The organism is Pseudoxanthomonas sp. CCNWLY206-1 (genome assembly GCF_039710385.1).
Classification (GTDB): Bacteria; Pseudomonadota; Gammaproteobacteria; order Xanthomonadales; family Xanthomonadaceae; genus Pseudoxanthomonas_A.
Genome location: NZ_JBDKXI010000002.1, coordinates 422,718 through 538,060 on the forward strand (window position 1 = coordinate 422,718; position 115,343 = coordinate 538,060).

A 115,343-nucleotide genomic window follows, 5' to 3' on the forward strand; every position below is an offset into this window, starting at 1 on the left:
GCTAAGGGTTGCTGTACACGAATAACGCTACCGTTTCCCCGTTGGACCCAGGTCAGGCCCTATGACGCTTTCCTGGGAAAGCTTCATCGGGACTCACGTCGCTCCTACGGTTATCTGCTTAGATGCCGCCGAGTTACGTAGGCTAGAACCCGTGCAGATACTTCAACGCACTTCCGCCACTTCCACGCCATCCAGGCCTTGCGCCAAGGTGCGTGCGTCGCCGCCTTGGGCCAGCTTGATGCGCAGGCGAACTTCGTTCTGCGAATCGGCGTGGCGCAGCGCGTCCTCGTAGCTGATCTCGCCGGCTTGATACAACTCGAACAGGCTTTGATCGAAGGTCTTCATGCCCAGGTTGGTGGACTCCTTCATCACTTCCTTCAGCTTGTGGATCTCGCCGTCGCGGATGTAGTCCTGGATAAGCGGCGTGCCCAGCATGATTTCCATCGCCACGCGGCGGCCCTTGCCGTCCGGCGTCGGAATCAACTGCTGCGCCACCACGCCCTTGATGTTCAAGGACAAGTCCATCAGCAGCTGCTGACGCCGGTCTTCAGGGAAGAAGTTGATGATGCGGTCCATCGCCTGGTTGGCATTGTTGGCATGCAGCGTGCACAGCACCAGGTGGCCGGTTTCGGCGAACGCGATGGCGTGATCCATGCCTTCGCGGGTACGCACTTCACCGATCATGATCACGTCCGGCGCCTGGCGCAGGGTGTTCTTCAATGCAGCGTCCCAGCTATCCGTGTCGATGCCGACTTCACGCTGGGTGATGATGCAGCCTTCGTGCTTGTGCACGAACTCGATCGGGTCTTCGATGGTGATGATGTGGCCGGTCGAATTCTGGTTGCGGTAGCCGATCATCGCCGCGAGCGACGTCGACTTACCGGTGCCGGTCGCGCCCACGAAGATGATGATGCCGCGCTTGGTCATGGCCAGCGTCTTGATGACCGGCGGCAAATTCAGCTCTTCCACGGTGGGAATGCGGGTCTCGATCCGGCGCAGCACCATGCCCACCTGGTTGCGCTGATAGAAGCAGCTGACACGGAAGCGGCCCACACCGGCCACGCCGATGGCGAAATTGCACTCGTGGGTCTTTTCGAATTCCTCGCGCTGCGCCGGCGTCATCACGTTCAGCACCAGGTCGCGGCTCTGCTGACTCGTCAGCGGCGTCTGCGTGATGGGCGAGATCTTGCCGTGGACCTTGATGGATGGCGGCATGCCGGACGTGATGAACAGGTCCGACGCCTTCTGGTGCGCCATCAGCTTGAGGAAGGAGGTGAAATCGATGGTGCTCATGGTGTGCTCCTTCGGAGCCGGAAATGGGGACTCGGGATTCGGGAATCGTCAAAGCCGCTTCGGAATGGAAATCGGAATTGCCGTGGCTCCAGACCCTTCCCGATTCGCTACTCCCGATTCTCGTCTTACTCGAACAAACGCTTGTCCTTGGCGTATTCCTTGGCCTGCTGGCGGGTGACCAGGCTGCGTTTCACCAGGTCCTGCAGGTGCTGGTCCAGGGTCATCATGCCGCTTTGCTGGCCGGTCTGGATGGCCGAATACATCTGCGCCACCTTGTCTTCGCGGATCAGGTTACGAATGGCGGGGGTGCCCACCATGATTTCCCATGCCGCGGTACGGCCGCCGCCGACTTTTTTCAGCAACGCCTGCGAGATCACCGCACGCAAGGATTCGGACAGCATCGAGCGGACCATTGGCTTTTCGCCGGCAGGGAACACGTCGATGATGCGGTCGATAGTCTTGGCCGCCGAGCTGGTATGCAGGGTGGCGAACACCAGGTGTCCGGTTTCCGCCGCGGTCAGCGCCAGGCGGATGGTTTCCAGATCGCGCAACTCGCCGACCAGGATGTAGTCGGGGTCTTCACGCAATGCCGAACGCAATGCCTCGTTGAAGCCGTGCGTATCGCGATGCACTTCGCGCTGGTTGATCAGGCACTTCTGCGAGGTGTGCACGAACTCGATCGGATCCTCGACGCTGAGAATGTGCCCGTACTCGTTCTTGTTGATGTGGTCGACCATCGCCGCCAGCGTCGTCGACTTGCCGGAGCCGGTTGGCCCGGTGACCAGGATCAATCCCTGCGGCTGTTCGATCAGCTGCCGGAACAGCGGCGGACAGGCCAAGTCTTCCAGGGTCAGCACTTCCGAAGGAATGGTGCGGAATACCGCGCCCGCGCCGCGGTTCTGATTGAAGGCGTTGACGCGGAAACGCGCCAGGCTCGGGATTTCGAACGAAAAGTCGACTTCCAGGAATTCTTCGAAGTCGCGGCGCTGCTTGTCCGACATGATGTCGTACACCAGCGCATGTACTTGCTTGTGATCCAGCGCAGGAATATTGATGCGTCGGACGTCGCCATCCACGCGAATCATCGGCGGCAGACCGGCAGACAGGTGCAGGTCCGATGCTTTGTTCTTAACCGAAAACGCCAAGAGCTCGGCGATATCCATAACGCTGCTTCCCCGAAATGCTGCGACTGGAACGATACAACCCCGGCAGGCAGTATAGCGCTGTTGCCACGATATCCAACGGTTGGACCACCATGCTCGCCGACACCCTAAGCGAGACCCTTCAATACCTTGAAAACGCGGCCAAAGTAGCCAATCGGCCAGTGCCGCGTTTACTGGCTGTCTCCAAGACGCAGCCGGCCGAGGCGGTAGCCGTCCTGGCGACGGCGGGGCAGCGTGCTTTTGGTGAAAACTACGTCCAGGAAGCCCAAATCAAGGCGCGGACACTAACGGCGCTGAACCTGGAATGGCATCTGATTGGACACTTGCAGTCCAACAAGGCGGAGACGGCGGCAAACGTGTTCGACTGGGTACAAACGGTAGACCGTCACAAATTGATTGTGGCCTTGTCGAGATATCGCGCTGCCGACCGCTCACCCCTGAACGTGTTGATTCAAGTGAATATCGACGATGAAGCCAGCAAGCATGGCTGCCGCCCGGAAGAAATACCCGCCCTGGCAGCAGCAATCGCAGGCGAGCCTCGGCTATCGTTGCGCGGCCTGATGGCCATTCCGGCGCCCCAAACCGACCCCGACCAGCAGCGGGCCGCCTTCAGACGAATGAAGACGCTATTCGATGAACTGGCGGCGCATCATCCGCAGATCGACACCTTGTCGATGGGCATGAGCGGCGATTTCCCCCTGGCCATCGCCGAGGGCGCCACCATGGTGCGCATCGGCACGGCTTTGTTTGGCGCACGCGCTCCAAAACCCTCTCCTTCTGCATGACGAAGAACGACATGACCACGACTTCCGCTTCCCGCCTCTTGCTTTCCCATCCCATCGCTTTCATCGGCGGCGGCAATATGGCGCGCAGCCTGATCGGCGGTTTGGTGGCCGGTGGCGCGAACACCGCGAAGATTCGCGTGGCCGAACCGGTGGAAGCACTGCGCGCGTCCTTGGCCGCTGAATTCGGAGTGCAGGTTTTCGCCGACACCAGCGAGGCTGTCCATGGCGCGGACATGTGGCTGTTCGCGGTGAAGCCGCAAGTCATGCGCGATGTCTGCCAATCGCTTTCGGCGCGGGCCTTGGCGCAGCATCCGGTGATCGTATCGATTGCCGCCGGCATTACCACTGGGCAACTGCAGGCCTGGCTGGGCGGCGAACTGCCAGTGGTCCGTTGCATGCCGAATACACCCGCATTGCTGGGCGCTGGTGTTACCGGGCTATTCGCCAATGCACAGGTCGACGCCGCCGGCCGCACGCGTGCTGAAAGCCTGCTGTCCAGCGCCGGCAAGACGGTGTGGCTTGAGGATGAAGCGAAGATGGACGCGGTGACCGCCGTTTCCGGCAGCGGGCCCGCCTACGTATTTCTGCTCGCCGAAGCGATGGAAGCCGCTGCCAAGGAAGAAGGCCTGCCGGATGAAGCCGCACGCACGCTGGTTCTGCAAACACTGTTAGGCGCGGCACGCATGCTGACCGAATCGGACGTCGACCCAACCGAACTTCGCCGCCGCGTCACTTCACCCAACGGCACTACCCAAGCCGCGATCGAAGCCTTCCAGGCAGGTGGTTTCGAGGCGCTGGTGGGTAAAGCAGTCCATGCGGCAACGGAACGCGGCCGTGAACTATCGGCAGCCAATGATTGAGCGTTGCAGATAAAGCTACAAGACATAAACGCATGCGATCCACGTCTGCGAACACGATGAATCCAAAATTCGGACCGAGCATGAAAACAACAGCCCCAGTACGCCGTCATCACCCGTTCCCCGTTCCCTATTCTCGGCTTTTTCATAACGCTGCCTTCCTTTTACTGGCGGCCTGGTTGCTTGCCGCCTGCTCCAATAGCGAAGCGCCACGCGCCGCCAACTTCGTGCCGGCTGCACCGGCGCATACCGACTTCGGCGATCTGCGCGTGCGCTACAACGCCCTGCCCACGATGTCGCTGAGCGAGGAAATGGCCAGGCAATATGGTGTGGAACGGGACACCGGCACCGCATTGGTGGTGATCGCGTTGCGCCAGGTCAAGAATGGCGAAGAGACGGACACCGATGGCGAAGTGACAGGGCAGGTATCCGATATTTCCGGTGCTCGCCAACCGGTCACGTTGCGCACCATTGACACCGGCGACTACACCGACCATATCGGCACCGTTCGTGTCTCACAGCGCAATACCTATCGCTTTGATATCACCGTCGCGGCGAACGGCCGGAAAGACATTGTGCAGTTCGAACGGAATTTTTGAGAGCAACCGACTGTAGGAGCGCCGTCTCGGCGCGAGCTTTGACCTGCTTTGCTGTTGAAGAGCTCTTCGCCTTTATCGCGATCTGACGCGAAGAGCTCGCGCCGAGACGGCGCTCCTACCGGTCAGCGGCTGCACCTACTGTTTTTGCGCAGCCCACGCCTGCACGATATCGGCAATAGCGCGCACGCCATCCGTTAGCGCCGCGGGGCCGGGCTGCAGGATCAGCGGCGACTTTATTTCGTGCAGTTCGCTATCGCGTACCGCGGGGATCACATCCCAGCCTGGCCGGGTGGCGACTTTGTCAGGGCGAAAACGCTTGCCGCACCACGAACCCAGAATGATATCCGGCGCCCGCCGCACCACTTCATTGCCATCAGCAAGAATCCGGTGCTTGGCCAATGATTCGACGGCCAGCTCAGGGAAGATATCGTCCCCGCCCGCGATGCGGATCAACTCGGCGACCCAGCGAATGCCGGTGATCGGCGGGTCATCCCATTCTTCGAAATAGACCTTCGGCCGTCGCGGCAGCCGCACCGACTGCTCCGCTATCTCATCCAATCCGCGCTCAAGTTCGTCCGCGTACGCATTCGCCTTTTCGTGGGCGCCAACCAGCGCACCCAAGCGGCGAACGTAATCCAGAATGCCGGCAACGCTGCGATGGTTGGCTATCCAGACTTCCACGCCCTGCTTGATCAACTCGGCCGCAATCTCCGATTGGATGTCGGAAAATCCAATCGCCAGGTCAGGCTCAAGCTTCAATATCTCGCCGATCTTCGCGCTGGTGAAAGCACTGACTTTCGGCTTTTCCTTGCGCGCTTGCGGTGGCCGAACGGTAAACCCGCTGATACCCACGATACGCTGCTGCTCACCGAGTGCGTACAGTGTTTCGGTCGGTTCCTCGGTCAGGCAGACGATGCGCTGCGGCCCGATCATCAGGCACCCAGCAATTTGCGGAAGTACACCACGCGCTCGGTTTCCTCGAATCCACAGGCCATGTGAGCGGCCAAGCTGGCACTGTTGTCGAGCAGCGCATCCGATGCAAATTCGCGGCAACCCTGATCACGTGCCCAACCCTCCACGGCTGCGACCAGCGCGCGGCCCACACCTTTGCCCCGCCATTGCGGAGCGACGTACCAGCCCTCCAGGAATCCTACCGGCGAGCTTTCCGTACCGTTGACGTAATCATGGCGTAGCGCCGCTTCTGCGAATGCGATGGCAGCGCCCTGGTTGTCAAAGGCCAGAAAAACGATGGCACCACTGGCGAGCATCTCGTCGATCTCATCAGCAAGCTGCGTCGCGTCTTCATCCGGCCATAGCGCTTGTCGCAGGGGCGCCCACTGCGCCGCATCGGCCGTCGTGCCGCGACGGATGTGCCAGGTCGCCATCATGGATACAGCATCCGCTTGGCCCATTGGCCCATGCCATCGCGCTCGTAGCGCCAGCGCTCGTGCAGCCGGAACTGCGCGCCGTACCAGAATTCGATGGCCTCCGGGACAACACGGTAACCGCTCCAGCCTTGCGGGCGTGGTACGTCGCGGCCTTCGAATTCGGCCACGACCTGAGCGATACGGTCTTCGAACCCTTTCCGCGAATCCAGGGTTTCGGATTGCGCGGACGCCCACGCGCCGATCTGGCTCAAGCGTGGGCGCGAGGCGAAGTAGAGGTCCGCCTCGTGGTCATCCACCTGCTCAACGGCACCTTCTATGCGCACCTGGATGCCGGCCTCGCGCAGGCTGCGCCACAGGAACAACAGCGCCGCACGGGGGTTGGTTTCCAGTTCGTAGCCTTTGCGGCTGTGCAGGTGAGTGTAGAAAACGAATCCCCGCTCATCGAAGGATTTCAGCAGTACCGTGCGCAAAGACGGGCGTCCATCCGGCGTGGCCGTCGCCAAAGCCATGGCGTTGGGTTCGATCTCGCTGCTTGCGCTGGCTTCGTTGAAGAGCGTGGTGAAAGTGGACAGCGCTTCGGTGTACAGGTCGCTCATGGTGCCCCGCTGGAAAGGCCGTCGTGGGACACGGCGGCATACGCTATTGTCTCGCGATGCTTCCTCCGCATCCACCATCAGAAGGCTTTGATAGGGCGTTCGTCGCCGAAGCGTTGGCGGCGGCGTTGGCGGCAGCGACCCGTCCGGCGATATTCGCCCTTGTGGGCTTGCAGGGTAGCGGAAAATCCACGCTGGCCGCGCAAATGGCAGCGATGGCCAGGGCGCAAGACCTGTCGGTAGCGGTGCTTTCGCTGGATGATTTCTATCTGACCCACGCGCAGCGTCAAACGCTGGCACAACAGGTCCACCCTTTGTTGGCAATGCGAGGACCACCCGGCACGCACGACATCGCATTGGCCTGCCGCACTTTGGACGCCCTGCGTGCAGCGAGCCCGGTCGCTCTACCTCACTTCGATAAGCTGAGCGACGACCGCTTGCCGGAAGCTCGCTGGCCGCGCGTCGACGGTTCCGTTGATCTGGTGATCTTCGAAGGCTGGTGCCTGAAGACACCTCCCGAATCGGCCGAAGCTCTGGGCGAACCGATCAATGCCTTGGAACGCGAAGAAGATCCCGACAGCCACTGGAGGCGTTGGTGCAACCAAGCATTGGAACGCGACTATCCAGCGCTGTGGCAGCGCCTGGACACGTTGTGGTTCCTGCGGGGACCTGGCTTCGAAGTCGTACCGGATTGGCGATGGCAGCAGGAACAAGCGCTGCAACATGCCGATCCGTCGAAAACCGCAATGACGCGTCCGCAGATAGATCGCTTTGTGCAGTTGTTCGAACGCGTCAGCCGGCAGGCGCTACGCACGCTGCCGGCCATCGCGCAGCGCACCGTCGACCTGGACGCGCAGCGCAGGCCGGTGGAGCCGCAGGAGCGCATTCGGTTTTTGTAGGAGCGCCGTCCCCGGCGCGGGCTCTTCGCTTTTAACCGCGATCTGACGGAAAGAGCTCGCGCCGGGACGGCGCTCCTACATGGTTCTATAGAATCTACCGCTCCGCGGGTTCTGCGGAGGCTTTCCGACTACTGCACGACAAAACTGATGCGCATGTTCACCCGCCACTCGGTGATATTGCCGCCATCGTCGGTCACCACTTTCACTTCGTTGACCCACGCGCCCTTGATGCCCTTGACGGACTCAGCCGTCTTCTTCAAACCCGTTTTCACCGCGTCTTCCACGCTGACCTTGGAGGACGCGTTCACTTCGATGATCTTGGCGACTGACATGGCACATCCTTTCGCTACAGGGCGGGGCTCCGCCGGGACGCCCACCGTATGCCTCCTGCTGTTAAGCGTTCGCTACGGGAGTGCTAGCATCCGTATCAATGAATCCCGCCTCCAATCTCATCCTGGTCGGCCCGACGGGTGCCGGCAAAACGTCCGTCGGCAAACGCGTGGCTGAACGCTTCGGACTGACCTTCGTGGACGTCGACCACGCCATCACCGAACACGCCGGCGCCACCATCCCGGCCATCTTCGAACACGTCGGAGAGGCCGGCTTTCGCGAACACGAGCGCGCGGTACTGCGCGAGTTGCTAGCTGAACGAAAGCAGCTGGTATCCACCGGCGGCGGCGCGGTCCTGGACCCTGGCAATCGTGAACTGATACGGCGAAGCGGATTCGTGGTCTACCTGCGGGTCAGCGTGGAGGCTCAACTCCGGCGGTTGGGCCGCTGCACCAACCGGCCGCTGCTGCAGCGGCCGGACCGCGAGCAAGTGCTACGGGACATGGCCGTCGCCCGTGAACCGCTTTATGCCGAGGTTGCCGATCTGGCCCTGGACACCGATCATCTGATGCCGCCGGAAGCCACCGCGCGACTGATCCGGCTGCTCGCCAGCCGCTGGCAACGCACCGAGAACGCCGAATGACCGCTTCCCTCCGCACCGTCGATGTCGGCGGCCAGCACCCCTACACCATCACCATTGGCCCAGGCCTATTGAACGATGGTGCCGCACTGGCAGCTCGCGTGCGTGGCCGACACGTGCTGCTGGTCAGCGATTCCATTGTCGCGCCGCGCTACGCCGCCATGGTGCGCGAGTCACTGCACGCCACACGCCCGGATCTGCGCATCGGTACCTTTGTGCTGCCGGCCGGTGAACAGTCGAAGACCCTGGCCAATTTCGGCGCGGCTATCGATGCGCTGGCGACGCTGGGCGCTACCCGCGATGCCTGCATCTTCGCGTTGGGCGGTGGCGTGGTTGGGGACCTGGCTGGATTTGCCGCCGCGTGCTGGATGCGCGGCGTGGACTGCGTCCAACTGCCGACCACCTTGTTATCGATGGTGGATTCTTCGGTCGGCGGCAAGACCGCGGTGGATATCCCGCAGGGCAAGAACCTGGTCGGCGCTTTCCACCCACCGCGCGCGGTCTTCGCCGACACCGACACACTGCGCACGCTGCCGCCGCGCGAACTGCGCGCGGGACTGGCGGAGGTGATCAAGTACGGGGCCATTCGCGATGCAGCGTTCTTCGATTGGCTCGCTGCGCAACGCCAGTCGCTGCTGGCCGGCGAACCAGCGGCGCTGACGGAAGCCATTGCCCGTAGTTGCGAGCACAAGGCGAAAATCGTCGAACGCGATCCGCTGGAACGCGGCGAGCGCGCATTGCTCAATCTAGGCCATACCTTCGGTCATGCCATCGAGACCGAACAAGGCTATGGCGGTACCGGCAATGACAATCTCAACCATGGCGAGGCAGTATCGGTAGGCATGGTGCTGGCCGCCCGCTTATCCGCCGACCTGGGCATGGCCAGCGCCGAGGACACCGATCGGCTTGCGGCCCTGCTTGAGGCCTTCGAACTGCCCGTCGCGATCCCAGCCGGGCTGGCTCCGGAGGGGCTGCTGGATCGGATGCGCCTGGACAAGAAAAACCTGGCCGGACGGCTGCGCCTGGTGCTTTTGCGGGGTATCGGCCAGGCCGAGGTGGTGCCCGACGTGGACGAAGCCCGCGTTTTGGCGGTGCTCTCCGGCTAAAATGTCCGCATGCGCGTCTTCCTACAGCAACGCCCCGGCGCGGGCGAATTGCCCCGTTACGTCCAACTGACCTTGCAGCCCGATCTGTTCGGCGGCTGGGAACTACTGCGCGAAACCGGCCAGATCGGCGGTCGCGCCCAGCTCAAGCGGGAGCAGTATCTGCTGCAGGACGAAGCCACCGCCGCCTTCGAAAAAGTCCGCGACAGCCACTTGAAGCGTGGCTTCCAGGTGACCTTCGTCCGCGGCGCCGAGGCGCCGAAGGCGTGATGTCTCGTGCTCCGCACCCTGCCAAGGGTGAAGTCGGCGACTGCGCCGCCTGCCAATGAATCGTGGTGCCCGCTCTTCCCATTGACCCTTAACCCTTTGCAGGCGGCACCACCGCCGGCTTTACCACCGTAAGGAAATCGCACGTGTCCACCCCCCTCCGCAACGACCGCCTGCTGCGCGCGCTCAAGCGCGAACCCGTGGACCGCACTCCTGTATGGCTGATGCGCCAGGCCGGCCGCTATTTGCCCGAATACCGCGCCACGCGTGCGCAAGCTGGCAGTTTCCTGGGCATGGCAAAAAACCCCGATATCGCCTGCGAAGTCACCCTGCAGCCGCTACGCCGGTTCGATCTGGACGCGGCGATCCTGTTTTCGGACATCCTGACCATCCCCGATGCGATGGGCCTGGAGCTTTACTTCGTCGATGGCGAAGGCCCGAAATTTCGCCATACGGTGCGCAGCGCCGCCGATGCCGCCAAGCTGGCGGTGCCGGATATGGAAACCGAACTTCGCTATGTGATGGACGCCGTACGCCTGATCCGGCGCGAGTTGGATGGCAAGGTGCCGTTGATCGGCTTTTCCGGCAGTCCCTGGACGCTGGCCTGCTACATGGTGGAAGGCGGCGGCAGCAAGGATTTCGCACGTATCAAGGCGATGGCGTTGAACGAGCCCGCCGCGCTGCACGCGCTGCTAGCGGTCAATACCGATGCTGTCATCGCCTATTTGTCCGCACAGCGCGCGGCGGGTGTGCAGGCGTTGCAGGTATTCGATACCTGGGGCGGCGTGTTGTCACCCGCGATGTACCGGGAATTCTCCCTGCCTTACCTGATCCGTATCGCAAAAGAACTGCAACGTGGAGAAGGCGCGGAACGGACACCGCTCATCCTGTTCGGCAAAGGCAACGCGGTACACCTGGACGCGTTGGCCGAGAGCGGTGCCGAAGGCGTCGGCGTCGATTGGCTGGTGGAACTGTCCGAAGCGCGCCGGCGCACCGGCGGCCGGGTCGCGCTGCAAGGCAACCTCGACCCTGCCGTGCTGTACGGCTCGCCCGAGGCCATCCGCCACCAGGTCCGGCAGACGCTGGACAGCTATGCCGCTGGTGCCGACGGCAGCCGCGATGGCCACGTCTTCAACCTGGGACACGGCATGTCGCCGGACATGAACCCGGAGCACGTCGCCGTGCTGGTGGATGCCGTTCACGAATTCAGCGCCCGGTGAACTCACGCGCGCGCTGAACCAGTGAGATCAGAGCGCCTGAAAACCCACGTGAAAACGTGGACCGATTGAAGCCGTAGCGTGCGCACAGCGCACGCTAGTGCAGAGCATCGTCGCATTGAGATCAGCTGTTGCCTGTGTCCGTCCCAGCCGTTTTTCGCAACGCCTGTTCGACCGTTTCCGCCAGCACCTCGCCCGTCACCGGCTTGCGCAAAAAGTCATCGAAGCCGGCGGCTTGCGCCTGGCTTTCCGCTTCGGCGTCAGCCCGCGCCGTGATTGCGATCAATGGCGCGGCGAATCCGCCCATCCGCAATTGCTGCGCCAAGGCCAGCCCGTCCAGGCCCGGCAAATCCAAATCCAGCAGCGCGATGTCGAATTCGCCTACGGACACTTCGCTCAACGCCGCCAGCCCATGACCCGCATGGGTAACATGATGTCCGCGTGCGCGCAGCAAACCGGCCACCACCTCAGCCACGGTCAAGTCGTCCTCCACCAGCAGAATCTTCAAGGCGCGATTGCACGCGATAGTCCGTGGCTTCTCGGCAGATGTCTCGCTGCCTTCGGCAATGAGCGATCGTGGCATCGGCAGATCGACGGTGAAGCTCGCGCCGGCACCTGGGGCACTCTCCACGCCGATCCGCCCGTCCATTGCGACCACCAACTCCTGGCAGATCGCCAGGCCCAGGCCGCTGCCCCCATACCGCGCAGCGGTGCGGGCACCTTCCGCTTGCTCGAAACGTTGGAACAATCGCGCCTGCTGCTCGGCATTGATGCCAGGACCGGAATCGCTGATTGCCAGGCGTACTCTCTCTGAGGGAAGAGGAGCGATACTCAGCGCCACGTGGCCGTGATCAGTGAACTTGATGGCATTGCCAATCAGGTTGAGCAGTATTTGGCGCAACCGAAGCGGATCGCTGCGCACCATACGCGGTACGCCGGCAGCAATTTCGCTGGAAAAAGCCAACCCGCGCCTTTCCGCCACAGGTGCCATCAAGGCCGCGATGTCGTTGATCAGCACGTGCAGATCAAAATCCGCTTCCTGCAACTCCAGCTTGCCAGCTTCGATGCGCGCCAAATCCAACGCATCGTTGACCAAACGCACCAGATGGGTACCGGCGCGCTGGATGGCCGTCGTATAGCGCTGTTGTTGTTCGTTCAATGGTGTCGCCAGCAGCAGCTCGCTCATGCCCAGTACTCCGGTCATCGGCGTGCGCACTTCATGGCCGAGCGTCGCCAGGAATCGTGTCTTGGCTTCGGATGCCTGCTCGGCCAGCTCGTGCTTGTGCGTGGCCAATTGCCAGGCATTGCGGCGGCGAAGCCAACTGCGATATGCCAGCGCGATCCAGCTCAACAGCGCTAGCAACAATACGATCAATGCAGTGATGGCCCACCAGGTTCGCCACCACGGCGGCGCTACGCTAAAAGCAATGGTATGCGTCCGCGACCACAGGTTGTCCGCGTTCTTGCCGGCGATTTCCAGGCGGTAATCGCCTGGCGGCAGCTGAGAGAAAACACGCGCACCATCGGCGTCCACTTCTACCCAGTCGTCGTCGAAGCCGATCAACCGGAATCGATAGCGGTGCGCCTGAACATTGCTGTACGAGATCAATCGAGCAACGACCTGCAGATCGCGATCATCGTGTTCCAGCTGGAACGGCTGCCCCAATGGCAACACCAGCGGGTCGGAACCGCGACGAACGGTAATCGCGTCCACGACCAGCGGCGGCGGTGTGTTTGCCGGATGCAATGCGATCGGATCGAAGATCACCAGTCCGTGCGAGGCGCTGACGATCAAGCGGCCGTCCTGCAGCCGCTGCACCGGTCCGAACAAGATTTCCTGCCCCGGCAACCCATCATGAACACCATAGACCCGTACCATGCGTTTCACCGGATCCATCCGGGTCAGGCCACGAGTGCTGCCAGCCCACAAGATGCCGCGACGATCCACCGTCAGTCCGTTGAACATAACCTGCGGTATTCCTGCCGCCGCGTCCAACCGTTCTATTCGCCGGTATTGTCCCGCCTGTTCGCGGTAGCCCTCCAAAGCACCCACCCGGGCCAGCCACAACAACCCCTCCGCGTCGTATGCGAAAGCCCCCACCGGCGCTTGTGGCAGTCCGGGTATAGGCACGAATCGGCTCGCGCCAGCATCCCATGCCACCACGCCTTGCCGGCTTGCCAACCAGATACGGCCGTCCGGTCCCCGGTCCAACTGGTTGTAAGCGTCCCCGGCAACAAGACCCCGCTCGCCAAAGCCTATGTTGTCGACTACCCGTCCTTCCGGACTGCGCACCTGCAAACCTGTGTCTTGCCCGAGCCACAAATTCCCGTCCGTGGCCTGCACGATGGAATAGATGTCCATGGCAGCGTCATACCCGGAACCCGAGTTCCAACGCCGGATCGCACCAGAAATGGGGTCATAGCGCACCAAACCGCCCGAATGGCCCACCCACACACGCCCGTCGGTGGCTTCGGCTACCGCGTAACCGACAGTACCTTCGCCTATACCGTCAACCATGTGTCGGACTGATCCCGTCTCCGGGTCCAATCGATCCAACACATCCGAGGTACCAACGAGCCATATGTCGCCGGTGGCTGACGGGGCGATGCCGTACACCTGAATGTTGCCCAGCGATGCAGGAACACCTTCCGCCTTGCCCAGCACTGAGAATTGCCGCCAAGCGGGCGGCAGATACCACAGGCCTGCATCTGTGCTGGCGAACCATAGTCCGCCTTCCACATCCTGCAGCGCGTCGCTCCACTGCGGTTTGACGCGGCCGCGAGTGAGGCTGCTATACAGCGGTACGTTGACGGTCTGCCCATCATTGCTACGACGCATGCCGTCGAAGGTACTCAGCCAGTGAATGCCGGTGCTGTCCTGCAACAGCAACCCGTGAGCCGTGACTTGCTGGTAAAGACCCCAGGGATCTTTCGACCACTTGCCGTCCGTCCCATAAACCCTCATCCCCAGCTCATTGCCTATCCAAAGGTTGCCTGCGTGATCGAAGCGCATTGTCGACACATACATCGACGGGTGCGCCGCTTTCGGCAATCGCTCGAAGTCGCTGCCGGTCCAGCGCGCGGCGCCTTGGTCAGTGCCCACCCAGAGACTTCCGTCGGGACCAAGCTGCAGGCTGGTCACGGTTTTGCCCGGCAGGCTGCGCACATTGCCGGGCTGCGGCACGAAGCGGGTGATGCCCCCATCGCGGCCCATCTTGCGCAGGCCCGAATCCCGAGTGCCGATCCAGACCGTTCCATCATCGGTCGGTAGGACGCTCAAAATATCGTCGTCATCCAGTCCAGGGGTATTTTGGTTGTCGAAATAGCGAAACTGCTCGCGCTTTCGATCTAACAGTGCCACCCCCGCGCCCAAGGTGCCCACCCATACCTGGTCGTCGGCGTCCACCTCCACCCACATCACCTCGTTCTCGCGCAATCCTTCGCCCAGTTGCCAAACCCGAAAGCCGGTACCGTCGTGCCGCACCAGGCCGTCAGCGGTGGCAAGCCATAGGTAGCCGTTCTTGTCCTGGGCAATCTTGTTGATGATGTTGGAAGGCAGCCCATCAGCAACGGTCAGCTGCCGCAGTTGCGGAGTTTCAGGAAGGCCGGCGTTCGCATCTAGCGCGAAAAGGCAGACCAGCCATAAGTTAATCCAAAGCCAGGCATCAAGGCTGCGCCTGTCTTTTTTTCGCGCATCTCCGGCACCAACAATTCTCACCTTTTGCTCCCTCTACGCGTCTCGCCGCCCCTGAATTCGAGGCCCTGACGCTTGGCCGCGTGTTTAATAACACGGCATCTGCTTGATAGCACCCCGCTTGGTGATGAGTCCCTGATTCGTCAAAAGATCAATATCCGTGCTTGACAGCAATCCGGACCGAACCCACTCCCAGCAATATCGGCGCCACAAAGTCCGGCGTGTGAGCTGCGACCGTGGCCGCTTACGCTGTGCGCAGGAGATTCAATCCTTTTCGGCGGTCTCGCAATCCGATGCGGGTCCAGTGCCGCGGTACGTTCGCAACGATCCGTTGCATCTACAAACGGGGTATCTTTCCGAACGTACGCCTAGAATCCCTGCTCATGATGCTTAAGCGCCTTATCGCCAGTTTCCGCCCCGCCTGCGTGCTGGCGTTAATGACGCTGCCATGCCTTGCGACGCCGGCTACGGCGCAGGCTGCCGCTGCCGAATACCAACTGGATCCTGTGCATACACGGGTGATGTTCGCGGTGGAACACGCCGGTTTTTCGCGTGCTCTTGGCACCGTATCCGGTAGTACAGGTACTTTGGTCTTCGACCCGGATGATTGGCGAACCGCTCGCATCGAGGTCACCGTACCGCTGTCACGGTTGGACCTGGGCGATGAAGACTGGAACCGGGCAGCAGGCAAGAGCGGCCTGCTGAACGTGAATGATTTCCCAGCGGCCACCTTCACTTCCACCAGGATCGAACCTGTCGATGCACGGCATGCCTGCGTTTATGGTTTGCTGACCCTGCGCGGGGTAACCCGGGAGGTGAAACTGGATGTGACGCTCAATGCGGTCAAGCGGCACCCCATGCCCCCGTTCCGCCGCACGACCGGATTTTCAGCGACGGCACGGATCAGCCGCGCCGACTTCGGCATGACGGCGTGGAAGAACGTGATCGGCGACGATGTAGAGCTGCGCATCGAAGCCGAAGCCACCCGCAGCGGCCGCGCCAACCAGGGCGATGCCGACGCCACCGATGCGGAAAATTCCCCTGAAGCCGGCGAACCTCCTCTTCCTCCTGTACCGGAACCCACACGATGAGTTTGAAGAACACCGCAGAGCGCTGGGGCGCGGTCAGTCAGTTGTTCCACTGGGTTATCGTCGCGCTGATCCTGCTCATCGCCTATCTCGGACTAACGATGACCGGCCTGCCCAATGGGCCGCGCAAGATCAATATCTATGCGCTGCACAAATCGGTCGGGCTGACGATTCTCGCGCTGGTTACGTTGCGGCTGCTATGGCGGCTGTACGCCGGTGCGCCTGCGCCGTTGACGGGAACGCCGGTATGGCAGCAGCGTATCGCGTCCATCACCCATTTCAGCCTGTACGTGCTGTTGTTCGCCATGCCGCTGTCGGGCTGGCTGTTCAATTCTGCTGCGGGCTACCCGTTGCAATGGTTCAAGCTCTTCAATCTGCCCGCTATCGCAGGCCGCAGCGAGGAGCTGAAAATATTGGCCGAAACAGCGCACACCACCATGTTCTGGGTATTGGTGGCGCTGGTGGTGGCCCACGCAGGCGCGGCGTTCTATCACCATCTTTTCCAGAGTGATGACACGCTCAAGCGAATGCTGCCGCGGCGCCGCCAAGCTACTTCTTCCCCCCTTCCCGAGGAACCGTCCAATGACGCTGTCTAACCGCTTGGGCTTGGCCATCGCCGGGCTGCTGCTGGCTGCCGCTGCCGCACCCGCCTTCGCCGCCGACTATGTGCAGGCACCTGGCTCCACGCTGATCTTCGCCAGCAACTACCAGGGCGAAGTCTTCACCGGTAAGTTCGGCAGCTTCAACACAGCGCTGAGCTTCGACCCGGCCAAGCTGGCCGCATCAAAATTGGACGTCACGGTTCAATTGGCTGGCACGCAGACCGGCAACAGCGACCGCGACGACACGCTGAAGACCAGCGACTTCTTCGACGTCGCCAAGTTCGCCCAGGCGCGCTACACCTCCACCAAGTTCCGTGCACTGGGTGGCAATCAATATGCAGCCGATGGGACTCTGACCCTGCGTGGCGTCACCAAGCCGGTCACGCTGACTTTCACCTGGACACCCGGCCCGCAGCCGGTGCTCAACGGCAAAGCCACGGTCAAACGCCTGGATTTTGGCGTCGGCAGTGGCGAGTGGACGGACACCCAGACGATCCCCAACGAAGTCGCTGTCAGTACCAAGGTGGTTCTGAAGCCGGTGAAATAACGCCTCCGGCATTTATGCTGTAGGAGCGCCGTCTCGGCGCGAGCTCTTCGTTTTTATCGCGACCTGTTGGAAAGAGCTCGCGGCGGGACGCCGCTCCTATCGCAGAGACTGCGCTCCTACAAAAACTCGCGCAATTTTTCCAGGTCGAACGGCCAGTCCAGCTCCGCGCCGGTATCTTCCCGGCGCAGTACCGGCACCCGCGTTCCATAGCGCTCCTCCAGCACGTCGTCTTCATCGATGAACACGCTGTCGAACTCCGGCAGCCGCGCGGCCGCCAGCACTTCCAGCGCCAGGTCGCAAAGGTGGCAATCGTCGCGTTGGTAAAGAATCAGGGGCACGGGAGGGCTCGGCGTGGAATCTGCTGCGGCGCGGGAGAGTGATTCAACGCCGCCAGCATAGAATAGGCGCATGGCAGTCAGCACGTTCGACCTCTTCAAGATCGGCATTGGGCCGAGTTCCTCCCACACTGTCGGCCCCATGCGGGCCGCGGCGCGTTTTGTCGCGCGCTGGCTGGACGAACCTGGACGCCTGCAGGATGTCGCACGGATACGCGCGGAGGTGTTCGGCTCGCTGGCGCTGACCGGCCGTGGACATGGCACCGACAAGGCCGTGCTGATGGGGCTGGAGGGGCACTACCCCAACCAGATCGATCCGGACATCATTCCGCCAGCGCTGGAGCGCATCCGCGGTGAGAAGCGGCTATACCTGCAGGGCCGGCACGCAGTCGTTTTCGACGAGAAACGCGACCTGCTGATGAACAAGCGGCAGAAGCTGCCTTATCACACCAATGGCATGCGCTTCAGTGCTTTCGATGCCAACGATCAGCCCATCGCTACGCGCGATTACTATTCTGTGGGTGGGGGTTTCGTAGTCAACCAGGACGACGCGGCCGTGGATCGTATCGTGGCCGACAGCACGGTACTGCCCTATCCTTTCAAGAGCGGCGATGAGCTGCTGGCGCAATCGGCAAAGAACGGCCTGAGCATCGCTCAGCTGATGTTCGAGAACGAAAAGGTCTGGCGCAGCGAAGACGAGATCCGCAACGGCCTGCGTGAAATCTGGAACGCCATGCAAAGCTGCGTGGCCCGCGGTATTCGCCAGGAAGGCACGCTGCCCGGCGGTCTTCACGTGTCGCGCCGTGCACCCGCGCTTTACCGCGAACTGTCCAGCAAGCCGGAGGCCGCGATGCGCGACCCGTTGACGACGCTGGACTGGGTGAATCTGTATGCGTTGGCGGTGAACGAGGAAAATGCCGCCGGAGGACGCGTGGTGACGGCACCCACCAACGGCGCGGCCGGCATTGTTCCGGCGGTACTGCATTACTTCGATCGCTTCATTCCAGGTGCGAACGAAGCACGGGTATTCGACTTCCTGTTGACCGCTGCGGCCATCGGCATTCTCTACAAGGAGAACGCCTCCATCTCCGGCGCCGAAGTCGGGTGCCAGGGCGAAGTCGGCGTTGCCTGCTCGATGGCCGCGGGCGGCTTGGTCGCGGCGTTGGGCGGCACCAGCAGCCAGATTGAAAACGCGGCCGAAATCGGCATGGAACACAACCTTGGCCTGACCTGCGACCCCATCGGCGGCTTGGTGCAGATTCCCTGCATCGAACGCAATGCAATGGGCGCAGTGAAGGCGATCAATGCCAGCCGCATGGCCATGCGCGGCGACGGCAAACACAAGGTCAGCCTGGACAAAGTCATCAAAACCATGCGCGATACCGGCCGTGACATGCAGGACAAGTACAAGGAAACCAGCCGCGGCGGCTTGGCGGTAAACGTCATCGAGTGTTGAGGCATACCGCGATTGCCGCGCAGGAGTGGTGCCGGAACGCCGGTGCCGGTGAGTCGCGACCGGAAAGAACGGCAGAGCTTCAGACGCGGATTAACGCAGAAAGAAGCAGATAAGGCGTGAAGCCAGCCCGCGAATCAGGGCAAAGTCTCGCCCGCTTGAAGCAGCAAGCTCAACGCCGCCTCCGCCGTCTCCAATTCGTGTTCCGCCGTTTCATGGTCATCATCTTCCAATGACCATGCCGCCGAAAGCGCGGCGTGCGCAGCGGTCCAGCGCAGTAGACGCATAGGCTCCAGCCGCGCCCGCTCCGCCACCACTCGCCACTGCCGCGCCATGCGCGTCTTATCCGGTGCGGACGACATGTCCGGATTGCACAGGATCTGCGCATGGTCGAAGCCGCGCTCGCCGATACGGTCCTTGGGATCGATTGCGCGCCAATCGTCCGCGCCGAACTCCAGCACGTTGCTGTGATGGGAGTCGCCATGCAGCGGCACCACGTCTTGTGCATCGGCCAGCAATGCGTCGGCGACACGCGCGCAATGCACGAGCACGCCGCCGCGCCGCGCCGCCTGAACGCGCACGGCACTGAACCATTCCGCCAGTGGCTTCAAGGCCGGTGGCGAGGCGGAACGCGGCGCGTGCAGCCGATCCAATACACCGCAGATTATCCGGCTGGCTTGGTCGTCCTCCTCACCGCCGTTCTCCGCCTGTTGCAGCAAGCTGCGACCGCCGACCGCCCGTTCCATCAACAGGGACCCGTCGTCGTCCGCCTCCAGCACACGCGCCGCGCCATCACCATTCCACCATCGCATCAGCGCGCTCCCGGTACGCTCTTCGGGCCACCGCGGCAGCTTGAGCATCGCGCGCACGCCGTCGGCGGTGAGTACGGGCAGCAGATCGCTGCCATGCGTATGCATCGCATCTCCGTCGGGATACAAGCGCCAACGCGCAAGGTGGACCTCGAACATCGGGAAATCATAACAATCCCTGTCCTATCATTCGCGCGGTCATGTTTTATTCGGAGTCATTCGTGCGACGCACACTCTTGTCCGCCCTCCTGGCTTGCTCCTTCGCCACCTCATTGCACGCGGCTGAATCCTTCCCGCGCTACGGCGCACAACTTGAAGACTTCGAGTATCCGCACCCGATACGCCGTCACGAATTCGGATCGCAGCGGCAATCGCTGTCAATGGCTTATCTGGATGTCGCGCCTCAAGGTGCAGCCAACGGACGGACCGTCGTGCTGCTGCATGGCAAGAATTTCTGCGCAGCGACCTGGGAATCCGCGATCGAAGCACTGAGCGGAGCCGGGTATCGAGTGATAGCCCCAGACCAGATCGGCTTCTGCAAATCCACCAAACCGGAACGCTATCAATTCTCCTTCGCGCAGTTGGCGGCCAATACGCAAGGGCTTCTGAAGTCACTCGGCATAGAGCGCGCCGTGATCGTCGGCCACTCGATGGGCGGCATGCTGGCCACGCGCTATGCGCTGCAATATCCCACTGCGGTCGAGCAGCTGGTACTGGTGAACCCCATAGGCCTGGAGGATTGGAAGACCGAAGGTGTGCCTTGGCGGGATATCCAGGACTGGTATGCGGGCGAACTCAAGACCGACTTCGAATCCATCAAACGCTATCAGCTAGCGGTGTACTACGGCGGACATTGGAAGCCCGAATACGATCGCTGGGTCGGGATGCTGGCGGGCATGTATGCCGGACCCGGCAAGGAGCGCGTGGCCTGGAACCAGGCACTGGCTTCGGACATGGTGTTCAACCAGCCCGTGGTCTACGAATTCCCGAATCTGAAAGTGCCCACCACGCTTTTCATCGGCCAACGCGACCGTACTGCCATCGGTAAGGACAAAGCGCCGCCGGACGTTGCCAAACGGCTAGGGAACTACCCCGCGCTGGGCAAGCGCACCGCGAAGGCGATACCAGGTTCGACTCTGATCGAGTTCGAAGATCTCGGCCACTCACCACAAGTGGAGGATCCGGCGCGTTTCAATGCGGCCTTGGTGAAGGCGCTGAATCGATAGCCTATTTCCCATTCGCCGGCACCATGCAGGAGCGCCATCCCGGCGGTAGGAGCGGCGTCCCGCCGCGAGCTCTTCACTTCTATCGCGATCTGGCAGCAAGAGCTCGCGGCGGGACGCCGCTCCTACAAAGAAAAGGAAGGCGACCGCTCAGTTCCGGACAATCCCCAGCACGTCATCCAGCAGCGCCGCGGCAGTGACTTCCGCACCCGCACCGGGTCCCTGGATCACCAGCGGTTGCTCGGGATAGCGGTCGCTGAAGATGGCAACACGATTGTCGGTGCCACCACCGCCACAAAGCGGATGGTCTGCCGGCAATGCCTGCAGTCCAACGCTGGCGCCGCTGCTATCGAAACGGCCCAGGAAACGAAGCCTGGCGCCATCACGATGAGCCGTCTGGAAGCGCTGCTCAAGCGGTGCGTCCAGCAGTTCCAATGCGTCGTCCAACGCCGCCAGCGGCAATGCGGCTAACCTGCTCGGCACTAGCGAATCCACCTTCACGTCTTCGCTCTGCAAGGGTAGTTCCGCAGCACGCGCCAGGATCAACAGTTTGCGGCGCACATCTTCGCCGGAGAGATCGATACGCGGATCGGGCTCGGTGTATCCCGCCTGCCGCGCCTGACGGACGAAACTAGAGAACGGACGAGTCCCGTCGTAATGATGGAATAGCCACGCCAACGAACCTGACAGCACACCTTCGACACGATGGATGCGGTCGCCGCCTGCTACCAGTGCGCGCAGGCTGCTCAACAAAGGCAGGCCCGCGCCAACCGTCGCGCTGTCGCCATATCGTGTGGCCGCTTCGCCGCGCGCGCGAAGGATCGCCTGCGCGCGGCCCAAGCCACCGCCGACGCCCAGCTTGTTGGCGGTAACCACATGGACACCACGTCCCAGCCATTCCGCGTGCCAATCGGCGACCGCCTCGCTGGCGGTCGCGTCGATCACGATGTCGCCATCACGTAGCGCTTCGGTTTCCGCCCATGGCGGCAGCGGATCGGTGCGCGCCGGGGCGGCATTCGCCAAAGCCAGGGCTTCTCCCAACGAATCGCTGTGCGAAGGCGCGCAGGCAAGCACGGCGCGCGAGTTCGCCAGCCAGACGAAATCCGGCAACGGCGATTCACCCTCCTGCAAACGCTGATAGCGCGCGACGAACGCGCTGCCAACCACGCCGGTACCCAGCAGCGCCAATCGAGACGCCCGACGTTCCACCGGCGCCAAACGGACGACGCTCATGCGTCAGCGAGTTTTCGTTTGGACTCGGCTACCGCGCGCTCGGCGCGTGCCAGACCCGCCGCCAGATCGGCCAGCAGATCGTCTGCCGACTCGATGCCAACGGACAGGCGCAACAGGCCATTGGTGATACCGGCCTTGGCGCGCGCCTCGGCGGACATCGCCGCGTGCGTCATGGACGCCGGATGGGCCACCAGGCTTTCCACGCCGCCCAGCGATTCGGCCAAGGTGAAATATCGCAACCCGTCGACGAAAGCGCGCACGGCCTGCTCCTGCTCCGCCGCATCGGCCCCATACAGTTCGAAGCTGATCATTGCGCCAAAACCGCGCTGCTGCCGCGCAGCCACCGCATGACCCGAATGGGATGCCAAGCCGGGGAAATAGACCTTCGACACCGCGGAATGTTCGTCCAGCAGTGCAACGATGGCATCCGCGTTTTCCTGATGCACGCGCAAGCGCGCATCCAACGTGCGTAAGCCACGCAGGGTCAGGAAGCTGTCGAATGGTGAACCGGTCAGGCCCAGCGCATTGGCCCACCACACCAGTTGCTGGTGGGTTTCGGCGCTGCGCGCGATGACCGCGCCTCCGACCACATCGCTGTGGCCATTGATGTACTTGGTGGTGGAGTGAATTACCAGGTCCGCACCAAACTCGATGGGCTTCTGCAAGGCCGGCGACAGGAAGGTGTTGTCGACCACCGTGATGGCGCCCGCCTTGTGCGCGGCATCGATGACGAAGCGCAGATCGGTGATGCGCAGCAGCGGATTGGAAGGCGTTTCTATCAGCACCAGCTTGGGCGATCGCGCCAAGGCATCGGCCAATGAACGAGGATCGGTCAGGTCGGCGGTGATGAGTTCGAAATGACCCTTGGTCGCCAGTGCGTTGAAAAGACGCCAGCTGCCGCCGTAAGCGTCGTGCGGCACGACCAGGCGATCGCCAGGTTGCAGCAATGCGTTCAATACCAGCGTGATCGCCGACATGCCGGTGGAAGTGACGACCGCGCCGGCTCCGCCTTCCAGTTCGGCCAGCGCCTCGGCCAGCAGGTCACGGGTGGGATTGCCGCTGCGGGTGTAGTCGTATTGACGCTTGTTGCCAAAGCCATCGAAGCTGAAATTGGACGACAACACGATGGGCGGTGTGACCGCGCCATAGGCGGTATCGCGGTCGATACCGGCGCGAACCGCCGCAGTGGCGGAGCTACAGTCAGGGATGCCCGACTCGGCGTCAAAGTTGCTCATGCATTTTCTCCGTTGCCGCGCAGGGCGGTTTGCAGGATCGCATCGATGCGATCGGTTTCTTTCAGGAAGGCGTCGTGGCCATAAGGCGAGCGCAGCACACGCAGTTGTCCGTGGGTGCCCAGGCCTTCGACCAGAGCGACCGAATCAGACAGCGGCACCAGCCGATCGCCTTCGACCGCCACAACAATCGTCGGCACGCGTATATCGGCCGGATCGACGCGGTGCAGGTCGATGGATTCGGACAGGCGCACATAGGCATTGACCGGTGTACGTGCCACATATTGCGCACCCGCCGCGTCCAGGTAGTCTTCGGCGGCGCAACGCACGCGGCCGTTGACGATCTCCGGCGCGGCATCGAAGCGTTCTTCGAATTCTTCCGGCGTGCGATAGCTCAACATGGCGAACTGGCGTGCCAGCGACAGACCTTGTGCATCGGCGCATTGCAACTGCCCGAGCAACACCGCTTTACGCTGCAGCGCACGCCAGGCAGCGGCATAAGGATGTGCGCGATGCGCGCCGCTTACCGCCACCAGCCGGCGCAGCCGGGAAGGATGCCGCAGCGCGAACTGCAGGCCGACCAGTGCGCCGTAGGAATAGCCCACGAAAGCGTGCAAAGAAGGAATATTCAGCGCTGTCAGCAGTTGCGCGATGGCGTCGGCTTGATCCGACGAATCGATAGGCGCGTCCAGCTTGCCGTCGGCGCCGATGAAATCGAATGCCAGTAGCCGGCGCTGATCCGGATCTAGCGCGCGTCCCGTGCCGACCAGCGAATTCAGCCAGCCCGCCTCGGGAAAAACAGGGCTGGGCGCCAGATGACGATGCGCGGAAATGCCGCCGGCGACGAATACCACGGGCGCATTCGCAGGTCCCTGCAATTCGTAGCGCAGCGTAATGGTACGGGTACCCGCGTGGCGCATCGCCAACTCGATGGTGATCTCGCCACGCAGCGCGCGGGCGCTTTCCGGCACGTAAGTGGATTCGTCGCCAACGACCTGCGCAGGCGCGGCCACGGGCTGGAGACTGGCGTTTATGAAACTGGCGTTCACGAAACTCATGGCGGTATCCGAAGGAAAACTGGACTACGACCATCGAGCTTCGCGGAGCTCGCGTTCGCCGCGCGGTGGCACGGTACGAACCATCTTTCGGCAGACGCGTGGTCTCCGCAGGATTTGGCACCTACACGGCGCTTGCGCGTCGCTGGCTGCCCCGGCTTCTTCGGGCCTGTCCCTCTGCCGGTCTCGATGGTGGCGCCAGCTTGCCACCCCGCCCGGGGGGTGTCAATCGCTTTATTCGGATGAAGAGATAGTTTCTTTTCTTACTATCGCCCCGCCTCCCGCGATGTCGCATAATTTGTTAATGAATCGGAAAACCCTCCTGGCCTGTGCATGCATGGCGCTACTGACCGCCTGCGCCACCGCGCCTGCCGTGCGCACCTCCACGCCTCCCGCCCCCAAGCCCACCACGGCGGCGGATGCGCGGATCGTCGAGGCCTGGATCTCGGAGCCCGTGCCTGGCGACGAACTCGATTCGGTGGCGGCATGGCCGACCGAGGATGGCCAGGTCTGGCTGATCGCCACGGCCAAGTCCACCCATCGCCTGGTTGTCTACGACGCCGACAACGGCCAAAGGTTGCGAACTGTCGGCGGACCGGGCACCGGGCCCGGCCAGTTCAATCGCCCCAATGGCATCGTGGTATTCGGCGATACCTTGTTTGTAGCCGAGCGCGACAACCACCGGGTGCAGGTTTTCCGGCTACCCGATTTTTCGCCGCTGGGCGACTTCGGCGCAGACGTGTTGCGAGTGCCATATGGGCTGTGGGCGCAGGAAACCGGCCCGGGACAGTTGGAACTGTTCGTCACCGATAGTTTCATGGCCGATTTCCGGACCGGGCAGCTGCCACCAATGGCGGAATTGAAGCATCGCGTGAAGCGCTTCCAGATCGAATTCGACGATGACGGCAGCTTCCGCTCCGAGTACCGCGGCGACTTCGGCGATACCGGCGAAGCCGGCGCCCTGCGCATGGTGGAATCGATCGCTGGCGACGCCAGCCACGATCGCCTGCTGATTGCCGATGAAGATCGCCGAGTGGGCTCGACCTTGCGCGACTACACCTTGAACGGTTTTTATCGCGGTCATAGCCTGGCGACGTTCGACGCCGATGCAGAAGGCATCGCGTTGTGGAACTGCGACGGTGACGACGGGTATTGGATTGCAGTGGATCAGCTGACGCCGACCCTGTTCCGTGTCTTCGACCGCACCACGTTGACGCCGCAGGGCATTTTTTCCGGGCATGTCGTGGCGAATACCGATGGCGAAACGATCTATGCCTCTCCGACGCCGCGCTTCCCCGCAGGCGCGCTGTTCGCGTTGCATAACGATCAATCATTGGCGGCCTTCGATCTGCGCGATGTCGCGAGCGCGCTGGGATTGAAGGACAATTGCGTGCGGTGAGTATCCTCAGGCGATTGTGTTTGTTGATGTCCGGGCTGGCGTTGCTGACGGCCGCCGCCGCCCCGGCCGACGCTGCGCGCCTGTACCGCTGGAAAGACAAGGAAGGCTATACGCACTATGGCGATCAGCCGCCGCACCCGGACCAGTTGCCCAGCAGCGACGTATCGGTCCAGCGCTTCCGTAATTCGCCCAGCGCGCTGATCCGCTTGCGCCTGGAAAAGCAGGGCCTGCGCTATCAGGCCTGGGCCGACAATCTGATGCACGGTCCGGTGGAAGTGCTGATGAAGTTCAAACGCAATAGCAACGTTCGCAGCACACCTGTTTTACCCGCACGCGCCGTGGTGCCGGCGCGCAGCAGCGTGCTGGTAGCCACCATCGACATGACCGACCCCATCCGCGGCGGCGATTTCGAGCTGTTGCTGGATGGGCTGCCAGGCGATCCGGCAAGCCAGCCGCAGGATTACGACTACCGGCTGCCGTTCGACTACGGCCGTGTCCGGGTGGACCAGGGACCGGGGGGCAACTTCAGCCATAACGACACCCAGAACCTGTATGCCATCGACTTCGCGGTGCCGGAAGGCACGCCCATCCTGGCCGTCCGCGAAGGCGTGGTGATGCAGGTGGAATCGGATTTCGAGAAAGCCGGACTGAACCGTGAAAAATACGGCGGCCGCGCCAACTTCATCCGGATTCTGCATGGCGACGGCAGCATGGCGGTATATGCGCACTTGAAGCCGGAAGGCGCGCAGGTGCGGGTCGGCCAATACGTCCGCAAGGGCCAGCGCATCGGGCTGTCGGGCAATACCGGCTTCAGTACGGCGCCGCACCTGCATTTCGTGGTGCAGGCCAACCGCGGCATGCAGTTGGAATCGATCCCCTTTCGGATGTTCGGGCCGCTGGGACAGCTGAAATTCCCCAGCCGCACGCCGGATCGGGAATCGGAACCGGTCATGGGCGCAGGCCAGGCGCCGCGCTGAACCGCCAGCCGGAGCGTGTCATCGATGGCAATGTCAGGGCTTCATCCACGCTGACGCTATAATCAGCCTTTCCCCTTCCTCCCAGCGCCCTCGCGGGCGCCGTCGCTATGTCCGAAGTCTCCACCGAAGCCGCGCGCCGCCGCACCTTCGCCATCATTTCCCACCCCGACGCCGGCAAGACCACCTTGACCGAAAAGCTGCTGCTGTTCGGCGGCGCCATCCAGATGGCGGGTTCGGTCAAGGGCCGGAAAGCGGCGCGCCATGCGACCTCCGACTGGATGGCGCTGGAAAAGGAGCGCGGCATCTCGGTCACCTCGTCGGTGATGCAGTTCCCGTACGAAGGCAAGATCGTCAATCTGCTGGACACGCCGGGACACGCCGACTTCGGCGAGGACACCTATCGCGTTCTGACCGCGGTGGACTCTGCCTTGATGGTGATCGACGTCGCCAAGGGCGTGGAAGAGCGCACCATCAAGCTGATGGAAGTGTGCCGTCTGCGCGACACGCCCATCATGACCTTCATCAACAAGCTGGACCGCGAAGGCCGCGAGCCCATCGAGCTGCTGGATGAAGTGGAAAGCGTGCTGGGTATCCAATGTGCGCCCGTTACTTGGCCCATCGGCATGGGCTCGCGCTTGAAAGGCGTGGTGCATCTGGTCAGCGGTGAAGTGCATCTCTACGAACCCGGTCGCAACTTCACCCGCCAGGATTCCACCATCTTCGCGTCGCTGGACGACCCGGGCCTGGAAGCGAAGATCGGCGCCGACATGCTGGCCAACCTGCGCGACGAGTTGGAACTGGTGCAAGGCGCCTCCCACCCATTCGATTCGGAAGCCTATCGCGCCGGCAAGCAGACGCCGGTGTTCTTCGGCTCCGCGGTCAACAACTTCGGCGTGCAGCCGCTGCTGGATTTCTTTGTCGAGCATGCGCCGTCGCCGCTGCCACGCAGCACCACGACGCGCGCGGTACAGCCGGCGGAAGAGAAGCTGACGGGCTTCGTGTTCAAGATCCAGGCCAATATGGATCCGCAGCACCGCGATCGCGTGGCGTTCATGCGCATCTGCTCGGGCCGCTTCGAGGCTGGCATGAAAACCTTCCATGTGCGTACGGGCAAGGACATGAAGTTGGCCAACGCGCTGACCTTCATGGCGAGCGATCGCGAGATCGCCGCGGAGGCATGGCCGGGTGACGTTATCGGCATCCACAACCACGGCACCATTTCCATCGGCGACACGTTCACCGAAGGCGAGGCGATCAGCTTCACCGGCATTCCCAACTTCGCTCCGGAACTGTTCCGCCGCGCACGTTTGCGCGATCCGCTCAAGCTGAAGCAATTGCAGAAGGGCTTGGCGCAGCTGAGCGAGGAAGGCGCCACCCAGTTCTTCCGGCCGCTGATGAGCAACGACCTGATTCTGGGCGCCGTGGGCACGCTGCAGTTCGATGTCGTGGCATACCGCTTGAAGGACGAGTACGGCGTGGATGCGAGCTTCGAGCCGGTCGGCGTGGTGACGGCACGCTGGGTGCACTGCGACAACAGCAAGAAATTCGAAGAGTTCCGCGACAAGAACGCACCGAACCTGGCGTTGGATGCGGCTGGCGAACTGGTTTATCTGGCCCCCACTCGCGTCAACCTGCAACTGGCGCAGGAGCGCGCGCCGGATGTCAGGTTCCACGCCACCCGCGAGCATGCGCACGCGGTGGCAGTGGACTGACCGGATCCATTTGTTCGCCCGTAATGACGTAGAGCGGAGCTGCTCCACTGCTTTTGCTACGTCCACCGACCGAAGAGCAGCCGAGCAAGCTCGGCTCTACGAAGGCATGGATGAAATTGGTTGTGGGAGCGACGTGAGTCGCGACGTTGAAGTTTCCGGTCGCAAGGACGCAATGTTGGCTGTCGCAAATGTCTCCATGCGGAAACCAGCAACAGCGTATAGATGCGCCAAATGACGCAGTGCGGTAATTTCCCGGCATGAGTAACGAATCAACTCCCCCTCACGATATGCAAGCACGCCAGCGCGCGGATCACCTCGCCGACATGCGTGACGAAATCGCCAGCGCGTTGACCCATGGCGTAGGCGCCGCCGCGGCGCTCGCGGGCGGTGCGGTGCTGATCACGCTGGCAGCGCTGCATGGCGACGGATGGCAGCTGGGCGCCGCCATCGTCTTCGGCGTAACGTTGTTGCTGCTTTATGTCGCCTCAACGCTTTATCACGCCATCCAGCACCCAGTCGCCAAGTCTCGCCTCAAAGTCTTCGATCACTGCGCCATTTACCTTTTGATCGCAGGCACCTACACGCCCTTCACGCTGATCGGCCTGCGCGGCCCTTGGGGCTGGGGATTGTTTGCCGCCATCTGGACACTGGCGGTGGCTGGCGTGATCTTCAAACTGTTCTACACCGGCCGGTTCAAATTGCTCTCCACGCTGATCTACATTGCGATGGGCTGGCTGGTGATCGTAGCGATCAAGCCACTGCTGGCATCGCTGGACAGTTGGACGCTGGGCTGGCTGCTGGCAGGCGGCATCTTCTACACGCTTGGCACGTACTTCTATCACCGCGAATCGATCCGCTATTCGCATGCAATCTGGCACTTATTCGTGATCGCCGGCAGTGTCTGCCATTTTGTTGCCGTTACCGAACAGGTTCTACTGCCCAGGCTACCCGCCGCTTAACCCCTGCCCTCGGGCTGAACGGGCCTTGTCCGCCGGGTAAGTTCGCAGACATTGCTTTCGCGGTATCTGAACACGCCGCTCCTATATTGGCGGCATGACGCGCGATCGATCTCGCACGATGCCGCTCACGCCATGGCGCCCATCACGCAAAACGCTGACCGCGGCGGCTGCGGTAGCGGTTGCCGTGATCGTGTTCATCGTGCTGTTCGACTGGAACTGGTTCAAGGCGCCGGTCGAACGGCGCGTCAGTGCGGCGACGGGACGAGAATTCAGGATCGGAGGCGATCTCGACGTCGATCTCGGTCGGGTCACCACCATTCGCGCCGACGCGCTGCGATTCGGCAACGCTCCATGGTCGCGGGAAGCTACCATGGCGTCAGCGGATCATGCCGAAATGGACATCGAGTTGTGGTCGCTGATTTTCCGGCGAGAAACTCGCATCCCCGAAATACGCCTGACCAAGCCTCACCTGCGCTTGGAAACGGGACCCGACGGAAAAGGCAATTGGGTGTTCGGAAAACAAGACGGCAAAGGCGAGACGGTCTTCCGGCGACTGTGGATTGAAGATGGACGGCTGGAATTCCTGGATGCCGCACGTAGGACCGACATCGATATCCAACTCGACAGCGCTCCGCCCGATCGAGTGGGCGGGGCGCCACCTGTCGATATCGAAGGCCGGGGGCATTGGACGGGTAGCTCCTTCACTCTGAAGGGCCGGGCGGAGTCTCCGCTGGAATTGCGCAACGCCGATCAGCCTTATCGCATCGATTTGCGCGCCGCGGCGGGGCCGACCCAGGCACATGCGCGTGGCACGTTGCTCGATCCACTGCGCCTGCGTGATTTCGACGTGAAGCTGATGCTGACCGGGCAAAACCTTGAGCACCTGTATCCGCTCATTGGCATCGCCATGCCACCGACGCCCCCTTACCGACTGGATGGGCGTTTCACTCGTGATGGTGACACATGGCATTACGACGGCTTCACCGGCGAGGTGGGCGACAGCGATCTTGGTGGTTCGGCCAGCATCACCGTGGGGCGCGACCGGCCGCTGCTGAAAGCCAATCTGGTATCCAAGCGACTGGATTTTGACGATCTTGCGGGTTTTGTCGGTGCGACGCCGCGTGAGGACGACTCCAATCGTAGCGAAGGGGAAGCACAGCAAGATGCTCGTGATGAAGCCAATGCCCGCGTGCTTCCACGGACACCTTACGACCTGGGCAAGTTGCGGGCCATGGATGCGGACGTGCGCTGGAAAGCGAACCGCATCAACGCGCCTAGACTGCCTATCGACGACATGGATGCACATCTGAAATTGGACGCGGGCGTGCTGCGCCTGCAGCCACTGAACTTCGGTGTGGCCGGCGGGGATCTTCGTTCGAACATCCTGATGGACGCGCGTGGGCAAGTCATCCGGACGCGGGCGCAGATCGCAGCTCGCCGGATCAATCTGGGCAAGCTCTTTCCCGATGCGGAACTTACCCGAAATGCCATCGGCCTTATCGGCGGAGATATCGCTATCGTGGGGAACGGCAACTCCGTCGCGCAGATCCTGGGCAGCGCCGACGGGGATATCGCGTTGGGCATGGGGCAGGGCCAGATCAGCAATCTGCTGATGGAACTAGCCGGCATCGACATCGCCGAAGCGCTGAAATTCATGGTGACGAAGGACCGCACGATTCCCGTCCGTTGCGCCTTTGGCGATTTCGCGGTGAAAGATGGCGTGATGGATGCGCGAACCCTGGCGTTTGATTCCACCGACACGATCATCGTCGGCAAAGGTCAAATCAATCTAAAAAACGAGACGCTGGATCTGGAACTGCGGCCGCGCCCGAAGGATCGCAGCCTGCTGGCATTGCGCTCGCCGTTGGTGGTGGGCGGCACGTTCAAGGATCCATCCTTCCGTCCGGACTTGAAGCGCCTGGGCCTGCGTGGCGCCACCGCATTAGCGCTTGGCAGCATCGCGCCGCCCGCGGCCTTGCTGGCGACACTCGAACTCGGGCCGGGTAAAGACGCGCAGTGCGGGGGCAAGTACGCGAAATAACCCCCGGGGGCTAACACCAGGTCAGCTGGCGATATATCGCTGCAGCTGATCGAGCTCCAATTGCTGATCCTCAATTACCGCTTTCACCAGGTCGCCGATGGAAACCACGCCAATGACACTGCCGCTTTCGACCACGGGGAGATGGCGGATGCGATGGTCGGTGACGATCTGCATGCAGCGATCGACGGTGTCGTCCAAACGGACGGTCACCACATCGGCTGTCATGATGTCGCGCACGGGTGTGTTGGAGGACGAACGCCCCTGCAGGACGACCTTGCGTGCGTAGTCGCGTTCGGAAACGATGCCGACCAATCGGCCATCCTGCATCGTCAGCACCGCGCCTATGCCTTTCAGTGCCATCAGCTTGATCGCATCCAGCACCGAATCGTCCGGAGATACGGCGAAAACTTCAGGGGCCTTGGCCCCCAACAACTGACGTACCGTGCGCATGAGACTCTTCCTTTACGCTGGATTGCTCAAAGGATACTCCTGCCGCGCCCGGTTGCCATACATCCACGAGGTACAGCGGCCGCTGCTTTGATTCGTCGTACAACCGGCCCAGGTATTCGCCGATCATCCCCAGCGCGACCAGTTGCATGCCGCCGAGGAACAGGATCACCGCCATCATGGTGGGCCAGCCGGCGACAGCGTCACCCCATAACAGCGCCTTCACTACGATCCACAATCCGAAGACGAAAGCGAACAATGCGGTCGTCACGCCCAGGTAAGTGGCTACCCGTAACGGCGCCGTCGAAAAACTGGTGATGCCCTCCAGGGCGAAGTTCCACAACCTCCAGAGTCCGAAGTGGCTGTCGCCCGCCACCCGCGGCTCGCGTCGGTAGGGAATGGCGATCTGTTTGTAGCCTACCCAGCCAAACAAGCCTTTCATGAAACGATGGCGTTCCCGCATCTGCCGCAACCCTTCCAAGGCGCGCGGAGACAGCAGGCGGAAGTCGCCGGTATCGGCCGGGATGGGGGTTTTGGAAAGACGGCCGATGACGCGATAGAACAGGTGGGCCGTGGACCGCTTCAACCAACCTTCACCCTCTCGCTGGATGCGCGTGCCGTGCACGTTGTCATAGCCTTCACGCCATCGCGCCACGAATTCGGGAATCAGCTCCGGCGGGTCCTGCCCATCGGCGTCCAGAATGACGGCCGCTCCGGATTCCACTTGGTCCAGTCCGGCAGTCAGGGCCGCTTCCTTGCCGAAATTACGTGACAGGCGCAGCAACGACACTTTGGCGTCCTGCCGCGCCAATCGCTGCAATATCTCCCAAGTGCCGTCGGTGCTGCCATCGTCAACGTACAACACATGGCCATCGACCATCTCCATTTGCCGCAGCACCGACACGATGCGCGGGTGCAGCAACGGCAGCGATTCGGCTTCGTTATGCGCGGCGATGACGACGGTCAGACGTTCCATTGCTATCCATTATCCAAAGTCTGCAGGTAGCCGGCGCCGCCGATTTGGCGCACCTGGCGCTGGATCCAGCGAGCGCGGCGCTGTACATAAGGACCCGCATTCTTTGCATCGTACCGGCGCGGTGAAGGCAGCACCGCTGCCAAACGCGCGCTTTCGGCGCTGCTCAATCCGGAAGCGTCCTTGCCCCAATAGCGTCGAGCTGCCGCCTGCGCGCCATAGACGCCATCGCCAAGCTCGGCGATGTTGACGTAAACCTCCAATATCCGGGTTTTCGGCCACAGCATTTCGATCAGCAACGTATACCAAGCCTCGATGCCCTTGCGCAGCCAGCTGCGGCCCTGCCACAGGAACAGGTTCTTGGCCACTTGCTGGCTGATGGTGCTGGCGCCACGCACCTTGCGGCCCTTGGCATTGTTGGCCCGAGCCTTCTGGATGGCCTTCAGGTCGAAACCACCATGCTCGGCGAAATTCTGATCCTCGGCTGCCACCATCGACACCGGCAGGCTCGGCGCGATTTGCTCGATATCCCGCCAGCGATAGGAAACCTGGAATCGCCAATCGCCTTCGCCCCACGCTTCCAGTTGCCGCGCCACCATGAAGGCGGACAGCGGCGGATCGACAAAGCGCAACACCGCCACCTGCAGAATGCTGGCGGCCGCGAATAAAAAAGGGAAAGCAAGCATCCAGCGCAGCCAACGCCGCAGGCGGACGCGGGGAGGGGAGCTCGAACTCATGCGCCCTGCCCTGGGTTGAGGATGGTCTTCATCGCCCCCATCGTGATGCTTTCCTGCCCAGCCGTAATCGCATCATTATGCCGATGCGACGCGGTCACCTGTACAAATTCCCAAGGCACCTCGATGACAAGCACCATTAGCACCGACGCATTGACCCGCTTCCTGCTGCCGAAAGCCGGTGTACGCGGCGTCATCGTCCATCTGGACGATGCCTGGCGCACAGTGCTCGGTCGTGCCGACTATCCGGAGGCTGCCGCGGAACTGCTGGGCGAAGCGTGTGCAGCGGCCGTGCTCTTTACCGGACACACCAAGGTGGATGGACGACTGTCGATCCAACTTCGCAGCCAGGGCGACTTGCGCACCTTGTTTGCCGAGTGCACCGCTGCCGGCACCATCCGCGGCATCGTGCAGCTGACAGACACCGGCGATGCCCCGCGGGATCTACTGCAACTGGGCGACGACGCGTTGCTGGCGATCACCATCGAAAACCCAGGCCTGAACCCGCGCGATCCTCAGCGCTACCAAAGCCTGGTGACGCTGCAATCCAGCCGGCTGGCAGAAGCGTTCGAAGACTATTTCCGTCAATCCGAGCAGTTGCCTACCCGCCTGCTCTTGGCGACCAATGCCACGAGGGCGGCCGGGCTGATGCTGCAGAAACTGCCGGGCGACGAAGGCGATTCCGATGGATGGGTGCGCGCGGGCGCCCTGTTCGACACGCTGGGCGAGGCCGAGCTGCTGGAGGTGCCCATTGACCAGCTGCTGCATCGGCTGTTCCACGAAGAAGCCCCCCAAATACTGACCGAGCGCCCAATTCGCTTCGCTTGCTCTTGCTCTCGGGAGCGAGTGGCGAGCATGCTCCAGTCGCTGGGAGAGGAGGAAGCGACCGCTGCGCTGGCCGAAGGGGCCGCCGAAGTGCGTTGCGAGTTCTGTGGACAGAGCTACCTGTTTTCACCTGCCGAAGTTGGGGAACTCTTTACATTACCGTCTGTCGGAATAGACGCTCCGACAAGGCTCCAATGAGACTATTGGAGGGTGTTCCACGGCTCTGGGGACTTGTTAAAGAAACATAAATCGCATAGGATTGGTTCCCCCTTTGGTGGGAACTCCGTCCGTTATCGGGAGTCTGAAGCGAGCCATGAAACTGCGTTGTCTGCGACTGTCGTTTGCCGTATTGCTCGCCCTAGGCGTGGCGGCAGGCGCGCATGCGCAATCCGCACCGGTAAAGGCTCCCGTTGCCAAAAGGAACACCACCACCGCCCTGCCCGTCTGGAACAACAGCAACGGAAAAGTAGAGGCGGTACTGCTATTGGAACCTACGGGCGAGGCCTCCGCTGGTGCCCGGTGGCGGTTAGGCGGCAACACACTTAGCGCTGCATTCGGCCTGGATGCGGACGACTCGCTCGGATTGGTCTGCAATCGCCAAAGCGGCATCGTCGGAAGCATTGGCAGCCTGGCCAGCCACTGCATGCTCGCCACGCTTGGCGAAGATGACAATGGCGGAAGCCAGCGTATTTCCATCGGCGCCACGCTGAGCCGCCCCGGCGGCAAACTGGGGCTGTCGGCCGGCACCGGCCGCGACACCCTGCCTGCATGGCTATCTGCCGGCAAGGCCGCCGGCGGCCAGGTCGAGCAGAATGACTTGGCTGTTTTCGGCCAGAAAGACATCGGCAGCGAAGGCTTCTTCGTGTCGATCGGCGGCAACGTCGCCCGCGCCCGCCTGGTCCCTGCCTCCGATCTGCCGGCACTCGCTGACCGCTGGAACAGTAAAAGCATCAGCCTGGGCGGCGGCTATGGTCCCTTCAGCGCCAATATCGTCGGCCGCGTGGTCGATGTGCCCGGTCAACCGGGCAAAGTGGAAGGCCTGGGGCTGGGCCTGACCTGGCGCACGCCATGGAGCGGCCAATTGACCGTCGGTGCCGAGAACGTCGTCACCCGCGGCAAGAATCCATTCTCATTAACAAATGAGAATGCCGACGAAGGCACCGTGCCTTACGTCCGGTACGAGCAAGACCTCTAACACTCCATACGTTGCGCCAAGATTCTGACGCCCAGTGGTGGTCGTCACGTTTTTCTTATGCCTGTTGCCCGATGCCTACCACTCCCGGGCGTCACGTAACATTTCTTAATTCTTTACAGATCTTTAATTCTTTCTCAAACCCGTCTAGTATCCGGCCACCCCTTAACTTTGCAGCTTTCGACTTTTTGCTGTGCTAAGGGCAACTTTTGGGATTCACCCCCTATCGGGAGAGAGAGAGAATGAACTGCAAAACCACCAAGCTCCGTGACGCAATCTCGTTCGCGCTCGCGGTCGGCGCTGTGTCTGCCGTTGGCACAGGCCTCGCCTTTGCACAAGACACAAGCTCTGAACAAACTACAACAACCCTTAACCGCATCGAAGTAACGGGTTCACGCATCAAGCGTACCGACATTGAAGGTGCCGCGCCCATTACCACCATTACGCGGGCCGACATCGAAGCCGCCGGTGAATTGTCAGTTTCCGATTTCCTGCGCAGCAACGTCTACAACTCGTTCGGTTCGGCGCGTGAATCCTCTGGCTCAGCTACAGGTTCGCAGGCGACCATCAACCTGCGCGGCCTGGGTTCGGCTTACACGTTGGTGCTGATCGATGGCCGTCGCATGACCAATTCCGGCGCACTCGCCGGTGGCGCCGCCAACATCAATATGATCCCCACCTCGGCGGTGGAGCGTATCGAGATCCTCCGTGAAGGCGCGGGCGCCGTGTATGGCTCCGACGCTATCGGCGGCGTGGTCAACATCATCCTGCGCAAGGATTATGAAGGACTGAACGTCACCGCCAGCTATGAAACCTCGTCCAGTGCGGGTCCGGACGGCAACTCGTTGAGCGTGTCCGGTGGCATTTCGTCCGACCGCGGCAACATCACTTTCGTGCTGGATCATCAGCAGCGCGACATGATGTACAACCGTGACATCCGCGACAAGATTCCCGCCGCCTTGTGGACTGCTGGCCTAAGCACGTACAACTCCTCCGCCACGTTCCTTGGCAGCGCCGGCCTGCAGAGTGTCGCTAACTGCGATACGTTCGAGAACAGCATCCGTATCAGTCCCACCCGCTGCGCGTTTGACCATGGCGCAACGTCTGCCAACGAATCGTCGCTTCGCCGCAATGCACTATTCGTCAACGGCAATTACGACATCACCGAGAACACGCAGTTCTTCTTCCGCGCCCTGAATTCGGAAACGCGCAGCTTGGGCGTTTACGCCTCCGCTCCGGTGGACAATGGTGGTCGTGGACCTGGTTTGCTGCCAACCATCTCGGCAACCAACCCGTTCAACCCATTCGGCCAAGCGGGTACTTTGTATTATCGCTTTACGCCACTGGGCACTCGTGACTCGATTCGCCAAGACAAGCAGCGCGAGTATCTGGTCGGCCTGAATGGCACCAACTCTTGGTTCGGTGGCTCCGACTGGGAAGTCAGCGTCGGACATGGCACCAACATACAGAACAGCGTCAACTACAACTACGGCATCGGCAGCACACTGCAGGCGCTGATCGACTCCGGACAGTTCAATCCGTTCGATCCGACTCATCCGAGCGTGGCGGCCAATGCAGGTCGTATCGGCCATACGGTTTTCGTCGAATCGCAGATGCGTACGGTCACGGCCGACGGGCACATCAGCTTCGATCTGTTCGAAATGCCGGCTGGCGCGGTCGGTTTCGTTACTGGCTTCGAGTACCGCGATGATCGTTTCACTCAGATCTACGACGCCCAGAGCGCCGCACGTAACGTGTTCGGCTCTGCAGGCGCCGGTGGTGAGGGCGAGCGCGCCTACTATGCGGCTTACTTCGAGACCTTGGTTCCGATTCTAGAGAGTCTGAACTTGACCTTGGCTGGCCGTTTCGATAGCTACAACGACCTCGGCAGCAAGTTCTCGCCACGCGTGTCGCTGGAGTTCCGCCCGATCGATTCGCTGCTGTTCCGCGGCAGCTGGGGTAAGGGCTTCCGTGCACCGACCCTGGTCGACATGTACGGCGACAGCTCCAGCACCAACTTGAACAGCCCGCCGGTCAATACGTTGTCTCCGCCACATGCCGGCGGCGACGAACTGGCCTGCGCGGCGCTGACGGCCGTGCGCACTGCGACCGGAAACCCAGCGTACCAGCCTTACCCCGTCAATCCCTGCACATCGTCGGGCCAGTACACCTGGCTGGTCTCGTCCAACCCGAATCTCACCCCGGAAGAATCGACCAACTGGGGTCTCGGCGTGGTGTGGAGTCCGAGTTCGGACCTGTCGTTCGCACTGGACTACTACGACATCGAGCTTGAGAACGTGATCGGCACGGTGCCGCGTGCTTTGGCATTCCGCAATGGCGATGCTGGCGTGCCTGGCTATGGCGTCACTCGTGGCACCCCCATCATTGCACCGAACGGTGCTGCTTTGCCGGGCGTGCCCAACTTGATCCTGTTGCCGACGGACAATGGCGCACTGCAAACGTCAAGAGGCCTGGATTTCGAGGCTAACTGGCGCTTCCAGACCGACAGTTTCGGCATGTTCAGTACCAAGCTGGCCTGGTCGCATCAGTTGGAATACGACTTCACTCCGATTGCCGCATCCACCATCGAACGTGCGGGCACGGCGACATTCCCGGATGACCGTGGTCAGTTGGGGATCAATTGGACCGGTGGTGCCTACAGCTTCGGCGTGATCACCAACTACATCGGTTCCAGCACCAACGGCACCGCGGCTACGACACTGCCGTCATGGACGACCTTCGACGTGCAGGCCGGCGTGAGCCTGCCTTGGAACGCCAAGGTATCCATCGGTGCCCGCAACGTGGCCGACAAAGATCCGCCGATCAACAGCACGCTGTTCGGCTTTCCGTTCTACAGCAACCAGCTGTACAACATCTACGGCCGCATGATGTATATGCGTTACGAACAGAACTTCTGATCAGTCGTCGATAGGAGCCAGTTGCACCAGTGCTCACACGATGCCCCCTTTTGGGGGCATCGTGCTTTGTGGGCGGCTGGACATGGCATGATCTCCGGACAGGCGGAACCGGAATACACGGCATGACAACCAACGAGATTCAAGCGACGGTACATCCTCTATACGCGGTTCCGATGCTGCAATGCAGTATTGCCGACGCGAATCGCCTGAATTCAGAACTGACGGAACTCTTCCTTGATCTGGAACGCGAAGGGGACCGCCATCGCGACCCGATCAAACGCGACACTCAATACGGTATTTTCGAGAGCAACTTCTTCCTGCATCAGCGATCTGAGGCGCCGATCCGCAAGTTGTTCGAGTTCGTCCGCGCTTCGTTGCACACTTTCATACAAGGCATAAATCAGTTCACCGATCAGGAGATGTCCAACATCGTCCTGGATATGCACTCATGGTTCCACGTAACACGAAAAGGCGGATTCCAGAGCCTGCACAATCATCCCAATGCCAGCTGGTCGGCGATATATTGCGTCGATCCCGGTGATGCTTCGCAACCGGAGAGTGGCGCGGTCAGATTTCATGATCCACGAACCGGTTGCGACATGTACCGCGATCCTTCCATTGAGCGCATGCAGCCGCCCTATAGAATGGGCCCATGGCAACTCAATCACATACCTGGGCAGATGCTGGTGTTTCCTTCTTACTTGCTCCATGAAATATTCCCTTATACGGGCGAACGTCCAAGGGTCGTGGTAGCGCTCAATTCCTGGTGCCGCTGGAAACAGCCTCCTGCAAGCTAGTTCAAAGCAGCATTACTCACTGATGACACTTCCATTGGCTACCCATATGAACGACGCAGATGCATGGACCAGCCTATGGCGGACCGGCACGCTGCATTCTTGCTCGACCGGTATCGCAGGCAACTACGACGGCGCCATCGCCGATTTCTGGCGCCAGCAGTTCAATCGCATGGGCTCTGGCGACAGATTGGTCGATATAGGCACCGGTAATGGCGCCCTTCCCCTCCTTGCAAAACAGGACGCACTCCAACGCGGAGTCCACCTGGATATCCATGGGGTGGATACTGCGGCGATAGACCCGCCCAATTGGGTGGACGGTGGGCCATCCTTGTTCGCTGGAATTATTTTCCATCCTGGTATTTCCGCGGCAAATCTCCCATTCGCTGACGGAAGCGTTTCACTTTTAACTTCCCAGTACGCATTCGAGTACTGCCGACCGCGGGAGGCCACACTTACTGAGCTGTTTCGCGTTATCGGGATGCGGGGCCGTGCGGCGCTGATCATGCACAGCAACGATTCGCTGATCGCGCGAACCGCCGATCTGCAAATCGACGCCTGCTCCTTTCTGTTCCGCGATAACAGAATCTTAGAACTGGCGGCTGGAATCGTAGAGAGGATGAGTGAAGCTAGAACCCAGCTTCAGCGCATGGAACTATCCAAGAATCCGGAAGCGCAGATAGCGAGGGACTCCTTCAATGCCGCCTCTCAACAGATTGTCGATCGTATCGATCAACATCCTGACGCCGTGATTCTGCAAAAAGCCGCGCACTACGTCTTCAATGCGCTCCGGCGCGCTCAGCGCGACCCTAACGACGCATTGAAATACCTGCATTCCGCGGAAGAAGACCTCCTGAACGAACAAGCCAGATTGAAACACCTGAAGCAAGCCATCATGACCCACGACGAACTGCTTGCACTGCTGGATAGCTGCATGAACGCTGGTTATTCCCAGACAGTTCTCGCCCCTGTCGAGCAGGACCATGGAGTCCGCATGGGCTGGACGCTGGTGATATCAAATGTCTGATTCATTGCTTGCACGTAGATTCCACAGCGACGGCAACCTACCAGCCGCCGAGCAGCTCTACCTGCGCGCCCTAGCCTCGACGCCCAACGACGTTGCCCTTAGATACGACTATGCCGTTCTCCTCATGCAGTCCGGCCGATTAGAGCAAGCAGTATCGACGTTCCAGGCCGTCCTTCGCGAGAAACCCGGCGATCTGAACGCCACGTTAGCCTTAGCGACATGCCTGAGGGACGACGGCAGGATCAGGGAAGGACTGGAGGTTGCCAATGCAGCCGTTCTATTGGTTCCCCATGCGCCTCTAGCGTGGATGCTGAAAGGAAGCATGGAGGTGCAAACAGGGCACCTCCAGCTCGCTGAAGAGTCGCTCCGCAGATGCCTCTCGATGGCCAATGGATTTGGGGAAGCATGGCATTACCTGGGCGAAACATTTCATCGTCAACAGCGCTGGTCAGAAGCAATCCGGGCCTATCAAATGGCTGCGGTGGAACAGCCGGGAGAGTTGTTCAACATCGCGATGTGCGCAGAGCATGCTGGTGATCTCGTGCTGGCTCGGGATAGTTACCTCAGGATGTCACAGCTTTATCCTGGCCGTTCTGATGTGATGCTACGCTTGGCCCAGGTCGAAGCCCGCCTGTGCCTTTTTCCCGAAGAGCTCGACACTACTGACCGCCTTTCGCGTCTTCTTCAGAATCATGACCATCACGATGGTGCCATTGAAGCGTTTCCTCTAACATTTCTTCCGCTTGATACATCGCTGAAAAAAATAGCTTTGCAGAAGAGTTCGCAGCACGTCCAGATGCGCGCATCGCATCTTCGACCTATTTTTGATAGCACGACATACTCTCAGTACTCAAGCAGCCGCCTTCGCATAGGCTATATCTCTTCTGATTTCGGAGCCCATGCGGTCGGGCGCCTCGTGAGCGAAATGCTTCATCAGCACGATAGGACTCGATTCGAGGTATTTGCCTATTCCCTTCGCAAACACAACGATCCCATCGCCAGCCGCATTCGCGCAGGTTGCGAGCACTTCGAAGATTGCCACGAACTTGGAACAGTCGATATCGCCCACCTTATCCGGCAGCACAATCTCGATGTACTGATCGATCTCAATGGTCCCACCGACGGCTCCAAACCCGAAGTGCTTGCACTGAAACCCGCTCCCATTCAAATAGGATGGCTTGGATTCATTCATGCTCAAGAGGCTCCCTGGCTTGATGCCATTCTGCTGGATGAGCATGTTCAGCCGGCGAATGAGGCTTGGCCGTATAGCGACTCGGTCATCCGCTTGCCAGGCACCTTGTTTCCCGGCGCTCCGAACAGGCAAGGCCATCGCGATCGTGAGCGCTTTGGCCTACCTAAAGAAGGGGAAATGGTTTTCGCGAGCTTCAATAACACCTACAAACTCGATGGCGCTCTTCTAACGGCATGGCTCGATATCCTCAAACAGGCTTCCGATGCACGCCTCATGATCTACCTTCCAGAAGCGGCTCGCGCTGGTTTCATGCAACAGTGGGAGCGATTGGGCGGAGTTTCATCGAGGCTGATCGTCGTCGAAGCGCTGCCCGCAGAAATGCAGGCCGATCGCGCCGCCAGTTGTGACCTGATGCTGGACTCCTTCCGTTATCAAGGTGGCGCTACCACATTAGATGCAGTCGCCAGTGGGCTGCCTGTACTTACTCGGTTCGGCAATACAGTGCCGTCCCGTCTTGGGCTCAGCATCAATCGCGTGCTGGGCATGGAAGAGCTGATTGCCAGCGATACAAAGGATTACATCGATATTGCCGTCCGACTTGCCGGTGATCCAGGAGAGTTGGCAAAGATACGTTCTCGGCTATCCTCGGCTGCACATCACTGCGGCTTGTTTGATCCACGGCGAAGCGCGGCTGCAATCGAACAGGTATGCACAGATATCCTACGGCAGTCCAACGGCCGTCTTGAACGTTCAGCCATGCACTGGTCAGCCGGATGAGATCAGGTTGACACATGCAGACGTCACAGCCATCTGACCAAGAACTGCTTTCATCCGCCCGTGATGCTTTGCATGGTGGACGCCATGATCAGGCTGTCTCCGCGTACCGTGAATGCATAGAACGGGGCATGCCTGTCGCGAACGAGTTGGCGGGTCTTTACTACACCCTTGGAAACTTCGCTCAAGCGCTCGCCGTACTTGACCAAGCCTTGGCACCGGATCCGTCACGGACAGATTGGCGATTCCTCCGTGGCCTTGTCCTGCTATCGTTAGGCGATGCGTTACAGGCGTGTTCCGACTTCGATGCCGCCGTAGCGGCGATGCCGAACATGGCCCAGGCCTACTATCAGCGAGGGGTTGCTCGCCTCAGGCTGGACAGAATCAATGAGGCGTTATCGGATTTCATTGAAGCCACTCGATTGCAGCCAAGCGCAGCTGATGCTTGGGCCAATGCGGGTTCTCTTTACTTGCGCAGCGGGAACGCGAGCGCGGCGGTCGAAGCTCTGCGTATGGCGCAAAAGCTGGCGCCGAGCAGGCTAGATGTTCTTCACTCGCTCGCTAACGCTCACGACGCCTTGGGACAATTGGATTCCGCGCTCCGCCTTTATGCTGATTTGGAAGCACGGCTGCCGGTGGCTCCCGAGCTGCTGACAGACCATGCGCTTTGCCTGCTGCGCGACGGCCAAACTGAAGCGGCTTATCGCCGATATTCGGCTGCGCTGGCGATCTCCCCATCCGATCAAACCGCTTTGGCTGGCATCTACATGGCGGCCAACGAGCTCGCGCTGACGCAGAAAGTCGACCTCCTCATGGACTATGAACGATTGATCGACGTTACCGACGCCGGGTTCGCAGACAAACTGGACGTCGGCGCATTGCGTGCTGCCGTGGAAGGTCATCCCGGATTGAGCTGGGAACCACCAGGACGCTCAACGACGGGAGGCCAACAAAGCACCATGCTGGATTTGAGGGTGGGCTCCGCTTTCCATGAATTCGGAACGGTCGCAACTGCCTACGTGGAAGAGCGTATTGGCCAGCTACGCCGTACAGAGGAGTTGGCAGAGCATCCGTGGATGCTTTCCTGCCCGGATCGGTGGCGGCTACAGGCCTGGGCTACCATCCTGCATCACGGGGGCCATCAAACACCACACATTCATCCCGCTGGCTGGATGAGCGGGGTCTTCTACCTCAATGTGGGACTGCCGCAGGGTAACAACGAAGGCGCGATCGTGTTTGGTCATCCGCAGACCGAAGTCGGACTACAAGTCGCTCCGCGGAAATGGATCCACAATCCTGAAAGCGGACAATTTTTGTCATTTCCCTCTTACTTCTTTCACCACACCGTGCCTTACCACGGGTCTATACCACGCATCAGTTTGGCGTTTGACGTAATACCGACCTGAGAGATATGGGCGTTCCAAAGCACGATGTTTGTAGGCCTTTCTGCCCTAGGTTGTTCGATATGCAGGCAAAACAACAATGGCCCAGCGGCATCGCGGCAGCTTGCACACCAGACCAATATCGATGGCGCTGAGTACCGCCACCACCGAAGCCAATTGCAACTTTTTCTTTACTATTCAAACAGTTAACTATTTTCCTGCCCGATACCACTACAGACAGCTGATCGCCTGACCATCGATGATTCACCGTCGTTCTGCGGATTTGTCTGATCTGAACAACTCAATCAGCGGATTCTGTCGGTTCAATATGCCGACGTTGTGACTTAACAACACTTTAATTCTTTCTCAGTGCCGTCTATGATCGGGCTACCCCCGCTTTGCGTGGCCGTTTTTTGGCAGCCGGCCGGGCTCCTCAGTGCTTCAACCAGACTCATTTGGAGAGAGAATGAACTGTAAAACCACCAAGCTGCGCGACGCCATTGGCTTCGCTCTCGCCGTGGGCGCGACCACCCTTGCCGGTACAGGTATCGCGTTCGCACAAGAATCCACCGAAGAAGGCGCCAAGACCCTGGATGCTATCCAGGTCACCGGCTCCCGCGTAGCCCGTGTCGAAACCGAGACCGCCAGCCCGGTCGTCATCATTGACCGCGCCGCTATCCAACAGACCGGTAAGCTGACCCTGGGCGACCTGGTTCAGGAACTGCCAGCCGTCTCCGGCGCTGCCACCAATCCTCAGGTCAACAACGGCGGTGGTGATGGTTCCTCGACCGTGGAGCTGCGCGGTTTGGGTTCGGAGCGCACCTTGCTGTTGGTCAACGGCCGACGCATCGTCAACAACGACCTCAACTCCATCCCCACCACCGCCGTGGAGCGCATCGAAGTACTGATGAGCGGTGCTTCCGCCGTGTACGGTTCGGACGCAGTGGCAGGCGTGGTCAACTTCATTCTGCGCAAGGACTTCGAAGGCCTGACCGCATCGGTCGACTTCGGTATCACCCCGAGCAAGCAGGACGGCCAGCGCAGTGGCGGCTCGATCACCTTTGGCCAGGTTGGCGAAAAGGGCAACATCATCGACGGTTTGAACTACAACAAGTTCGACGGCATTTCGTCTGCCGACCGCGCGTTCTCCAAGGACGCCACCTATCTGTACAGCGGTGAAGTATTCGTGGCTGGTTCCAGCCGCAATCCCCGCGGTCGTATTTACGTGGAAGGCACCCCGCTTGAAACCCAGTACGGTTGCCCTTCCGTCACCCGTATCCCCGGCGCCGCTGGCGACACGACTGACGACTACCGCTGCTACAGCGGCGGAACTGATGCCTATAACTATCAGTCGACCAACCTGATCGTCACGCCGCAGGAGCGCACCAACGCGTTCTTCCTGGCCAACTACCAGATCAACGACAACCTGAATGCTTTCGCCGAGGTCTATCACAACAAGACCACGTCGAACTTCGCCATCGCCGCGCTGCCATTCGACACCGGCTCCGACGGTGTGGTCATCTCGGCTGACAATTACTACAACCCGTTCGACATCAACTTCGGGCCGGTAAGCGCGACCGACGATAATCTGTTCCTGACCCGTTTCACTTCGCTGGGTCAGCGCCGCTCGTACTACGACACCACGACGTCGCAAGTCGTCGCGGGCCTGGAAGGCTTCATCGGCGATAGCTGGAAGTGGGATGCCGCGTTCAACTACGGCCACTACTTCAGTGAAAACACCAGCTACGGCTATGTGTATTACGAAGGTCTGGCTGATGCCTTGGGGCCGTCATTCCTGGATACCGACGGCGTTGTGAAGTGCGGTACTCCGGGTGCGATTATCTCTGGATGCGTGCCGCTCAACATCTTCAACATCGACGATCCGCAGTCTGTTGAAACGCTGAGCCAGTACGAAGCGCGTCCGTACTACTCCACCATGCGCCAGAACCGCAGCTTCGAAGCCAATGCCAGCGGCGAGCTGTTCTCGTTGCCCGCCGGTGCCGTGCAGTTGGCGTTCGGTGCTTCGTGGCGTGAAGAGTATCAACGCAGCGAAGTGGACTACATCGCTATCGCTGACTCCGAAGGTCGCTGCTTCATCTCGCAGGAAGCTTGTAGCTCCGCCCTCAGCGGCAAGTTCGACGTGACGGAAGTCTACGGCGAGCTTTATGTGCCGATCCTCTCCGAGATGCCGTTCGCGCACCTGCTGTCCGTTTCCTTGGGTTCGCGCTACTCCGACTACAGCACCTTCGGCGACACCACCAACAGCAAGCTGCAGGTGGAATGGCGTCCGATCGAGAACCTGCTGTTCCGCGGCACCGTGGCGGAAGTCTTCCGTGCTCCGCGCATCCAGGACCTTTATGCGGGTCCGCAAGGCGATGCTCCTCAGCTGAACGATATCTGCCAAGGCTATGGCGCTGCAGGCACACCTCGCGATCACGAGAATGCTTGCGGTGCAGGCGCGGGAGCTACCAACATTCCGGCTACCGGTATCGGCCCGGCCCCGACTTCGCAGAGCAATGGCGTATGGTCCGGCTCCGTGGCGGCTGGTTTCGATCTGCAGCCGGAAGAAGGCAAGTCGTTCTCCTGGGGCGTGGTCTACGATCCTGAATTCCTGCCAGGTTTCTCGGTCAGCTTGGACTACTGGCGTTTGTATCTGAACGACACCATCACCCGTGCTGACGCTCAGACCGTCATCGATACCTGCTACGCCAACGACGATCACGCGTTCTGCGAATTCATCAATCGCCGTGCAAACGGTCAGGTGGACTTCATTCGCGAACCGATCGTCAATCTCGGCCGCCTGGACACGAAGGGCTGGGATCTGGCACTGCGCTACCGCTTGCCGGATACCGCATGGGGCAGCTGGATCGCAGGATTGGATGCGACCTATATCGCTCAATACGACAACGACGTGAATCCGGAAAGCTCGGATGATGAAATCGCCCACTTGGCGGGCAGGTACGACGCGTCCTACGGCAACTACTCGCGCATCCGCGCCCGTCTGTTCTTGAACTGGCAGAAGGGTGATTTCGGTGTCAGTTGGCGTACCCGTTATGTTGGCGGCTTCGAAATCGCCAGCGCCGACGGTGGATGCACCTTGGACACACCGGAATATTGCTACGCGGTGGCGTTCGACGACTACATGCTTCACAGCGTCAGTGCCAACTACAACTTGCCTTGGTTCAATTCCAAGATCGAGGTAGGCCTGGACAACGTGTTCGACAAGCAACCGCCGGTCATGTACCAGAACAACGTGCTCAACGCCAATACCGACGTCAGCACATTCGACACGGTCGGCCGTTACCTGTGGGCTCGTTACACGGTTAACTTCTAAGCTTGAAAGCTTTACCTGTTTGACCTTAGGCCGCGCGGCAACCCCGCGCGGCTTTTTTTGTTGAAGAGATTAGAATCAGATGCGATGAGCCTTCCCGAACTGTCCAAAATCGTCGCCCTGTACCAGGCAGACCGCTACGAAGCCGTGCTTGAGCTTTGCGCCCAAGGCTTGCTCGTTGCCCCAAACGACGAATCACTCACAACCCTTCGCGCGATGAGCCTGCAAGGTCTCGGGCGCGACGCCGAAGCCGCTCGGGTCTATCATCAGCTCGCGACGTCGCACCCTGGAAAGTCCGCGTATTGGGCGAACCTGGGCATGGCGCTTCGCCAGATCGGCGAGTTCGCGGAAGCCGAGGACGCTTACCGTCACGCGCTATCGCTACAACCCCGGCACCATGGTTATCTGATTGACTATGGCCTGCTGCTGTTGGATATGGCACGTATCGCCGATGCGCGCCATCGCTTCCTGGACGCGGTGGAGATTGACCCAGCTGCAGCCGAGTCGCGCATCTATGCCTCGCTGGCGTGTTTCGAATGTGGCGACGCGCAGCGCGCGGCCAGTCTGATCCCGCCGCCCCAAGAATGGAATGGGTTACCCGACGACTTGCGGGAAGAGCTGGCCACGGCGCTGATGCAAGTAGGTCGGACCGAAGAAGCCGAAGCGTTGCTGCTCGACGAGAGCAGGAAGCCGTCGCTTGCAGGCATCGTGCGGCTAGCCCAGATCAGCGAGCGCACCAATCGCGTGGAGCGTGCGCAAGAGTTGTTAGGTCGAGCCCGCGCAATCGCATGGGAAAATGACAGCCAGGAACGGATCGACATCCTTCACCTGGAGTCCTCACTGAGTCTGCGCGCCAAAAACTACGAGCTGGCAGGACGGGTTGCGGAAGCCATTCTCTCGCTGCGTCCACCGATCCAGGCCGAGGCCACCGCTCATTTCACCCTCGCCACAATCGCCGATAAACAAAAGAATCCCGCCCTGGCGATGGAGCATCTCGAAAGAGCCCACGCCATCCAGTTCAAACTTGCCGCGGACGTAGCGCCAGAGATCGCTTATTCCAGCGGTGAACCGCTACAGGTTTCCAGCAAGTGGTTGAAGCCGAATGAGTGCGGTTTTCGACATGACCCCGATGCGCCTTCGGAAAAGGATTCGCCGGTGTTCATCCTTGGCTTTCCACGCTCCGGCACCACCATGCTGGAACAAATGCTGGACGCCCATCCTGGTTACGCGTCGATGGACGAGCGCGCTACGTTGCAGCGCTGCATCGAACGCCTGGAAACGCAGGAGAAGGAATATCCCCACGACCTGCATACGCTGGACAAGTCGACAGCAGACGATCTACGGCAGGTCTATTGGACGGAAGTGTCCAAGGTGATCACGCTGACGCCGGGGCAGCAATTGGTCGACAAGAACCCGCTCAATATGCTGCGCTTGCCGATGATCGTGCGGCTTTTCCCCCATGCGAAGATCATCCTGGCCTTGCGCCATCCATGCGATGTGCTGTTGAGCTGCTATATGCAGAACTTCCGCTCGCCTGCCTTCATGGTTCTATGCTCCACCCTGGAGCGGCTGGCGAAAAGCTACGTCAACGCGATGCGTTTCTGGATTCATCACCAAGCTTTGCTGACACCGGATATGTTGATTCTTCGCTATGAAGAGACCGTCAGCGATTTCCCCGCGCAGGTGGACCGCATCAGCGAATTCCTGGGCATCGACGACAGCGACTTTCTGGCCCAGTTCAACGCACACGCCGCACGCAAGGGTTATATCAGTACGCCCAGTTACTCGCAGGTAGTGGAACCCGTGAACAATCGCGCTGTTGGTCGCTGGCGGCCGTACGCCGAATGGCTGCGTCCTGCCCTACCCATCCTGCAGCCCGTGGCCGATCACTGGGGCTATGATCTGACAGTAGGATAAGCCTCATGAAAGCCTTGGCCGACTATATCCGCGTTTATGACGATGCCCTGCCGGCCGCGTTTTGCCAGCAGTTGATCGATGCCTTCGAAGCCTCCGCGCAGTTCCAGCAGCCCAACGGCAAAGGCATCCGCCCCGCGCTCGACGATAGCAGTTGGACCGAGCTCAACATCAGCCGGCTCGCCGATCCGGCTTTCCTTGGTTACTTCATGGCGCAGATCGAGTCTTATCTGGCACGTTATAACGCCGATCTCTCGCTGACCTTGGAGATTCCCCTGCGGCCCAGGATCGATCGCGTCACGTTGAAAAAGTACAAAGCCAACGGTACCGATCGGTTTCAGCCGCACTTCGATTCGGTGGACGAAGTAGCCGGCCGGTATATGGTTTTCCTGTGGTACCTCAACGATGTCGAAACCGGAGGCACCACCCGCTTCATGGACCTGGACGTGGAAGTCGTGCCCAAAGCGGGACGATTGCTGATGTTTCCGCCGTACTGGATGTTTCAGCACGTGGGAAATCCACCGGTCTCCAACGACAAGTACATCCTGTCGACTTACTTGTTGTTTGACCGCCCTGGTGGCGCTGAACATACGCACGAATAGCCGAAGTGTATCCGCGGCGCGGAACCGTCGTCCTGGCGCAGGCCGGGACGACGATCGTGGTTTGGCACAAAAAGAAACGTTAGCGGATCCCCACCTGCTTGTTGAAAGCACCAATGGTTTCCACCAGCTGCCTGAGCGCCAGCGTTTCCGGTTCACGCAAATCTGGATGCCAGCTATCCAGGATCATCACGACGCGTAGTCGGTCGCTGTGGTTCCAGGCCTGGTGCGAATAAGAGTCATCAAAGGTCACGCAACGGCCGACCTCCCACGAGTGCTCCACGCCACCAACTTCCAACGCGCAGTTTTCCGGCACGATCAGCGGTAGATGCGTTACTACGCGGCTGTTGGTGACACCGTGATGTGGCTTGATCAACGTCCCGGGCGACAGAAACGAGAACAGCACTTCCGGTGCATGCTCTTCTATGCGGGTCAGCGGCACATGCTCCAATGCTTTCGCGGTGACCGGACAGGCGGCCAGATGGTCGTCGAAAGCTTCACCGTGCCGGTAGAAGAAGTAAGCATCCCAGGCTGCTTCGCCGCCTTTGCTATCCAGGTAATCGCTCTTGCGCGCTCCGTTGTCGAATATCAGGAAAGGTTGCAGACCTTGCCTGGCTCCGATCACCGCCTGCAGTTCAGCCAGGATTTGCGGCGTGGCACTTTCCAGCGCGGCATACCAGGGAAACAGCTCGCGGGCAAAATACGGCCTGGGTTCCAGATCGGGCACATACAGGAACGTCGGCCGTTGCCGAGGATCCGGGCTACCGCCCTTGACCAGGCCCAGGTAAATCTCCAGCGCAGCAATGACCCGGACCAGTTCGCTACGGCCGTACGTTTCCAACAATGGTTCGATTGACGACAGGAACAAGTCACGCCGGCCCTCGTCGATCAGCACCATCGCTCTCTTGACCCGGGCACGCAACTCCGGTGCGGTGGTCTGATCGTTCAACCAGCGGCCTTTCGATTGCGCGGTCGTCACTGCGCGGAACGCCTGGATGAGTGCGGCATCGTGGTTATCCAACGCAAGCAGGTTTTCCGCATATTGCAGCCGCGCCAGGAAAGCATCCGGGCGCATCTGCAGCCCTTTCTCGAAGGCCTCGACGGCGCCGCGTGGATTATCCAGCCTGGCCTCGCACGCCCCGAGCCTTAACCAGGCCTCTTCATTTCCGGTATTCGCTGCTACCAGGACACGTAGCGATTCCACCGCCCGTGCATGGTCATCCAATGCCATCAGGCTCAGCGCGCGCAGGAGTTGGAGTTCCTCGTCGGACGGGTAAATCCCCAATCCGCGTTCACTGGCGGCTAGCGCCTCCGCTGCACTGCCCGATTCCAAATGACGACGCGACTGCGCGATATGGGACGCTGCACTCGTCATGGAATCAGTTCTCCCGAACCAGCTAATCGATGATGATTCGAATGATAAGGGAGAACGGGATTCGATCTTCAATCCAAAGCCTCACCCCAGCTGGCTTCATTCCAGCCTGATTTCCGCACTACCCGAAAACGTCTGCAGGTTGATGTCGCCCGATCCGTCGCCATAGCGGGTGGAGAAACTGGAACCAGGCCCCTGACGCTTTTCCACCGTCACGCCAGTGGCTTTCAGGCTGCCACTGAAACTCTCACCGCGTGCTTGGGCGGACACGTCTTTGGGTAGGCGCAGCAACAAGTCGCCGCTAACGGATTCCACTCGGATCTCGCCTTTGGGCGCCAGGGCAGTTTGCATCCTCACGTCGCCGCTGACGGTGTTCGCATCCAACTTGCGGATACGTTCGCCGTTGACCGCGATATCGATATTGCCGGAAACGGTTTCGGTGTCGATGTCGCCATTCAAGCGGCCGCGCAGTCCTATATCCCCGCTGACGGACTGCACGTCGACATCCGCACTGTTGAGCGTGAGCGTGAGATCGCCGCTGACGGAATCAATGCTGGCCTTCGCGGGTGCGGCCGCCGCCACCACATCGCCGCTGACGGTGTTGATCGACAACACTGATGACGCGACGCCAGTGACATGGACGTTGGCGGAAACGGATTCGATTTCCAGGTCGGCGCGGCGCGGCACGTTCAGTAGCAACTCGGTGGGGCCCGACTTGTCGCGGTTGCCCCAGCCGCCCTGTGGATAGCGCACTTCCACAACCAGATGCTGGCGGTCGCCTTCGACAACGAATTTTTCCACGCCCTCGCCCAGCGTGCCGGATATTTTCACTTCATCCCGGTCCCAGGCACGCACCTCGATGCGGCCTTTCACATTGTCGATATCGATGCGGCCCCGCGCATCCAATGGGCGGGTTTCGTCGATAGGCGTCTGGGCGAAAGCGGCCGTCGCCAGCAACAGCAACGGGAGACTCGATGAGCGGGTGATGATGCGGGACATGGGAACTCCTCAAGTCATGGCGGCGCGCTGGCTCAATGCCAGGCGTCTTGCGTAGGTACGGCGCAGCTGATCCAACAGGAAGCGTGCGTTGGGATCGGTATCGATGGCAGTGCGTATCTGAGCCGCGCTGCGGTCCAGCGCGTCCAACGCCGGCGCCAGTTCGGGAGGCGCTTCCGTACCGCCGAACTGGGCCAGCGCGCCCTGGTATTCGCGGGTAAGCGCCATGGCCTCACGCTGGAACAACGACTCTTCGATTTCCGGCGGCGCCTGTTTCTGCCAAACCAACCCGACCGCGAGCAGCACCGAGGCCGCGACGGCCCATGGCGCCAATCGGCGCGACCGGGAGGGTTCCGACACTTGCGGCGCCATCGCGATACGGTCGGCAATGCCAGGCCACAAATCGCGTTGCGGCGGAGTGTCCTGGCGCAGCCCCCGCAACCGCCAGCGCAGGGAATCGTCTTGGTTCGTCATGCTTCTACTCCTAACCGGCCGCGCAACAGATGACGGGCTCGGTGTAACTGGGCTTTCGAACTACCGACCGCCATGCCCAACTCGGCGGCGATCTCTTCATGCTTCCAACCTTCCACGTCGTAAAGCACCAGCACGGCACGGGCGCGCGGCGGCAGCGTGGCGACCGCACGCTCCAGATCCATGGAAAGCGCCGTTCCCTGGCCAGCCGAATCCAGCAGGCCCAGATCCTCCAGGGCATCTTCATCGTCGTCGAAGCGTGGCTGCGCACGGCGGCTGCGAAGCTCCATCAACGCCGTGTTGACGGCCAGTCGATGCAGCCAGGTGGAGAAGGCACTCTCGAACCGGAACTTGGGCAGCGCCTGCCAGGCGCGCACGAAGGCTTCCTGGGTCAGGTCCTCGGCACGCACGCCTTGGCCACCGACCAACCGCATGATTACGCCGTGCACGCGGCCGGCATAGCGGCGGTACAGGGTTTCGAAGGCCTGCATGTCACCGCCCGCCGCTGAACGCACCAGCACGGCATCGGTTTCGGCGGCCACCTCGTCGGTGGTCGTAGCGGTCATGAAGTCGCTCACGGCTGAGTTCAGCATAACGACTTGGATGCAGTCCAGCGCCCGGGGGTTTAAGGCGCCGGGGACGCCAGCGACGGAATCAGGAAGACGCGCCTGTCGTCAGGCGCGCTGCCGCGTTCTTTTACTGAGCAGCCCTCAGCCAGCCAGCAAGGCCGCGATACGCTGCTGCTCTTCCTTCAGCGCTTGCGGCGTACGTTCGCCGAACTCGCCGAGAAATTCCCCGATGCTGGCGAATTCCGCCCGCCAGCCTGCTGGATCGAAATCAAAGAGCTTGGTCCGGGCCTCTTCGGACAATGTCACCCCGTCCAGATTGAGACTGTCTCGGCCGGGCAGATAGCCGATGGGGGTTTCGGTGGCTTCGGCCTGACCCGTCACGCGACCTACCATCCACTCCAGCACGCGCAGGTTGTCGCCAAAGCCGGGCCACAGGAACTTGCCGTCCTCGCCTTTGCGGAACCAATTGACGTGGAAGATCTTCGGCAGCTTCGCGCCGGGCTGATCGAACGACAGCCAATGCCCGAAATAGTCGGCGAAGTTGTAGCCGCAGAACGGCTTCATCGCCATCGGGTCGCGACGCATCACCCCGACCGCGCCGGCCGCCGCCGCCGTGGTTTCCGAGCCCATGGCTGCACCGACCAACACGCCATGCGTCCAGTCGCGCGCCTCGAACACCAGCGGCACCAGCGACGCGCGACGACCGCCGAAAACGATGGCGGAAATCGGCACGCCCTGCGCATCCTCGGCACGCGCCGAATAGCTCGGGCATTGCTTGGCCGACACGGTGAAGCGGGAATTGGGATGCGCGGCCGGACCTTGGGAGGGATCGTATGGACGGCCCTGCCAATCGGTAACAGGGGTCCGTGAGTCCAGACCTTCCCACCACGGCTGCTGATCGTCGGTCAGCGCGACATTGGTAAAGATCGCATCCTGCGCCAGCGTTGCCAGCGCATTGGGATTGGAAGCCTGGGAAGTGCCCGGCGCCACGCCGAAGAAACCGGCTTCCGGATTGATGGCGTATAGCCGGCCATCGCTGCCGGGTCGCATCCAACAGATGTCGTCGCCAATGGTCCAGATTTTCCAGCCATCCCGGCGATAGCCTTCCGGTGGGATCAGCATGGCGAGGTTGGTCTTGCCGCACGCAGAAGGGAACGCCGCGGCGATGTAATGCGTGTCGCCTTGCGGGTTCTCGATGCCCAGGATCAACATGTGCTCGGCCAACCAGCCTTCGCGGCGCGCCTGATACGACGCGATGCGAAGCGCATGGCACTTCTTGCCCAGTAGCGCATTGCCGCCATAGCCAGAGCCGTAGCTCTTGATCGTCAGCTCTTCCGGGAAATGCATGATGAAACGGCGGTCTGGATCGAGCTCCCCGATGGAATGCAGCCCTTTGACGAACGTGCCGCCCGACCGACCTTCCCGCTCGATGCGTGCAAGTGCCGCGCTCCCCATGCGCGTCATGATGCGCATGTTGGCGACAACGTAGGGCGAGTCGGTGATTTCCACGCCGCACCGCGCGAGTGGCGAACCGATCGGCCCCATGCAGTAAGGCACTACGTAGAGCGTTCGGCCACGCATGCAGCCGGCGAACAACGCATCCATCTTCGCGTGCGCGTCGGCCGGTGCCATCCAGTGATTGTTGGGGCCTGCGTCTTCCTCCTGCGGCGTGCAGACGAAGGTCAGGTGCTCGACTCGGGCAACGTCATTCGGGCTGGACCGATGCAGCCAGCTATTGGGATTGGTCTGCGGATTGAGCGGCAGCAAGGTGCCATCTAATTGCATCAGCGCCAGCAAGGCGGCGGATTCGGCATCGCTGCCGTCGCACCAGTGAACATGATCGGGCTGAGTGAGGGCGGCGACTTCGGCGACCCAGGCATTGAGTGTCTCCAATTCGCTGCCGGGGGAATCCTTCGTCCTGAAATGGTCGACCGCTGCGTTCATGCCTTGTCCTCGGTAAGTCAGACCAAAATGATACCAATGTCCTGGGTCAACATGCGAGAACAATCATGAATAGCCGGCTCGCTGGGGTTCAGGGGCGGGCGGTCACTCCTGATGGGGTCGCCCAGGGGGCAGCGCCCGCTGCGGGCTGATGGTTGTCGTAGCGTGCTCTTTGCGCACGAGCCGTCGCCCCAATCGCACGCGCAGCCGTGTTGCTCGCGGCTTGGTATGCCTCAGGCGCGTGGGCCGACGAACGCAACTACGGTTTGCTTCGATGGGAAGGCGAAGCGCTTCCGCTTTGTCTCCCGCCTCCCGTCCCCGCGTCCTGTCCCCGCTTCAGGCTGTCGGCTCGCTAGTCTTGAGAGCGTCGATAGGGGTGGAACAGCTGCAATAGCCAGGGTTTCTGGGCCAGCACCAAGCTGACGCCCACCCGTTCCTGCGCCGACAAAGTCGCATCGCGCGCCAGCAATGCGTCGAATTCGCGCGCTACTTCCTCCAACCGCTGTCGGAGCTGCCTGACGCCATCGATGCTCAGGCTGCCGCTAAGTAGCAACAACGCGTCCTGCTCTCCGTCAAAAGGATCAGCGAAGTAGTCACCCAGCAACGTATGCCGGAAATAGCGTTCCATCGGGCCATCCGCACGCCAACGGAAATTGCGGGCCGTCAACGCACGCCCGCGATTACCTGGCATCAGTTCAATGACGCCCAGCCGATCCAGCTTTACCAGCAGTCCAGTCCACTGCGCCTGGGTGAACCCGAAATGCGCCAGTACGTCGTCCTGGCGCCAGCGATTGAGGGTCAGGAACAGCGCCAATAACAGCGCGGGCTCGCTGACCAGCGCTTGCTCCTGAGCTTCGCTGAGACGCGCCATGGCGGTGCGTCCGCGCGCCGCCTCGGCACTCAGCTCGGCCAGCCCGACATCCAACACATCGCAGATCTGTTCCAGCCGGTGCAGGCTCATCGCCCGCCGCGAGAACATCCGCTTCACCGCCGCCTCGCTCAGCTTCACCCGCGCCGCCAGATCGCGGTACGTCATTCCCTGAGCGCGCAGACAGCGCTTCAGTGCGTCAATCAGGTCGAAAGAGACGGCCATGAGTAGCGAATTCCTATACCTTTCGTTCCGCGGGAGCTTACCTTGTCGATGATGCTTGAGCATCGACTCGGCGCGTGCCCACTCTCCGGCATCAATGGAGACACCCTTATGGCAAGCCCGAACTCCCTGCTTCTGGCCGCACTTACCTGGACCACGGCAGGTCTCGCCTTTCCGGCGGCAGCCGCGCCTCAGTCCGACGGCGCCAGCAGGCAGTCGCAAGCCAGCTTGGCTACCTCGATCGAAGTACCCATCGCCGTCACGCATGCGCTTTCGCATGGCGCCGCAGCTGTGGTCTCGGGTGTCGCGGGGGTGGGCGGAAGCGTGGCCGTCACTGTCTCCATGACGGCAGTAGGCGCCTCGTTCGTGGTCTATCTCTCGGCGGAAGCAATTCGCCGATTGGGAATAGTGGCAGGCACGGCGATCAGCGTTACCGTAGTGGCCACAGGATGGATACTGAGCGCCGCCGGTGAAGCGTTGTGCTTCATCGGCAACGACGCCGTGCGCCCACACATCCATAGCCATCGTTACGGCGGGTGAACACGATGAAGCGCGCACTCGCCGTGCTGGCAATGCTGTCATCGCTGCTGCCATGGGGCAAAGTACACGCGGGCAGCACCTGCGATGAACAACAGGTCGCTCCACACAAAGTCGCCGCCGCTGCGCAGACCGCACTTCTCGCGGCAGCTGCGTTGGATAAAGCCGACGCGCCGGTAGCGTTGATCGCCCGCGTCGGTACCGACTTGTCCAAGCAAGGCTTGGTCTATAGCCACGCCGGATTCGCCGTACGCGATCACGCGCATGGTCGCTGGACCGTTGTGCATCTGTTGAACGAGTGCGGCAGCGATCGCTCCAGCCTTTACGCGCAAGGACTGGTGAATTTCTTTTCCGACGATCTGGTCAACCAGGATCTGCGTATCGTCTGGTTCAAGCCCGATGTCGCGAACCGGCTGGCCGAACGGATCAGGCAAATGCCGCGTCACAGCCTGCATCACCCGCGCTATAACCTGATCGCACGCCCCGGTAGCCGCGACTACCAGAACTCCACCGCGTGGATCGTTGAGATGATGGCGACTGCACTGGCGGGCCATGATTTCTACGACCGCGCTACCGCCTATGCGTTTACCCGCAGCGACGGCTTCGCGCCGGACACGATCCACATCCCGTATTCCAAGCGCGTGCTCGGCGGACTCTTTTCAGCGAATACCGTATTCACTGATCACTCGGTGGCGACACGATTGTCAGGCGCTTATCCGGTGATCACCGTGCGCTCGATTTTCCGGTATCTGGATCAAGCCGGATACGTCGAACGTCAGCAGGAATGGCGTGATGGCCGCCTGCAGGCACAACCAGGCCCTGCGTAGATAATGTCCATCAACGCGGCGGTATCCGCACGGCATTCGTTCTTTTGTAGAGCCGAGCTTGCTCGGCTGCTTCTGGCACGCAGGCGAAGAGCAGCGGAGCAAGCTCCGCTCTAGGATGAACCTAGGTCGGAATCAACGTCGAGATGACGTGTTCCAGATACGCCTCGAACTCGTCGTGCGACATCCGTGGCTGTTGCAGCTGTAGAGATAGCTGCAGGAAACCGACGTAAGCGGCATAGGTCAGGCGAGCGCGGTGATGCGCATCGGTGCGGCCCAGCCCCGCTTGTCGAAACGACGCCACCAGATACTCGAGTCGTCGTTGCGATACGCGATTGATCACCGGCTGCACCGCGGGATGATCCAGCGCTTTCAGCAGCTCGCTGTAGATGATGTGCGGCTTGACTTCATGACCGACCAATTGAAATAGCGCACGCAGGCGTTCGCGCGGATCCGGCACTTTCTCCAGATTGCCGAACACGCTTTCCTGCTCGACCACTTCCCAGCGTTCCAGCGCCGCTTGCAGCAACGCATCACGGGAAGGGAAATGCCAGTAGAAGCTGCCCTTGGTGACGCCCAAGCGGCGGGCCAACGGCTCCACCGCGACCGCCGAAACGCCCTGCTCGGCAATCAGGTCCAAAGCGGCTTGAGCCCAGTCTTCGGCGCTCAAACGGGAGCTGCGGGCAGGTGGGGCGCTAGCGGATTCAGAGGCGGGTGTTGTCATATTCGGCATTTAACCATACGCCGAGGTTTGTTGCGGTACGTTTGCTGCGATGCAGCACAAATTTAATAAAAATCATGGACTTGTGCAGCGACGGAGGTGAAAACCGATTGACTGCTCTAAATTTCAGAGCCCATACTAGACCGTATGGTTACGCCTCGATCCACTACTACTTCCTCGTCGACCGAGCCACTTTCCGGATCGGGCGAAGCGGCGACGTTGCGCCTGACCGCTGCCGGCGGAATATCGCTGGCAGCGACCGCCTTCCCTTCAACGGTCGCTGCCCTTCAGACCGATCCCGCCCTGGTCTATGCGCATGGCTTTGGCCAGACCCGCGGCGCCTGGTCGCGCACCGCCCAACAACTGGCGGCCCATGGCTACGCCGGCCTGGCCTATGACGCCCGCGGGCATGGCGGATCGGAGCGCAACGCCGCCAATTTGCCCTATGCGGGCGAACAGTTCGCCGATGACCTGATCATCGTCGCCGGCGAACGAGCGCAGCCTCCCGTGCTGGTTGGCGCGTCGATGGGCGGATTGTTCGGATTGATCGCCGAAGCACGTTGGCCGGGGCTGTTCAGCGCCATGGTGTTGGTGGACATCACCCCGCGCTGGGAACAGGCCGGCATGCAACGCGTCCTCGGTTTCATGACCGCGTTTCCCGATGGTTTCGAATCGCTACACCATGCCAGCGAGGTGATCGCCGCCTACCTGCCGCACCGTCGCTCCCGCAAATCACCGGAAGAGTTGCGCGAACTGTTGCGCGAAGGCGAAGACGGCCGCTGGCGTTGGCATTGGGATCCGCGCCTGGTCGACGAACTCGCACGCGACAGCGCACAGCATCAGGACGCTATCGCCGAAGCGGCACGCGCCATCCGATGCCCCATACTGCTGATCAGTGGCGGCCGCAGCGACCTGGTGTCGGAAAAAACCGTCGAAGAATTCAGATTGCTGGCGCCGCACGCGCGCCACGTGCACTTGCCGCAGGCCACGCACATGGTGGCTGGCGACGACAACGACGCTTTCAGTGCCGCTGTATTGGAATACCTGGCTGATCTGCGTACGGCCAGCACCACAAACGAATCCGACGTCGCCGAAGACGTTACCGAATCCGTCACCGGAGCAAGCCCATGAGTTCGCTTTTCAGCATCGTCGCCCCGTTCCTCGCCTTCCTGCTGGCGGGCGCTTTCGCCGCTTACCACCGCTTGCGCTTGGCGTACTGGGCTGCGATCACCGCCACCTTGTTGGTCGCCTGTTGGCTGCTGGGTGCCAACCCGACGTCGACGGTTATCGCGGCGATCATTGTGGCCGCCATTGCGGTACCGCTGCTGATCCCCGCCATTCGCAAGCCGCTGATCACTGCACCGCTGCTGGGCTTCTATCGGAAGATCCTGCCGCCGTTGTCGCAGACCGAACGCATTGCACTGGAGTCGGGCTCGGTCGGCTTCGAAGGCGAACTGTTTTCCGGCGATCCGGATTGGAACCAGTTGCTCTCGCAGCCCAAGCCGGTACTGACGGCCGAAGAGCAGGCATTCCTGGATGGCCCGGTGGAAGAGCTGTGCCGGATGACCAACGACTGGGAAATCACCCATGTCCATGCGGATCTGCCGCCGGAAATGTGGGACTTCATCAAGAAGAACAAGTTCTTCGGAATGATCATCCCGAAGTCCTATGGCGGCCTGGGTTTCTCGGCGCTGGCCCACCACAAGGTCATCCAGAAGTTGGCGTCGGTTTCCAGTGTGGTGAGCTCCACCGTCGGGGTACCCAATTCGCTGGGCCCAGGCGAGTTGCTGATGCACTACGGCACCGAGCCGCAGAAAGACTATTACCTGCCGCGTCTGGCCGATGGCCGTGAAGTGCCCTGCTTCGGGTTGACTGGGCCGTTCGCCGGCTCCGATGCAACTTCAATCCCCGACTACGGCATTGTGTGCGCCGGCGACTGGAATGGCGCCAAGGTGGTCGGCATCAAGCTGACCTTCGACAAGCGCTACATCACGCTGGCGCCGGTCGCCAGCATCATCGGCCTGGCCTTCCGCATGTACGACCCGGATGGTCTGTTGGGCGACAAGCGCGACCTGGGCATCACGCTGGCGCTGATGCCGCGCGAAACGCCGGGGGTCGAAGTCGGACGTCGCCATTTCCCGCTGAACTCTCCCTTCCAGAACGGCCCGGTACGCGGACAGGAAGTATTCCTGCCGCTGTCGCAGATCATCGGTGAAGAAAAGGGCATCGGCGAAGGCTGGCGCATGCTCAGCGAATGCTTGTCCATTGGCCGCTCCATCACCCTGCCGTCCACCGCCAGCGGCGGCGCCAAGATGGGCGCGGTGGTGACCGGTGCCTATGCGCGTATCCGTAAGCAGTTCGGTTTGTCGGTCGGCCGCTTCGAAGGCGTAGAAGAAGCGCTGGCGCGCATCGCCGGCAAGGCCTATGCGATCAGCGCACTGTCGCAGGCCACGGCCGCGGCGGTGGATCGTGGCGAAAAGCCCGCGGTGCCTTCGGCCATAGCCAAGTACCACTGCACGTCGATGAGCCGCGAAGTGGTGAAGGACGTGATGGACGTAGTGGGCGGCAAAGGCATCATCCTGGGGCCGCGCAACTTCGTCGGCCGCGCTTGGCAGGCATCGCCGATCGCCATCACGGTGGAAGGTGCCAACATCATGACCCGCAGCCTGCTGATCTTCGGACAAGGCGCCATCCTGTGCCATCCGTGGGTACTGAAGGAAATGAAGGCGGCGCAGAATCCCGATGTCGCTGCCGGCATCGACGAGTTCGACCGCAACCTGTTCGGCCACATCGGCTACGCGATCTCGAACGCGGTACGGTCGTTCTGGTTCGGCCTGACCGCCGCTCGCTTCGGCAGCGCGCCCGGCGACGAGTACACCCGCCGTTTCTTCCGCAAGCTCGATCGCTACTCCGCCAATCTGGCATTGATGGCCGACATATCGATGCTGACGCTGGGCGGCAAGCTGAAATTCAAGGAATCGCTGTCCGGCCGGCTGGGCGACGTGCTGAGCCATCTGTACATGACCAGCGCCATGTTGAAACGCTATCAGGACGAGGGCGCGCCGGTCGCTGATCGCACTCTGCTGGCATGGGCCTTCCACAACAGCGTGCACGAGATGGAACTGGCGCTGTCGGGGGCATTGCGCAACTTCCCCATTCGTCCGGTCGGCTGGCTGATGTGGGCGTTGATCTTCCCGTGGGGCCGCCGCGCGGAAGCGCCCGGCGACCGTCTGAGCCATCGCGCCGCCGCGCTGCTGATGACGCCGAATGAAGCACGCGATCGTCTGGCGCAGGGCGTGTTCACCACTCCGTGCGAGAACAACCCGGCCGGCCGTATCGACAGCTATCTGGCCAAAGCCGTGTTGGCTGAGCCGGTGGAGCGCAAGTTCCTGAAAGCATTGAAGACCAAGGGCATCGAAGCGCTGGATTTCACTTCTCAGCTGGAAGAGGCCGTGCGCGAGGGCTGGATCACCGCCGACGAGCGCAAGCAGTTGGAAGAGTTGCGGGTGATGACGCTGGACACCATCACCGTGGATGACTTCGATCCGCATGAACTGCGTGCGGCCAGCTACTACGACCTACACAAGCCGCACGATAAGTCGCGCGCCGCGGCGTGATGTAGCCCCTCCCCTTGCGCAGCAGGGGGAGGTTGGTAGGGGGTAAGACGGAGCTCGCGAGCATTCGGCGGAGAGTTGTGTCGAGTGTGGATTTTTTTCCCTCCATCCATCGTTGTGCAGAGGTTGGATAAAACGAGACTCCGAATGAGCGCCGATGTTCTAGATATCTATCGCAAACTCAGCCGCAAGCCGTTCGGACATTGGCTGTTTTCCAAACTGATCTGCTTCAAGGCACCCTACTTCGGCAGCATCGGCCCGCGTGTCCTGTTGCTGGAGCCCAATCGCGGCGAGGCTCGCATTGCCCATCGCCGCAAAGTCACGAACCATCTGGGCACCGTGCATGCCATCGCGCTGTGCAATCTGGCGGAGTACATCGGCGGGTTGACCACCGACGTCAGTATTCCTAAATCGATGCGCTGGATTCCGAAAGGGATGACAGTCGAGTATTTGAAGAAGGCCGTGGGAACGATGCATGCCGTCGCCGTACCGGCTTTCACGCCGCACGAATCCACCGAAGGCTACGAGCTGCCGATGGAGATATCGATAACCAATCCGCAAGGCGATGCAGTGTTTCGAGCCCGCATCTCCATGTGGGTATCGCCAAAGCCAGCCCGGGCATCCCACTAGCCGACCGCAGGAGAATGGCCATGTCCCGTGACCTGATGATCCAACTCGCCGGTCTGCACAGCTTCGCCTTCGCTTTGTTCCATATGAGTTTCTGGAAACTGTTTCGCTGGGATCGCGAATTGGCGAAAGTCGGGCTGATCACTGGCGCCGTCACCCAGATACTGAATTTGCGCTTGATCTATGTATTCCTGGGGATAGGAACGCTTTGCTTCCTGTTCACCCGCGAGCTGCATACAACACCGCTGGGACAGGCGCTGTTGGTGTTCATGTCATTGTTCTGGGTGGGGCGGACTATCGAACAGTTGGTGTTTCTGCGCATCAACCGGCCGATGGTGCATGTGTTGACCGTATTGTTTGTCCTAGGCGCGGCGCTCTTCGCGCTGCCCTTGCTCCCCCTGTAGGAGCGGCGTGAGTCGCGAAGGGTGTTACCAGGTAAAGCCTCATCGCGACTCACGTCGCTCCTACAAATGCCAGGACGGCGGCTATCGCCGCAATCGCTGGAACGCCCTGCACAAAGAAAATCCGCTTGTTGACGCTGTAAGCGCCATAGAGCCCGGCCACGACCACGCAACCCAGGAAGAACAGCACAAAATTCCACTGTGCCGTGCACATGCCCCATATCAGGCCCGCGGCAAGAAAGCCGTTGTAGAGTCCTTGGTTAGCTGCCAATACCCGAGTCACTTCCGCCTTGTCCGGCGTATTGCGGAATGTTTTCAGCCCCAGCGGCCGGGTCCACAGGAACATTTCCAGCACCAGGAAATACAGGTGCAGCAACGCCACCAGCCCTACCAGTATCTGTGCAAGCCATATCATCGAACTTCCCCTGCCGCCGGTATGGCGACAGCATAGCGGTAAGAGGAAGTCAGTGGCCGTTGCGGGGGTTATTTTGCCGCGCGCGCATGCCAGGCTTTCAATACTTCAGCTTCGCGCTCGGCGGGAATCCCTGCCTTCGGCTTGGCGCGGCGTTCTTCCGGCAACGATAGCCACCACTGCAAGGTATCGCGCACGGTGGTTTCCAACGGTCGATAGGTCAATCCCGCCGCCTGCGCACGCGCGGTGCTGCGCCGGCCGAAGCCCGCGTACTCGCCGCGTGCGGGAATCCACGCCGGCATGTCCTGCCAGGCGCTGACTTTATGTTCTTCAAGAAAATCCGCCGGCACCCAGGTGACGGTGGACATGGCTTCCGGCGGCTGCTCGCACGGCGCGCGTACGCACTGGATGCTGTTCGCACTCGTTGCGGCCGCCTGGCTCGCAGTCAACACAGCGCCCATCGTCAGCTTGTCCGCTGGAGCATCCGCATTGAACACATCGAAGTTGCGGGTTTCGATGAGGTGGACGATGAACGCCGCCAGATCACGCACATCGATCACCTGCGTGGGATCTTCGGACGAACCTGGTGCGAGGATTTCACCACCACGCGCGGCGCGTGCAGGCCAGTAAGTGAACCGATCGGTCGTATCGCCAGGACCTACGATCAGGCCCGGGCGGACGACGGTAGTGCGGCCAGGTAGTGCTTTTTCAGCGGCCTGTTCGCATAGGGCTTTCAACGGGCCATAGGTCTCGCCAGTGATTTCCGTCACCGTCGGATCCGGCAGGGTGCCTACCGCAGCGGTTTCATCAGCGCCAGGCGTGCTGTTGTCGGCGTAGACCGAGATAGAGGAAATGATGACGTACTGCCCCACGCGTGGCGCCAGCAGTTCCGCAGAGCGCTTCACGTCGCCGGGCAGATAAGCGGACGTATCCAACACCGCGTCCCAACGCCGTTTGCCTTCCAGTGCGGACAGGTCGGTTTTACGATCGCCATGAAGTTGTTCGATATCCTTGAACTCTTCGCCGCTGAAGCGCGTGGGATTGCTCTTGCCGCGGTTGAACAGCGTCAGCTTGTGGCCCTTGGCGCGAGCGGCCTCGACGAAATGCGGCCCCAGGAAACCGGTACCGCCCATCACCAGGATGTTCAGGGGCTTGCCTGGCTTCTTGCGAGCGGCAGCCGCGACGGCATTGGGCAACGCCAGCCAGGCGGCTGCGGCGGAGGCGGTGATGAGGAATTCTCTACGCCCTTTCATGGGTCCGTTCCTGTCGGTGCCGCCGCTGCGGCGCGTTCGGAGGGCAGCTTGGACTCCTCCCGCAACAACCGCCATGCGCCGAAAGTCATGCCCGCGGCAGCCAACAAGCCCGCTGCGAAGACCACGTTCGAGCCGAATGCGGACAGCAACTTGTGCAACCAGACAAAGCTCAAGTCGCCACCGCGATAGATCACCGTGTCGATCGCTGCACCGGCCTTGTAGCGCCATTCGCGGCCGACCCGGGTATAGATCGTCTCCCTCGCCGGCTTCGCCAGCGAAAATTCGCTCGCGCGGGTGATCACCTGCACGATCGCCACCATCATCGGCAGCGGTGAGGCGGCGAGCAGCGAAAAGCCCAGGATGACCGCGCACCCGGGAATCAACAGCGCCGGAGCGATGCCGTAGCGCGACATCAGCAAGCGCGTGAGCGATAGCTGGACCACCAAGGTCAGCGCGTTGACCGCCAGATCCAGGGTGGCGTAGTAGGCGGTGCTGGCGGCAGGGTCGGTATAGAAGCGGCGGACGATCGCGGCCTGCTCGTTGTAGAGCAACGTGCCTACTCCCACCCCCAGCACCACCATGACCGCCAGCCAGCGCAACAGCGGCTCGCGCACGATCAGTTTCAACCCGGCAAGCACTTCGCCACCCATCGGCACTTCCCCGCTCACAAGCTTTCGCTCGCGCTCGCGCGCGACTGCCCATAGGCGCAGACGCAATAGGCACAGCAAGCACACCGCCAGGAATCCGGCCGACACCAGCATCAGATTGGCGATGCCGATCTGTCCGACCAGACCGCGCGTCAGCATCGGCCCGAGGAATGCGCCAAGCGTGCCGGCAGCACCGATATAACCGTAGTAATTGCGAGCCTCCAGGTTAGTGAAGACATCGGCCATGAAGCTCCAGAACACCGCCACCGCAAACAGGTTGAAGACCGCGGTCCACAAGAAAAAGGCCATGCCTCGCCCGGGCACGCCAATGTTGAATAGGGCGTAGAACAGCAACAACGTGACGATGAAGAATCCGTACACCGCCGGCAGGAACACTCGCCGCGGATAACGACTGACGACCCAACCGTATACGGGTTGCAGCAGCAGCATGATCAGGAATGTGCAGGTAAACAGCACCTGCAGGGTGAAGTCCTTCAATGCCATGCCGCGTGCCGCGAAGAACTCGATCATCGCCGGCGGAAACACGGCCTGGACGTCGCTGGAGGCGGCCATTGCTTCTCGCACAGGCCGCAGCACGTAGTAGCCGCTCAACAAGCAGAAGAAATAGAGGAAAGCCCACAGCAGCGGCGGCGATTCGGCCAGCGCCGCTCGGAAGCGGCCCAAGGGCCCTGACAACGGGATCGAGTGACTCATGGATAGTCGCTGGCCGTTTGGACTCGGTAGTTCACAAGCACCACATTTGATGTCCCGTCACGCGCGCACGGTATACGATGCACTGCAACATCGCCAGCGGTTTTCCAGCACTCTCTGCCCCCAATCCCACCTATCGGCGCGCATCTTCGGCCGGCGACTCCCTCCGCCGAGCATTTGCTCTACGTCTGGCCGATAGCTTCGGGCGTTCTTCGCAACAGGTTCGCGCGTGTACGACTACCTCATCATCGGCGCCGGCTCAGCCGGCTGCGTGCTGGCCAATCGCCTGACCGAAGACCCTGATTGCCGCGTGTTGTTGCTGGAAGCCGGTCCTCGCGATTGGCATCCCTTTATCCACATGCCCGCCGGCTTGGCCAAATTGGTCGGCCAGAAAGGGGTGAACTGGAACTACGACACCGCTCCCGAGCCGCAACTCAATGGGCGGCGGCTTTGGTGGCCGCGTGGCAAGGTACTGGGCGGTTCCAGCTCCATCAATGCGATGTGCTACACCCGTGGCGTCGCGGGCGATTACAACGACTGGGCAACGCAAGGGGCCCATGGCTGGGACTGGAACCAGGCGCTTCCGTACTTCAAGCGAGCCGAACGCAACGCACGCGGCGCCGACGCGCTGCATGGCGCCGACGGACCGCTGTACGTGTCCGATCTTCGCTACACCAATCCATTGTCATCCACGTTCATTGACGCAGGTCTGCAAGCCGGCTATCGCCGCAATGACGACTTCAATGGTGACGACCAAACCGGTTTCGGGTTTTATCAAGTGACCCAGAAAGATGGCGCACGCTGCTCTACCGCGGTCGCCTATCTCGGACCTGCCCGCAGCCGCCCCAACCTGGATGTGGTCACTGGCGCGCTGGTGCGGCGCGTCCTGCTGAAGAATGGCCGCGCTATAGGCGTCGCCTACGCGCGTGGCGGTCGTGAGATCAAAGTCCATGCCGAACGCGAGGTTCTGCTGAGCGGTGGTGCCATCAATTCGCCGCAACTGCTGATGTTGTCCGGCATCGGCCCCGCCGATCACCTGCGGCGGCACGGCATAACCGTCAGCGTCGACGCCCCGCAGGTCGGCCAGAACCTGCAAGACCACCTGGACATCTGCACGCTGCAGCATTCCACCCAGCGCGTCACCTACGATCGCACCAGCGAGCTGAAGACCGCTTTCGACTATTTCCTTCGCGGTCACAGCGGCCCTGGTAGTAGCAACATCGCCGAAGCCGGCGCTTTCGTGCGTTCGCCGCTGGCGCCGGATCATCGCGCCGATATCCAATTGCACTTCGTGCCCGCCATGCTGGACGACCATGGTCGCAATCGCTTGGCCGGGGACGGCTACACCTTGCACGCCTGCTTTCTGCGTCCCCGCAGTCGCGGCAGCATCAGCCTCAACAATGCCGATCCCCGCACCAATGCCCGCATCGAGGCCAATTACCTGAGCGACCCGGAAGGCTTCGACCTGAAGATGATGGTCGAATGCGCCAGGTTATCGCGCGAGTTGTTCGCGCAGAAGGCTTTCGACGCTTACCGCGGCGCGCTCATCTATCCGTCTCGCAACGATCTTTCGGATAGCGAGCTGGTCGAGTTCATCCGTGCAAAGGCCGAGACCGTCTACCACCCTGCTGGCACCTGCCGCATGGGCAGCGACGAAGCATCGGTGGTCGATCTGCAGCTGCGCGTACGCGGTGTAGAAGGCCTGCGAGTGATCGATGCCTCGGTGATGCCGCAGCTGATTGGTGGCAATACCAATGCGCCGACCATCATGGTTGCGGAGCGGGCTTCGGACTTGATCCGGGGGTTGATCGAAGCTACTTCGGCGTCGGAACGCGATGCGGAGCCACTAGCGGAGCTGTCCACCGTCGGCTGACGCATGCATGTTGGCGCGGGCCTATCCCTGCTCCAACATCGCCGGTAACGGACAATGCAGCACGCCGCAGATCGTCCTCAGCAACTCGGCTTCCGCCACGCTGACGCGTCCGTCGTGACTGATCGCGGCGGTGATGGCTTCCACCATCACCTGTTTGGCCAGCGGATCGAGTGCATCCAGCGGTTCCCAGACCGCATCCAGCGCCAGTACGCCTTCGGCGGGCGGTGCGTAGGGCATGTGATCGCGCGGTAATACCCGCTGCAGACCGGCCAGATAGGCGCGTTGAGCCTCGGCCGGGCCGGCATTGCCTGCCTGCGCGACAACCGCCAGCAAGGTCGCGAATTCCTGTTTCACGCTGCCCGGCTTGCGGCGGCCGAAGCGGGCGTATCGGGAAGGATCCAGGGACTCGCGCAGTTGCACGTGCAGCAGCCGCCCCAAGCAGTACTCAAACAACGATGTCTTGCCATCGGCATGCACTGCTGCCTGCACGGTGTCCAGAAAGGTTTCCAGTGCCGGTCGCGGACGCATTCTCAACAAAGGAAACGCCAGTGCCGCCAATGGCAGGCGCAGCATGGGATGAAGACCGGCAAGGTGTCGGCCATGGACATCGGCGGCTTGGCGCGCGGCTGTCGCGCCCATGCGCGAAGTGATCTCGATTTTCTGCTTGGCGGCGATCGGCGGCGAGTCGTCCAGCAGCAACGCCAGCAGCAGCGGCATGACCTGCTCGCGCTGACGCGTCATGGCGGCGAGTTCCGGCGGGATCGTACCCACCACGGCTCCTGCGCGCAGATAGTCGTTCTGTGTTGGCGTGGCGACCTGTGCTGCGATCATCGGCGGCGTGACATTCATCCGATGCGATGCCGACGGCAGTGGTGGCGATACCGCGCCGCCCAGCCCCATCGCCAGGTCTTCCTGCAATCCATCCGGTGGCGCCATCGACCAGCGGCGCGACAGTTCGGTCAGCTGCCCCGGATCAAACAGAGGATCCAACTGGCGAATTCGCTCCACCAAGGGCGGATGGGTAGCGAACAGGCGCGAGAAGGAGCGGCCTTCGCCAAACAGCATGTGGCTGACTTCCTCCGTCTTGGCCGGGTCGGCCATTTGCGAGCCTTCGTGCAGGCCTCCGATCTTCTTCAGCGCGCCTGCCAAGCCGGTCGTCTGGCGAGTGAATTGCACCGCGGAAGCGTCCGCCAGCAGCTCCCGTTGCCGGCTGACACCGGCCTTGATCATGCGGCCGAAGAACAACCCGATGCCGCCGACGATCATCGCTACAACCGCGATGACCAGTGCCGCGTTGCCTTCCTTGCTGCGACCGCCGCGCCCGAAGATCAGCACGCGCTGGCCGATGATGCTCAGCATCATGATGCCGAACAGCACGCCCATCAGACGGATGTTCAGGCGCATGTCGCCGTTGAGGATGTGGCTGAATTCGTGGGCGATGACGCCTTGCAGTTCGCTGCGGTTGAGCCGTTCCAGCGCACCGCGCGTCACCGCCACCGCCGCATCGGACGGCGAGTAGCCGGCGGCGAACGCGTTGATGCCGGCTTCGTGCTCCATCACGTAGAGCTTGGGCACCGGCACGCCGGACGCGATGGCGATCTCTTCGACCACATTGCGCAGACGGCGCAGCTGCAGATCGGTACTGTCTTCCGGCACTTCGGTGGCGCCCATCTGCAGCGCCACCGCCTCGCCGCCGCCGCGCAAGGATGCCAGACGGTATAGAGAACCCAGGCCGATGATCGCCAGCGTCGCCAAGGTGCTGAAGACCAGCAGGCCAATCACCGCACCGCCGTCTCCGCGCATCTGGCTACCCAGCAGCACCAGCACTGCAATGTCGACCGCCACCACGATGCCGATCACCGCCAGCGCGAACAGCATCACCATGCGCAGGGAGCTGCGCCGCGCCGCCGCCTGGTGTTCGAAGAAATTCATTGGAAAGCCGGAAGATGGGAACCGGGAATAGGGAGAGGCGTTATTCGCCCAGCTGGCGACAGCAGTCGCCTTCCGCGCCCCCCGGCTCGACGACGGGAACCAACAGCGTCGATATTTCGCTTCATCGTCTCCCCTCTCCCCATTCCCGTTTCCCGACTTCTCAGAACCTGCTCACGATCCTGCTGCGCTCGGCATGCGGCTCGCGTGCGGTGCTCGCAATGCTCACGTATTCCACATACGCTGCGCTCCGCCACGTGCAGCCTGCCTTCGCTCGCGACGGATCATGAACAGGTCCTCAGAACTTCACCTTCGGCGCCTCGCGCACTTCGGCCTTGTCCGCGGGAATATCCAGCAGCGCGGCGTGCACAAAGTTGAACATGCCGGCGATGACGCTGGATGGGAATACTTCGCGTTTGTTGTTGTAGGCCATCACCATGTCGTTGTAGGCCTGCCGCGCGAACGCGACTTTGTTTTCGGTGGCGGTCAGCTCTTCTGTGAGCTGCATCATGTTCTGGCTGGCCTTCAGATCCGGATACGCTTCAACGACCGCCAGCAAACGGCCCAGTCCGGTGTTCAACTGCGCCTGCGCCGCCGCCAGTTGCGCCATGGCTTCCGGATCGCCGGGATTGGCTTTCGCCGCTGCCAGGCCGGATTGCGCGGCCGATCGCGCGGCGACCACCGCCTCCAGCGTTTCGCGTTCGTGGCTCAAGTAGCCCTTCGCCGTCTCCACCAGATTGGGAATCAGGTCGAAGCGGCGCTGCAGCTGAACGTCGATCTGGGCGAAGGCATTCTTGAAGGCGTTCCGTGCCGTCACCAGCCCGTTGTAGATGCCGACACCCCACAGCGCCAGGACGATTGCCAGGCCGATAATCACCAGCAAGATGAACAAGATGGACATTAAATCTCTCCTGTTTGTGCAATCTTAAAAACCGGCGCTATTATCCGGAACAGCATGAGCTTACGCAGGGCCGACGCACGATGAAAGACAATCCTACACGGCGGCCATTACGAGCCTTGCGCTTAGGACTGGTGGGCATGCTGTTGCCGCTTACCCTTTCGTCGACAGCCCAGACACCTCTGCGTTGGGATTCCACCGCAACGGTCGATACCACGCAGCGCCGCGAAGCGCCGGCACAACCGATGCCCTACCGTGCCTCGCTGGCGCAACGGCGGGTATTGCCGCCCGCGCAGGGATTCGATGTCAGGGCGTTCGAAGCCATGGCACAGCAGCTGACGGTCGGCGAACGCGTGCCGGGCCTGTCGATGACCATCGTGCAGAACGGCCGCGTACTCAGCGCGCGCGGCTATGGCGTCACTGATGTCGCCGCACCGCAGCCCGTCGATTCGCACACCGTGTTCCGGTTGGCATCGCTCTCCAAAGCCTTCGCTGGCACCATGACGGGCCTGCTGGTGGCCGACGGCTCATTGCGCTGGGACAGCAAGGTCAGCGATTACGTCCCCAGTTTCCAACTGAGCGATCCGATGGCCACGCAGCGCGCCACCGTGGCCGACTTGCTCAGCCACCGCGTCGGATTGCGCGTCCACAACGCCTACGACAGGGACATCGAATCCGATGCCGAGTATTACGCCGTGGCGCAGAAGCTGGCGTACGCGCCGCTCGAATGCGCGCCTGGTCAATGCTACGCGTACCAGAACGTCGCCTTCAGCCTGATCGGCGATGTGGTCTTCGCCGCCACCGGAAGCTTCTATGACCAGGCGGTCGACCGCCGTATCTTCAAACCGCTAGGCATGAACGATGCCAGCATCGGGCTGAGCGGTATTCAGAGCAGTGCGCGCTGGGCGCGCCCACATGTGCGCAGTCGCAATGGCTGGGTGTCGGTGTCGCCCAAGCCTACCTACTACCGCCTGCCGCCCGCGGCTGGCGTCAACGCCAGCGCCAGCGACATGGCGCAATGGCTGATCGCGCAGACGGGGCATCGCCCTGATGTGCTGCCCGCACCTCTGCTGGCCACGTTGCACTCTCCCATCATCGCCACGCCAGGCGAGATGCGTGCCGGTTGGCGACGCGAGCGCATTTACTCGGCGAGCTACGGCCTGGGTTGGCGAGTGTTCGACTACGCCGGCCAGCAGGTGGTTTTCCACGCCGGTGCGGTACAAGGTTATCGCGGCCTGGTTGCCCTGGTACCCGAACGTGACCTGGGCATCGCGATTCTCTGGAACAGCGACAGCAGCGTTCCGTCGGGCTTGCTGCCTACCATCCTGGATCGCGCCATTGGCCTGCCTCCGCAGCAGTGGCTGGATGTGCCGTACGAAAGCGACCTGCTGATGGCCGAGACACCAGGCACGCCCGCTAACGACAGCGGCGCATCCGCCACGCAGGCGACTGCTTCGCCCGACTGACGCCTAAGAGCGCGGCGCGGTAAGAGTGCCTTTTTTGGGGCGAGCGTTCCTTGCATTGCTCGTCCTACGGTCTCCTCGAGTTTGTGAGCCCGAAACCATGACCTGCCGGGTACGTATCGATCCGATGTTGAGGCGAGCTTGCTTGGCTGATCCGACTGATTGCCTCCGGTGCCCATGGCAAAGAGCGGCGAAGCTTCCCAAGGCTCCTCGACGGGAAGCGCCTTTGAGCAATATTCGTAATCTCCTGCCGTTGCGACGGCCCCGCTGCAACTGACTCGGCACTATCGCGCGGCGCAGCTTCGCTCTACGAGAAGCGCCTTTAGCTATTCGCTGTCGCCCGCCGTTGCTCCGGCCTCATTGTGGTCGGTCCGGCACTATCGCGGGGCGCGGCTCGCTTTCCAGCAGAGACTTCAATTTCGCCAGTCCTTGCTCGTAGTCGGGACCGACCATCCTGTCGAACAGCAAGCCGAACATCCGGGACATCGGGTTGTATCCGTGGTGAGAGTCGAAGCTCCATGTCAGCCGAGTGCCACTGCCTTCGGGCGCCAGTGCGTATGCCGCTTGCGCCAGGCTGCCGTCGAAATTCAATGCAACGCCGACGCGACGGTCAGGCAGGCTTTCCACGATCTCCTGGCTGCCGCTGCCCACCGATCGATTCCCGGTCCATGTCATGCGCGCTCCGACACCGTGGGCGGGGCCTTCGAACGTGTACTTGGCGTCGGGGTCGTACGCCGCCCAAGGCGACCACTCCCGGAAGCGCTGGAATGAGTTGACGGTTGCGAACACCTGCGCTGGCGGGCGATCGATCACGATCGAACGCTCGACGTGCGTGCTGGCTGGCAGCAGCAGGCTTCCCGCCACCAACAACAGCCCCAGCACGACCAGGACGGCCAAACCCTTCCTCAAGAACTTCATGACGTCTCCTTCGACCCGGTAACTTCAGACCGGCGACAGGCTACCTCTTCACCCATAAAAAAACTCCCTCCCCGCTGGGCACGAGGAGAGAGTCATGTTCTACGGCAATCGGATTGGCTTAGATCAACGGAGCCGGTGTAGGCGGAAACGCTACCGTCTTCTTCGCGGACTTCTTAGCAGGCTTCTTAGCGGCCTTCTTAGCGGCCTTTTTGGCCGGCTTCTTGGTTGCTTTCTTGGCAGCCTTCTTGGCGGTCTTCTTGCCAGCGGCCTTCTTGGTGGCCTTCTTGGCAGTCTTCTTACCGGCCTTCTTGGCAGCCGGACGCTTGGCTACTTTCTTGGCGGATTTCTTGGTGCCTTTCTTGGCAGCCTTCTTGGTCGCCTTCTTCGCGGCTTTCTTGGCTACCTTCTTGGTCGCCTTCTTGGCGCCAGTCTTCTTGGCTACCTTCTTGGTCGCCTTCTTGGCGGACTTCTTGGCTACCTTCTTGGTCGCCTTCTTGGCGCCAGTCTTCTTAGCAGCCTTCTTGGTGGCCTTTTTAGCGGCCGGTTTTTTCTTCGCAGCTTTCTTCGTTGCCATGTTATGGCTCCTCGTCAGTGAACTATGGATTGGTACATCTGGTACAGCACATCTGCCCTAAGGCAGGCCCAGTTGCAAAAAACGCCGCGGGAGTCGGACCCGCAGACAGCCGCCGCCGCGCCACGCGCGACGAACCGGATTCCTGGAAAGGCGAGCGCAAAACCCGCCTCCCTACAAATACAGAAACACCCGCGTCGCGAAGCGGCACGGGTGCGTGAGGTAGAAGGCGTTGCGTTTTTTTGGGGGAAGCGAGCCCTGCGTCCACCGCGATTGGGTTGCGGACGGCTGGCCCTGTTGTCTCTCGCACTGATGTGTTGATTCGACTCACTCGCTTCCGCAGTATGTCTGCTTGGGGCGAAACCTAATCACGCTTTTTCAAGGTGTCAACTGTTTTGCGTAAATTTTTTTGGGCCGCGGTGCCGTCGGCGTAGTCAACGAGCACAAGAGATACGCCCGCCGATTCGTCCTTCGCCATCCGGCAAAGTGCCGCACATGCAAACTCATTTTTAGAAACCCCTATAAATCTAGGTGTTTTTTTAAACGCGATAGCGCACGCACTCGCTCCACCGTCTTTCGGCGGAATCTTTCTTGCGCTTTCAAAAGCCGCTGGCGCGGCTAAACCTAGCCTAAAAAAAAGTTGTCGGCGCCCTCTTGGATTTCGCGTCGCACAAGGTCGAATGCGCCGATTTGCGCAAAAAATTTTCGGTCCACGAGGCGGCTCGGAGGATGCTCGACGTCGGGCAGCGGACGCATGCGATGGATCGAACGACGCTTCGTTCCCCTGCCGAAGAGTGGAAGAGCGACGCCTTCTTCGGCGCGATGTACTCCTCCGACACCGGATGCGGCGGCTACCAACATCGGTGCAAATCGGAGCTACGCCGCTCAATAGCGCCGAGTCGGTAGCAATGAGGCCATCGCAACGGCAGGAGATCGCGAACACCACCTCAAGGCGCTCCCATCGAGGAGCCTTGGAGGGCTCCGCTGCTTTTTGACGTGCCACTTCCGGTTCGTAGTGTCTCGGGCGCCAAGCGCTTGGACTGCTCATCTGCCAGAAGAGAATGCGGGCCCAGGCATCTCCGCCATCTTGGCAGTCGCATCAGTAACGGCGATTTTTCATCTGCCTGCGGTAAGCGGCACGAGTGATGGAAGGATGAGGACGGCACGTCATGCGGTTGGAATGCAGCTTGCATACCGCGACACCCCGCAATCCTTTGTGCGACGGGTGAGGGAAGGCCGGAGTTCCAAACCAGCCATGTCTTCGACACGGGCCGATAACGACTTCGCGGGTGGAGCTGTGTTGCGCCATGCATCGGCGGCAGCGGGGAGAGGCGAAGAACGACGGGCGAAATGCCGAATCGCAAAAACAAAAAGGGAGCCGTGGAAGGGGCGGCGACAGCCTGCCCTTCCCGGCTCCCTGATCAGGACGCCTCGCTTAGTGCTCGTCGTCTTCTAGCAGTTCGGCGTAGTCGTCGGGGGCGAGCAGTTCATCAAGTTGCTCCTTGAGCTGGGTTTGATCCTCGACTTCGACCACGAAGATCCAGCCTTCGCCGTACGCGTCTTCGTTGATCGTTTCCGGCTTCTCGGACAGATCCTCGTTCACCGCGACTACCTTGCCGGTGACCGGGCTATAGACGTCGGAAGCAGCCTTCACCGACTCGACCACGGCAGCGGCGTCGCCTGCCTTGACGTCGTCGCCGACCTTCGGCAGCTCGACATACACCAGGTCACCGAGCAAGCCTTGGGCGTGATCGGAAATGCCGACGGTGATGCGGCGGCTGCCTTCGACGCGGGCCCACTCGTGGGACTTGAGGAATTTAAGATCGCCAGGAATCTCACTCATGGGGCTACTCCGGATTCGAACGTGGTCAGGGGACAGGGCGCTAGTTTAGCGAAGTAACGCCTGGGGAAGGAAAGCATCATGCAGGGCGATAGGGTGCGCGCCCGGTGCGCAAGGCGCTTTCCAGATGCTCGATGCGGTCCTGGCCCCAGAACGGTTCGCCGGCCAGCACGTAGCCGGGCACGCCGGGAAGATCGGCCGCGATCGCCGCTTCGGTGTTGCGTTGGTACTCGTCGACGACGGCGTCACTTGACGCCAGCGACAACACGGCTTCGGCATCGTGCCCGTGGTGCGCCAGCAATTCGGCAACGGTGCCTCGATCAGCCAGGTTGCGATCTTCCACCCAAAGCGCGCGGAAGACCGACCACATGTAATCAGTCGGGTTCGCATCCAATCGCAGCAGCGCGATTGCCGCCTGGTCGACCAGTGCGGCATCGACGGGAAAGAACGCCGGGTGCAGGTTGAGCGGCAGCTCCCGGACTTCACGCCAGCGTGTCAATTCCACCAAGCGATAGCGCTGCCGCGATGGCGGCCGCTGCCCCAATGGAACGCCGCCTGCCGCCTTGAATACTTCCAGCATGCGTACCGGCCGGTAGCGCACCTGGACATCCTGCTCGCGTACCACTCGCTGGAATGCCTCGTGGCCGAGATACGCATACGGCGACACCAGGCTAAGGAAATAATCGACCGTCGCGGCCATGGCGGATCAGCCCAGCACGCCGGGTTGCGCCTGACCTTCCCGCACGAACGGAAACTTGATAACGCGCACCGGCACTTCCTTGCCGCGAATGTCCACGCGCACCTCGCCAGGTGCGCCTGCCGGTATGCGGGCGAAGGCGATCGCTTTGCCCAACGTGGGTGAGAACGTGCCGGACAGCACTTCGCCTTCGCCCTGGGCGGTCAGCACTTTCTGGCCGTGGCGCAGCACGCCTTTCTCATCCATTACCAGGCCGACCATCTGGCGTGGTGCGCCTTCGGCTTTCTGTTTTTCCAGTACTGCGCGGCCGGTGAAGTCGCGGCCTTCATCGAGTGCCACCGTCCACGCCAAGGCTGCTTCGTACGGGGTAACCGTCTCGTCCATGTCCTGGCCATACAGGTTCATGCCCGCTTCCAAGCGCAACGTGTCCCGCGCGCCCAAACCCGCCGGCTTCACACCAGCTTCCAGCAGGGCGTTCCAGAACGCCACCGCATTTGGTTCCGGCAGCACGATTTCGTAACCGTCCTCACCGGTGTAGCCGGTGCGCGCGACGAACAGCGGCACGCCATCGACGGTCTGCGCTTCGATGGCGGCGAACCGGGTCAACTTGTCGGCTGCTGCGCGGTCGCTTTCGCGCAGCAGGCTTTGCACCTTGGCACGGGCGGTCGGCCCCTGCACGGCGATCATCGCGAAGTCGGCGCGTTCCTTCACCTGCACGTCGAACGGCGCGGCCTGCTTGTTGATCCACGCCAGGTCCTTGTCGTGGGTGGCGGCGTTCACCACCAGCCGGAAGAACGAGTCGGACATGAAGTAAATGATCAGGTCATCGATGACGCCGCCGTTCTCGTCCAGCATGCAGGTATAGAGCGCCTTGCCCGGCGCCTTCAGCTTGTCCACCGAATTGGCCACCAGGCGACGAAGGAATTCACGCGTGCGCGGGCCGTGAAGATCGACCACGGTCATGTGGCTGACGTCGAACATGCCGGCATCGCGGCGCACCTGGTGGTGCTCTTCTATCTGGGAGCCGTAGTGAATCGGCATGTCCCAGCCGCCGAAATCCACCATCTTGGCGCCGAGCGCGCGATGGGTGTCATTGAGGATGGTCTTCTGGGTCATGGCGGCGTCCGGCGCAAAGACGGGCATTATCCCAGATGACGCGGTGCGTGCGGCGCGGGGCGCGGTTCTAAAGGCCGAAGTAAGCCTCGTTGATGCAATCCACCGCGGACGGGTGGACTTCGACAAGCTTGCCGCTGGGCAAATCCAGACGGCGCGCCCAGATCACATCCTGCAGATATTCCTTGTCCATGCTTTGGCGAACGACCGCTGCCAGCCGCTCGTCGTCCTTGCCGTGGATCCGGCAACTGCCGAATTGCAGTTGATAGCCTTCCGCCGCTTTCGGATAAGGCTGTGCGTCTGTGATCTTCCACAGAGCACTTTGTCCGTCCCGACCGGCCATCTTGGCTGCCACCACGTAGCGTAGCGCAGGCTCGGCTTCGGGATCACCTTCCTGATCTTCGCCGCTATCGGCGGCCAGCACGCCTATGGAGTAATCGCACACGCGCGCGTAATCGTCCGATTCGGAAATACAGCTGCCTCCAGCGTCGTGCAAGCCCTCCGGATACGGCGGCACGATCTTGCCGATCAATCCGGAAGCTTGAACGCCGGAAGACGACAGTGCCAGCAGCAGGGGCCAGACCGCCGCACCCATGCTCAGGCCTCTTGCACCTTGAGCGTCATGCCATCCACCGCGATCACCCGCACCGGCGTACCCGCCGCCAGATCAGGTCCCTGCACGACCCAATAGGCGTCGCCCAATTTGATCCGGCCGCGTCCGCCGATGATCGCCTGGTCCAATGGCGCCACCACGCCAACCAGTTGCTCGGCACGGCGATTGAGCAACGGCTGATCGCTGACGCGCCCAGTGTCGCGGAACCATTTGCGGTAGATCTGTATCGAGACGAAGCTCAGAACAATGAACACCGCGACCTGCACCAGCAGGGAAATACCCGGTATCAGCAGCACGCCCAGGAACACCACTGCCGCGGCGAAGCCCATCCACAGCATGAAGGCACCAGGCGCCATGGCTTCCGCCGCGAACAGCAGCAGCGTGATCGTCGCCCAGGACACCACATCCCAGCGCATGACTCAGACTCCCGTCCGCGGTGGCACACGCGGCGGCGCCGCCTGCTGTTTACCCAAGGCTTCCTTCGCCAGTTCCGCGATGCCCGCGATCGAACCGATCATGCCGGCGCTTTCCATCGGCATCAGTACGAACTTCTGGTTGGGCCCGGTAGCGAGTTCCTTGAAGGCCTCCACATACTTCTGTGCGATGAAGTAATTGATCGCCTGCACGTCGCCATTGGCGATGGCGTCGCTGACCATCTGGGTCGCCTTGGCTTCCGCTTCGGCCAGGCGCTCGCGTGCTTCGGCATCGCGGAACGCGGCTTCCTTGCGGCCTTCGGCCTCCAGCACCGCCGCCTGCTTCTCACCGTCGGCGCGCAGGATCTCCGATTGCCGCGATCCCTCGGCTTCCAGGATCTGCGCACGCTTTTCGCGTTCGGCCTTCATCTGCCGGGCCATCGAATCGATCAGGTCGCGGGGCGGCTGGATGTCGCGGATCTCGATGCGGTTGACCTTGATGCCCCAGGGATTGCTGGCCTGGTCCACCACATTGAGTAGTTGCGCGTTGATGGTCTCGCGGTTGCTGAGCGATTCGTCCAGGTCCATCGAGCCGATCACGGTGCGGATATTGGTCTGCACCAGCGCGATGGTGGCGACCTCCAGATTGGAGACCTCGTAGGCGGCCTTGGCGGCATCCAGCACCTGGAAGAACACCACGCCGTCCACCTTCACCACCGCATTGTCCTTGGTGATGACTTCCTGGCTGGGCACATCCAGCACCTGCTCCATCACGTTGACCTTGCGGCCGACGCCATAGACCACCGGAATCAGGAAGTGCAGACCCGGGGTCATCGTGTGGGTGTACTTGCCGAACCGCTCCACCGTCCATTCGAAACCCTGCGGCACCATGCGGACGGTCTTGAACAGCACGATCACCCCGGCGAACAGGACGACGATGGCAAGAAAACTTGTTTCGAACATGACGTTACACCCCTTCCTTTCCCTAGATATGGGCGGAGTATAGACGCAGGTGGTGGCCGTGAATGCTCCGGCCCTTCCGCCCGGCTGCGACGGTTTGCCCAGGTACCGCATCTAGAGGAATACATGCCCTCCCTTTCCCGCTTCGCCATCGACGTGCCGGACACCTTGCTCGCCCAGGCGCGCGCGGGTCGACAGGATGCGTTCGAGCAGATCTATCGATGGTTCGAGCGGCCCGTGTTCACGCTTGCGCTGCGGATCTGTGGCGACCGCGAAGAGGCTTCCGAAGTACTGCAGGACACCATGTTGAAAGTCTTCCATCACATTGGCGATTACCGCGGTGGCAGCCCGTTCTGGGGCTGGCTGCGGCAGATCGCGGTCAATGAGGCGCTGATGCGCCTTCGCCGTAGCCGGAAGCTCGATGGTGAGGTCGCGATAGGCGGGGACGACCTGCCCGACGACCAGGGTCCGCTACCGCCCGCCGCGGCCGACGCGGCCATGCTGCAACGAGCGCTGGCCGCGCTCCCCGTCGCTACCCGCACCGTGCTCTGGCTGTATCACGCCGAGGGCTATACCCACGACGAAATCGCGGCGATGACGCAACGCACCGCCAGCTTTTCCAAATCGCAGCTCGCGCGCGGCACCCGCCGATTACGTGCCCTGCTGCAGATCGAGGAGCCCGCTCATGCCTGATTCCCGCACCTCTTACGACGCACCGCGCGGCTGGGATGAGGCCTTCGCCGTCTTACCTCTGGAAATGCCGCCGGCCGACACTTGGAGTTCGATTGCCCACAGACTGCCATCGCGCCCGTCAGCGTCACGCCGCAGGCATCGGTCTTATTGGTTCGCCGCAGCGGCGGCGATAGCGCTGGCGGCGGTGATTCCCGCGCTTCGATGGAGCGGAGACGAAACTCCAGCCGTATCCAGCTCCGTGGCGATATCGCCTCTTCCATCCACTTCACCCCCTTCCGTCGCTGTCCCATCCTCCATTTCCCCTGACGCCGCGCCTGCCGCGTCGGTGGCCGTTACCCATCAAGCACCGTTGGAGGCTCCACCATCCGCGATGGAGAGCTCGGCTTCTTCGATTCCAACCAAGGCAGCGGCAGCAACGGCACCGCGGGTCGCCAAGCAAACTCGCTCACCCAAGGTGTCGCCGAACGAGCTAGCGAACCAGCCAAAGAATCCCGTCATCCCGGCAACAGAAGCTGCCGAACAAGACAGCCGGCTGGAAAACCTGTACGCCGAATCCGCACGCCTGGAGGCGATCCTTGCGCAACTGCAGGAACCCCGTGCAGGCAGCGCAACCATGACGGCACTTAGCGCGGAACTCCAGGACCGTATCGCCGATATCGACAACGCGCTTTCCCAATCCGACATGCCTTCCACTTCCCAGCTCGATCTGTGGCAACAGCGAGTCGATGCGCTGCGGCAACTGACGGGCGTGGAAACCACCCAACGCTGGATGGCAGCCCAGGGCACGGCCACGGAAGGCTCGCTGGCCCAGGTGTACTAAACAAACACGAGGTAATCATGAAATCGACATTTTCTCGGCTTTCCGTTTTAGCCTTTGCGCTGGCAGCGGGGCTATCTGCGGCCTCCCACGCGCAGACTTCCGCCGAACAACAGAAGGAGTTGGAAGCGGCGCGCGCGGATCTGCAGCGCGCGGCCAAACGCGTGGCCGAGCTCTCGCACGGACTAGGCGTGGCGGAACGTCCACTTCATGTCCAGCGGCGCGTCGAAACCCGGCCGATATTGGGCGTACTGCTGGCACCCGACACCGACAGCGTGCGTATCACGGGTGTCACGCCTGACAGTGGTGCTGCCAAGGCCGGACTGAAAGCCGGCGATCAATTGTTGAAAGTCGACGGTAAAGCCATCGCCGGTGCGAATGATGCCGCGCGGCTGGCCAGCGCACGCCTCGCGCTGGCCCAACTGAAGGCCGGAACACCGGCCACCATCACTTATCGCCGCGACGGCCGAGTACAGGAAACAAAGGTCATACCGGAGGCGGGCCGTCCGGCCATGACGATCGTGCGTGCCAATACGACCGGCCAAGACCCGCACGCACGCACTCTCGTCATGCGTGACGAAGCAGGTCAACCCATGCTCTTCACCGACACATTGCCGCTGACCGATTTGCATCTGGGCATCGCGCCGGGCATCCAAGCCGAATTGCGGCGCATCGAAGATTTGCGTGGCTGCGACGGCGACGACTGCCGGTTACCGATGTTGGCCGAGGCATTCCGTTGGGAGGGCCTGAACCTGGCTGCGGTGGATAAGCAGCTAGGCCGCTACTTCGGTACGGAATCCGGTGTGCTGGTGCTATCCAATGGGGCCGAACTGGACGGCCTGCAAGCGGGCGACGTGATCCGCAAGGTGGAAGGCAAACCGGTGGCATCGCCACGCGAGGTCATGGCCGCGCTGCGCGGCAAGCCGGAGGAAAGCCGCGTGAAAGTCGAATTCCTGCGCGACCGCCAGACGCGCACCGCGGATGTCCGCCTGCCCAAGGCCTCGCCGATTCGCGTGCCGCTTCCGCCTGCACCGCCGCTGCCTCCTTCGGCGCCGAGCGCACCGTTGCCGCCGATGGCCTTCCTGGCGGAGATGCCGCGGACCGCAGGCGAACCGCTTAACGAGCGCGTGATGGTGCTGGACCCGGAAGGCCGGGCGTATGAAATCGATGCACCGGAACCTCCAGAACCTCCCGCCCCTCCGGCGCTGCCCAAGCCGCCGTCCGACTGACCGAATAATAAGAACCGATGCAGGTGAATCCCATCCCCCGCCGGAAGCGGGGGTTTTTTTTGTAGAGCTGAGCTTGCTCGGCTGCTCTTCGGACGGTGTAAAGCCAAGAGCAGCGGAGCGAGCTCCGCTCTACGACAAGCGCCTTCGGCTATTCGTTATTGCCTGCCGTTGCGACGGCCATATTGCTACGGACTCGGTGCTATCGCGAGGCGCAGCTCCGCTCTACGAGAAGCGCCTTCGGCTATTCGTTATCGCCTGCCGTTGCGACGGCCTCCATTGCTACTGACCCGGTGCTGGCGCGAGGCCCGGCGCACGCTCCACCCACTCGGCGAAGACGTTGGCGATGTCGGCATCGGGCACGGCCTTGCCTTTCTGCACATCACCGGCCTGGGAGAACAACGGCATGATCATCGCCATGCCGTCGACCTTTGTCTTCAGGCGCACACCCGGCGCCTGCGACAGATACTTGTCCCAGTGCGCGCGTACCTTGGCCCAGTAGCCGGCGGTTGCCTTCCAATAGGCATAAGCCGGAGCGAAGTCGATGTCCTTGGTTTTCCGGTAATCGTTGAATCCGAATTCGCGCGCCAGTTCCAGCTGGCTGCCGTCCGGCTTGCGCAGCACCTTGGTGTTGAACTGCTCGTGGGTCCAGCCGTTGGGCGTGAGGGTATGGCGATTGATCACCGACAGCGCGTTGTAGTCGCTGCGTTTGGTGTACTCACGGCGCGGCAGCGGACGCCAGCTCAGATCGCTGGTCCAGGTGGCGATGCCGTTGCCGTATTCCCAACGCCCGGTACCGCAGTAGCGCGGCGCATCGCTGACTTCATAGACGCACTGCGTCCAGGCACCGCGCCGCTTGTCCGCGGGAATGGAACGCACATGCCAGGTCTGGTCGGCGGTGAATTCGAAACGCGCCGGCGCTTCGTAGGTCCAGTCCTGCCGCCAATGCTTGGTGACGTGGCCGCTCTTCGCATCCACCAGGATGTGCTGCAGCACGATCCGGCCCGGTACATCCTCGACCACGATGACAGTCTCATCGCCACCACTGCGCATGGCCGCTTGGCGCTCGTAGCCGGGCTGCAACAATACTGTTTCGTCGAACGCGAAATCGACCTGGTATTCGCCCTGCATGGCGAGAATGGATTGTCGGCCGCGGGCGATATCGGCGCCTTGCGCCAAGGCCGCGCTCATCTGCAGGCATGACATTCCGGACAACAACAGCGTGGCTACCGTTCGTTTCATGGTTGCTTTCTCAGTTTGATCAATGGGACGACGTTATTGCCGCCTTTATGGATGTGGCACTCAATCAGTTGAGTGCCTTCCTTTTTCCCTCCCTCGCATTTGCGGGGAAGGGCAAGGGTGGGGGAATTGATTCGGTCGACTTCAAACACGACTTGTTCCGAATCAATTCCATATGTTTCCTGCGTTGTTCGCGTCGTGAGCAGCGCTGCCTCGTCGCCTGTGCAATCCAGGGCAATGTTCGCCTCCAGCCCTTCGGCATGGATGATCCGTCGTGCAGTCGCGGCACCCAGCGGAGACACCGCCGCCAGGCTGGCGGCAAGCACCGGGGGCGTTGCTCCTGGTTGCGCCAGTGCATACAGGCGCACTGTGCACGCGCGCCACTGCCCGCCCCGCACCCGGCCTGCCAAGCGTTGCCACAATCGTTCGGCGACGCCTCGTTCTCTTTCCGTCGCTTCCTGAGCGCAGGGGAGCGAGGTCATCATCCGGTCCCAGCCAAGGAAGTCGCTGTCCGGCAACAAATGCAGGCGCCAGCAGCATCGCCCGTCACGGTCGAAGAAGTGCACGCTCTCGCGCAGTCCATCGCTGTCCACGCCGACCGCCGCTTCGGCGTATGCCGCATGCGCCCACCCGGTGAGTTCGCTGCCATGCTGCAATCGGTACAGGCACAGCACCGTACCCAGAGCCGCCAATTGCTGGGGTTGCGGCAAGACGTGCGGCGCCGCCGCTGTCCGCTCCGAATCCCCTTGCAACCGCGCGCTCGCCATGACCGCTACCAGCTCAACGACAGGCTGGCGGACAGCGAGCGTCCAGGACGGGTGTAGCGATCCAGCACGAGGCTGCTCGCCAGTATCCCGTTCACGTCGGCCCAATCGGTGTACTTCTTGTCCGTCAGGTTGAGGATGCCGACGTTGACCTTGGCGCCTGGCGCGAAATCCCAGTGCGCCAGCAGGTCGAGCACGCCGTAGCCGGCCGGCTGGTATTGGCCTTCCTCGGCAGGCCGTTTTTTCTTTTCCGCGAAACTGCCGATCAGTTCGGCACCCCAGGCTTCGCGGTCGTAGGCCAGCCCTAAAGTGCCTCGCAATGGATCGACCGAATTCAGCGGGGTGTCGTCGGTCTTGTTGTCTCCACGCGCGTATACCACCGCTCCGCGCAGCGACCAACCTTCCATCTGTTCACTGAGCGCACCGAGGTCGACGCCCGCCTTGAACTCCGCACCGTAGATGCGGGCGTCGGCGACGTTCTGCGACTGGAACACGATCAGCGGCGTCTGCGGCGGCCGGCTGACCTGCACGAACGATTCGATGAAGTCCTGGTAGTCGTTGTAGTAGCTGGTCAGTCCAGCGTAGAACGCGTCGTTTGAGAAGCGCACGCCCAGCTCATAGCCATCGCTGGTCTCCGGCTTCAGGTCGGGATTGGCGATGACGGTGTAGCCGGCCGCGATGTTGGTGAAGCCCACGTTGACATCGCCGTAGGGTGGTGCGCGAAAGCCGTGCGCGTAATTGGCGAACAACGACCAGCCCTCGGCGAAGCGCCACACGCCGCCCAGCTTGGGCGACACACTGGTTTCATCCATGCCTTCCACTGCCACTCCGGGATTGTCCTCGGCAAAGATGTTGTCCAGCGTGGGATCGAGCTTGTAATAGTCCACGCGCAAACCCGGGATCAGGCTGAACTTGCCATCGGCGAAACGCATTTCGTCCTGCACATAGGCGCCGACCTTGGTGGTCTTGCTGATCGGAAAGTCGCGGACTGGAAACACTTCCATGCCGACCACCTTGCTGATTGCACCGGTCGTCAGATTGATGGCCATGCCATCGCGCTTCTCGTGGGTTTCGGACCACGAAGCATCCAAGCCATACGTCAGATCGTGATCGACAGTGCCCGTGGTGAAGGCCTTGTAGAAAATCCCCTGAAGCCCGTACAAGCGCTGGTCGAAGTTGTGGTCCATCACCCGGCGCGTGTTGTTGCTGCGCAGTTCCTGCGTGCGCTGGGTGCTCTCGCTGTCCTGGCGGTAGACCCGCCAGCTCAGGCTGTCGGCGAAGCCTGCGTCCAGACTGTCGGCTTCATGCTCCAGCGATACGCGTGCACGGGTCTGGTGGTCTCTTCCTTCCTGCGACGAAATGCCCGCTGTGAAACCGGCCGGTCGTGTCCGGCTGGTGAATGCTTCGACGCTGTTGTAGTCCTCGTTGCCTTCCACCGTCAGCTTGAAGCGTTGGTTCTCTCTGGGCGCATAGACCAGCTTGCTCAGCAGGCTGCGGCCATCGCGGCGCTGCGGGTTGGGAGCGGTCCGATAGTTGATGCCGTCGGCTGCGGGAGCCGTGCTTTCGTTATCGCCCTGGTTTTCGGTTTCCTTGCCTTGGCGATGACTGATCGCCACCATGCCGCTCCAGCGGTCGCCGCCGAAGGCCGCGATGGCGCCACCGAACAATCCTTCCCAGTCGCTTTCGAAGCCGAACTTCAAGCCAAAGTAGGCATCCTTGCCTTCCTCCAGGTAATCCGAAGGATCCTTGGTAACAAAGGCGACCACACCACCCAGCGCATCCGAACCGTAAAGCGAACTCGCGGGTCCGCGTACGATCTCTACCTGCTTCAAGGTGTCGAGGTCGACGAAATTTCGATTGGCCGACAGATAGCTGCCGAAGCCGAAGTTGTCCGATACCGGAATGCCGTCGGTCTGGATCAGTACGCGGTTGCCGTCCAGGCCGCGAATGCGGAATCCACTCAGGGCATTGAAGCGTCCGCTGGTGGAAGTGACCGACACCCCCGGCTCGTACCGCACCAAATCCTTGATATCGCGAATCAACCGATCATCCAGCTGCTCGCGATCGATCACGTCCACCGTACTGGGCACATCGGAAAGCGCGCGCGCTCCACGAGTGGCGGTGACCTGGACGCGCTGGAACTCGTGGGCAGTCTTGGCGGAACTGGCCGCAGCAACGGCGGAACTATCGGCTGAATTACTGGCTGAACTTTCTACAGCGGTTTCGGCGTTGGCCAGGCTGGCGATTGCCAGCCACAGTGCCGAGGTCAGCAACGTGGGGCGGATCATGGGCGTACAGCTTTCCTGTCGGTTTCAAAGTAAAGAGACCGGAAAGGCTGGCGGCCGAAGGATCGTTGGCTGGCGCCCGGTGGAGATAAAGAGGCGATTCGCCGCACGCCACCTTGGAGAGGGAAAGGCGACGGGCTGCGAATCGCGAGCTACACGGTGAGACTTACTGCAATGATGCTTATTTGGTAAGGATCAACTTGTCGTTGCTGGTGTGACGCAGTCGGTACACCTTGTCGCCATGGCGAATCAGGATTTCGCGCTGGCCCTTGAGCAGCGTCTCGCTGTCCAGGGCCTCTTCCGCGAACGCCGGACGCGACGGCAGCCGGTCCCGCAGCGATAGAGGTTCGACCTTCGATAAAGGGGTTACGTTTGCGGTCATCAGAAAGCTCCGTGGCGGAACGTATTCAGATGATAATGATTCTCATTCTGGAGTCAATAGGCCAAGGATCGCTTCTTGTAGAGCCGAGCTTGCTCGGCTGCTCTTAGCGGGGGCCGAAAAAAACGGAAAGCGGGAAGCTGCATAGGATGGGTCTGCGATTCCCCCTTCCCTGTTCTCTATTCCCGGCTCCTTATGAAGCCGCGGCGCTCAAACGCTCCCAGAACGCTTCGTCATAACGTTGCGATAGTTCTACCGCGCGCAGGTTCTCCAGCAATTGCGGCACCTTGCTTGCGCCAGTAATGACCGTGGAAACAAAAGGATTGCGCAGGCACCAGGCAATCGCCAAAGGCGCGGGTGCTTCGCCTGCTTCGGCAGCCAGCGCGGTAAACCGGCGCACGCGTTCAAGCCGGCGCTCTTCAGGCGAACCCATCACCATGCGCTGCAATTCGTCGTTGCCTTCGTAACCCAGTCGCGTATCGGCCGGTACGGCCTGATCGTATTTGCCGGTCAGCAGGCCCGACGCCAGTGGCGACCACGTCGTGGTGCCCAGACCCAGTTCGGAATACAGCGGCGCATACTCCAATTCCACGCGCGAGCGACGCAGGAGGTTGTACTGCGGCTGCTCCATCGTCGGGCCATGCAGATGATGTTGGCGCGCGATGCGGGCGGCTTCCTTGATTTGCGAAGCTGGCCATTCGGAAGTGCCCCAATACAACACCTTGCCTTGCCGGATCAGCGTATCCATCGCCCATACCGTTTCCTCCACCGGCGTGTCCGGATCGGGGCGATGACAAAAGAAAAGATCCAGGTAATCCACCTGCAGTCGCCGCAGCGCCGCATGGCAGCCTTCGGTAACGTGCTTGCGGGATAAACCGCGCTGGGTCGGCCGCGGATCAGCGACCGCTCCGAAACATACTTTGCTGGAGATGCAATAGCCGTCGCGTGGCAACCGAAGATCACGGATGGCATCGCCCATGACGCGCTCGGCTTCGCCATGCGCGTAGATCTCCGCGTTGTCGAAGAAATTGACGCCGTGCTCCCATGCGGCCGAGATCAACTCGCGCGCACCTTCGCGACCGATACGGTCGCCGAAGTTGACCCATGCACCGAAGGACAACGCGGAAAGTTGCAGACCGGACGAACCCAAGCGGCGGTATTGCATGTCGGTCTCCTGCGTTAGGGCCTGTTAGCGCTATTGGGACAGGTCACGTTGCTTCCCCGCTCTGCCAGGGGCTTGTGCGTGGCCTATCCCAATCGTCAACAGGCTCGAATGAGAAGAGTTTACTCATGCCCGGGGAAGCGTCCGCTACAATGCGCGCACTTTCCTCCGGGGAGTAGCCCACCTGCCACGTGCAGGGTCCGCGCATCAACATACTTGGCAGCTTCCTCCTGGATCACCCCTTGAGAGCAGCCATGGTGCGCGGGGCCGAAGCCACCGCTTCCGCTGGGCAAGACCGAAGGCAGGCGTTGCGCCACCCGGGCCGGGCTGCGCGATGTTTGCCTTCGCGTTCGCGAATGCCCGGCCCCGGAGCTCCTGATGTTTTCACTGCAAGCCCTGCTGGTATCGACCGGAACGGTCGCGCTGGCTGAAATCGGCGACAAGACCCAATTGCTGGCCCTGCTGCTGGCCGCCCGCTATCGCAAACCCTGGCCGATCGCACTCGGCATCCTGGTCGCGACGCTGATCAATCATGCGGTCTCCGCCTGGTTCGGCGCCGAGCTGTCGCAGTGGCTGTCGCCCACCGTACTCCGCTGGGGCGTGGCGGTGAGCTTCCTTGCTGTCGCGTTGTGGACACTGAAACCCGATCACCTGGACGATGAAGGCGATCGCCTGCCACCGCATGGGGCGTTCATCGCCACGACGGTGGCATTCTTTCTGGCCGAGATCGGCGACAAGACCCAGATCGCCACGGTTCTCTTGGCCACCAAGTACGATCCGCTGTGGCAGGTCATCGTCGGCACCACGATAGGCATGCTGCTGGCCAACCTGCCCGTGGTCTGGATGGGACATCGCTTCGCCGACCGGCTGCCTCTGAAGCTGGCGCGCGGAATGGCGGCCACGGTCTTCCTGGCCATTGCCGCCTGGGTGGCCTGGAATGGCGTTGGCTGAACACGGGTGCCCACCAGCGATTCAGGCGAACGGGCTTGGAGCGCCTGCTAGACTGCGGCGCTTCGGAACAATGACTGTGGGTTTAGGGGAATTCCATGCTCGAAGCTTTGGGGCGCGTTGGCTTCGGCCTGTTCGGTTTGGCGGTACTGGTCGGCATTGTCTGGCTGTTTTCCAACAACAAGAGGGCCGTGGACTGGAAGCTGGTCGTTACCGGCGTGGCATTGCAGATCGCCTTCGCGGCGCTGGTACTGCTGGTGCCCGGTGGACGCGAAGTCTTCGACTGGCTGGGCCACGGCTTCGTGGACATCCTCGGCTTCGTGAAGGCGGGCTCTGGATTCATTTTCGGCAGCCTGATGGACACCGAGAAATTCGGCTTCATCTTCGCCTTCCAGGTGCTGCCCACCATCATCTTCTTCGCCGCGTTCATGAGCGTGCTGTACCACCTGGGCGTCATGCAGGCGGTAGTCAGGGGAATGGCATGGGCCATTACGAAAATCATGCGCGTTTCCGGCGCGGAAACCACCAGCGTTTGCGCCAGCGTGTTCATCGGCCAGACCGAAGCACCGCTGACGGTACGCCCCTACATCTCGAAGATGACCGAATCCGAACTGATCACCATGATGATCGGCGGCATGGCGCATATCGCCGGCGGCGTGCTGGCGGCCTACGTCGGCATGCTGGGCGGCGGCGATCCGGAACAACAGGCGTTCTACGCCAAGCATTTGCTGGCCGCTTCCATCATGGCCGCACCGGCCACTCTGGTAGTGGCGAAGCTGCTGATACCGGAAACCGGCACGCCACTGACACGCGGCACGGTAAAGATGGAAGTGGAGAAGACCTCCAGCAACATCATCGATGCGGCCGCCGCCGGTGCCGGTGATGGCTTGCGCCTGGCACTCAATATCGGCGCCATGCTGCTGGCCTTCATCGCCTTGATCGCGCTGATCAACTCGCCGCTGACCTGGCTTGGCGAAGTCACCGGGCTGTCGGCCCTGATCGGCAAGCCTACCGACCTGTCCACGATCTTCGGCTTCGTGCTGTCGCCCATCGCCTGGATCATCGGCGTGCCTTGGCAGGACGCCAATACGGTCGGCTCGCTGATCGGGCAGAAGCTGGTCATCAACGAATTCGTCGCCTATATGCAGCTGGCGGACATCGTCAACGGCAAGGTCGCCGGCGTGTCGCTAACGGGAGAAGGCCGGTTGATCGCCACGTATGCGCTGTGCGGTTTCGCCAACTTCAGTTCCATCGCAATCCAGATCGGCGGTATCGGCGGCCTGGCGCCGGAGCGCCGCTCCGACCTGGCTCGCTTCGGCCTGCGCGCCGTGCTGGGCGGCACCGTCGCCACGCTCATGACGGCAACCATCGCCGGGGTGCTCTCCCACTTCGGTTGACGGCAGCGCCTTCGCCTATTCGCTGGGCAAGGCCGCTTTCCTTCTTTCTTCTCCGTTGTTTTCTGGCAACGCGTTCGCCACTCATGCTCGATCAGGCAACCCTTATGAATACCCCCGCAGCTTCTTCCCATGCCTACGTCGCCGTCATCGGTTCGTTCAATGTCGACCATGTCTGGCGCTGCGACACACTGCCGGCAGCGGGGGCGACCATCGCCGGAAAGTACACATACGGACCCGGCGGTAAAGGCTTCAATCAAGCGGTCGCCGCTGCGCGTGCCGGTGCGGCCACGGTATTCGTCTGCGCGCTGGGCGATGACGCCGGCGGCGCGCTGGCCAGGTCGCTAGCGGCGGCCAATGGAATCGATCTGCGCGCACAGGCCTGCGACGAACCCACCGGCACCGCAGGCATCTATGTGGACGCGCACGGCCGCAACAGCATCGTGATTGGCCCCGGCGCCAACGCGGCGCTGATGGCCGAGTTCCTGGAACAGCAACAGGCCGTGATCGTTTCCGCGGGCACTCTGCTGGCGCAACTCGAATCACCGGTGGAAAGCGTTACCGCCGCACTGCAACTTGCGCGCCTGCATGGCGTCACCACCGTTTTGAATCCCGCCCCAGCCAACGCTGGCACCAACACCGATCTGCTGGCGCTGGCGGACATCATCACTCCCAACGAAACCGAGTTCGCCGCGCTGCTCGCCCGCCATCTTGGCGAGCGCATCGAATCCGACCAGGTCGCCACGTCGGACGTGCAGACGTTGCACAACTTCTGCCGCCAGCTGTTTCCGCACGGCACCGTGGTGGTCACGCTGGGCGGTACCGGTGTATTTGTTTCCCATGCGGAAACTGCCCTGCGTGGCGACCCACGCGCCAACTACCGCGCACCGGCCGAGGCCGCCAACGTGGTCGACACCACCGGTGCGGGCGATGCGTTCAACGGTGCCTTGGCCGCCTCGCTGGCAAACAATCCGGCGGCGCCGTTCTCCCAGCATGTGCGCTTTGCCAGCCGCTACGCCGCCCTGTCCACCGAGAATCTGGGCGCGGCCATGGCCATGCCGGCGCTGGCCGACGTGCAGTCCCGCTACGGGGAGTAAGAAGAATCTCTCCTGTAGAGCCAGATTGAGCGTTGTAGGAGCGGGCCGTGCCCGCGAAGCTTCACGTGACGTGATGGGAAAGGTTCACGCCCGTGGGGCGCTCCTGCAAAAAGCGCCTTAGCGGCTATGCGCTAATCGCCTGCCGTTGCGACGGCATCGTTGCTATCGGGAGCCGGAGTTATCGCGGGGCGCGGGCGTGAGTTCATTTTGAAAACAATTCTCATTTACAATGAGCGTGATGTTTTCAACTGAATGACCTGGACCCATGACGCTTCCCCACTCCCGCCTGCTGACCCTTGCGGTCGCCCTAGCGCTTCCTTCCGCCGCCTACGCACAGACCCAAACCGACCCGACCGAACTGGATCGCGTAACGGTATCGGCCAGCACCAGTCGCATTCCGGATTCCGAAGCCGCCCTGCCCAACACCATCACGGTGATCGACCGGGCGCAGTTGGAACAGCAGTTGGCCGTGACGCAAGACCTGTCGCAGGTGCTGGCCAACCTGATTCCGTCATTTACTCCATCCCGGCAGAAGCTCACCAACGCGGGTGAAACCCTGCGCGGACGCAAGCCGCTGTACCTGGTCGACGGCGTCCCCCAGTCAACGCCATTGCGTGAAGGCGGCCGCGACGGCCACACGCTTGACCCGGCGATGATCGAACGCATCGAAGTGATCCACGGCGCCAATGCGTTGCAAGGACTGGGCGCTTCCGGCGGCATCATCAACATCATCACCAAGCACGCACCGCGCAAGGATGGCGACAGCTTCCACGACGTCAGCCTGAGCGCCAGCAGCGCGCTCGCCCACGAAGACGACAGCGTCGGCTACCGTGGCTCCTATCTGTTCGGCACCCGCCAGGGCGCGTTCGACTTTGTGGGCGGTGCGTCCTACGCCAGCGAAGGGCTGTACTACGACGGCGATGGCAATCCTCTGGCCATCAACGCGGTGCAGGGCGATCTGATGGATTCGCGCAGCCACAACCTGTTCGCCAAGGGCGGCTGGAATATCGACGACGATCGCCGCCTGCAGGTGACCGCCAACCGTTATCAGCTGCAAGGCAATAACGATTACGTCGTGGTCAACGGCAACGCGCTCACCGGCATTCCCACGAGCTCCGAACGTGGCGATCCGGAGGGCGAAGGCCCACGCAACCGGACCACCTCGGTGGTGCTGGACTACACCGACAAGTCGCTCGGCGGCGGCTACCTGCAGGCCCAGCTGTATTGGGTTGATTTCTCTGCGTTGTACGGCGGCAGCGATTGGGAAGATTTCTGGGGCGACGGTCGCGATCTGAACTGGTATGACCAATCGCAGAATCAGTCCGAAAAGCTGGGTGGCAAGTTCAGCTGGTCGCGCGGCGACCTGTTCGGCTTGCGCCTGCGGGCAACGCTGGGTGTAGACCTAGCCCGCGACACCACCTCGCAGGAGCTAGTCCTGGCAGGATTGGACTGGGTGCCGGAAACCGTCTATGAATCCTGGTCACCATTCGTGCAGGCTGAGTGGTGGATCACAGACGCTGTGATGTTGACTGCCGGGCTGCGTCACGAGCGCGGCAAGTTGAGGGTCGGCGACTATCTCACCATTCCCGACCAGCGTGTCGTGCCTGCCGGCGTGAAGGGCACCCGGTACTTCGTAGAAGGCGGCTCGCCTGCCACCAGCGAAACCATGCCCAACGCCGGCCTGGTCTGGGAAGCCACCGATGCGCTGAAGCTTTACGCCTCGTACGCAGAGGGCTACACCGTCGCCGATATCGGTCGTGTATTGCGCGCGGTAACAACTCCGGGTAGCAGCGTCGACGGCTTGGTCGACCTGTCTCCGGTGATCGCCGACAACCAGGAAATCGGTCTGGATTACGACGACGGCCATTGGCTGGTGCATCTGGCGACGTATCGATCCAACTCCGATCTGGGTTCACGGCTGACTTTCGATACGGCGACCCGAACCTACAACGTCGCCCGCGAGCGTACTGAGATAAAGGGCTTCGACGGCAGCGTCGCATACCAAGTGCAGGACGATATGCGGATTGGCGTGGCCTATGCGCGCACTCGCGGCCGCTACGACAGTAACGATGATGATCGGGTCGATAGCGATCTGCCGGGCATCAATGTCAGCCCGGATCGTCTCACGGCGTTTTGGGAACTGGCATTCACGCCTTCGGTCAATCTGCGCTTGCAAGCCAGCAAGGCGGAGGGGCGGGATTTCTATACGCTCAACGGACGGACGGCTAGCTATGACAAGGTTAGCTTCGACGGCTACAGCACGGTGGATCTGTTGACACGCTTCAAGCTGCCAGTCGGCACCTTGAGCGTCGGTGTCGAGAATGTGTTCAACGAGCAATACATCAGCTACTACTCACAGGTCACACCACCGCGCAACGACACCTACACGGCGGGCCGTGGACGTGTACTGACCGTGGGCTGGTCGCATCGGTTCTGACGGCCCTTCACCATGTCCAGCATGCTCCCGCGCCAGATCAGCTCCCACACTCCGGCACGTCGTTTGCGCGGAGTGTTGAAGTGGTTGCATTTGTGGCTGGGGCTCACCGCGGGCGTGGTGCTGGTAGTGGTGGCCTTGACCGGCACCGTGCTGGCCTTCCAGCGCGAACTGCTGCTGATGGCGCACCCGCAACTGGCGAAAGCCGATCTGCCGCCGATCCGCACGCAAGGCGAAGCGCTGGCGCGCATCATCGAGCAATGGGGCCCGCGGGGCATGCGCTCCGCGGACCTGCCTTCGGCCAAGCTCCCGGTCTGGCAGGTATTTTTCAGCGGCGGCGAGCGTCGGTATTTCGATGCCGCCAGTGGCGACTTGCTGCTGACACGGTCCAAGAACAACGATTGGGTGCTCTGGCTGCGCGATCTGCATACGCATCTGCTGGCCGGGGATACGGGCGAAGAAGTGCTGGGCGTATTCGGACTGATCGCGCTCTTCATGCTGTTGTCCGGTCTGTATCTGTGGTGGCCGAAATGGCGGGCATTGGCCGCCAGCCTGCGCTGGTATCGCGGGCCACCGACGCGGCGTTGGCTCAGCTGGCACCGCAGTAGCGGCGCATTGCTGCTGCCGGTGTTGCTGCTGGTCGTGGCTAGCGGCGTGGCGATGGTCTACAACCAGGCCACGCGCACCGCATTGCGGTGGTCACTGGACGATGGGCCCGAGATGGTGCCGCCGTTGGCACTGCCGCCGACGGACCAAACCATCGACTGGCCGGCACTGCTGGTCGCAGCGGAAGGCCGGCTTGTCGGCGGCGAACTGCGGCGGATCGCGCTTCCCAAGAAAGACGACGCGTTGGTGTCGATCCGTGCCCGCGCCGCGGGCGAATGGCATCCGAACGGCCGCAGCGTGGTCTGGATGGATCCTTACCGTCTTCAGCCGGTGCAGGTCTATGACGCCACCGCGCAAGATCTGGGAGGCCGCATGAGTGATGCCATCTATCCGCTGCACGGCGGCTTCGTGGGGGGGCGGGCGTGGCAGTGGGGTGTCGCGTTGACCGGGCTGGTGCCCGCCTTCCTGCTGGTTTCCGGCTTCCTGTTCTGGCGGGCGCGGCGCCGGCACGCACGCTAGCGTTGCTGTTCTTTGGTTTTTGCCGGAAAGGCAAAAGCAAAATCCCCCTCAATCCCCCTTTAGTAAAAGGGGAGGCAAAACAGGGGCTTCCGCTTCTGCTCGTAACCCCTGATCCTTGATCCCTGTTCTTCGATTTCCCCTGCCCGCGCGGCGGACGGATAATGGCGGCATGTCGTCCTCCACGCTCCACACCAATGTCCTCCACATCGGTCCCCACCGCATCGATCCGTCGGTGATCCTGGCGCCGATGGCCGGCGTTACCGACAAACCGTTTCGTCAGCTGTGCAAACAGTTGGGCGCGGGTTCGGCCGTTTCGGAAATGACCATCAGCGATTCGCGTTTCTGGAAGACGGAAAAGTCGCAGCGGCGCATGGACCATGTGGGCGAACCGGCGCCGATCAGCGTGCAGATCGCCGGTACCGAACCGCAGCAGCTCGCCGACGCCGCGCGTTACAACGTGGACCACGGCGCGCAGATCATCGACATCAACATGGGTTGCCCGGCCAAGAAAGTCTGCAACGCGTGGGCAGGCTCTGCGCTGATGCGCGACGAGGCGCTGGTAGCACGGATATTGGAGGCGGTGGTGGGTGCCGTCGAGGTCCCGGTCACCCTGAAGATACGTACCGGCTGGGACTGCGATCATCGCAATGGCCTGACCATCGCGCGGATTGCCGAAAACAGCGGTATCGCCGCGCTGGCAGTACACGGGCGCACTCGCGACCAGCACTACACCGGCCAAGCGGAATACGACACCATCGCGGAAATAAAATCGGCGCTCGCCATTCCGGTGATCGCCAACGGCGACGTCGACTCACCGCAGAAGGCCGCCCAGGTATTGGGGCACACCGGCGTCGACGCGGTGATGATCGGCCGCGCCGCGCAGGGCCGGCCATGGATCTTCCGCGAAGTGGCGCACTATCTGGCGACGGGCCAGATACTGCCGCCACCCACGCTCGCCGAGATACGCGACATCCTGCTGGGTCATCTGCACGCGCTGCACGGCTTCTACGGCGAGCCACAGGGGGTGCGCATCGCGCGCAAGCACCTGGGTTGGTACGCCAAGGACCGTCCCGAGCATTCGGCCGAACAACGCGCGGCATTCCGCGCGGTAGTCAACCGCGCCGAGACGGCGGACGCGCAGATCCGGCTGACCCGCGACTATTTCGACGCCTTGGTAGCGGGCGTGGTGCCAGACTTGCCCGCAGCGGCCTAGTTGATTCGGAACAGGTTGGTTGAAAGCACTCTGATCAACTTCCCCTCGCCCCTAATAATGCAAGCGAGGGAGAAAAGAAGGCACCGCCAGTTGAGTGCATACCCTTAAACCGCATCGGAGCATTCGCCATGAGTATTACCAAGCCCGAAACACCTTACCTGCATGGCTTCTCTCCGGTGGAACAGGCGCGGTTGATGAAGCAAGCGCGGCTGGCGGAATCCACCATCTTCAGCAGCATCGACTACACCGGTGTCCGTCGCGTACTGGAGGTAGGCAGCGGCGTCGGTGCGCAAACCGAAATCCTGCTGCGGCGTTTTCCGGATATCCACGTGACCTGCGTGGATTTCAACGAGGCTCAGTTGGAAGCCGCGGAGCGGAACCTGAGCAAGATGCCCTGGTGCCAGGGCCGCTACACCCTGCAACAGGCGGACGCGACCAATCTGCCCTTTTCACCTCGCGAATTCGATGCTGCGTTCCTGTGCTGGGTGCTGGAACACGTGCCATCTCCCGCGCGTGTCATGAACGAGGTTCGCCGGGTGCTGGCGCCAGGCTCGCCGGTGTACATCACCGAGGTGATGAACTCGTCATTCCTGTTGGACCCGTATTCTCCCAATGTCTGGCGCTACTGGATGGCCTTCAACGACTTCCAATACGACAGCGGCGGCGATCCCTTCATTGGCGCCAAGCTGGGCAACCTGTTGCTGGCCGGCGGTTATCGCGATGTCGCGACCGAGATCAAGACGTTCTACTTCGACAATCGCGAGCCCGCCCGGCGTAAAACCATGATTGCCTTCTGGGAAGAACTATTGCTATCCGCCGCGGATCAGCTACTGGAAGCAGGGCGAGTCACCCAAGAAATCGTCGACGGCATGCGCCGTGAATTGAACGACGTGCAGAACGATCCGAATGCGGTGTTCTTTTATTCCTTCGTGCAAGCGCGGGCTACGGTTTACTGATCGGTACGTTGTAGAGCCGAGCATGCTCGGCTACTCCTTCTTGAAACGAAAAGCAGCCGAGCAAGCTCGGCTCTGCAGAAACGCGGATGAATTCCTGTGGGAGCGACGTAAGTCGCGACGTTGATGTTTCCGATCGCTTTCCGATCGCGACTTACGTCGCTGCCACAAGATTGCGTTACGAGGAGCGGCGAAGCCTGTGACTACCGCTGCCCTTCCGCTTTCAGCGGCGGCGTTACTTCACCGGGAGGGACAATCGCGGCTCGAAAAGGCTGATCCGATTGCTTCCAGATGCGTTGCCACATGGCTCCCAGCAGCGCACGCATTCCATCCATTCCGGAAACCGGAGATGCCCATGGCAGCTGCACCGGTGCGATGGCCTGCCACGCGTCGTTCCGCCGTTGAGCCACGGCAAACTGGAAGGTGTAGTCCGGCTCCAAGCCCATGCGTAGATCTGACAGCACCAAACGATCACCCTGCACTTGTGTCCGCATGAAGCCGCGGTTGAACCACGTCAACCGCTTTACCGCCGGGATGTTCCGCGCTTCCCCAAGCGCCTGCGTATTCGAAGGATAGCCGCGGAAGACCAGAGGTCCTTTGTCGAACACCGAGCGCTCCGCTTCGACATAGCCGCTAGGCGTCATCGCGACCACGCGCCAGAGCAGCGTGTTGAACGGCATCGGCACCGAGAAGCGCGGCGCATCAACCAAGCCCATCGCGGCCAGCGTCCGATTCGCCTCGCGATCCACCATGGTCTTGGCCATCAGCGACCAGCCCAGATACGCACAACTCAATGCCAGACCCGCCACCAGCGCACGCTGCGCGATCCGCCTTTCGCGTGCGAACCAAGCTATCAAGCAGCCGATCAGCAGCCAGACGGTGTACGCCGGGTCAATGATGAAGACACTGGACCACATGGTGGGCGGCGGCATCAGCGGCCACCACAGCTGCGTGCCATACACCGTGAAGGCATCCAGCACTGGGTGCGTCACCAGCGACAGTTGGATGGCCCAGAACCACCGCAGCGGCGATTCGGCGACCCGGCCGCCACTGCGTTTGAACAGCCACCAGATCAGCCACGCCACCAGCGGCAGCACGAACAGCGAATGGCTGAAACTGCGGTGCACCGTCATCAGCATGATCGGGTCATCGGTGAACAGCATGATCGGGAAACTATCCAGATCCGGCAGCGTGCCCAACGCGGCACCCGCGAGCAACGCGGCGCGACGATGGTGAGCCGGAGCAATGGCCGCCGCGATGGCGCCGCCTAGTACGATTTGGGAAAGAGAGTCCATGGCGGGATGCTAGCAGCCTGCCACGCTCTTGTAGGAGCGGCGTCCCGCTAGGAGCGGCGTCCCGCCGCGAGCTCTTCACTCTTACCACGATCTGGCAGAAAGAGCTCGCGGTGGGACGCCGCTCCTACAAGAGAAAACGCCGCACCTACCTATCCGAGCAGGCAAGATTTCCGATCACGCCGCCTTGGACATATCCGGCGACACCAGCCGCAGGCGGGCCGGAACAACCGAAAGCACCTGCCCTGCATGCGACACCAGTTGCAGGCTGCCGTCGGCTTCCTCGCATAGCGCGGTCAGGCTTTCCACCCAGTCGCCGTCGTTGGCATACACCAGGTTCTCGCGCTGGAACAGCGCCGCGCGGTGGATATGTCCGCAGATGATGCCGTCCAGGCCGCGGCGCTGCGCGTCGTCCAAACCGGCCTGCACGAAGCGGCCGATGTAGCGCTCAGCCGCATCGCTCTGGCGCTTCAGATATTCCGCCAGCGACCAGTAGCGCAGACCCAGGCGGCGGCGGACCTGATTGATGAGGCGATTGCCGGTAAGGATGCGGTAGTACAACCAGTCGCCGAAACGCTCCTGCAAGCCACCGAAGTGAGTGATGCCGTCGTAGTCGTCGCCATGGGTCACCAGCAGGCGTCGGCCGTCAGCGGTGGTGTGGATGGCACGGCGACGCACTTGCATGGCGGGCAGCATCAGTCCGCAGAACCGGCGTACGGGACGGTCGTGGTTGCCAGGCACATAGATCAATTCCGTGCCATTGCGCGCCAGCGCGTGCAGGTTTTCGACAACGCGATTATGTGCGGCGTCCCAGGAAGCCCGCCGCTGTGCCATCCACCACAGGTCCACGATGTCGCCCACCAGATACAGCCGGCGGCAGCGCAGTCCACTCAGGAAATCGGCGAACTCGGCCGCGTGGCAATGTTTGGAACCCAGATGAACATCGGAAACGAAGACCGCGCGCTTCATCGGAGCGGTGGCGGTCCGGGGGCTCATGCCGGCACCGATTCGCGCGGGTTGGATTCCAGGTATCGCGCCCGCTTCTTGGGTCGGATGCAATGCAGATCGACTTCGATCAATCCGTCGATGGAATCGCTGAAGGCCGGATCCACTCCGAATGCCAGGAACCGCGTTCCGCCCGGTTCGCAGAGCTCGGTGTACTGCTTGTACAGCATCGGGATGGTGGCACCCAACGCATCCAGATTGGCTTTCAGCACACGGAAAGCGGTTTCCGCATCCAGTTGCCCGAACGTAGGTGGCGCGGCTGTGTAGCGGAACGGATGGCGCGAAACCGCCTCGCCATCAAGATCGCCGTAGTACTGCGCGTAGTAGCTGACGATCTGCTCGCGCGCGTGCAGCGGTAGCGCGGCGCTCATCGATACCGCCCCGAACAGATAGCGGATACGAGGATGCCGGCGCAGGTAGGCGCCGATGCCTTGCCACAGGTAATCGATGCTGCGGCTGCCCCAATACTCGGGCGCCACGAAGCTGCGTCCCAGTTCCATGCCTTGCGCGATGCGCGGCAATGCGTCATCGGCGTAGTGGAACAGCGATGCGGTATACAGGCCTTTGAGCCCCTGTTCGGCGAGCACCGATGCGCCACGTGCAATCCGATATGCACCGGCGATCTTCCGTGCTTGCGCATCCCACAGCACGATGTGTTCGTACCAGGCGTCGTACGGATCCACGTCCATTCGCTTGCCGGTGCCCTCGCCCACTTCGCGGAAGGTCAGCTCGCGCAGGCGGCCGATTTCGCGCAGCAGCGGCGAATCGGATGCCAGCCGGCCGACGCAGATATGCTTACCGTCGGTGGTGGCGCCCAGGCGTTCCAGCGAGGCGATGGCCGCGCTCAGTACCGCGCGATCCACCGCAGGAACGAGCGGTTCCGGTCCTTCGGGAATCGTTTCCTTGCCGCGACTGATGGCATACAGCGCGCGCCGCACCTGGGCCACCGCAACGTCAGCATCGACGTTTTCGTCCACCTGCATCAGATTGCCAACGCGCAGCACGATGCGGCGCTGGCTGCGCGCGAACATTTCGCGCGCCAACAAGGCCGTCCCGGCGGGCTTCAACAGAGTCGAGGCGCCGTAGAAGAATGCCGAGTTGCGGGCCTGTATCCGCACCGGCAGCACCGGTGCGCCGGTATTGCGGGCAAACCGCAGGAAGCCTCTACGCCAACGTGTGTCGGTCACCCCGCGCGGCCCCAACCGCGACACCTCGCCTGCAGGGAATACGATGACGCATTGTTCGTCCTCCAGCGCCTGCTCGATGGCTCGCAGGCTGTCCGCACCCGGATTTCCGCCCAGGATACGTACCGGCAGCAGCAGGTCGCGAAGATTGTCGATGCCGGTCAGGAAATCGTTGGCGACGATCTTCACGTCGCGCCGCACGCTGCCCACGAAGTGCAGCAATGCCATGGCATCCAGCGCACCGGAGGGATGATTGGCGACGATCAACAACCGGCCGCTTTCAGGAACGCGCCGGCGTTCGACATGGTCAACCGCGTAACGCAGGTTGAGGAAGTCCATCGCCGCTTCCAGGAAAGCGAAGTCGTGCAAATGCGCGTGCTCTGCCAGGAAGCCGTAGGCCTCATCCAGCCGGGACCATTTGCCCAAGGTCTTCAATAGCGGACGCGCCACCCAGGCTCGGCGGCCTCGGAACCACTGCGGGTAACGTTCGGCGATCTGTTGTTCCAGCGGGCGCATGTCAGGAGGCTCGTCGGGTTGCGCGCAGCCTGCTACGGATCCGCGACATTGCCATTGCGGTTTTGCGGCAGACACATGACAGCCGCCGATGACCGCCCGTTTAACCCCACGAGCACCGTGAACGGGGCAGAATGCACGCTCCGCCCGGCGCGTGTATCATGCGCACCCATCTTTTCATCCGAATCAAGGGATATAAGCCCGATGTCCAATTACCTGTTCACTTCCGAATCGGTCTCCGAAGGCCATCCGGATAAGGTCGCCGACCAGATTTCCGACGCTGTCCTCGACGCCATCCTGGCCCAGGACAAGCGCGCCCGCGTGGCATGCGAAACACTGGTCAAGACCGGTGTGGCCATCGTGGCCGGGGAAATCACCACCTCCGCCTGGATCGACCTGGAAGCGCTGACCCGCAAGGTGATCGTGGACATCGGCTACGACAGCAGCGAGGTCGGTTTCGACGGCGCCACCTGCGGCGTGCTGAACCTGATCGGCAAGCAATCCCCCGACATCAACCAGGGCGTGGACCGCAAGAAGCCGGAAGAACAAGGCGCTGGCGACCAGGGCCTGATGTTCGGCTACGCCACCAACGAAACCGACAGCTACATGCCGGCCGCCATCCACCTGTCGCACCGCCTGGTCGAACAGCAGGCCAAGGTGCGCAAGAAGAAGAATTCGCCACTGTCGTGGCTGCGCCCCGATGCCAAGAGCCAGGTCACCCTGCGCTATGAAGGTGGCAAGGCCGTGGCGATCGACGCGGTGGTGCTGTCCACCCAGCACGACCCGGACATCAAGCAGAAGGATCTGGTCGAAGCCGTGCGCGAGCACATCGTCAAGCCGGTGCTGCCGGCCAAGTGGCTGCACAAGGGCACCAAGTTCCACATCAACCCGACCGGCAAGTTCGTGATCGGTGGACCGGTGGGCGACTGCGGCCTGACCGGCCGCAAGATCATCGTCGACACCTACGGCGGCTGGGCCCGTCACGGTGGCGGCGCGTTCTCGGGCAAGGATCCGTCCAAGGTGGACCGTTCCGCCGCCTACGCCGCGCGCTATGTGGCCAAGAACGTCGTGGCCGCCGGCTTGGCCGACCGCTGCGAAGTGCAGGTGTCCTATGCGATTGGCGTGGCCGAGCCGACTTCGATCTCGGTGACCACCTTCGGCACCGGCAAGATCGACGACCAGAAGATCGAGAAGCTGATCCGCAAGCATTTCGACCTGCGCCCGTACGGCATCATCCAGATGCTGGACCTGATCCATCCGATGTATCAGCAGACTGCCGCCTACGGCCATTTCGGCCGCAAGCCGCAGGAATTCAGCTACCTCGACAGCGCCGGCAAGAAGCACACCGCCACCGCGTTCTCGTGGGAAAAGACGGATCGTGCCGAAGCACTGCGCAAGGATGCCGGGCTGAAGTAAGGTTTTTTATTGGATAGGGAAACTCAGCCTAGATAGTTGTCCTACAAGCTGAAGATTCATTTCCTCATCCGCCTTCGGCACCTTCTCCCAACGGGAGAAGGGAAAAATAAAGACGGGCCGCGCAAGCGGCCCGTTTTTCGTTGGAAGCTAAAGAAGGGTGAACGGTGACAGGAAAAGCATTTCGCTTTTACCTTCTTTTAAAAGAAGGCAAGGGGATTTTCTTTTGCTGTTGCTTCTAAAGAGCAAAAGCAAATCCCCCTCAATCCCCCTTTTAAAAGGGGGAGGCAAAGGCATAAGCCTTGCGATTCCCTATTCCCTATTCCCAGCTCTAAAGCCGCACCGTCACCCGCACCTCCGGGGAACCGCCGGCATGCGCGGCCAGTACTCGGTCGCCGACGCGTTCGAACATCAAATCCAGGCGCGCGCCGGCAACGTCCAGGCGTTCGACACGCAATCGATCCACGCCATAAGGCAGCTGCGGGTGATCAATGATCACTTCGCTGCGCGCGGCATCCACCTGCAGACCCAGGCTGGCTTGCAACAGCATGAACACCGATCCGGCCGACCACGCCTGCGGCAGGCAGGCCACCGGATAGGCGATCGGCGGTTCGCCCGTGACACGCGGGAATCCGCAGAACAGTTCCGGCAGGCGCATGCCGAAATGCGTGGCGGCTTCGAACACTTCGCCCAGCAGATGCATGCTCTGCCGCCGCGCGCCGTAGTGCGCCATGCCGGCGGCGCACAGCGCGACATCGTGCGGCCACACCGAGCCGTTGTGGTACGACATGGGATTGAAGCGCGGCTGGTCCGAGGCCAACGTACGCACGCCCCAACCGTTGTCGAACGGGGGCGAGCACAGTTGTGCGATCACCCGCTGCGCGCGCGTCGGCTGCGGAAGACCGACGTACAGCAAATGCCCCGGATTGGATGCACGGACGCGGCACATGCGTCCTTCGCCATCCCGCGCCAGTGCGTAGAAATCCAGCACCTCATCCCAGAATCGGGTTTCGACGGTCTCACGCATCCGTTCGGCGCGGATCCGCCAGCGAATGGCGGCTTCTTCTTCTCCACGCGCGGCGGCCAACGACGCCATCGCCTCCAAGGCGGAGAACACATAACCCTGCACTTCGACAAGCGCGATTGGCCCGTTCGGCATGCTGCCATCTTCATGGAAAATCGAATCGCCGCTGTCCTTCCAGCCTTGGTTGGACAAACCGCTGGCCTCACCGCGCGCATAGGCAAGCAAGCCATCGGCGTCGGCATCGCAACTGCGCTCGATCCAATCCATGGCTTGCTGCAGCACGGGCCATAGGGTTTCCAACATGGCGAGATCGCCCGTACGGCGAAAGTAGCGGCCCGCCAGCATCACGAACAACGGCGTGGTATCCACACCGCCGTAGTACAGCCCGAACGGTATCTCACCCAATGCCGCCATTTCGCCCTTGCGCGATTCGTGCATGATCTTGCCGGGTGCGGAATCGCGAAACGCGGAAGTCTCTTGCGCTTGGCGTTCGGCCAAAAACGCCAGCACACCGCGCGCCAGGCCCGGGTCCAGCCAGAGCGTCTGCAAGGCAGTGATGATCGCGTCGCGGCCGAACGGTGTCGAAAACCACGGGATACCCGCGTAGGGATAGCGGCCCGACGGCAGCTCACTGGCCAGTAATGCGATATCGGTGCGGGAGCGCTCAAGCCAGGCGTCGAACAGCAAGCCGCCGCCTCGCAGTCGCCCGCCCGAGCGTCGCCGTGCACGCATCGCGCGTCGCGCCTGGATGGTCGCTGCGCGGTAGCGTTCGCGTCCCGGCCGTGACGGCTCCGTGCCGACCTCCAGATAAAGTTCGAATCCCTGGTGAGGCAACAGCCGCACATCGAATCGAGCCTTCTCTTCCGTCAACGACGACGGCGACATCGAAAAGCTGATCACGGTGCTGCGAAGGGTCCCGTCCAGCCCGAGGTAGCGCAGCGTCGCCGCATCCGCACTCAGTTCAGCCGGCGGATAGTCGCCGCGGCGTGCCCGCTGCATGCCGCGCACCTCGAACATGTCGCGGAAATCCGCACCGAATTCGATCAACAACGGCAGGACGACCTCGTTCTCCGCGTAGTTCACGCACTCGATGCGTTCATACAGGCGCCCGCTCCAGAGAAAGCGCGAACGCTCGATGTGGATCACACCCTGTGCCGCCGGATTGCCACCGATCGGTGGCAGTGGCCGGTTGGTCAAATGCGAGGTGAACACCACCTTGTCTTGCGCGATCGCCGCGCTCAGCAAAGTAGGTTGATCACCGTCCAGGCAAAGGCGAAGGCGCGACAGCGTGCGCGTGCCCTCATGAAACAAACCGTCCGAATCGCCGTAGAGGTCGCCTTGCGCGTCGCATACCAGGAAACTGTCGCCCTCTTTGAGCGAATAGCTGCTCTGGATATTGCCGGGAACCGTGCTCAGCATGCCGCGGGATCAGGCGGTGCAGACCAGCGCCGTTGCCGGCTGGGGAGGTGGTGGCAGCGCGGAAGTCAGGGACGGCATGGAAGATGCGGACGTGGAGTTCGCCAGCACCGTTTCGTAGAGTTCCAGATAGCGCGTGGCCATGACCGGCGCCGAAAAACGTCGTTCGAACACGCGCCGGATCTCGGCGCGGTCCAGCTCCGGCAAACGCGCCACGGCGTCCACGGCCTGCTCTTCCGAGTCGACGATGAAGCCGGTCACGCCATGGTCGATCACTTCGCGCACCGATCCGCAGTCCCAGGCAATCACCGGCGTTCCGCAGGCCATCGCCTCGATCATCACCAAGCCGAATGGTTCGGGCCAATCGATCGGGAACAGCAGCGCGTCAGCGTTGCCCAGGAACAATCGCTTGCCCGCGTCGTTGATCTCCCCGATGAAATCCACACCGCCGCCTGACAGCAACGGCTCGATCTGTTCGCGGTAATAACCCACGTCCACCGCGTCGACCTTGGCCGCGATCTTCAATGGCCGGCCGGCACGCCGCGCGATGGAGATGGCCCGGTCAGGCCGCTTCTCTGGTGATATCCGGCCTAGGAACGCCAGATAGCCGCCGGTCGGCGCAGGTAGCGGCGTCAGCAATTCCGAAGGCAGTCCGTGATACGCGGTGCCGATCCAATGGGCGTAGCGCAACGGAAAGCGCTGCCGATCCGAAATGGACACCAGCGGGAAGCGTGGCCAGCGTTGATAGATGCCGGCCAGATCCGCCAGGTCCAGGCGCCCATGCAAGGTGGTGACGGTGCGGTCGGCGATGTCCTCGAACAGCGGGAAATGCAGAAGATCGACATGGAAGTGCAGCAAGTCGAACTCATCGGCGCGGCGACGCACCTCATGCAGCATCGACAGATGCGCGGCCAGGTCGGATTTGAGCGGGTGAGGGTCGAGCCGGAAAGCCTGCGCGCGCGCTGGGATCAACTCTGCGCGCGTGCAGCTATCCCCGCTGGCGAAGACCGTGACGTGATGACCCAGATCGACCAGTGCATCGGCCAGATAGGCCACGATGCGTTCCGTGCCTCCGTAGAGGCGGGGCGGGACCGATTCATACAGCGGTGCGATATGAGCGATACGCATGGGAAGAATCCATCAGGCAGATCTTTGGCTGGCGGAAGGCTGGGCTTTTACGCAGTGGACGTCGGGCCCTGGTCATTGCCACGGTTAATGGGGATGCGTCTGCCGACCTGCGCCCTCGGTGTCTTCGGCAAGGTCACCGTCAGCAGACCGTCGCGGAACTCCGCCTTGACCTGGTCCCACTCGACGTCGGTTTCGATCGGGATGCGCCGCTCGAAGCGACCGTAGTAGTACTCGCTGTATCGGCGCCCGGCATCTTCACGGACATCGCGGCGTTCGCCGCGCAGCAGCAAGCCGTCGCCTTCATGCAGCACTTCGACGTCCCGCTCGCTCATGCCCGGGAGCTCCGCGGTCAGGACCAGTTCCTTGTCACGCTCGCTCAGTTCGACGCTGGGCCAATCGCTATCACGGTCCAAACCGAACCGGGACAGTGGCCGGTCGAATATGGGGCGATCGAACTGGCGCATCACACCGTCGAACAGCCGGTCCATCTGGCGTTGCAGGTTAACCAGGGGGTCGCCACTCTCGCGTGCTTGGGATGCGCGTTCGCGATGGCGTGGAGTCAAATGCCTTACGTTCATGATGTGCTCCTCTTATCAACCACGGTTGCGCGATGGTCGAGTGGCCCGCGAAGAGTCGCGCAGGAAGTCAAACGCCACGGCCGTGGCACGGCGCCTGGAGAAACTCCAGAAAGGCGTTGCGCATACCGGCGCGGGCCGCCCTGATACGTCACCGTTCGCAACGACATACCGCGCAATTAAGGAGAGATGTCGCGCATTTCAATGGCCGCGGTTGCGGGTGCAGTTAGCTTGAATTAGATCTAGTGGAAATCGCGTCAATATTCTGTGTGAGCAGACGTAGAGCCGCGGCACACCATCAAAACCGGAGTTGCACGGGCCGAACTGCGAGAACGCGCACATTCCGGCGAAAACCGTGCAGCTGTCTGGCGTGCGCCTGCCTCAAACCGATCAGGGGCGGCCGTCCAGAGTGGCGCATAGCACTGGCGGTGGCGTTCCATACCGGCGGGAAGATTCGACCTCCGACCGCCGTACCGCGCCCGTTCCACAAAGCTTTCGCTTACCATCGCCGCCATGGGGACCAACGACCGCCGACCGATCGCCGCGCGCGCCAGCGGCTGGGCTGTGAAGCTCAGCGCCGCGCTGGCGCAATCATCCGTCACGCCTAACCAGATCTCGGTATTGAGCATCTTCTTCGCCGCGCTCGGGGCGATGATGCTGGTCTGGTCGCCCAGCCTGATCGGTCTATTGCTGTGCGCCGCCTGCATACAGCTGCGGCTGGTTTGCAACCTGCTGGACGGCATGGTCGCGATGGAAGGCGGCAAACAGACCGCGACCGGCGCACTCTTCAATGAATTCCCGGATCGTGTCGCCGACTCGCTACTGATCGTCGGACTGGGCTATGCGGCCTCCATGCCCTGGCTGGGCTGGTTGGGCGCTCTGCTGGCCGCCCTGACCGCCTATGTGCGCGTGTTCGGCGGCAGCCTGGGACTGGCGCAGGATTTTCGCGGTCCGATGGCGAAGCAACACCGGATGGCGGTACTGACGGCCGCCTGCCTCTTGGCCATTGCAGAGCGGCTGGTCTTCGGAAGCCATTACAGCCTGATCATCGGCAGCGGCGTGATTGCCGCCGGTTCGTTGCTGACTTGCATTAGCCGCACCCGCGCCATCGCCGCGCAGCTACAGGCCGGCGGCTGATGCTGTCGCGCCTGCTGGTCGCGGCGATAAAACTTTTCATCGGCGCCTATCCGCGCTGGCGCGGCAGCCAACCCTCGGCGGCACAACGAATTTATTTCGCCAATCACGCCAGCCATCTGGATACGGTGGCCTTGTGGTCGGCGCTGCCGCCTGCACTGCGGGCTCGTACCCGACCTGTGGCCGCGCGCGATTACTGGGGCAGTGGGATCCGCGAGGTGATCGCCCGGCGCGGCTTCCATGCGGTGCTGATCGAGCGCGATCGCGAGAAATGCGAAGGCGACCCGCTGCAGCCGCTGTACGACGCACTGGATGCTGGCGACTCGCTGATCATTTTTCCGGAAGGCACGCGCAACCACGATCCCTTGCCGCAGCCGTTCAAATCCGGTCTGTTTCACCTGGCGCAGCGCTATCCGCAAGTCGAACTGATCGCGGTATACCTGGACAACGCGCGCCGCTGCCTGCCCAAGGGGAGCCCGGTGCCGGTGCCGTTGGTGTGCACAGTGCGTTTCGGTGCGCCGGTCGTGCTACAGCCGGATGAAGACAAGGCAGCGTTCCTGCAACGCGCCTGGCAGGCGGTGGTGGACCTGGCATGAGACTGACCGTTCCCACCGAGCAACTGGACAGCTTCCTGCAGGCGGCCATCGCACGTGCGCCGATGAAATTCTGGTGGGTCATTGGTGGCGTGATCGCGCTGCTGCTGGTCGCCAGCGCGATCGGCTGGCTGCTGGGCCGGCGCAAACCCGGCGCTGTCATCGACAACCTCAACGCGCGCATCCGCGCCTGGTGGGTCATGGTGGCGGTACTGGTGGCTTGCTTCGCGCTAGGCAAGGTCGCCACGTTGGTGCTTTACGGCCTGCTGTCGTTCTTTGCGCTGCGCGAATTCGTCACTCTCACGCCGACCCGGCGCGGCGATCATTTTTCTCTCTGCCTGTGCTTCTACGTCGCCATTCCGCTGCAATACTGGTTGATCGGCACGGATTGGTATGGCTTGTTCGTCATGTGCATTCCGGTCTACGGCTTTCTGCTGTTGCCCGCGGTGTCTGCACTGTCTGGCGACACGGAACAGTTCCTGGAGCGCAACACCAAGATCCAATGGGGCCTGATGCTGACGGTGTACTGCCTGAGCCACGCGCCCGCGCTGATGCTGTTGCGCATCCCCGGTTACGAAGGTCAGAACCTGATGCTGTTGTTCTACCTGTTGCTGGTGGTGCAGCTGAGCGACGTCCTGCAATACGTGTTCGGCAAGCTGTTCGGCAAGCATCTGCTGGCACCGCAGGTCAGCCCGTCGAAAACGGTGGAAGGTCTGGTCGGCGGCGGCCTGGCTGCGGCCGGCATCGGCGCGGCATTGTGGTGGATCACCCCATTCACGCCACTGCAGTCCGCATTGCTGTCGCTGCTGATCGTGCTGTGCGGGTTCCTGGGCGGGCTGGCGCTGTCGGCGGTCAAACGCAGCCTGGGCGCCAAGGATTGGGGCGAGATGATCGAAGGCCACGGCGGCATCCTGGACCGGCTGGATTCAGTGGTATTCGCCGCGCCGGTGTTTTTCCATGTGGTTCGCTACGGGTTTCAGTAGGTCTGGAATTGACGCGCCGTCGTAGAGCGCCTCAACGAGCTATTCGTCATCGCCTGCCGTTGCGACGGCCCGATTGCCACCGACCTGGACCCATCGCGGGGCGCAGCTCCGCTCTACAAGGATGGCGCGCGCCCGGCCCGCAGGCCTAGCCCGGCGAGTACAATGCCCAGATGTCCTTAATGCAACTCCAGCGGGTCGACTTCAGTGTCGGCGGGCCGCTGCTACTCGAACACGTCGACCTCAGCATTGAACCCAACGAGCGCATCTGCATCGTGGGGCGCAATGGCGCGGGCAAGTCCACGTTAATGCGACTATTGGCTGGCGAACTGAAAGCCGACGACGGTGAGGTGCGCCTGCAGAACGGCGTGGTGGTCGCGCGCATGGCGCAGGAAGTGCCGCAGGACACCAGCGGAACCGTGTTCGACGTAGTTGCGGAAGGCCTGGGCGACCTGGGCCATCTGCTGGCCCGTTATCACCACGCGTTGGCCGATGGCGACATGGACGCCATGGGCGAGGCACAGACCCAGATCGAAGCGCAGCATGGCTGGGATCTGGACCGGCGCGTCGAACAAGTGCTCGCCAAGCTTGAGCTGCCGGAGGACGCGGACTTCGCAGCATTGTCGGGCGGCATGAAGCGCCGTGTACTGCTGGCACAGGCGCTGGTGCGCAAGCCGGACATCCTGTTGCTGGACGAGCCCACCAACCACCTGGATATCGATGCGATCGCCTGGCTGGAAGGTTTCCTGAAGCAGTTCGAAGGCAGCATCGTGTTCGTCACCCACGACCGCAGCTTCCTGCGTTCGCTGGCCACGCGTATCGTCGAGATCGATCGCGGCCAGGTCACCAGCTGGCCCGGCGACTACGAAAACTATCTGCGCCGCCGCGAAGAACGGCTACATGCGGAAGCGCAGGAGAATGCGCGCTTCGACAAGCTGCTGGCGCAGGAAGAAGTGTGGATCCGCCAGGGCATCAAGGCGCGCCGCACCCGCAACGAAGGCCGCGTGACCGCCTTGAAGGCGATGCGTCGCGAACGTGCGCAGCGCCGCGACCTGACCGGCAACGTCAGGATGGCAACGGCCGCCGCGCAGAATTCCGGCAAGAAAGTCATCGAAGCCAAGCACATCACCCAGGCCTACGACGGCCGGGTGCTGCTGGACGACGTATCGACAACCATCTTCCGTGGCGATCGCGTGGGCATCATCGGTCCCAATGGCGCGGGCAAATCGACGTTGCTGAAAATCCTGCTGGGCAAGATGAAGCCGCAGCAAGGCGAAGTGACGCTGGGTACCGGATTGCAGATCGCCTATTTCGATCAGCACCGCAGCCAGCTGGATGAAAGCCGTAATGCATTGGAGAACGTGGCCGAGGGTAGCGACTTCGTCGAGATCAACGGCAGCCGCAAGCACATCATCGGCTACCTGCAGGATTTCCTGTTCTCGCCGGAGCGCGCCCGCGGTCCCATCACCCGCCTGTCCGGCGGCGAACGCAATCGCCTGCTGCTGGCCAAGCTGTTCGCACAGCCTTCCAACTTGTTGGTAATGGATGAACCGACGAATGACTTGGACGTTGAAACACTGGAGCTGTTGGAAGAATTGCTGATCGACTACAAAGGCACCTTGCTGCTGGTTTCGCACGACCGCGAGTTCCTCGACAACGTGGTCACCAGCACCTTGGTGCTGGAAGGCCAAGGGCGCTTGGCCGATTACGTGGGCGGCTACAGCGACTGGGTGCGCCAGCGACCGGCGGCTTTGTTCGCAACCGAGCCCGCCACACCCGCGAAAACGGCGCCGGCTCCAGCCGCAACTTCCGCGCCTGCGACAGCCGAGCCCAAACGCAAACTCAGCTACAAGGACGCGCGCGAACTGGAGCAGCTGCCTGCCAGGATCGAGTCGCTGGAAACCGAGATCGCACAACGTACCGCGGCGATGAATGATCCTGCCTTCTATCAGCAGGATGCCGCCGCACTGCTCAAAGCCAATGAAGCGCTTGCCGCCTTGCAGGCCGACTTGGACACCGCGTATCGGCGTTGGAGTGAGCTGGACGGTTGATCGATTGCGTTGCCCCCGCGCTTTTGTAGGAGCGGCCTCCGGCCGCGAGCTCTTGCTTCACATTCGCGATAAAAAGCAAAAGCTCGCGCCGAGGGCGCTCCCACAAAAGCGGAATTTCTTGCTACCGGATTGTTCCGGTCGCGACTCACGTCGCTCCCACAAACACGCTGCCTTTCCCTGTGGGAGCGACGTGAGTCGCGACCGGAATCTCAACAGAGCACAGATGCGTATCCACCCAGATCACGGATAAAAGCTCTAGATGCTTTTGCCCGCATATCCCGTATTGGTTTTTGATTTTTTAGGAGCGGCCTCCGGCCGCGAGCTCTTGCTTCACATCTCACGATAAAAAACGCAACAGCTCGCGCCGGGATGGCGCTTCTACGAAAGCCGGATTTCCTGTCGCATTTGGGATACCGGATCAACCCGTGTTCTGCACACCCTGCGACACGCCATTGATGCTGGCCACCAGCACACGCAGCAGGTTGTCATCCTCGCGGCCGCTGTCGCGCCAGCGCTTCAGCAGGTCCGCTTGCAGCACGCTGATCGGGTCGATGTAGGGATTGCGAAGCCGGATCGACAAGGCCAGCCGCTGATCGTGCTGCAGCAGCCATTCGCTGCCATTCAACTTCATCACCCATTCCAGGGTGATCGCATGTTCGTTCTGGATGCGCGGGAAGAATTCGTCGTGCAGCGGACCGGCCATCCGCGAAAACATCTGCGCGATGTTCAGATCGCCCTTGGCCAGCACCATGGAAATGTCGTCGAGGAAGGTCTTGAAGAAAGGCCAGTCGCGAGCCATTTCTTGCAGCGTCTCTTCGCCGCCGTCGTCGATCACCGCTTTCAAGCCGCTACCCACGCCATACCAACCGGGAATCACTGCGCGTGCCTGACTCCAGGCGAACACCCACGGAATCGCGCGCAGATTGGTGAGCGCCGCATCCTGGCCCAACCGGCGTGATGGCCGTGAACCCAAGGTCATGCGTTCGATCACGTCGATGGGTGTGGCGTTGCGGAAGTAATCCATGAAACCCGGCGCATCAACGAAGGCACGATAGGCCTTGGTGCTTTCAGTGGAAACACGCTCCATGACCTCACGCCACTGTGCTTCACGCGGTTCCGGCGGCCGCGGACGCAGGCTGGATACCAGCACCGCACCGGTCGCCTGCTCCAACGAACGCAACGCCAACGCACGAATCCCGTATTTGCGATGGATGACCTCGCCCTGCTCGGTGACACGTAGCCGCCCGTCCACACTGCCGCGCGGCGAGGCATCCACCGCGCGCGTGGTCTTGCCACCGCCGCGGCTGATCGAACCGCCACGACCGTGGAAGAAAGTCAGCTTGATACCCAGATCCTTGGCCGCCTGCAGCAATTCCACTTGTCCACGTTGCAATCCCCAGCGCGAAGCGGCGATGCCACCGTCCTTGCCGCTGTCGGAATAACCCAGCATCACCATCTGCACGTTGTCGCGCGCGGCCAGATGAGAGCGATAAACCGGATCGGCAACCAGATCGCGCAAGGTATCCGGACCGTGTTGCAGGTCGCCCACGGTTTCGAACAACGGCGCGATATCCAGCGGCACATTGCCGTCAGCGTCGACCAACCCGCCACGACGTGCCAGCGCCAGTACCGTCAGCACGTCGGCGCGGTTGTGCGCCATGCTGATGATGTAGGCGCCCAGCGCTTCCGTGCCATGCCGCTTGCGCGCGTCGGCCAAGGTGGCGAACACGGCATCCAGCCGCTGATTGGTTTCATCGTCTGCCGCGGGCAGTGTCTTTTCGCCACTGGCGTAGGCGCCCAACAGCCCACCCCGCTCCACCGCATCGCGCGATTCCCAATCATCGTCGCCCAGCGCCGCGGCCACGGCACGTGCGTGCACACTGGACTCTTGCCGCACATCCAGGCGCGCCAAATGGAAGCCGAAGCTGCGCACGCGCCAAGCCAACCGGCGGACCGCGAACCAACCTGCATGCACGCCGCGATTGGCTTCCAGGCTGCACAGGACCAGATCAACGTCATGAGCGAATTCTTCAGGCGAGCGGTAGCCTTCCGGACGATCCTCAAGAGTCGCCTGCAGGCGCGCACGCATCAGATCGTTGAGCAGCCGGTACGGCATATCGCCGTGGCGCGGACGCGATTGCGCGGCCGCCTTCGGCATCAACGCGCGGTATTCCTCCAGTCGCGCCAGCACCTCCGGCGAAACACCGACGACCGACGTCGACTGGCTGAGCAGCGAAGTCAACTGCCACAGCTCCTTCTTGTAGCGGGTGAGGATAGCGGCACGCTGTGCCTGCAATGTAGCGGCGATGGTGCCGGCATCGACATTGGGATTACCGTCCATGTCGCCGCCCACCCAGGTACCGAAACGCAGCATCCGGGGCAGATGCGCCGTGACTTCCGGCGCGGGGCCGTAGACCTCGGTGATCGCGTTCTCCAGCGTCTCGTAAAGCACCGGCATCACCCGGTACAGCACTTCGATCAGGTAGAAGCCGACGTGCTCGCGCTCATCTTCCACACCTGGGCGGACCGGCGAGGAATCGGAGGTCTGCCAGGCCGAGGTCAGCGCCATGCGGAAACGGGCGATGTCGGTGGCGCGCTCGCCCGGCGTGCGCTGACCGTCCAGGTCGTTGATCAGGCTGGCCACCATCAGCTGCTCTTTTTCCAGCAGCGCGCGGCGTACGGCTTCGGTCGGGTGCGCGGTGAATACCGGTTCGATATCGATCCGTGGCAACCATTCCGACAATTCCTCCAGGGTCACGCCCTGGGCTTTCATCTTCACCAAGGCATCGTGCAAACCGTCCGGCTGCGGCGTACGGCTGCCGGTGCGCTGGTAATCGCGACGGCGGCGGATGCGGTGGACCCGCTCGGCGATGTTGACGACCTGGAAATACGTGCTGAAGGCGCGGATCAGCGATTCGGCCTGTTGCGGCTCCAGCCCGGCCAACAACCCGGCCAGCGACTGCGGCGGCGCATCGCTCTGGCGGCGGGCGATGGCGGTGGTGCGCACGCGCTCCACTTCCTCCAGGAACGCCGGGGAAACCTGCTCGGCCAGCATGTCGCCGACCAGGGCGCCCAGGCGGCGCACATCTTCACGAAGCGGAACATCGGGCGGAGCGAATTCCAGACTGCGGGGGCTATTCATGTGAACGAGGTTTTTTCCGGTCGATTCGGCGATACCCACCTGCCCTGCGCATCCGGTGCGGCGGAGCCGGCGGTGGTCCGAACGATTCTGCACCCCACCCGGGCCCCGCCGAACCCCGAAGCGGAGCGGGCGGCCGTTGCTGCATGGCAGCAACTCCAAGCCTAACCCAAGCCCTGGCCGTTTTGGTCATCTTTTCATCCGGAACAAGCGATATAATGGCGCGCCCCGCCGAGGGGCGCTGCGACCGGGTGTGAGCGGATATTCCGCGAAGCCCGCACTTCATGTGCGGACTTTTCACGACACGGCCAGGCTCGGCAGGATTCTTTTGTAACGGCGCCCGGTCAAGAATGCGAGTCCGCTCGCCACTTTTTTCCGGAGCCAAACAAATGAACGCAGTACGTAGTTTCTCGACCGAAGGCGATTACAAGGTCGCCGATATCTCGCTGGCCGAATGGGGCCGCAAGGAATTGGACATCGCCGAGCACGAGATGCCGGGCCTGATGTCGATCCGCAAGAAGCACGCCGCCACCAAGCCCCTGAAGGGCGTACGTGTGACCGGGTCGCTGCACATGACCATCCAGACCGCCGTGCTGATCGAGACGCTGGTGGACCTGGGCGCCGACGTGCGCTGGGCTTCGTGCAACATCTTCTCCACGCAGGACCATGCCGCCGCCGCCATCGCGGTGACCGGCACCCCCGTGTTCGCCTGGAAAGGCGAGACGCTGGAGGAATACTGGGACTGCACGCTCGATGCATTGAGCTTCGGTGGTGGCAAGCTCGGTCCGCAGTTGGTGGTCGACGATGGCGGCGACGTCACCCTGCTGATCCACAAGGGCTACGAACTGGAAAATGGCAGCGACTGGGTCAACACGCCTTCGTCCAGCCATGAAGAGCAGGTGATCAAGAACCTGCTCAAGCGCGTGCATCAGGAGCGTCCGGGCTACTGGACCGACGTGGTCAAGGACTGGAAGGGCGTGTCCGAGGAAACCACCACCGGCGTGCACCGCCTGTACCAGATGATGGAAGCCGGCACGCTGCTGGTCCCGGCGATCAACGTCAACGACTCGGTCACCAAGTCCAAGTTCGACAATCTGT

At 61.9% G+C, this 115,343-nt stretch carries 99 protein-coding genes and 2 riboswitches (1 of these 101 only partly in view); of the genes, 53 read left to right on the forward strand and 46 right to left on the reverse strand.

Features of this window, described 5'->3' with window-relative positions:
• Positions 1-162: 162 nt before the first annotated feature.
• Together AADW18_RS06110 and AADW18_RS06115 are read right to left on the reverse strand one after the other, a co-directional pair.
• Positions 163-1,293, reverse strand: a complete 1,131-nt coding sequence (locus AADW18_RS06110) for a PilT/PilU family type 4a pilus ATPase (RefSeq protein WP_337342468.1) — start codon at positions 1,291-1,293, stop codon at positions 163-165.
• A gap of 125 nt (positions 1,294-1,418) precedes the next feature.
• Positions 1,419-2,456: a type IV pilus twitching motility protein PilT gene (locus AADW18_RS06115; protein ID WP_337342469.1), complete on the reverse strand. Its 1,038-nt coding sequence runs from the start codon at positions 2,454-2,456 to the stop codon at positions 1,419-1,421.
• A 92-nt stretch (positions 2,457-2,548) separates the two neighbouring features.
• Between AADW18_RS06115 and AADW18_RS06120 the strand changes: the two genes are divergently transcribed.
• From AADW18_RS06120 to AADW18_RS06130, 3 genes are all read left to right on the forward strand, one after another.
• Positions 2,549-3,241, forward strand: coding sequence for a YggS family pyridoxal phosphate-dependent enzyme (locus AADW18_RS06120; RefSeq protein WP_337342470.1), 693 nt, complete (start codon positions 2,549-2,551; stop codon positions 3,239-3,241).
• Between the two features lie 11 nt (positions 3,242-3,252).
• Positions 3,253-4,101 (forward strand): pyrroline-5-carboxylate reductase, encoded by an 849-nt coding sequence (gene proC, locus AADW18_RS06125; protein ID WP_337342471.1) that lies wholly within the window; start codon positions 3,253-3,255, stop codon positions 4,099-4,101.
• Positions 4,102-4,181: 80 nt separating this feature from the next.
• The gene (locus tag AADW18_RS06130) at positions 4,182-4,697 is read left to right on the forward strand and encodes a DUF4426 domain-containing protein (protein ID WP_337342472.1); all 516 of its coding nucleotides are present in this window, start codon (positions 4,182-4,184) and stop codon (positions 4,695-4,697) included.
• A gap of 135 nt (positions 4,698-4,832) precedes the next feature.
• Here the strand turns inward: AADW18_RS06130 and AADW18_RS06135 are convergent, their stop codons facing one another.
• Genes AADW18_RS06135 through pdxH form a run of 3 tightly spaced genes read right to left on the reverse strand, consistent with a single transcriptional unit; the run spans position 4,833 to position 6,681 of the window.
• Positions 4,833-5,630 carry a cobalamin-binding protein gene (locus tag AADW18_RS06135; RefSeq protein ID WP_337342473.1) on the reverse strand — a complete coding sequence of 266 codons (798 nt, stop codon included), beginning with the start codon at positions 5,628-5,630 and terminating at the stop codon, positions 4,833-4,835.
• Positions 5,630-6,085 (reverse strand): aminoglycoside 6'-N-acetyltransferase, encoded by a 456-nt coding sequence (aac(6'), locus tag AADW18_RS06140; RefSeq protein ID WP_337342474.1) that lies wholly within the window; start codon positions 6,083-6,085, stop codon positions 5,630-5,632. The genes AADW18_RS06135 and aac(6') overlap by 1 nt, the downstream gene beginning before the upstream one ends.
• The gene (gene pdxH, locus AADW18_RS06145; RefSeq protein WP_337342475.1) at positions 6,082-6,681 is read right to left on the reverse strand and encodes a pyridoxamine 5'-phosphate oxidase; all 600 of its coding nucleotides are present in this window, start codon (positions 6,679-6,681) and stop codon (positions 6,082-6,084) included. Before pdxH ends, aac(6') begins: the two co-directional genes overlap by 4 nt.
• Positions 6,682-6,737: 56 nt before the next feature.
• On the opposite strand from pdxH, the gene AADW18_RS06150 reads away from it, so the two are divergent.
• Positions 6,738-7,577: a kinase gene (locus tag AADW18_RS06150; RefSeq protein ID WP_337342476.1), complete on the forward strand. Its 840-nt coding sequence runs from the start codon at positions 6,738-6,740 to the stop codon at positions 7,575-7,577.
• 128 nt (positions 7,578-7,705) lie between these two features.
• Here AADW18_RS06150 and AADW18_RS06155 read toward each other — a convergent pair whose 3' ends face one another.
• On the reverse strand, positions 7,706-7,909 hold the full coding sequence (locus AADW18_RS06155; protein WP_337342477.1) for a dodecin family protein: 204 nt from the start codon (positions 7,907-7,909) through the stop codon (positions 7,706-7,708).
• 98 nt (positions 7,910-8,007) lie between these two features.
• Here AADW18_RS06155 and AADW18_RS06160 point away from each other — a divergent pair, with 98 nt between their 5' ends.
• From AADW18_RS06160 to hemE, 4 genes are all read left to right on the forward strand, one after another.
• Positions 8,008-8,550 (forward strand): shikimate kinase, encoded by a 543-nt coding sequence (locus tag AADW18_RS06160; RefSeq protein ID WP_337342478.1) that lies wholly within the window; start codon positions 8,008-8,010, stop codon positions 8,548-8,550.
• On the forward strand, positions 8,547-9,653 hold the full coding sequence (gene aroB / locus AADW18_RS06165) for a 3-dehydroquinate synthase (RefSeq protein WP_337342479.1): 1,107 nt from the start codon (positions 8,547-8,549) through the stop codon (positions 9,651-9,653). Before AADW18_RS06160 ends, aroB begins: the two co-directional genes overlap by 4 nt.
• Positions 9,654-9,662: 9 nt before the next feature.
• Complete coding sequence (locus AADW18_RS06170; protein ID WP_337342480.1) at positions 9,663-9,920, forward strand: WGR domain-containing protein; 258 nt, start codon at positions 9,663-9,665, stop codon at positions 9,918-9,920.
• 143 nt (positions 9,921-10,063) lie between these two features.
• The gene (gene hemE / locus AADW18_RS06175) at positions 10,064-11,137 is read left to right on the forward strand and encodes a uroporphyrinogen decarboxylase (RefSeq protein ID WP_337342481.1); all 1,074 of its coding nucleotides are present in this window, start codon (positions 10,064-10,066) and stop codon (positions 11,135-11,137) included.
• A gap of 121 nt (positions 11,138-11,258) precedes the next feature.
• Here the strand turns inward: hemE and AADW18_RS06180 are convergent, their stop codons facing one another.
• Positions 11,259-14,852 (reverse strand): two-component regulator propeller domain-containing protein, encoded by a 3,594-nt coding sequence (locus AADW18_RS06180; RefSeq protein WP_337342482.1) that lies wholly within the window; start codon positions 14,850-14,852, stop codon positions 11,259-11,261.
• Positions 14,853-15,214: 362 nt separating this feature from the next.
• Here AADW18_RS06180 and AADW18_RS06185 point away from each other — a divergent pair, with 362 nt between their 5' ends.
• The 3 genes from AADW18_RS06185 to AADW18_RS06195 are packed head-to-tail and all read left to right on the forward strand — an operon-like array spanning position 15,215 to position 17,065.
• Positions 15,215-15,919, forward strand: a complete 705-nt coding sequence (locus AADW18_RS06185) for a YceI family protein (protein ID WP_337342740.1) — start codon at positions 15,215-15,217, stop codon at positions 15,917-15,919.
• Positions 15,916-16,512, forward strand: coding sequence for a cytochrome b (locus AADW18_RS06190; protein WP_337342483.1), 597 nt, complete (start codon positions 15,916-15,918; stop codon positions 16,510-16,512). Before AADW18_RS06185 ends, AADW18_RS06190 begins: the two co-directional genes overlap by 4 nt.
• Positions 16,499-17,065: a YceI family protein gene (locus AADW18_RS06195; RefSeq protein ID WP_337342484.1), complete on the forward strand. Its 567-nt coding sequence runs from the start codon at positions 16,499-16,501 to the stop codon at positions 17,063-17,065. Before AADW18_RS06190 ends, AADW18_RS06195 begins: the two co-directional genes overlap by 14 nt.
• Before the next feature lie 116 nt (positions 17,066-17,181).
• Here the strand turns inward: AADW18_RS06195 and AADW18_RS06200 are convergent, their stop codons facing one another.
• On the reverse strand, positions 17,182-17,403 hold the full coding sequence (locus AADW18_RS06200) for a glutaredoxin family protein (RefSeq protein ID WP_337342485.1): 222 nt from the start codon (positions 17,401-17,403) through the stop codon (positions 17,182-17,184).
• A 70-nt stretch (positions 17,404-17,473) separates the two neighbouring features.
• Between AADW18_RS06200 and AADW18_RS06205 the strand changes: the two genes are divergently transcribed.
• Complete coding sequence (locus AADW18_RS06205; RefSeq protein WP_337342486.1) at positions 17,474-18,856, forward strand: L-serine ammonia-lyase; 1,383 nt, start codon at positions 17,474-17,476, stop codon at positions 18,854-18,856.
• 134 nt (positions 18,857-18,990) lie between these two features.
• Here AADW18_RS06205 and AADW18_RS06210 read toward each other — a convergent pair whose 3' ends face one another.
• Complete coding sequence (locus AADW18_RS06210; protein ID WP_337342487.1) at positions 18,991-19,821, reverse strand: aminoglycoside phosphotransferase family protein; 831 nt, start codon at positions 19,819-19,821, stop codon at positions 18,991-18,993.
• 41 nt (positions 19,822-19,862) lie between these two features.
• Between AADW18_RS06210 and AADW18_RS06215 the strand changes: the two genes are divergently transcribed.
• Positions 19,863-20,888, forward strand: a complete 1,026-nt coding sequence (locus AADW18_RS06215; RefSeq protein WP_337342488.1) for an alpha/beta hydrolase — start codon at positions 19,863-19,865, stop codon at positions 20,886-20,888.
• A gap of 147 nt (positions 20,889-21,035) precedes the next feature.
• On the opposite strand, the gene AADW18_RS06220 is transcribed toward AADW18_RS06215, so the two are convergent.
• The 3 genes from AADW18_RS06220 to AADW18_RS06230 are packed head-to-tail and all read right to left on the reverse strand — an operon-like array spanning position 21,036 to position 24,408.
• Entirely contained in the window at positions 21,036-22,118 is a 1,083-nt protein-coding gene (locus tag AADW18_RS06220) for a homoserine dehydrogenase (protein WP_337342489.1), read from the reverse strand.
• Positions 22,115-23,353: an O-succinylhomoserine (thiol)-lyase gene (locus AADW18_RS06225; protein WP_337342490.1), complete on the reverse strand. Its 1,239-nt coding sequence runs from the start codon at positions 23,351-23,353 to the stop codon at positions 22,115-22,117. Before AADW18_RS06225 ends, AADW18_RS06220 begins: the two co-directional genes overlap by 4 nt.
• A complete protein-coding gene (locus AADW18_RS06230) occupies positions 23,350-24,408 on the reverse strand; it encodes a homoserine O-succinyltransferase (RefSeq protein WP_337342491.1) in 1,059 nt (352 codons plus the stop codon). Before AADW18_RS06230 ends, AADW18_RS06225 begins: the two co-directional genes overlap by 4 nt.
• Positions 24,409-24,485: 77 nt before the next feature.
• Positions 24,486-24,601: riboswitch (SAM riboswitch) on the reverse strand.
• A gap of 108 nt (positions 24,602-24,709) precedes the next feature.
• Between AADW18_RS06230 and AADW18_RS06235 the strand changes: the two genes are divergently transcribed.
• The 5 genes from AADW18_RS06235 (at position 24,710) to AADW18_RS06255 (ending at position 31,493) form a co-directional block, all read left to right on the forward strand.
• The gene (locus AADW18_RS06235) at positions 24,710-25,804 is read left to right on the forward strand and encodes a phytase (RefSeq protein WP_337342492.1); all 1,095 of its coding nucleotides are present in this window, start codon (positions 24,710-24,712) and stop codon (positions 25,802-25,804) included.
• Complete coding sequence (locus AADW18_RS06240; protein WP_342961437.1) at positions 25,801-26,781, forward strand: peptidoglycan DD-metalloendopeptidase family protein; 981 nt, start codon at positions 25,801-25,803, stop codon at positions 26,779-26,781. Before AADW18_RS06235 ends, AADW18_RS06240 begins: the two co-directional genes overlap by 4 nt.
• A 107-nt stretch (positions 26,782-26,888) precedes the next feature.
• Entirely contained in the window at positions 26,889-28,493 is a 1,605-nt protein-coding gene (locus AADW18_RS06245) for a peptide chain release factor 3 (protein WP_337342494.1), read from the forward strand.
• A gap of 287 nt (positions 28,494-28,780) precedes the next feature.
• Positions 28,781-29,452 (forward strand): hemolysin III family protein, encoded by a 672-nt coding sequence (locus tag AADW18_RS06250; protein WP_337342741.1) that lies wholly within the window; start codon positions 28,781-28,783, stop codon positions 29,450-29,452.
• Between the two features lie 118 nt (positions 29,453-29,570).
• Complete coding sequence (locus AADW18_RS06255) at positions 29,571-31,493, forward strand: AsmA family protein (RefSeq protein ID WP_337342495.1); 1,923 nt, start codon at positions 29,571-29,573, stop codon at positions 31,491-31,493.
• Positions 31,494-31,514: 21 nt separating this feature from the next.
• Here AADW18_RS06255 and AADW18_RS06260 read toward each other — a convergent pair whose 3' ends face one another.
• The 3 genes from AADW18_RS06260 to mtgA are packed head-to-tail and all read right to left on the reverse strand — an operon-like array spanning position 31,515 to position 33,650.
• Complete coding sequence (locus AADW18_RS06260) at positions 31,515-31,943, reverse strand: CBS domain-containing protein (RefSeq protein ID WP_337342496.1); 429 nt, start codon at positions 31,941-31,943, stop codon at positions 31,515-31,517.
• Positions 31,903-32,922 (reverse strand): glycosyltransferase family 2 protein, encoded by a 1,020-nt coding sequence (locus AADW18_RS06265; protein WP_337342742.1) that lies wholly within the window; start codon positions 32,920-32,922, stop codon positions 31,903-31,905. The genes AADW18_RS06260 and AADW18_RS06265 overlap by 41 nt, the downstream gene beginning before the upstream one ends.
• Positions 32,919-33,650: a monofunctional biosynthetic peptidoglycan transglycosylase gene (gene mtgA / locus AADW18_RS06270; RefSeq protein ID WP_337342497.1), complete on the reverse strand. Its 732-nt coding sequence runs from the start codon at positions 33,648-33,650 to the stop codon at positions 32,919-32,921. Before mtgA ends, AADW18_RS06265 begins: the two co-directional genes overlap by 4 nt.
• A 123-nt stretch (positions 33,651-33,773) precedes the next feature.
• Between mtgA and AADW18_RS06275 the strand changes: the two genes are divergently transcribed.
• From AADW18_RS06275 to AADW18_RS06320, 10 genes are all read left to right on the forward strand, one after another.
• On the forward strand, positions 33,774-34,670 hold the full coding sequence (locus tag AADW18_RS06275; protein ID WP_337342498.1) for an Hsp33 family molecular chaperone HslO: 897 nt from the start codon (positions 33,774-33,776) through the stop codon (positions 34,668-34,670).
• A gap of 151 nt (positions 34,671-34,821) precedes the next feature.
• Positions 34,822-35,667, forward strand: a complete 846-nt coding sequence (locus AADW18_RS06280; RefSeq protein ID WP_337342743.1) for a hypothetical protein — start codon at positions 34,822-34,824, stop codon at positions 35,665-35,667.
• 239 nt (positions 35,668-35,906) lie between these two features.
• A complete protein-coding gene (locus AADW18_RS06285; RefSeq protein WP_337342499.1) occupies positions 35,907-38,582 on the forward strand; it encodes a TonB-dependent receptor in 2,676 nt (891 codons plus the stop codon).
• A 122-nt stretch (positions 38,583-38,704) separates the two neighbouring features.
• Positions 38,705-39,379, forward strand: a complete 675-nt coding sequence (locus AADW18_RS06290; protein WP_337342500.1) for a putative 2OG-Fe(II) oxygenase — start codon at positions 38,705-38,707, stop codon at positions 39,377-39,379.
• Between the two features lie 46 nt (positions 39,380-39,425).
• Positions 39,426-40,403, forward strand: coding sequence for a class I SAM-dependent methyltransferase (locus AADW18_RS06295; RefSeq protein WP_337342501.1), 978 nt, complete (start codon positions 39,426-39,428; stop codon positions 40,401-40,403).
• A complete protein-coding gene (locus tag AADW18_RS06300) occupies positions 40,396-42,372 on the forward strand; it encodes a tetratricopeptide repeat protein (protein WP_337342502.1) in 1,977 nt (658 codons plus the stop codon). The genes AADW18_RS06295 and AADW18_RS06300 overlap by 8 nt, the downstream gene beginning before the upstream one ends.
• A 128-nt stretch (positions 42,373-42,500) precedes the next feature.
• Positions 42,501-43,775 carry a putative 2OG-Fe(II) oxygenase gene (locus tag AADW18_RS06305; protein WP_337342503.1) on the forward strand — a complete coding sequence of 425 codons (1,275 nt, stop codon included), beginning with the start codon at positions 42,501-42,503 and terminating at the stop codon, positions 43,773-43,775.
• Between the two features lie 442 nt (positions 43,776-44,217).
• On the forward strand, positions 44,218-47,085 hold the full coding sequence (locus AADW18_RS06310) for a TonB-dependent receptor (protein ID WP_337342504.1): 2,868 nt from the start codon (positions 44,218-44,220) through the stop codon (positions 47,083-47,085).
• An 84-nt stretch (positions 47,086-47,169) separates the two neighbouring features.
• Positions 47,170-48,999 carry a sulfotransferase gene (locus tag AADW18_RS06315; protein ID WP_337342505.1) on the forward strand — a complete coding sequence of 610 codons (1,830 nt, stop codon included), beginning with the start codon at positions 47,170-47,172 and terminating at the stop codon, positions 48,997-48,999.
• A 5-nt stretch (positions 49,000-49,004) separates the two neighbouring features.
• On the forward strand, positions 49,005-49,598 hold the full coding sequence (locus AADW18_RS06320) for a 2OG-Fe(II) oxygenase (RefSeq protein ID WP_337342506.1): 594 nt from the start codon (positions 49,005-49,007) through the stop codon (positions 49,596-49,598).
• Between the two features lie 79 nt (positions 49,599-49,677).
• Here AADW18_RS06320 and AADW18_RS06325 read toward each other — a convergent pair whose 3' ends face one another.
• The 6 genes from AADW18_RS06325 to AADW18_RS06350 all read right to left on the reverse strand — a co-directional run bounded on the left by AADW18_RS06325 (position 49,678) and on the right by AADW18_RS06350 (position 56,037).
• A complete protein-coding gene (locus tag AADW18_RS06325; RefSeq protein WP_337342507.1) occupies positions 49,678-50,970 on the reverse strand; it encodes an aspartyl/asparaginyl beta-hydroxylase domain-containing protein in 1,293 nt (430 codons plus the stop codon).
• Positions 50,971-51,066: 96 nt separating this feature from the next.
• Positions 51,067-51,966 (reverse strand): DUF4097 family beta strand repeat-containing protein, encoded by a 900-nt coding sequence (locus AADW18_RS06330; RefSeq protein WP_337342508.1) that lies wholly within the window; start codon positions 51,964-51,966, stop codon positions 51,067-51,069.
• Positions 51,967-51,975: 9 nt separating this feature from the next.
• The gene (locus AADW18_RS06335) at positions 51,976-52,437 is read right to left on the reverse strand and encodes a hypothetical protein (protein WP_337342509.1); all 462 of its coding nucleotides are present in this window, start codon (positions 52,435-52,437) and stop codon (positions 51,976-51,978) included.
• The gene (locus AADW18_RS06340) at positions 52,434-53,000 is read right to left on the reverse strand and encodes a sigma-70 family RNA polymerase sigma factor (protein WP_337342510.1); all 567 of its coding nucleotides are present in this window, start codon (positions 52,998-53,000) and stop codon (positions 52,434-52,436) included. Before AADW18_RS06340 ends, AADW18_RS06335 begins: the two co-directional genes overlap by 4 nt.
• 144 nt (positions 53,001-53,144) lie before the next feature.
• A complete protein-coding gene (locus tag AADW18_RS06345) occupies positions 53,145-54,947 on the reverse strand; it encodes a phosphoenolpyruvate carboxykinase (GTP) (RefSeq protein ID WP_337342511.1) in 1,803 nt (600 codons plus the stop codon).
• 349 nt (positions 54,948-55,296) lie between these two features.
• Positions 55,297-56,037 (reverse strand): helix-turn-helix transcriptional regulator, encoded by a 741-nt coding sequence (locus tag AADW18_RS06350; protein ID WP_337342512.1) that lies wholly within the window; start codon positions 56,035-56,037, stop codon positions 55,297-55,299.
• A gap of 108 nt (positions 56,038-56,145) precedes the next feature.
• On the opposite strand from AADW18_RS06350, the gene AADW18_RS06355 reads away from it, so the two are divergent.
• Both AADW18_RS06355 and AADW18_RS06360 read left to right on the forward strand, forming a co-directional pair.
• The gene (locus AADW18_RS06355) at positions 56,146-56,574 is read left to right on the forward strand and encodes a hypothetical protein (protein ID WP_337342513.1); all 429 of its coding nucleotides are present in this window, start codon (positions 56,146-56,148) and stop codon (positions 56,572-56,574) included.
• Between the two features lie 5 nt (positions 56,575-56,579).
• Positions 56,580-57,398, forward strand: a complete 819-nt coding sequence (locus tag AADW18_RS06360; protein WP_337342514.1) for a DUF2145 domain-containing protein — start codon at positions 56,580-56,582, stop codon at positions 57,396-57,398.
• A 121-nt stretch (positions 57,399-57,519) separates the two neighbouring features.
• Here AADW18_RS06360 and AADW18_RS06365 read toward each other — a convergent pair whose 3' ends face one another.
• Positions 57,520-58,128, reverse strand: coding sequence for a TetR/AcrR family transcriptional regulator (locus tag AADW18_RS06365; protein WP_337342515.1), 609 nt, complete (start codon positions 58,126-58,128; stop codon positions 57,520-57,522).
• Between the two features lie 135 nt (positions 58,129-58,263).
• Here AADW18_RS06365 and AADW18_RS06370 point away from each other — a divergent pair, with 135 nt between their 5' ends.
• The 4 genes from AADW18_RS06370 (at position 58,264) to AADW18_RS06385 (ending at position 62,761) form a co-directional block, all read left to right on the forward strand.
• A complete protein-coding gene (locus AADW18_RS06370) occupies positions 58,264-59,247 on the forward strand; it encodes an alpha/beta fold hydrolase (protein ID WP_337342516.1) in 984 nt (327 codons plus the stop codon).
• A complete protein-coding gene (locus AADW18_RS06375; RefSeq protein WP_337342517.1) occupies positions 59,244-61,733 on the forward strand; it encodes an acyl-CoA dehydrogenase in 2,490 nt (829 codons plus the stop codon). The genes AADW18_RS06370 and AADW18_RS06375 overlap by 4 nt, the downstream gene beginning before the upstream one ends.
• A 144-nt stretch (positions 61,734-61,877) precedes the next feature.
• A complete protein-coding gene (locus AADW18_RS06380) occupies positions 61,878-62,360 on the forward strand; it encodes a hotdog fold domain-containing protein (RefSeq protein ID WP_337342518.1) in 483 nt (160 codons plus the stop codon).
• Between the two features lie 20 nt (positions 62,361-62,380).
• Positions 62,381-62,761 carry a hypothetical protein gene (locus tag AADW18_RS06385; RefSeq protein ID WP_337342519.1) on the forward strand — a complete coding sequence of 127 codons (381 nt, stop codon included), beginning with the start codon at positions 62,381-62,383 and terminating at the stop codon, positions 62,759-62,761.
• 49 nt (positions 62,762-62,810) lie between these two features.
• Here AADW18_RS06385 and AADW18_RS06390 read toward each other — a convergent pair whose 3' ends face one another.
• The 3 genes from AADW18_RS06390 to AADW18_RS06400 form a co-directional block, all read right to left on the reverse strand.
• Positions 62,811-63,173, reverse strand: coding sequence for a DUF1304 domain-containing protein (locus AADW18_RS06390; RefSeq protein ID WP_337342520.1), 363 nt, complete (start codon positions 63,171-63,173; stop codon positions 62,811-62,813).
• Between the two features lie 68 nt (positions 63,174-63,241).
• Positions 63,242-64,423, reverse strand: coding sequence for an NAD-dependent epimerase/dehydratase family protein (locus tag AADW18_RS06395; RefSeq protein WP_337342521.1), 1,182 nt, complete (start codon positions 64,421-64,423; stop codon positions 63,242-63,244).
• Complete coding sequence (locus tag AADW18_RS06400; RefSeq protein WP_337342522.1) at positions 64,420-65,784, reverse strand: MFS transporter; 1,365 nt, start codon at positions 65,782-65,784, stop codon at positions 64,420-64,422. Before AADW18_RS06400 ends, AADW18_RS06395 begins: the two co-directional genes overlap by 4 nt.
• A 226-nt stretch (positions 65,785-66,010) precedes the next feature.
• Here AADW18_RS06400 and AADW18_RS06405 point away from each other — a divergent pair, with 226 nt between their 5' ends.
• A complete protein-coding gene (locus AADW18_RS06405; RefSeq protein ID WP_337342523.1) occupies positions 66,011-67,654 on the forward strand; it encodes a choline dehydrogenase in 1,644 nt (547 codons plus the stop codon).
• 21 nt (positions 67,655-67,675) lie between these two features.
• Here the strand turns inward: AADW18_RS06405 and AADW18_RS06410 are convergent, their stop codons facing one another.
• Positions 67,676-69,586, reverse strand: a complete 1,911-nt coding sequence (locus AADW18_RS06410) for a M48 family metallopeptidase (RefSeq protein ID WP_337342524.1) — start codon at positions 69,584-69,586, stop codon at positions 67,676-67,678.
• A 295-nt stretch (positions 69,587-69,881) separates the two neighbouring features.
• Complete coding sequence (locus AADW18_RS06415) at positions 69,882-70,484, reverse strand: LemA family protein (RefSeq protein WP_337342525.1); 603 nt, start codon at positions 70,482-70,484, stop codon at positions 69,882-69,884.
• 80 nt (positions 70,485-70,564) lie between these two features.
• Between AADW18_RS06415 and AADW18_RS06420 the strand changes: the two genes are divergently transcribed.
• Positions 70,565-71,947 carry a serine hydrolase domain-containing protein gene (locus AADW18_RS06420; RefSeq protein WP_337342526.1) on the forward strand — a complete coding sequence of 461 codons (1,383 nt, stop codon included), beginning with the start codon at positions 70,565-70,567 and terminating at the stop codon, positions 71,945-71,947.
• 354 nt (positions 71,948-72,301) lie between these two features.
• Here the strand turns inward: AADW18_RS06420 and AADW18_RS06425 are convergent, their stop codons facing one another.
• Entirely contained in the window at positions 72,302-72,862 is a 561-nt protein-coding gene (locus AADW18_RS06425; RefSeq protein WP_337342527.1) for an SRPBCC family protein, read from the reverse strand.
• Between the two features lie 122 nt (positions 72,863-72,984).
• Here AADW18_RS06425 and AADW18_RS06430 point away from each other — a divergent pair, with 122 nt between their 5' ends.
• The gene (locus AADW18_RS06430; protein WP_337342744.1) at positions 72,985-73,497 is read left to right on the forward strand and encodes a hypothetical protein; all 513 of its coding nucleotides are present in this window, start codon (positions 72,985-72,987) and stop codon (positions 73,495-73,497) included.
• A gap of 1,371 nt (positions 73,498-74,868) precedes the next feature.
• Here the strand turns inward: AADW18_RS06430 and gcvH are convergent.
• From gcvH to AADW18_RS06460, 6 genes are all read right to left on the reverse strand, one after another.
• On the reverse strand, positions 74,869-75,276 hold the full coding sequence (gene gcvH / locus AADW18_RS06435) for a glycine cleavage system protein GcvH (protein WP_337342528.1): 408 nt from the start codon (positions 75,274-75,276) through the stop codon (positions 74,869-74,871).
• Between the two features lie 76 nt (positions 75,277-75,352).
• Positions 75,353-75,973: a 2-hydroxychromene-2-carboxylate isomerase gene (locus tag AADW18_RS06440; RefSeq protein ID WP_337342529.1), complete on the reverse strand. Its 621-nt coding sequence runs from the start codon at positions 75,971-75,973 to the stop codon at positions 75,353-75,355.
• 6 nt (positions 75,974-75,979) lie between these two features.
• Positions 75,980-77,086 carry a glycine cleavage system aminomethyltransferase GcvT gene (gene gcvT, locus AADW18_RS06445; protein WP_337342530.1) on the reverse strand — a complete coding sequence of 369 codons (1,107 nt, stop codon included), beginning with the start codon at positions 77,084-77,086 and terminating at the stop codon, positions 75,980-75,982.
• A 67-nt stretch (positions 77,087-77,153) separates the two neighbouring features.
• A complete protein-coding gene (locus tag AADW18_RS06450) occupies positions 77,154-77,678 on the reverse strand; it encodes a hypothetical protein (RefSeq protein ID WP_337342531.1) in 525 nt (174 codons plus the stop codon).
• A gap of 2 nt (positions 77,679-77,680) precedes the next feature.
• Positions 77,681-78,112 (reverse strand): NfeD family protein, encoded by a 432-nt coding sequence (locus AADW18_RS06455; RefSeq protein WP_337342532.1) that lies wholly within the window; start codon positions 78,110-78,112, stop codon positions 77,681-77,683.
• 3 nt (positions 78,113-78,115) lie between these two features.
• Entirely contained in the window at positions 78,116-79,072 is a 957-nt protein-coding gene (locus AADW18_RS06460; protein ID WP_337342533.1) for an SPFH domain-containing protein, read from the reverse strand.
• Between the two features lie 123 nt (positions 79,073-79,195).
• Here AADW18_RS06460 and AADW18_RS06465 point away from each other — a divergent pair, with 123 nt between their 5' ends.
• The 3 genes from AADW18_RS06465 to AADW18_RS06475 are packed head-to-tail and all read left to right on the forward strand — an operon-like array spanning position 79,196 to position 81,808.
• The gene (locus AADW18_RS06465) at positions 79,196-79,762 is read left to right on the forward strand and encodes a sigma-70 family RNA polymerase sigma factor (RefSeq protein ID WP_337342534.1); all 567 of its coding nucleotides are present in this window, start codon (positions 79,196-79,198) and stop codon (positions 79,760-79,762) included.
• The gene (locus AADW18_RS06470) at positions 79,755-80,582 is read left to right on the forward strand and encodes a hypothetical protein (RefSeq protein ID WP_337342535.1); all 828 of its coding nucleotides are present in this window, start codon (positions 79,755-79,757) and stop codon (positions 80,580-80,582) included. Before AADW18_RS06465 ends, AADW18_RS06470 begins: the two co-directional genes overlap by 8 nt.
• A 17-nt stretch (positions 80,583-80,599) precedes the next feature.
• On the forward strand, positions 80,600-81,808 hold the full coding sequence (locus AADW18_RS06475) for a PDZ domain-containing protein (RefSeq protein ID WP_337342536.1): 1,209 nt from the start codon (positions 80,600-80,602) through the stop codon (positions 81,806-81,808).
• Positions 81,809-82,087: 279 nt separating this feature from the next.
• On the opposite strand, the gene AADW18_RS06480 is transcribed toward AADW18_RS06475, so the two are convergent.
• The 5 genes from AADW18_RS06480 to AADW18_RS06500 all read right to left on the reverse strand — a co-directional run bounded on the left by AADW18_RS06480 (position 82,088) and on the right by AADW18_RS06500 (position 87,637).
• Positions 82,088-83,047: a DUF6607 family protein gene (locus AADW18_RS06480; protein ID WP_337342537.1), complete on the reverse strand. Its 960-nt coding sequence runs from the start codon at positions 83,045-83,047 to the stop codon at positions 82,088-82,090.
• Positions 83,044-83,811, reverse strand: a complete 768-nt coding sequence (locus AADW18_RS06485) for a Hemin transport protein (protein ID WP_337342538.1) — start codon at positions 83,809-83,811, stop codon at positions 83,044-83,046. The genes AADW18_RS06480 and AADW18_RS06485 overlap by 4 nt, the downstream gene beginning before the upstream one ends.
• A 5-nt stretch (positions 83,812-83,816) precedes the next feature.
• Positions 83,817-86,096 (reverse strand): TonB-dependent hemoglobin/transferrin/lactoferrin family receptor, encoded by a 2,280-nt coding sequence (locus AADW18_RS06490; RefSeq protein ID WP_337342539.1) that lies wholly within the window; start codon positions 86,094-86,096, stop codon positions 83,817-83,819.
• A 178-nt stretch (positions 86,097-86,274) separates the two neighbouring features.
• Positions 86,275-86,475, reverse strand: a complete 201-nt coding sequence (locus AADW18_RS06495) for a hemin uptake protein HemP (protein ID WP_337342540.1) — start codon at positions 86,473-86,475, stop codon at positions 86,275-86,277.
• Between the two features lie 190 nt (positions 86,476-86,665).
• Entirely contained in the window at positions 86,666-87,637 is a 972-nt protein-coding gene (locus AADW18_RS06500; protein ID WP_337342541.1) for an aldo/keto reductase, read from the reverse strand.
• A gap of 375 nt (positions 87,638-88,012) precedes the next feature.
• On the opposite strand from AADW18_RS06500, the gene AADW18_RS06505 reads away from it, so the two are divergent.
• The 7 genes from AADW18_RS06505 (at position 88,013) to AADW18_RS06535 (ending at position 96,801) form a co-directional block, all read left to right on the forward strand.
• On the forward strand, positions 88,013-88,585 hold the full coding sequence (locus AADW18_RS06505) for a TMEM165/GDT1 family protein (RefSeq protein WP_337342542.1): 573 nt from the start codon (positions 88,013-88,015) through the stop codon (positions 88,583-88,585).
• A 95-nt stretch (positions 88,586-88,680) separates the two neighbouring features.
• Positions 88,681-89,979 (forward strand): nucleoside transporter C-terminal domain-containing protein, encoded by a 1,299-nt coding sequence (locus AADW18_RS06510; protein WP_337342543.1) that lies wholly within the window; start codon positions 88,681-88,683, stop codon positions 89,977-89,979.
• Between the two features lie 104 nt (positions 89,980-90,083).
• The gene (locus AADW18_RS06515) at positions 90,084-91,073 is read left to right on the forward strand and encodes a ribokinase (RefSeq protein WP_337342544.1); all 990 of its coding nucleotides are present in this window, start codon (positions 90,084-90,086) and stop codon (positions 91,071-91,073) included.
• Positions 91,074-91,338: 265 nt separating this feature from the next.
• Positions 91,339-93,510: a TonB-dependent receptor gene (locus tag AADW18_RS06520; protein WP_337342545.1), complete on the forward strand. Its 2,172-nt coding sequence runs from the start codon at positions 91,339-91,341 to the stop codon at positions 93,508-93,510.
• A 12-nt stretch (positions 93,511-93,522) separates the two neighbouring features.
• Positions 93,523-94,632: a PepSY-associated TM helix domain-containing protein gene (locus tag AADW18_RS06525; RefSeq protein WP_337342546.1), complete on the forward strand. Its 1,110-nt coding sequence runs from the start codon at positions 93,523-93,525 to the stop codon at positions 94,630-94,632.
• 169 nt (positions 94,633-94,801) lie between these two features.
• Positions 94,802-95,845 carry a tRNA dihydrouridine synthase DusB gene (dusB, locus tag AADW18_RS06530; protein ID WP_337342547.1) on the forward strand — a complete coding sequence of 348 codons (1,044 nt, stop codon included), beginning with the start codon at positions 94,802-94,804 and terminating at the stop codon, positions 95,843-95,845.
• Between the two features lie 128 nt (positions 95,846-95,973).
• Positions 95,974-96,801 (forward strand): methyltransferase domain-containing protein, encoded by an 828-nt coding sequence (locus tag AADW18_RS06535; protein WP_337342548.1) that lies wholly within the window; start codon positions 95,974-95,976, stop codon positions 96,799-96,801.
• Between the two features lie 200 nt (positions 96,802-97,001).
• Here AADW18_RS06535 and AADW18_RS06540 read toward each other — a convergent pair whose 3' ends face one another.
• The 3 genes from AADW18_RS06540 to AADW18_RS06550 form a co-directional block, all read right to left on the reverse strand.
• Entirely contained in the window at positions 97,002-98,093 is a 1,092-nt protein-coding gene (locus tag AADW18_RS06540) for a metal-dependent hydrolase (RefSeq protein WP_337342549.1), read from the reverse strand.
• A gap of 174 nt (positions 98,094-98,267) precedes the next feature.
• Positions 98,268-99,086 (reverse strand): UDP-2,3-diacylglucosamine diphosphatase, encoded by an 819-nt coding sequence (locus tag AADW18_RS06545; RefSeq protein ID WP_337342550.1) that lies wholly within the window; start codon positions 99,084-99,086, stop codon positions 98,268-98,270.
• Complete coding sequence (locus AADW18_RS06550) at positions 99,083-100,795, reverse strand: lysophospholipid acyltransferase family protein (protein WP_337342551.1); 1,713 nt, start codon at positions 100,793-100,795, stop codon at positions 99,083-99,085. The genes AADW18_RS06545 and AADW18_RS06550 overlap by 4 nt, the downstream gene beginning before the upstream one ends.
• Before the next feature lie 201 nt (positions 100,796-100,996).
• On the opposite strand from AADW18_RS06550, the gene metK reads away from it, so the two are divergent.
• The gene (gene metK / locus AADW18_RS06555) at positions 100,997-102,208 is read left to right on the forward strand and encodes a methionine adenosyltransferase (RefSeq protein ID WP_337342552.1); all 1,212 of its coding nucleotides are present in this window, start codon (positions 100,997-100,999) and stop codon (positions 102,206-102,208) included.
• 328 nt (positions 102,209-102,536) lie between these two features.
• Here metK and AADW18_RS06560 read toward each other — a convergent pair whose 3' ends face one another.
• Genes AADW18_RS06560 through AADW18_RS06570 form a run of 3 tightly spaced genes read right to left on the reverse strand, consistent with a single transcriptional unit; the run spans position 102,537 to position 106,351 of the window.
• Positions 102,537-104,648 carry an amylo-alpha-1,6-glucosidase gene (locus AADW18_RS06560; protein WP_337342553.1) on the reverse strand — a complete coding sequence of 704 codons (2,112 nt, stop codon included), beginning with the start codon at positions 104,646-104,648 and terminating at the stop codon, positions 102,537-102,539.
• A gap of 9 nt (positions 104,649-104,657) precedes the next feature.
• Positions 104,658-105,773, reverse strand: coding sequence for a glycosyltransferase family 4 protein (locus tag AADW18_RS06565; RefSeq protein ID WP_337342554.1), 1,116 nt, complete (start codon positions 105,771-105,773; stop codon positions 104,658-104,660).
• Positions 105,774-105,820: 47 nt separating this feature from the next.
• Positions 105,821-106,351, reverse strand: a complete 531-nt coding sequence (locus tag AADW18_RS06570; RefSeq protein WP_337342555.1) for an Hsp20/alpha crystallin family protein — start codon at positions 106,349-106,351, stop codon at positions 105,821-105,823.
• A gap of 510 nt (positions 106,352-106,861) precedes the next feature.
• On the opposite strand from AADW18_RS06570, the gene AADW18_RS06575 reads away from it, so the two are divergent.
• The 4 genes from AADW18_RS06575 (at position 106,862) to AADW18_RS06590 (ending at position 111,106) form a co-directional block, all read left to right on the forward strand.
• Positions 106,862-107,485, forward strand: a complete 624-nt coding sequence (locus tag AADW18_RS06575) for a CDP-alcohol phosphatidyltransferase family protein (RefSeq protein ID WP_337342556.1) — start codon at positions 106,862-106,864, stop codon at positions 107,483-107,485.
• Entirely contained in the window at positions 107,485-108,078 is a 594-nt protein-coding gene (locus tag AADW18_RS06580; protein WP_337342557.1) for a lysophospholipid acyltransferase family protein, read from the forward strand. The genes AADW18_RS06575 and AADW18_RS06580 overlap by 1 nt, the downstream gene beginning before the upstream one ends.
• Positions 108,075-109,058 carry a phosphatidate cytidylyltransferase gene (locus AADW18_RS06585; protein WP_337342558.1) on the forward strand — a complete coding sequence of 328 codons (984 nt, stop codon included), beginning with the start codon at positions 108,075-108,077 and terminating at the stop codon, positions 109,056-109,058. The genes AADW18_RS06580 and AADW18_RS06585 overlap by 4 nt, the downstream gene beginning before the upstream one ends.
• Before the next feature lie 170 nt (positions 109,059-109,228).
• Complete coding sequence (locus AADW18_RS06590; RefSeq protein ID WP_337342559.1) at positions 109,229-111,106, forward strand: ATP-binding cassette domain-containing protein; 1,878 nt, start codon at positions 109,229-109,231, stop codon at positions 111,104-111,106.
• Positions 111,107-111,524: 418 nt separating this feature from the next.
• Here the strand turns inward: AADW18_RS06590 and ppc are convergent, their stop codons facing one another.
• Complete coding sequence (gene ppc, locus AADW18_RS06595; protein WP_337342560.1) at positions 111,525-114,248, reverse strand: phosphoenolpyruvate carboxylase; 2,724 nt, start codon at positions 114,246-114,248, stop codon at positions 111,525-111,527.
• 224 nt (positions 114,249-114,472) lie between these two features.
• Positions 114,473-114,594, forward strand: a riboswitch (S-adenosyl-L-homocysteine riboswitch).
• Between the two features lie 40 nt (positions 114,595-114,634).
• Here ppc and ahcY point away from each other — a divergent pair.
• Positions 114,635-115,343, forward strand: the 5' end (the start) of a protein-coding gene (ahcY, locus tag AADW18_RS06600; protein ID WP_337342561.1) for an adenosylhomocysteinase. The gene runs 725 nt beyond the window's last position; only the first 709 of its 1,434 coding nucleotides appear in the window; it begins with the start codon at positions 114,635-114,637; its stop codon lies off the right edge, out of view.

Excerpts from the sequence above, each read along its gene's own strand:
- AADW18_RS06110 (WP_337342468.1), bottom strand. The coding sequence starts at position 1,293 with ATGAGCACCATCGATTTCACCTCCTTCCTCAAGCTGATGGCGCACCAG.
- AADW18_RS06115 (WP_337342469.1), bottom strand. The coding sequence starts at position 2,456 with ATGGATATCGCCGAGCTCTTGGCGTTTTCGGTTAAGAACAAAGCATCG.
- AADW18_RS06120 (WP_337342470.1), top strand. The coding sequence starts at position 2,549 with ATGCTCGCCGACACCCTAAGCGAGACCCTTCAATACCTTGAAAACGCG.
- proC (WP_337342471.1), top strand. The coding sequence starts at position 3,253 with ATGACCACGACTTCCGCTTCCCGCCTCTTGCTTTCCCATCCCATCGCT.
- AADW18_RS06130 (WP_337342472.1), top strand. The coding sequence starts at position 4,182 with ATGAAAACAACAGCCCCAGTACGCCGTCATCACCCGTTCCCCGTTCCC.
- AADW18_RS06135 (WP_337342473.1), bottom strand. The coding sequence starts at position 5,630 with ATGATCGGGCCGCAGCGCATCGTCTGCCTGACCGAGGAACCGACCGAA.
- pdxH (WP_337342475.1), bottom strand. The coding sequence starts at position 6,681 with ATGAGCGACCTGTACACCGAAGCGCTGTCCACTTTCACCACGCTCTTC.
- AADW18_RS06150 (WP_337342476.1), top strand. The coding sequence starts at position 6,738 with ATGCTTCCTCCGCATCCACCATCAGAAGGCTTTGATAGGGCGTTCGTC.
- AADW18_RS06155 (WP_337342477.1), bottom strand. The coding sequence starts at position 7,909 with ATGTCAGTCGCCAAGATCATCGAAGTGAACGCGTCCTCCAAGGTCAGC.
- AADW18_RS06160 (WP_337342478.1), top strand. The coding sequence starts at position 8,008 with ATGAATCCCGCCTCCAATCTCATCCTGGTCGGCCCGACGGGTGCCGGC.
- aroB (WP_337342479.1), top strand. The coding sequence starts at position 8,547 with ATGACCGCTTCCCTCCGCACCGTCGATGTCGGCGGCCAGCACCCCTAC.
- AADW18_RS06170 (WP_337342480.1), top strand. The coding sequence starts at position 9,663 with ATGCGCGTCTTCCTACAGCAACGCCCCGGCGCGGGCGAATTGCCCCGT.
- AADW18_RS06185 (WP_337342740.1), top strand. The coding sequence starts at position 15,215 with ATGCTTAAGCGCCTTATCGCCAGTTTCCGCCCCGCCTGCGTGCTGGCG.
- AADW18_RS06190 (WP_337342483.1), top strand. The coding sequence starts at position 15,916 with ATGAGTTTGAAGAACACCGCAGAGCGCTGGGGCGCGGTCAGTCAGTTG.
- AADW18_RS06195 (WP_337342484.1), top strand. The coding sequence starts at position 16,499 with ATGACGCTGTCTAACCGCTTGGGCTTGGCCATCGCCGGGCTGCTGCTG.
- AADW18_RS06205 (WP_337342486.1), top strand. The coding sequence starts at position 17,474 with ATGGCAGTCAGCACGTTCGACCTCTTCAAGATCGGCATTGGGCCGAGT.
- AADW18_RS06210 (WP_337342487.1), bottom strand. The coding sequence starts at position 19,821 with ATGTTCGAGGTCCACCTTGCGCGTTGGCGCTTGTATCCCGACGGAGAT.
- AADW18_RS06215 (WP_337342488.1), top strand. The coding sequence starts at position 19,863 with ATGTTTTATTCGGAGTCATTCGTGCGACGCACACTCTTGTCCGCCCTC.
- AADW18_RS06220 (WP_337342489.1), bottom strand. The coding sequence starts at position 22,118 with ATGAGCGTCGTCCGTTTGGCGCCGGTGGAACGTCGGGCGTCTCGATTG.
- AADW18_RS06225 (WP_337342490.1), bottom strand. The coding sequence starts at position 23,353 with ATGAGCAACTTTGACGCCGAGTCGGGCATCCCTGACTGTAGCTCCGCC.
- AADW18_RS06230 (WP_337342491.1), bottom strand. The coding sequence starts at position 24,408 with ATGAGTTTCGTGAACGCCAGTTTCATAAACGCCAGTCTCCAGCCCGTG.
- AADW18_RS06235 (WP_337342492.1), top strand. The coding sequence starts at position 24,710 with ATGAATCGGAAAACCCTCCTGGCCTGTGCATGCATGGCGCTACTGACC.
- AADW18_RS06245 (WP_337342494.1), top strand. The coding sequence starts at position 26,889 with ATGTCCGAAGTCTCCACCGAAGCCGCGCGCCGCCGCACCTTCGCCATC.
- AADW18_RS06250 (WP_337342741.1), top strand. The coding sequence starts at position 28,781 with ATGCAAGCACGCCAGCGCGCGGATCACCTCGCCGACATGCGTGACGAA.
- AADW18_RS06255 (WP_337342495.1), top strand. The coding sequence starts at position 29,571 with ATGCCGCTCACGCCATGGCGCCCATCACGCAAAACGCTGACCGCGGCG.
- AADW18_RS06260 (WP_337342496.1), bottom strand. The coding sequence starts at position 31,943 with ATGCGCACGGTACGTCAGTTGTTGGGGGCCAAGGCCCCTGAAGTTTTC.
- mtgA (WP_337342497.1), bottom strand. The coding sequence starts at position 33,650 with ATGAGTTCGAGCTCCCCTCCCCGCGTCCGCCTGCGGCGTTGGCTGCGC.
- AADW18_RS06275 (WP_337342498.1), top strand. The coding sequence starts at position 33,774 with ATGACAAGCACCATTAGCACCGACGCATTGACCCGCTTCCTGCTGCCG.
- AADW18_RS06285 (WP_337342499.1), top strand. The coding sequence starts at position 35,907 with ATGAACTGCAAAACCACCAAGCTCCGTGACGCAATCTCGTTCGCGCTC.
- AADW18_RS06290 (WP_337342500.1), top strand. The coding sequence starts at position 38,705 with ATGACAACCAACGAGATTCAAGCGACGGTACATCCTCTATACGCGGTT.
- AADW18_RS06295 (WP_337342501.1), top strand. The coding sequence starts at position 39,426 with ATGAACGACGCAGATGCATGGACCAGCCTATGGCGGACCGGCACGCTG.
- AADW18_RS06300 (WP_337342502.1), top strand. The coding sequence starts at position 40,396 with ATGTCTGATTCATTGCTTGCACGTAGATTCCACAGCGACGGCAACCTA.
- AADW18_RS06305 (WP_337342503.1), top strand. The coding sequence starts at position 42,501 with ATGCCTGTCGCGAACGAGTTGGCGGGTCTTTACTACACCCTTGGAAAC.
- AADW18_RS06310 (WP_337342504.1), top strand. The coding sequence starts at position 44,218 with ATGAACTGTAAAACCACCAAGCTGCGCGACGCCATTGGCTTCGCTCTC.
- AADW18_RS06315 (WP_337342505.1), top strand. The coding sequence starts at position 47,170 with ATGAGCCTTCCCGAACTGTCCAAAATCGTCGCCCTGTACCAGGCAGAC.
- AADW18_RS06320 (WP_337342506.1), top strand. The coding sequence starts at position 49,005 with ATGAAAGCCTTGGCCGACTATATCCGCGTTTATGACGATGCCCTGCCG.
- AADW18_RS06325 (WP_337342507.1), bottom strand. The coding sequence starts at position 50,970 with ATGACGAGTGCAGCGTCCCATATCGCGCAGTCGCGTCGTCATTTGGAA.
- AADW18_RS06330 (WP_337342508.1), bottom strand. The coding sequence starts at position 51,966 with ATGTCCCGCATCATCACCCGCTCATCGAGTCTCCCGTTGCTGTTGCTG.
- AADW18_RS06335 (WP_337342509.1), bottom strand. The coding sequence starts at position 52,437 with ATGACGAACCAAGACGATTCCCTGCGCTGGCGGTTGCGGGGGCTGCGC.
- AADW18_RS06340 (WP_337342510.1), bottom strand. The coding sequence starts at position 53,000 with ATGACCGCTACGACCACCGACGAGGTGGCCGCCGAAACCGATGCCGTG.
- AADW18_RS06345 (WP_337342511.1), bottom strand. The coding sequence starts at position 54,947 with ATGAACGCAGCGGTCGACCATTTCAGGACGAAGGATTCCCCCGGCAGC.
- AADW18_RS06350 (WP_337342512.1), bottom strand. The coding sequence starts at position 56,037 with ATGGCCGTCTCTTTCGACCTGATTGACGCACTGAAGCGCTGTCTGCGC.
- AADW18_RS06355 (WP_337342513.1), top strand. The coding sequence starts at position 56,146 with ATGGCAAGCCCGAACTCCCTGCTTCTGGCCGCACTTACCTGGACCACG.
- AADW18_RS06360 (WP_337342514.1), top strand. The coding sequence starts at position 56,580 with ATGAAGCGCGCACTCGCCGTGCTGGCAATGCTGTCATCGCTGCTGCCA.
- AADW18_RS06365 (WP_337342515.1), bottom strand. The coding sequence starts at position 58,128 with ATGCCGAATATGACAACACCCGCCTCTGAATCCGCTAGCGCCCCACCT.
- AADW18_RS06370 (WP_337342516.1), top strand. The coding sequence starts at position 58,264 with ATGGTTACGCCTCGATCCACTACTACTTCCTCGTCGACCGAGCCACTT.
- AADW18_RS06375 (WP_337342517.1), top strand. The coding sequence starts at position 59,244 with ATGAGTTCGCTTTTCAGCATCGTCGCCCCGTTCCTCGCCTTCCTGCTG.
- AADW18_RS06380 (WP_337342518.1), top strand. The coding sequence starts at position 61,878 with ATGAGCGCCGATGTTCTAGATATCTATCGCAAACTCAGCCGCAAGCCG.
- AADW18_RS06385 (WP_337342519.1), top strand. The coding sequence starts at position 62,381 with ATGTCCCGTGACCTGATGATCCAACTCGCCGGTCTGCACAGCTTCGCC.
- AADW18_RS06390 (WP_337342520.1), bottom strand. The coding sequence starts at position 63,173 with ATGATATGGCTTGCACAGATACTGGTAGGGCTGGTGGCGTTGCTGCAC.
- AADW18_RS06395 (WP_337342521.1), bottom strand. The coding sequence starts at position 64,423 with ATGAAAGGGCGTAGAGAATTCCTCATCACCGCCTCCGCCGCAGCCGCC.
- AADW18_RS06400 (WP_337342522.1), bottom strand. The coding sequence starts at position 65,784 with ATGAGTCACTCGATCCCGTTGTCAGGGCCCTTGGGCCGCTTCCGAGCG.
- AADW18_RS06410 (WP_337342524.1), bottom strand. The coding sequence starts at position 69,586 with ATGAATTTCTTCGAACACCAGGCGGCGGCGCGGCGCAGCTCCCTGCGC.
- AADW18_RS06415 (WP_337342525.1), bottom strand. The coding sequence starts at position 70,484 with ATGTCCATCTTGTTCATCTTGCTGGTGATTATCGGCCTGGCAATCGTC.
- AADW18_RS06420 (WP_337342526.1), top strand. The coding sequence starts at position 70,565 with ATGAAAGACAATCCTACACGGCGGCCATTACGAGCCTTGCGCTTAGGA.
- AADW18_RS06425 (WP_337342527.1), bottom strand. The coding sequence starts at position 72,862 with ATGAAGTTCTTGAGGAAGGGTTTGGCCGTCCTGGTCGTGCTGGGGCTG.
- gcvH (WP_337342528.1), bottom strand. The coding sequence starts at position 75,276 with ATGAGTGAGATTCCTGGCGATCTTAAATTCCTCAAGTCCCACGAGTGG.
- AADW18_RS06440 (WP_337342529.1), bottom strand. The coding sequence starts at position 75,973 with ATGGCCGCGACGGTCGATTATTTCCTTAGCCTGGTGTCGCCGTATGCG.
- gcvT (WP_337342530.1), bottom strand. The coding sequence starts at position 77,086 with ATGACCCAGAAGACCATCCTCAATGACACCCATCGCGCGCTCGGCGCC.
- AADW18_RS06450 (WP_337342531.1), bottom strand. The coding sequence starts at position 77,678 with ATGGGTGCGGCGGTCTGGCCCCTGCTGCTGGCACTGTCGTCTTCCGGC.
- AADW18_RS06455 (WP_337342532.1), bottom strand. The coding sequence starts at position 78,112 with ATGCGCTGGGATGTGGTGTCCTGGGCGACGATCACGCTGCTGCTGTTC.
- AADW18_RS06460 (WP_337342533.1), bottom strand. The coding sequence starts at position 79,072 with ATGTTCGAAACAAGTTTTCTTGCCATCGTCGTCCTGTTCGCCGGGGTG.
- AADW18_RS06465 (WP_337342534.1), top strand. The coding sequence starts at position 79,196 with ATGCCCTCCCTTTCCCGCTTCGCCATCGACGTGCCGGACACCTTGCTC.
- AADW18_RS06470 (WP_337342535.1), top strand. The coding sequence starts at position 79,755 with ATGCCTGATTCCCGCACCTCTTACGACGCACCGCGCGGCTGGGATGAG.
- AADW18_RS06475 (WP_337342536.1), top strand. The coding sequence starts at position 80,600 with ATGAAATCGACATTTTCTCGGCTTTCCGTTTTAGCCTTTGCGCTGGCA.
- AADW18_RS06480 (WP_337342537.1), bottom strand. The coding sequence starts at position 83,047 with ATGAAACGAACGGTAGCCACGCTGTTGTTGTCCGGAATGTCATGCCTG.
- AADW18_RS06485 (WP_337342538.1), bottom strand. The coding sequence starts at position 83,811 with ATGGCGAGCGCGCGGTTGCAAGGGGATTCGGAGCGGACAGCGGCGGCG.
- AADW18_RS06490 (WP_337342539.1), bottom strand. The coding sequence starts at position 86,096 with ATGATCCGCCCCACGTTGCTGACCTCGGCACTGTGGCTGGCAATCGCC.
- AADW18_RS06495 (WP_337342540.1), bottom strand. The coding sequence starts at position 86,475 with ATGACCGCAAACGTAACCCCTTTATCGAAGGTCGAACCTCTATCGCTG.
- AADW18_RS06500 (WP_337342541.1), bottom strand. The coding sequence starts at position 87,637 with ATGCAATACCGCCGCTTGGGTTCGTCCGGTCTGCAACTTTCCGCGTTG.
- AADW18_RS06505 (WP_337342542.1), top strand. The coding sequence starts at position 88,013 with ATGTTTTCACTGCAAGCCCTGCTGGTATCGACCGGAACGGTCGCGCTG.
- AADW18_RS06510 (WP_337342543.1), top strand. The coding sequence starts at position 88,681 with ATGCTCGAAGCTTTGGGGCGCGTTGGCTTCGGCCTGTTCGGTTTGGCG.
- AADW18_RS06515 (WP_337342544.1), top strand. The coding sequence starts at position 90,084 with ATGAATACCCCCGCAGCTTCTTCCCATGCCTACGTCGCCGTCATCGGT.
- AADW18_RS06520 (WP_337342545.1), top strand. The coding sequence starts at position 91,339 with ATGACGCTTCCCCACTCCCGCCTGCTGACCCTTGCGGTCGCCCTAGCG.
- AADW18_RS06525 (WP_337342546.1), top strand. The coding sequence starts at position 93,523 with ATGTCCAGCATGCTCCCGCGCCAGATCAGCTCCCACACTCCGGCACGT.
- dusB (WP_337342547.1), top strand. The coding sequence starts at position 94,802 with ATGTCGTCCTCCACGCTCCACACCAATGTCCTCCACATCGGTCCCCAC.
- AADW18_RS06535 (WP_337342548.1), top strand. The coding sequence starts at position 95,974 with ATGAGTATTACCAAGCCCGAAACACCTTACCTGCATGGCTTCTCTCCG.
- AADW18_RS06540 (WP_337342549.1), bottom strand. The coding sequence starts at position 98,093 with ATGGACTCTCTTTCCCAAATCGTACTAGGCGGCGCCATCGCGGCGGCC.
- AADW18_RS06545 (WP_337342550.1), bottom strand. The coding sequence starts at position 99,086 with ATGAGCCCCCGGACCGCCACCGCTCCGATGAAGCGCGCGGTCTTCGTT.
- AADW18_RS06550 (WP_337342551.1), bottom strand. The coding sequence starts at position 100,795 with ATGCGCCCGCTGGAACAACAGATCGCCGAACGTTACCCGCAGTGGTTC.
- metK (WP_337342552.1), top strand. The coding sequence starts at position 100,997 with ATGTCCAATTACCTGTTCACTTCCGAATCGGTCTCCGAAGGCCATCCG.
- AADW18_RS06560 (WP_337342553.1), bottom strand. The coding sequence starts at position 104,648 with ATGCTGAGCACGGTTCCCGGCAATATCCAGAGCAGCTATTCGCTCAAA.
- AADW18_RS06565 (WP_337342554.1), bottom strand. The coding sequence starts at position 105,773 with ATGCGTATCGCTCATATCGCACCGCTGTATGAATCGGTCCCGCCCCGC.
- AADW18_RS06570 (WP_337342555.1), bottom strand. The coding sequence starts at position 106,351 with ATGAACGTAAGGCATTTGACTCCACGCCATCGCGAACGCGCATCCCAA.
- AADW18_RS06575 (WP_337342556.1), top strand. The coding sequence starts at position 106,862 with ATGGGGACCAACGACCGCCGACCGATCGCCGCGCGCGCCAGCGGCTGG.
- AADW18_RS06580 (WP_337342557.1), top strand. The coding sequence starts at position 107,485 with ATGCTGTCGCGCCTGCTGGTCGCGGCGATAAAACTTTTCATCGGCGCC.
- AADW18_RS06585 (WP_337342558.1), top strand. The coding sequence starts at position 108,075 with ATGAGACTGACCGTTCCCACCGAGCAACTGGACAGCTTCCTGCAGGCG.
- AADW18_RS06590 (WP_337342559.1), top strand. The coding sequence starts at position 109,229 with ATGTCCTTAATGCAACTCCAGCGGGTCGACTTCAGTGTCGGCGGGCCG.
- ppc (WP_337342560.1), bottom strand. The coding sequence starts at position 114,248 with ATGAATAGCCCCCGCAGTCTGGAATTCGCTCCGCCCGATGTTCCGCTT.